Origin of the sequence: Rothia endophytica (assembly GCF_928381505.1) — a bacterium.
Classification (GTDB): Bacteria; Actinomycetota; Actinomycetes; order Actinomycetales; family Micrococcaceae; genus Rothia; species Rothia endophytica_A.
This window is the reverse complement of sequence record NZ_CAKMSJ010000002.1, coordinates 173,014-288,356: the sequence shown is the minus strand read 5'-3', so window position 1 is coordinate 288,356 and position 115,343 is coordinate 173,014. Positions and strand designations below refer to the sequence as shown.

The window sequence follows — 115,343 nt, the reverse complement described above, 5'->3', positions numbered from 1 at the left end:
TGGGGTTAGCGCGCTTGCAGTCATATATCAGCTGGGCCAGATCCTCGATGGAGTAAATATCGTGATGCGGCGGAGGTGAAATCAGAGTGACGCCGGGGGTGGAATGGCGGGTCGCAGCAACCCAGGGGTAAACCTTGGCTGCCATGAGCTGCCCACCCTCACCGGGCTTAGCACCCTGCGCCATCTTGATCTGGATGTCATCAGCATTGGTGAGGTAGAGAGAGGTGACACCAAAGCGGCCCGATGCAACCTGTTTGATAGCCGACCGGCGAGTGGGGTCCAGCAGGCGGTCAACGTCCTCGCCACCCTCACCAGTGTTGGACTTAGCGCCAAGCTGATTCATAGCAATCGCCAGTGTCTCGTGGGCTTCCTTGGAAATAGAGCCGTAGGACATGGCACCGGTTGAGAAACGCTTGACGATGGAGGAAACTGACTCCACCTCGTCCAGGGGTACCGGGGTGCGGTTGCTATCAAAGGTGAAGAGGCCGCGCAGGGTCATGAGATCCTTAGCCTGATCATCGACGAGCTTGGTGTAGCTCTTGAAGATGTCATAGCGGCGGGTCTTGGTGGAGTGCTGCAGCCGGAAGATGGTCTGCGGGTTGAAGAGGTGGGGTGGGCCCTCCCGACGCCAGTCATACTCGCCGCCTGTTTCAAGAGCGCGATAAGGTACCGCCACACCGTCATCGGGGTAGGCATCGTGGTGACGCTTGCGGATTTCAGCTTCAATTACGCCTAGCCCCACGCCGTCCATTTGGGAGTGGGTGCCGGTAAAGAATTGGTCAACCAGGCTCTGGGACAGACCCAGGGCTTCAAAAGTCTGGGCGCCGCAGTAGGAAGATACCGTTGAGATACCCATCTTGGACATAATCTTTTGCAGGCCCTTGCCCAGTGCCTTGATGAGGTTATAGACAGCCTCAGCTTCAGTGACACCGGTGATTTCACCCTGAGCTACCAGCTCTTCAACGGACTCCATAGCCAGGTAGGGGTTGACCGCTGAGGCACCGTAGCCAATGAGGGTGGCAACATGGTGGACCTCGCGCACGTCACCCGCTTCAACAATCAGGGCAACCTTGGTGCGGGTAGCGCTGCGCAAGAGGTGATGGTGAACAGCGCTGGTCAGCAGCAGGGACGGGATGGGAGCCCAGGCTCCGTTAGAGTTACGGTCAGAAAGAATGAGGAACTGGACGCCGCGCTCAACCGCAGCAGAGACCTGCTCACAAATCTCAGCCAGACGCTCACGCAGGGCAGCTTCCCCACCGTGTGAGGGGTAGAGCCCGGAGACCTTTACAGCCGCCGGCGCGCCGTCCTCATCATCAATATGCAGAATCTTATCCAGCTCATCATTGTTAATCACCGGGAAGTCCAGCTCAACGTGGTTGACCCGTACCCGCCCATTACGCAGCAGGTTGCCGTCAGCACCGATAGAGGTTTTGAGACTGGTCACCAGCTCTTCACGAATGGAATCCAGCGGCGGGTTGGTCACCTGGGCGAAGGACTGCACAAAGTAGTCAAAGAGCAGACGGTGACGCTTAGAGAGCACCGCGATGGGCGTATCAGTACCCATGGCGTAGATAGGCTCAGCACCGGTTGCTGCCATGGGAGCCAGAATCTTGCGCAGTTCTTCTTCGGTGTATCCAAAGGTCTGCTGGCGCTTGAGAATTGACTTGCGGGCGGCACGCACGTGCTCACGGTCGGGCAAATCAGCCAGATTTACGATGTTCTCTTCAGCCCAGGTAGCCCAGGGCTGTTCAGCGGCAACGGCTGCCTTAACTTCTTCATCGGGCACCAGTCGGCCGGCTTCGGTGTCCACGTAGAACATCTTGCCCGGCGAGACCCTGCCCTTTTCAACAATCTTGGATTCGGGGATATCAACCACGCCCACCTCGGAGGCCAGCACGACCAAGCCATCATCGGTGACCCAGTAGCGACCAGGACGCAGCCCGTTGCGGTCGAGCACCGAGCCCACGGCGTCACCGTCGGTAAAGGCAATCGCTGCGGGGCCGTCCCAGGGCTCCATCAGGGAGGAGTGGTAGCGGTAGAAGGCGCGGCGGTCGGCGTCCATGGTCTCGTGGTTTTCCCAGGCCTCGGGCACCATCATCATCAGCACCTGGGCTGCTGAACGGCCTGAGAGCATGAGTAGCTCGGCCACCTCGTCAAAGGATTGAGAGTCAGATGCACCGACCGAACAAATCGGAAAGAGCTCTTCAGGGTTGCGGCCCAGCACCGGGGACTTGAGCTGGGACTGGCGGGCACGCATCCAGTTGCGGTTGCCCTTGACCGTATTGATTTCGCCGTTGTGAGCAATGGTGCGGAAGGGCTGGGCTAGCGGCCAAGAGGGGAAGGTGTTGGTCGAGAAACGCGAGTGAACGATTGCCAGTTTGGTGGCAAAGCGAGCGTCGGAAAGATCAGGGTAGAAGGGTTCTAGCTGGGCGGTAGTCAACATGCCCTTGTAGACAATGGTGCGAGAGGAGAAGGAGGGGAAGTAAACTCCCAACTTGTGTTGCGCCCGTTTACGCACGCAGAAAGCCTTTTGATCCAGCTGGCGGCGCTCTGCCTGAGGATCAAGATCAATGACGGGGATGTGTCCCGTAAAAGGAGCGTTGACCGCATCGTTAGAATCGCCCGATGCCTCGGCAATGAACATCTGAACGAAGTGAGGCATAACCTCGCGGGCTGACTTACCCACGATATCGGGGTTAACAGGAACTTGGCGCCAGCCCAGGACGCGCAGGCCCTCACGCTGAGCAATATCGGCAAGTGCCTTCTGCTTGTCATCAACATCTACCCCGCCGGTCGGCAAGTAGGCTGTACCGACCGCATACTTGCCCAGAGGGGGCAGTTCAAAGTCAACCACCTCACGCAAGAAGGCATCGGGGATTTGCAGGAGAATACCCGCGCCGTCGCCGGTGCCTTCGTCAGCGCCTACAGCACCGCGGTGCTCAAGACGGCGCAGCGCAGTGAGGGCGTAATCCACGATGTCATGGCCGGGTTCACCGCGTAGGGTGGCAACCATGGCCAGACCGCAGGCGTCCTTCTCAGCGTCAGGCTTGTAGAGCCCCTGCGCTTCAGGCAGGTTGGCAAAAGTGGTAAAGGGCGAGGGCGCGTGGTTCTTGGTGTGGGGGTCCACAGTGAAATCTTCAGCAGCTGACAAGCCCTGGGCTGGTGTTCTGTGCATGGGTGACCCTTCCTATTAGCGTGTGCCGGGTGTCTGCCATCCAATATGGTGCGGCGCTATTACAGAAATGTAAACGTATTCGCCACCCTTGCTCGTCATTCATTGGGAGCCAACGAGCCCCCAAGGGAAAACTCTGGCCTACCTCCCTGTAAAACCAGGAAAAAATCAGGGCACCCCCTGCCCCATTTCCCTCATTAGACAACACTTTTCTTTCATAATTATTTGCCTTTTTGTTTACAAAACCCGGCAGTCGGAAACATAAAAGCAACATAATTTCTCATATTTCGAACTAGACGTCTCATATCTCAGCAAAAAAGAGGGGCGGTGGCACCAGCCACCGCCCCTTTTTATACCAACCGGATTACTTGGTTTCTCCGGTGAAATCTAGCACCATGCGTCCGTTGATAAGCCCTGCGTGCATCTCGTCAAAGATAGCCTGGACGTCCTCAACCGGGCGGAGCTGAACCACGGGCTTAATCAAACCCTGGGCGCCGAAAGCAAAGGCTTCTTCCAGATCCTGGCTAGTACCTACCAGCGACCCCTGCACCCGTATGCCATCCAGTACCAGGCGGGGAATGCTGAGGTCCATTGACTCGGTGGGTAGCCCAACAGCCACCACGGTGCCACCGGCTCGAACTGACTCTACAGCCTGGTTAAAGGCAACCTTAGATACTGCGGTGACGACAGCAGTGTGGGCACCCACCCCACCGGTCACGTTCTTAATCTCTTCTTCGACGCTTTCAACGTTCTTTCCGTTGATCACCACATCAGCGCCGCTGTCCTTAGCCAGTAGCAGCTTGTCTTCGTTGATATCTACGGCAATCACCTGGGCCCCAAAGACATTCTTAGCGTACTGCACCGCTAGGTTACCCAGACCGCCAGCACCGAAAGCTACCAACCATTGACCGGGGCGGATACCCGACTCCTTGATGGCCTTATACGTGGTGACACCGGCGCAGGTAATGGAGGTAGCCTCGACCGGGTCCAGAGCATCGGGCACCTTGACGGTGTAGTCAGCGTAGAGCAGGGTGTATTCACTCATACCACCATCAGCAGTGTAGCCAGCGTTGATGACTGATCGGCAGAGAGTGGCGCGGCCGTCCACACAGTATTCACAGTGACCGCAGCCCTTGAAGAACCAGGGGACGCTCACCCGGTCGCCCACCTGTAGGTGCTCCACACCGGGGCCCACCTCGGTAATGACGCCGACGCCCTCGTGGCCGAGAATTCGGCCAGGCTTTTCGCCGAAGTCACTGGCAGCTACGTGCAGGTCGGTGTGGCACACACCGGAGTATTCAATCTTGGCAAGGACCTGACCGTGGCCCACCTCGGGGATGGGGACGTCCTTGATATCGACGGTTCCGTCAAGACGGTCAGAAACAACAACTGCTTTCATGGTGGTCACGGGGGTCTCCTTTGTCTGGTGCGGGGGTCGCTGTACGGCGACTCACTATCAATCTACTCAGAGCAGCACGTTAGTCCAAGATTGTAGGAGATTATAGACTGAGAAATATTAAGTGTTAAGTCACCCAAAACCCGAATGGTTGACAGCCGTTGAGGGCAGGTCCACCAAACTACCGGCCGGGCCGTTATAGGCATGCCCCACCAGCAATTTGATGGACCGGGCTGTAAACTATTGGGCATGTCACAAGAGAAAAGCGCTCAGCAAAGACTGACCTGGTCAGAACTACCCACCGCTCTACAGCTCTGGGTTGAAGATACGTTAGGTAGCCCGGTGGTTTCAGCTGATTCGCAGGCTGGTGGCTTTAGTTTGGGCACTGCCGATAGGCTAATCACCGAGAATGGACGTCGCGCCTTCCTCAAGGCTGTCAGTGCAAAGGAGCACCCCGGCACAGCCGACCTCCACCGGCAGGAGGCTAAGGTGTCAGCTGCTTTTACCCAGGACGCCCCAGTCGCTGGGTTTCTCGGTTTTACCGAATACCAGAGTAAGGACGAAGATACCTGGGTAGCCCTGCTCCTTGCAGATATTGAGGGGCGGCACCCTTCTTCGCCATGGCAACCGAGCGAGCTCAAGGCAGTTTTTGCGGCGCTTGATGCTCTGCGCGATCTAGATATTGATCCAGCACTGGAACTCGAACCAGCCGCCGAATCCGTAGGCCCCGAGCTAAAGTTCTGGCACCGGCTAACTGAGGGCGTGAGTTTAGATGACCTGCAGTATGTGAAAGATACTCCCTCCTACCGGGACCTTGTAGAGCTACTCCCCCAGGTCAATGAGCATGCGGCAGGCTTCGCAGTTAAGGTGGATGAGCAGCTTGTAGCTCATCTTGGCGGCACTGACTACGTTCATACCGATTTGCGCGCCGATAATATCCTGCTGACATCTGATGGTCAGGCAGTGCTGGTGGACTGGCCCTGGGCAAATATCGGCAATGCAGACCTTGATATGGCACAGGTAGCTGTCGATGCACTGATTCAGGATAGCCATCTGACCGAACAGCAGGTCCTAGAGCTCATGCCCGCGCACCGGCGTCCGAGCCTAGAATTCTTGCACGGTTGTGTAGTGGCTTTAGCGGGCTACTATCTCTACGCCTCAACGCTCAAACCCAGCGCCTCGACCAACAGCAGCCTGATAGAGATGCGTGCCCACCGGGCTCTAGCTCTGCTACAACGACTCTTCGGCTAGCGTTCTATGAAAGTGTGGGGCGGTCCATCGTACGATGGACCGCCCCACACTTTCATAGACCAGGCAGTTTAACCGGCTGCTAATCTGCCGAACGCACGGACGCCGGTTCCAGCCCGTCTCGTTGCCTGCGGGCGCGAGCCCCGGCAAGGGCGAACATGATCAGGCCCAGGAGTAAGATAGCTCCGGACGTCCAGACGTGGATGCGCACACCCAGTAACATTTCTGCCGTATCAATACGCAGGAAGGCTTCAATCAGGAGGCGGCCGAAACCGTACCAGGCAACATAGCCCCAGAAGGTCTGCCCGCGTTGGAAGAGCCCCCGTTTGCCCAGGTAAATGAGCAAAGCAGCACCCAACAGATTCCAGATGGATTCGTAAAGGAAGGTGGGGTGAAAGAGGGTTCCCGGCGCGTACTGGTCAGGGAAGTTATGGGAGGTTGCCGAAATTTCCAAGCCCCAGGGCAGAGTGGTTGGCTTGCCGAAAAGCTCCTGGTTGAACCAGTTACCCCAGCGCCCCAATGCCTGTGCAATGAGAATGCCGGGGGCGGCAGCGTCCGCGAATTTAGCCAGAGAGATGCCGTAGCGCTTACAGGCAATCCAGGCACCCAGCCCACCCACGGAGATGGCGCCCATGATACCGATGCCGCCCTCCCAGATTTTGAAGACAGCCAATGGATCAGCTCCAGCGTCAAAATAGGTGCCGGGGTCGGTAATCAGCACGTGGTAAAGGCGGGCACCGATGATGCCTGCGGGTATTGCCCACATGGCAATATCCCAGACACGTTCGGGGTCCTCCCCCCAGCGTGCCCAGCGTTTTGAGGTTAGCCACAGGCACACTGCAATACCCGCAAGAATACAGAGGGCATAGAAGTGAATCGTCAGGGATCCAACAGAAAAGCTAGAGACGCTGGGGGATGGGATGGACGCTAGAATGACAGACGCTGCCACTGCTCTCCTTTAGTTACTTACCGGCGAGTTCGCGGGTCAGCGCACCGACAGCGGCGGGGCCGCCTTCAGTCAGTGCCTTGACCAGTGCAGTACCCACGATAACACCGTCCGCATAGGCGCCGATTTCTTCTACATGTTCTCTCTTAGAAACGCCCAGACCTACGCAGGCCGCCGGAGCACCAGCTGAACGCAGGTCAGCCACCAGGGTCTCGGCAGCGTCACTGACCGAGGCACGGGCGCCGGTAACACCCATGACTGAAACGGCGTACACAAAGCCACTAGAAGCCTTAGAGATCAGGTGTAGGCGTTCTGTTGAGCTAGAGATAGCTGCCAGGAAGATGCGATCTAGACCGTACTTTTCTGAGGCGGCAAACCAGTCCGCTGCTTCATCGGGCACGAGGTCTGGGGTGATAATGCCCGAGCCACCTGCTGCTGACAGCTCCTGGGCAAAGCGGTCGATGCCCCGTCGGAGTACCGGGTTCCAGTAGGTCATCACCACGACAACTGCGTCGGTAGCTGCGGTAATTTCGCGCACCGCACGGAAAACGTCATCGGTGCGAAAGCCCTTGGCAATCGCTTCGACGGTGGCACGCTGAATAACGGGGCCGTCCATGACGGGGTCAGAGTAGGGCAGACCCAATTCGATGATGTCCACCCCGTTCTTACCCATCTCAATGGCAGCGGCAATTGACTCATCGACGCTAGGATAGCCCACCGGCAGGTAGCCAATCAGAGCGGCCCTACCTTCAGCCTTGCACTGGGCTAGGCGGGCCGCGACCTTTGAGTCGGGGTTGGGGGCAGGAAACTTGCCGTTCTTCACCGAGTAGGCGGTGTCGTTCAGAAAATCCACGTGGCTCATAACTTAAGCACCTTCTGTCTGTGCTGCTTCGGCTGCTGCTTCTTTGTTGCCCACATTCAGGCTGGCGGAAGGAATGGCTTTACCCAGACCGAACCACTTGAGGGCGGTTTCCATATCCTTATCCCCGCGGCCTGACAGGCAGACCACCATGGTCTTCTCGTGGGCAGTTTCGGGGCTTTCATCGGCCCACTTGCGGGCTACGCGCAGGGCACCTGCGAGCGCGTGAGAAGATTCCAGCGCAGGGATGATGCCCTCCGTGCGGCAGAGCAGACGCAAGGCGTCCATGGCCTCGGTGTCAGTTACCGCCTGGTAGTCCACTCGCCCGATATCTGACAGGTAGGCGTGTTCAGGCCCGACGCCGGGGTAGTCAAGACCTGCTGAGATGGAGTGGGACTCGATAGTCTGCCCGTCTTCGTCCTGCATAAGATAGGTGATGGCGCCGTGCAGCATGCCGGGGCGCCCCAGGGAGATGGTGGCTGCGTGACGATCGGTGTCGATGCCGTCGCCGCCTGCCTCAAAACCAAAGATTTGGACGTCGCGATCATCCAGGAAAGCATGGAACATGCCGATGGCGTTGGAGCCACCGCCCACGCAGGCCGCGATACCGTCAGGGAGTTTGCCGGTGGCTTCAAGAATCTGCTGGCGAGCTTCGGTGCCAATAGCGTCGTGGAAGTAGCGCACCATGGCCGGGAAGGGGTGCGCGCCGGCGGCAGTGCCCAGCAGGTAGTGGGTGGTATCCACGTTAGCTACCCAGTCACGCAGGGCCTCGTTGATAGCGTCTTTGAGGGTACGTGAACCGGTCTGCACTGCGATAACGGTAGCTCCCAGCAACTGCATGCGAGCAACGTTGAGTGCCTGCCGCTCAGTGTCTTCTTCACCCATATAGACCACGCACTCCATGCCGAAGAGAGCGGCTGCGGTGGCGGTGGCGACGCCGTGCTGGCCAGCACCGGTCTCTGCAATCAGGCGGGTCTTGCCCATACGCTTCGCTAGAAGTGCCTGACCAATCACATTGTTAATCTTATGGCTGCCGGTGTGGTTGAGGTCTTCGCGCTTGAGGAAGAAGCGAACGCCGCCAGCATGCTCAGAAAGCCGGGGAACCTCGGTGAGTAGAGAGGGGCGATTGGAATATTCAGCAGAGAGACGGCGGAATTCAGCAAGGAACTCTTCGTCTTCCTTTGCCTTCTCGAAGGTTTCTTCCAGCTCGTCCATGGCGGCAATCAGCGATTCTGCCATGTAGCGGCCGCCGTAGTTGCCAAAGTAGGGGCCGGGAGCGTTCTTGAGGCTGTCGCCAGAGGTGAGGAACTGGTCGGCTAGGGTTTCGGTCATACCGTTTCCTTAGGTCTAAAAGGGTGGGGTGAAAGGCGGGTGCGGTTAGCGAGCTAGCCAGGCGGTGCGGGCAGCAGCGCCAGCTTCACGGAAGGCGCGGACGGTTTGTGTGGGGGTGCCTGATTTCACCAGGGCCTCGCCCACCAGCACAGCTTTTGCACCGTGGGAGGCGTAGTCTTCAACGTCTGCCACCTCGGCGACCCCTGACTCGGCAACGATGATGGCATCTTCGGGCAGCAAGGGAGCGAGCTGACCGAAATTTGCATTATCAACCTCAAGGGTTTTGAGATTGCGGACGTTGACGCCCACGATACGGGCACCTGCTGCTTTTGCGCGTTCGATTTCTTCTGGGGTGTGGGTTTCTACCAGTGCGTTCATGCCCAGCTCGTGGGTAAGGTCCAAGAAACGCGTGAGGGTGGAGTCGTCCAGTGCTGCAACGATGAGCAGGACTAGGTCAGCGCCGTGGGCGCGTGCCTCCCAAATCTGGTATTCATCAACGGTGAAATCCTTGCGGAGCACCGGGATGGAGACCGCTGCACGCACGGCGTCCAGGTCAGCTAGAGAGCCAGCAAAGCGGCGCTTTTCGGTCAGTACTGAAATGACGGCCGCTCCCCCGGCTTCATAAGCCGATGCTAGGGCAGCCGGGTCAGGGATATCAGACAGAGCACCTTTGGAGGGGCTGGAGCGTTTAACCTCAGAAATAACCTCAAGGCTGTTCTTGAAAGCCCCGCTCAGCGCGGCAAAAGCATCCCGTGCCGGAGGCTGCTCTGCGGCCCTGGATTTGAGGTAATCTAGCGTTACGGCGCGCTGACGCTCCGCCATATCCTCGCGGACGCCCACAATAATGTCATCTAGAACGGTCATAGTGATCCCCTCACAGGCAGCCGGTGCCCTGTTTTTCGCGTCTTTTTAGTATGTCGTATCAGTGGCTTCAAGGCTAAATGGCCGGCTCATTAGGTGAGAATTTCGACGGCCAGTGAACACGGGCTGACAACTGAAGCCTTTCGTCCCTGACCAAGTACACAAAAGCGCCCCACAGTCTCTGTGGGACGCCCTAGCTCGCATCATCAGCTTAGTGATGGTACTTGGTGTGCTTGCCGCCCTGGCCGTAGCCAGCTGCTCGCAGAACCAAACCGGCAACTAAACCGATGAGCATGATGGCAACACCCACCACGAAGATGGGGGTGCTAGCGATGTCGAAGCCGACAGCTGCCACGATAGCGCCCACAATAATGATGCCCAGCATTGCCCATGAGGCGATGGTGTTGCCGTGGTTGGTGTGGGGAAGGTCAGGGACCATCTCAACGGTCTGCTTTGACATGTGAGTCTCCTCAGTGTGTGTATTGCGCTCGGGTGCATGGGATGAGCGCAGGGGTGCTTAGGTCTATCTTATGAGATAGGAATGCTTTAACCCAATATCGCAGGCAGTGTGCTCTTAACTTTTACTTTCTTTATGGAAGGCTAAGCCAAGCGTCCGGTGACCTTCTCAGCTGCTGCCAGCAGTTCTCCACTGAAGACAAGCTCCACGGTTGCCTGGATTTCAGGTGCCAGATAACGGTCGCTCCCCGGCCCAGCAACATCCTGACGTAAGCGGTCAATGACAGCGGCGGTGGCCGGTGCCGGGCAATGCGGCGCACGCAGGTCTATGCCGCGGGCAGCTGTAAGAATCTCAATTGCCATCACCCTACTCAGCCCGTCGATTGAAGTACGCAGTTTACGGGCTGCGCTCCAGCCCATGGAAACGTGATCCTCTTGCATGGCTGAGGACGGGATAGAATCCACTGAGGCCGGTGCCGCTAGTCGCTTAAGCTCGGAGACTATGGCTGCCTGGGTGTACTGGGCAATCATGTGCCCCGAGTCGACGCCGGGGTCATCTGCCAAAAAGGGCGGCAGGCCCCGGTTGCGGGCGGTGTCCAGAAAACGATCGGTGCGACGTTCTGAGATAGAGGCGGCGTCAGCGACTGCAATCGCCAGGAAGTCCAGAACATAGGCCACCGGGGCACCGTGGAAGTTGCCGTTAGACTCCACCCGACCATCGAGCGTCACCACCGGGTTATCGATGGCTGAAGCTAGCTCGCGCAGTGCCACGGTGCGGGCGTGTTCTACGGTGTCTCGCACGGCACCTGCTACCTGCGGGGCGCAACGCAGCGAGTAGGCGTCCTGCACATAGGTGCTGTGAGTGCCCGAATGGTGCTGAATAATATCTGAGCCCTCGAGAACTTTGAGGATGTTGGCTGCCGCTGCCTGCTGACCCGGGTGGGGGCGCAAGCTGTGTAAGTCAGCGGCAAAAACTCGATCGGTGCCCACCAAACCTTCAAGACTCATCGCAGCTGCTACATCCGCCAGGCGGGTCAGACGGTCCAGGTCGGTAATAGCCATCACCAGCATGCCCAACATGCCGTCGGTGCCATTGATTAGTGCTAGGCCCTCTTTCTCAGCAAGCACCACCGGCGTCAGCCCGTGCTGTTTGAGAGCGTCAGCAGTGTCCCATAGCTGCCCCTGCTCATCGCGCACCTGACCCTCACCAATAATCGCAAGCGCGCAGTGGGCCAGTGGAGCAAGGTCACCAGAACAACCCAGTGAGCCGTACTCATAGACCACCGGGGTCAGATTGGCAGAGAGCATGTCAGCGTACGCCTGAGCTACCTCGGGGCGGACGCCGGTGCGGCCTGTGGCGAGGGTTGAAAGACGCAGGATCATGAGGGCGCGAATGACCTCAGTTTCAACCTCTTTGCCGGACCCTGCTGCGTGGGAACGGATAAGGCCCCGTTGCAGGGCGGTACGCATCTCAGCCGGGATGTGCTTGGAGGCCAGGGCACCGAAGCCAGTGGATACACCGTAGACCGGTGTTTCTTGGTGGGCTAGTTGGCGGATGCGCTCGGATGACCTGGCGATTTCAGCCAGGGATTCTTCGCTCAGCACCACGGGGGCGCGGTGGCGGGCTACCCTAATGACGTCCTCGAAGCTGAGAGCTCCGATTCCTACGGTTACGGGGGTTTGGTTCACGGGGTTTCTCCTCATAAGTCTGGGTGCTCAGCGCAGCGACGGTGCTGCAGAGCTTAAAGGGGTGTGGTGGGTCAGTACGGTATGGATGAGGCGGGCTGCGGTTTTAGCGGTGCGCCCGTCAATATCGAAGCTGGGGTTAAGTTCAGCGACATCAAAAGCTGCTAGTTTGCCGCTCGCTGCCACTTCTTTCAGCACGGTATTGATGATCTCCAGGGGCACGCCGTATCCTGCTGGTGCGCTGACACCGGGGGCGATGCTGGCAGGTAGAACGTCTAGATCCAGGGTCAGGTAGATGATGTCTACAGTCGCCACGAATTCCTGCACTGTGGTGAGCAGGGCTTGCTGGTTCAGCACCCCGCAGTCTTCGTCCACTACGTAATCCACCTCCAGCTCGTGGGCGGTATCAAACAGTTCTTGAGTATTGTTGGCCTCTGAAATACCCAGCACCGTGTAACGGCAGTCAGTGCCTGCTGCTCTTTCCCTGGTGAGTGCCTGGTAGAAAGGGGTGCCCGAGGTCGGCTGTGCTGCCCGGCGAAGGTCAAAGTGGGCGTCCAGGTTAAGGATGCCCAGACGCCCCAGCTCCTGCGAGGTGGCAGAGCCTGCGGTCTTGCGAGCCTGAGAGTCTGCCACACCGGTGTAGGTGCCCAAGGCAACTTCGTGACCGCCTCCCAGCACGACCGGCAGGACGCCGGCGTCCACACTTGTCATCACGGCAGCAGCTAACTTCATCTGGCCCTCTTCAAGGTCTGAAGAAACCACAACATCACCAGCATCCAGCAAAGCCAGGTCGGTGTTGCGGGAGCTATTGCGCCCCTGCGCCAGTGCTAGCTGCCCCAGCGCTGAGCGTAAAGCCGCTGGCCCCTCAGCAGCTCCCTGGCGGCCAGCATTGCGGCGCACCCCCTCATCGGAGGCGAAGCCCATGAAGACAGCATCAGGTGTCTCCGAGCTTCCCTGCTCCAAGGAGGTGACGACCTGATGCACGCGGCGGTGGGCAGCGCCAGCCCCGTCGTCCCGACCAGACCAGGTGGGAGCAGAGCGATCGATGAAGCGGTCCAGGGCACACAGATCATTCTGATGCATTAGCGGCACTCCTTCTGGCTGCTACCGCTAACGTTGCGCTGGGCACCTGGCCCTGCCACCTGCTCCCCAGCTTTCCATACCCGGTTCACCAGGCTAACGCCTGGCCGGTAGGCAAGGTGCAGATGGTTGGGAGCAGCCAACTCCACCAGGTCAGCCCGAGCACCCACCCGCAGACTTCCAATATCTTCGCGCTGTAGAGCGCGGGCGCCTCCAGCAGTTGCCGCCCACAGAGCTTCATCCGGGCTCATACCCAAATCACGCACTGCCAGCGCAATACAAAAGGGAATGGACGTGGTGAAGCTGGTTCCCGGGTTGCAGTCAGCCCCCAGCGCAAGGGTCGCACCGGCGTCCAGGAGTCTGCGGGCAGGTGGATAGCTGTTACGCGTAGAGAAATCAGCCCCCGGCAACACGGTAGCTACCGTGGTCGAGTTCGCTAGGGCATCCACGTCTGCATCGCTCAGGTAGACCACGTGGTCCACCGAGGCCGCGCCCAGCTCAACCGCCAGTTGCACACCTGCCCCGTAGGTCAGCTGGTTACCGTGTACCCGTGCCTTTAGCCCGGCCGCCTGACCGGCAAGTAGCACTGCCCGCGATTGCTCTTCAGTAAAAGCACCCTTCTCGCAGAACACGTCAATCCAGCTGGCATAGGGTGCACAGGCGGGGATCATTTCATCAAGAACCATCTGAACATAGTCATCCTGATGGCCTGCATACTCCGGTGGAGCCACGTGCGCCGCCAGCAGGGTTACCTCATCGGTGCAACCGGCTGCCACCTGCACCGACCGCAGCTCAGATTCAGTATTTTGCCCGTAACCGCTCTTAATCTCAACGGTGGTTGATCCGCTGCGCAGGTACTCCCCCAACAGGTTGCGTGCATTAGCCGCTAGCTGGCCAGATGAGGCAGCGCGGGTCTGCTCAATGGTCGAACGGATACCGCCGGCTTCATAAGCCTTACCCTGCATCCGTGCAGAGAACTCCTCTGACCGGTCCCCGGCAAACACCAGGTGGGAGTGGGATTCCACGAACCCTGGAATCACGGCCCGCCCCTCACAATCAACGGATGTATCGGCAGCAGGTGCCGCAGAAGCCTGACCCACCCAGGCCACTGCGCCATCTTCCACCAAAATCGCAGCCTGTTTCACGATGCCCAGCGGCCCGCGTTCTAGGGTCGGGTCATTGGTCACCAATGACCCGATGTTAGTTAACAGCGTGCTCGCCATGGTTACGCTTGCTCCTGCATGGGAATACGTACCCCGCGCTCAGCCGCAACGTTAGATGCGTGCTCGTAGCCTGCATCCACATGGCGAATGACGCCCATACCCGGGTCATTCGTCAGCACCCTCTCCAGCTTCTGCGCAGCTAATTCTGTACCGTCAGCGATACAGACCTGACCGGCGTGAATGGAGCGGCCCATACCAACGCCGCCACCGTGATGCAGGGATACCCAAGAGGCTCCGGACGCCGTGTTGACCAGCGCGTTGAGCAGGGGCCAGTCAGCCACAGCGTCAGAGCCGTCCTTCATGGCCTCGGTCTCTCGATAGGGAGAAGCGACCGAACCTGAATCCAGGTGGTCACGGCCAATAGCAATCGGAGCCGACAGCTCACCGTTAGCCACCATCTCATTGAACTTCAGGCCGGCCTTGTGGCGCTCGCCGTAGCCCAGCCAGCAGATGCGGGCGGGCAGGCCCTGGAACTCAACCTTCTCGCCGGCCATTTTGATCCAGCGTGCCAGGTGTTCATTTTCGGGGAAAAGCTCCAAAATAGCCCGGTCGGTTGCCTCGATATCCTTGGGATCACCGGACAGGGCAGCCCAGCGGAAGGGCCCCAGGCCTTCTTCGAACATAGGGCGGATGTAGGCAGGTACAAAGCCGGGGAAATCAAAGGCTCGCTGGTAGCCGGCCTTACGAGCTTCATCTCGAATGGAGTTACCGTAGTCAAAGACCTCAGCACCGGCGTCCATAAAGCCGACCATGGCCTCCACCTGGGCTGCCATAGAGACACGTGACTCCTTGGTGAAGAGCTCCGGGTCGCGGTCGGCTTCTGCCTTCCAGTCCTCAAAAGTTACCTCAACCGGCAGGTAAGCCAGAGGATCGTGAGCGCTGGTCTGGTCAGTGACAATATCAATGGGTGCTTTACGGCGCAGGAGCTCAGGGAAAATCTCTGCCGCATTGCCAACAACGCCAATAGAGAGCGGTTTCTTAGCGTCACGGGCTTCAATCGCCAGTTCTAGAGCATGGTCGAGGTTCTCCGCTTTGACATCCAAGTAGCGGTGCTCAATACGGCGGTCAACGCGGGACTCATCAACGTCCACACAGATTGCTACACCCTCGTTCATGGTCACCGCCAGGGGCTGTGCGCCGCCCATGCCGCCCAGACCAGCGGTGAGGGTAATAGTACCTGCCAGGGTGCCGTTGAAGCGCTTGCGGGCAACCGCGCCGAAGGTCTCGTAGGTGCCCTGCAGAATACCCTGGGTGCCGATGTAGATCCAGGAACCCGCGGTCATCTGCCCGTACATCATCAGACCCTCGGCTTCTAGTGCACGGAAATGCTCCCAGTTAGCCCAGTCTCCCACCAGGTTTGAGTTGGCCAGCAGGACGCGGGGCGACCACTCGTTGGTGCGGAAGACACCTACGGGCTTGCCGGACTGGACCAGCAGGGTTTCATCGTTTTTCAGTGTTTTGAGGGTGGAGACAATGGCGTCAAATGACTCCCAGTTACGCGCCGCCTTACCCGTTCCGCCATAGACGACTAGCTCATCGGGATGCTCAGCGTTGGCAGGGTCGAGATTGTTCATCAGCATGCGCAGGGCGCCTTCTTGCTGCCACCCTAGAGTGTTGAGTTGATTGCCGGTTGGCGCGTGAATGGGGCGGGGCCCGGTGGTGGTCATGGCTACTCCTTTGTGCACTTTTACCTGTCCTCACAATCTCTGGGGTTGATTTGGCTCGGTCTTAGCCGGGCTATACAGTTGAAACATAAGGGGTATCACACCCATCATGTTGTATATACAACTACTTTGTCAATGGGGTGGGGATGGAAAAAATAAACGACTTGAGCCAAGAATTCGCCGACTACCGCGGTGAAGCGCTGCCTGCCTACAAGCTTTTAAAGAAACTGCTGACCCAACGTATCTCCAGTGGCGCCTGGTCTAGTGGTGAGCCCGTCCCATCAGAAAACGAAATGACGCAGGCACTGGGCCTCTCGCGAATGACCATTAACCGCGCTATCCGGGAACTCACCGCCGAGGGACTGCTCTATCGCACCCAGGGAGTCGGCACCTTCGTAGCACAACAAAAGAGCCCTTCAGCGCTCTTTGAGGTCAAAAATATCGCCGATGAAATCACCGCAAGAGGCCATACGCACCTGAGCCGCGTAATCCGCCTTGAAGAAATAGAGGCGGGGCAGGCACCCTGGCCCACTGGCGAGGCCCTGGGCAGTCGAGTGTTTCGCAGCGTCCTGGTTCACTGCGATAACGGAGCGCCCCTGCAACGAGAAGAACGTCTCGTCAACGCGGAGGTAACCCCTCACTACCTTGACCAAGACTTCACCAGCACCACGCCGAATGTTTATCTGGGCACCTGCCACCCGATAACCCGCGGAACCCACACCGTTGAGGCTGTACTGCCCAGCACCCAGCAGGCTCAAGAGTTAGAGATTGATCCCGCTGAGCCCTGCCTTAAACTCCTGCGTACCACCTGGTCAGGTGACACCGTCATTAGTCAGGTAGCCCTCTTGTACCCGGGCAGTCGTGGGCGCCTTGAAGGCAGCTTCGGAATCTAACGTTCGGTAAGACCTAGCGGTCGGTGGGGTCCTGGCCCTCACTCAAGGAATCCCAGGCGTCGATATCGTCTACTTCATCTGTTGCGCTGATCCGCTGAGCGCGGGCAGCTACACGGTCATACTTACGACCAACTGCCCAGTGTGACGAGGCAAAAAACGCCCATACACCGCAGGCGACCACCAGCAAACCCCCGACTACTGCTAGCCAGGGCATCAAGGTGACATCGTAGAAATTAGCGGCAGCGGTGGTTCCCGTTGCAGCGCTGACTTCGGTGGCAGCTGCCGCTTGAGGGTTGCGGTAGACACCCACAGCTGAGCCAGCTATGCCCAGACCCACCAGCACCATGAGAGCACTCACGATTTTCTTGAGTTTAGGCCCGGTAATGCGCACAGCGATTGCCGCTGCGAGTGCTACGAGTGCCAGGGCACTCACCGCGCTGGCGGCGTCCGCACCCGAAATTTCAAGGGTGGTCGTTTCAAGCACGGTGGTCACCTCAGCCCGAATCCAGATGGGGAGGGTCGAGGCAAAAGCTAGACCTGCGGCCAGCAGAGATGCCCCCATGACGCGAGCCGGGTTAGAGAAATGAGGCTTCTTATCAACATCACTGCGGACGCTGGGGGTCACCTTCTGTGAAGATTCGGGGGCGGTGCTCATTTATTTGCCTTCCCCGGCTGGCAAAGGTGCCAGACCGGATGCGGTGATGACGGCGCGCAGAGGCGCCGCTGCTTTGTCCACGGTTTCTTGGGCTTCTGATGCAGGCACTGAATCCATGACGATGCCTGCCCCTGCCTGAACGTAGCCCTTGCCGTCTTTGAGAACGGCGGTTCTAATCGCGATGGCCATATCCATGTTTCCGGCAAAGTCGAAATAACCGCAAACACCGCCGTAGATACCGCGGGCGCTGATTTCGTATTCGTCCAACAGCTGCATGGCGCGGGGCTTGGGCGCACCAGAGAGGGTACCTGCTGGGAAGGCAACGCGCAGCACATCATAGGCGCTCATCCCCTCAGCCAGCTGGGCCCTAACCTCCGAGGAAATGTGCATGATGTGACTAAAGCGCTCAATTTCCATAAACTGAGTCACCTCAACGCTGCCCGGAACCGCAATGCGGGAGAGGTCATTACGCGCCAAGTCGATCAGCATGAGGTGCTCGGAGCGCTCCTTTTCATCAGCTAGCAACTCTTCCGCCAGGGCGATATCAGCCTCACGAGTAGCCCCGCGGGGGCGGGAACCAGCGATGGGGTGGGTGGTAGCGGTACCGTCCTTGAGAGTCACCAGAGCCTCAGGTGATGAACCAACAATGTGGAAGGGCTGGCCGTCCTCAGGAGATTCAAAATTGAAGAGGTACATGTAGGGTGAAGGGTTGCTCTGGCGTAGCACCCGGTAAACATCGAGGGCGCTGGCAGAGTTTTCGGTTTCAAAGCGGCGGGAGACCACGATCTGAAAGACATCTCCGTCCTGAATATTTTTCTTGGACTTATCGATGGCGTCCAAAAAGCCCTGTTCGTCCCAGGTGTGTTTAACGCCCGCTACTTTTTCTTCGACGTTGGCGGTACCCACCAAAGTTGAGACAGCGCCGCCAGCAGGCTGGGCAACCTTATCGAGCATATCCAGCACGCGCGAGGTGGCATCGGCGTAGGCGGCGTCCACATTATCGTCGGTGCCGTTGAAGTTAATAGCGTTTGCAATGAGAGTGACGGTGCCATCTGAGTTATCGTGCACCGCCATATCCGAGACGATGTTGAGGGCAAACTCGGGCAGGTTAATGTCACTGGCCGGGCCGCCGGGCAGTTTTTCCCAGTGGCGCACTACGTCCCACCCCATGTAGCCCACCAGGCCGCTGGTGAGCGGGGGAAGCCCGTCGAACGGCTCGGTGTGAAGCATCTCAAGGGTTTGGCGCACAGCGTCAACAGGGTCACCCTGAGTGGGGGCGCCCTGGGGGGTCAGTCCTTGCCAAACGATCTCCCCTGCCTTGGTGCTCAGGGTCGATCCGCTAGCCACACCCACGAAAGAGTAACGCGACCACTGTTTCTGCTCATTGGCAGATTCCAGCAGGAAGGTACCAGGGGCAGGTTCACCATCGGCACACACCAGCGAACGGTAAAGCCCGATGGGGGTCATCGCGTCAGCCAGCACTTTAACCCGCACCGGTATAACGCGGCGGGTGGCGGCGAGCGCGCGGAACTCTTCTAGTGTCGGTTCGACGATTCCCAAGTCGTGCATGGTTTCCTCTGGTTGTGGTGTGTCTGGGGAGCTATTCGGGGCGGACGCCGGCTGCGGCAGGCAGCTGCCCGCCGGCTTTAAAGCAGGTGGTGGTGCCGGTGTGGCAGGCTGCCCCTACCTGGTCGGCCTCGATAAGCAGGGCGTCGCCGTCGCAGTCGATCCTGACGCTCTTGACGTACTGGTAGTGGCCGCTGGTGTCGCCCTTGCGCCAGTATTCCTGGCGGGAGCGGGACCAGAAGGTAACCCGCCCTTCGGTGAGGGTGCGGCGCAGGGCTTCGTCGTTCATCCAGCCGAGCATGAGAACGTCGCGGGTGTCGTACTGCTGGATGATGGCGGCAAAGAGGCCGTGCTCATCGCGTTTGAGGCGGGCGGCGATATCGGCGGGCAGTGAAGCGCCTTCGGTGGCGCTGGGTGCTGGTGTACTCACCTTTCCATCCTAGCTGATGGCGCTAGCGGCTCTGGGGCGGCTCTCAGCATCTGGCTACGGGCTGGGGCTGGTGCCTGCGCTAGGTGGGGCAGCCTGCCCGTAGGTTTCTGCGTGGCTGGCTACCTGGCTGGCGTAGACCACCGACCGGTTGTAGGCCAGCACTCCGCGCTGCCAGCCCTCGTCGGTGCTGGTGTCGCGCTGCCCCTGGCAGAGGTAGATGGCGGTGGTCAGCGCCGCGTCGTCAATCTGGTGGGGGTCGAGCTTGCCGTCGGCGTTACCGTCCTGCCCAATATAGTCCCAGGTGGAGGGTATGAACTGGAGCGGCCCCACCGCCCGGTCCCATTCGGTGTCGTCATCGAGTTCACCCCGGTCGGAGTCTTCAACTGCCATGACTCCGGGGCTGCCGTCGAGGGCCGGGCCGAAAATTTGGGGGGTTACATTTCCATCCTGGCTGGTGCTGGCACCCCTGTAGGTGCCGTGCAGGGTTTCGACCGCACCGATGCCTGCGATGGTGTTCCAGCCCAGCTGGCACTCCGGGTAGGTTTGGGCCACGCGCAAGGACGCCCCCGCATAGGCCGCCAGCACCCGCCGGGGTATATCGGTCGCCTCGGCTGTAGCATCGAGCCAGGAACTGTCGGCCAGCTCGGCGATAGGGGCCTGCTCTGTTACGCCCTGTTGCGCGGACGCTGGCAGCACCTGCTCGGGCGCGGCGGGTAGCGTAGTGGGCAGGTTCTCGCGTGATGCTCCCTGGTAGCTAGCGGAACATCCGCTCACGGCTAGAGCGGCGAGGGCCAGGAAGGGAGTCAGGCGCACTCTAGCGAAAATCGTCATACGACCTTTCAGGGGTTGGGTTCTGGTGATAGCCTAACGGCTGCGGGTCAAGACGGGGTGGGCGGACGCTGAATGTTTCCTGCAAGCCGTAACCTGACTCCAGGGCAGCTTCGACTCGCCTTCCGAGCCCGGCTTCGGGTTTAGACTGGGCGTATGACTTCTTCTGCCCTTGTTACCTCAGAACGTACCGCCCTACTTGAAGCTCTCGCTGCGGCGGGGCCGTCCGTCCCTACCCTCTGCGAGGGCTGGGAAACCCGGCATATGGCAGCCCACCTGCTGCTGCGGGAGTCCAAGCCGACGCTGGCAGCCGGCGTGGTGGGTGGGCCCTTGGAGGCCCGCACCGAGCGCCACACCAACCAGCTCGCCGATGAGCTGACCGGCCAGCGCCGCTACGAGAAGGCCCTGCGCGATTTTGAGGCGCTGCCGGGTTACCTGCACATGCGCACGCGCTTCCCGGGTCTAGATGAAGCAATGAACCTGGTCGAGTATTTTGTGCATACCGAGGACGTCCGCCGCGCCGCCCCCGCTGACGGCGAGCAGCCTTCCCCTCGCGCGCTGGCTGAGGGCTTGCAGGAGAAGATGTGGAAGGTGCTGCGGGCACGTGCTCGTCTGATGGCTGGGAAGAAGTACCCTCAGGGGCTGGTGCTAGAAGCGCCGGGCTACTCCCCCGCTGTTCATACGGTGCTTGCTCCGTCTGCTGGCCAGGTTGCAACTGTGCTGACCGGCGAGCCGGGCGAACTGGTGCTCTACCTGTTCGGGCGCGAGGCCGCGGCCCGGGTTGAGGTGAGCTAAAGACCTAATAAAGGGAGGAATGAGACCGATCTGTAAGGCTGGGCAGGGGCACGCTCGCTGCCGACCCTCTCGCTGGTTCGCTTCGCTCACAAGCGATTCACGCCAGCCGCCGAGCCAGCAGCTTCGCTGCGCCCCTGCCCAGCCTTAACCTAAGGAATTAGTCTCAAAGTTCTATGCAACTCACCATGATTTTCGAGGGCTCGCAACCAGTTTCAGCCCATACTTTGCCAGGGCAGATACAGCCTCTCACCATAGAAGATGTGCCTGCTCTGGCTCAGCTCTACTTTGATAGCTACCCGCAGGGCACGGTGGAAGATGTAGCGGAAGCTGAAGCCGATATTGCCGCTGCCCATCGGGGAGATTACGGAACCTTTCTTCCGCAAGCCAACCTGGTGTATGTGGTCGATGGGCAGATTTTGGGCTGTGTAATGACGGTTGATTCACCGCCCTGGGACGATGTGAGCGATTTGCTCTTCATCATTGATGTATTCGTTCACCCCAAGGTACGGGGCACCGGCGTAGGAAGAGCTCTCATGCAAGCTGCCCTTGCTAGCTTTCCCGAGCATAGGCCAGTGGGCCTTCGCGTTGAAAGTGATAATGAGCCTGCCTATGCTCTCTACCGGTCGCTGGGGTTCAAAGAAGTCACGGCCGATAAGTAAACGGGTCAACAGATCACAAGCAACTAAGAGCCCTTACCCTCAGACTAGGGACCAGAAAAATCCCAATAGTATGTGCGCACCACAAGGATTATGGGAGGAATCTGGTCCCTAGTTGCTACATAGCCCCCCCCTACCGGCAGGTTGCCCTGTTCTCGCATTTTTCTTCTATGCGGGCACACACACGACCTCTTGAATGTAACCGAAAATGCCATCTGCGCGTTCTTTGCTCGCGCAGATGGCATTTTCGATTACATTCAATGAGCGGACGGACGCCCACCCCGGCTCAGCGGGGCAGCTCAGCCCGGCAGATGGCGAAAGACCTAGAGGCTAACCTCTCCCCTGATGAGGGTGTGGGTTGTCCCGCCAACCCAAATGTCGGGTGTGCCGGTGGGTCCGGCGTCCTGCCCTACCGTGATGGTGAGTCTGCCGTCGCGGTGCAGGCAGGTGCCCTGGCGTACGGTGTAGGTTCCGGCGACCCGGTTCTCGCGGGCGAGCCACTGGGCGACGGAGGCGTTGAGGGAGCCGGTGACCGGGTCCTCAGACACCCCGATGCCGGGTACGAAGCCGCGGATGTCGTAGGCGATTTCTGAGCCTTCCGGGTGCATGGCGAAGACGCCGAGTTTGAGGTCTGTGCCGCGGGCGAAGTCCGGGGTGAGGGCGAGAAGGCGGTCGGGATCTGCGATTTCGACAGTACACCAGCCGGGCCCGTTGTCGACCCACTGGTGGGAGAGGATCTGGCTGCGCTCTAGCCCTAAGGCGGTGGCGATGTCTGCCAGGGTTGCTTCGTCGAGGGCACCGGTGCGGATGGTCGCCGGTGCGGCGAAGGCAAGCTCTTGGCCGCTGCGGGTAATGTCGATGAGCCCGGCTGGGCATTCTTGCACGATGACGTCGGGGCGCTGCGGCTGGCCGCCGGCTTCTAGCCAGGCGTGGGCGCTGCCCAGGGTGGGGTGCCCGGCGAAGGGTAGTTCGCCGCCGGGAGTGAAGATGCGGACGGCGTAGTCGGCCCGAGCGTCAATCGGTTGGGTGATGAAGGTGGTTTCTGAGAGGTTGGTCCAGCGGGCGAAGCTCTGCATCTGCTCGTCGGTGAGGCCGCTGCCGTCGAGCACCACGGCCAGGGGGTTGCCTTTGAGCGGAACCGAGCCGAACACATCGACCTGGGTGAAGGGGCGGGTTTTCATGTGGGGTCCTTTCGCCTACGCTTCTATGGGGGTGTACCTCTACACTATCCGGCAGCTGGCTAGCTCACCGCCCAGCTTCTTTTAGCAGGTGAGACACAAGAGCTGCACCTCATCTTCCCAGCCTGCCCCTTGAGTATTATTAGTTTTTATCGGGGTAAAAGCTCTGCCTAGTGGCGAGGGCTTTTATTCGGAGCCATTAGTTTGCCAATATTGAGGGGCTTGTGTGTCTTCTTTGAACTATTCTCAGTTCATTTGGAATGTGGCTGATGTTTTGCGCGGTACCTATAAGCAGCATCAGTACGGTCAGATTATTTTGCCTTTCACGGTGTTGGCGCGTCTTGATGCGGTGCTTGAGCCGACCAAACAGGCTGTTCTAGAGGCAACAGAGGGCTATGTGCTCGGTACGATTCCTCCGGCTATGCTGTCTGCCCGCGCGGGTCACGATTACAGTTTCTATAACCTCTCCCAGCACAACCTCAAGACCATCGCTAACGACCCCGATACTCTTGAGCAGAATCTGCGTTCTTACATTAACCAGTTCAGTGAGAACGTGCGCGATATTTTTGAGAAGTATAAGTTCGAAGACACCATCGCAGACCTAGCCGCCCAGAACCTGCTGTATCAGGTGATTCAGCATTTCTCCCGGGTGAACCTGCACCCCAATCATGTGAGCAATGAAGAGATGGGCAACATCTTTGAGGAGCTGATTCGCAAGTTCGCTGAGGCTTCTAATGAGACTGCCGGTGAGCACTTTACCCCGCGTGAGGTGATTGAGCTGATGGTTAACCTGCTGCTGGCTGATGATGAAGACCTGCACACTGATTACATTGCCCGCTCGGTTTATGACCCTACGGCGGTATGCTGTCGGTGACTGACGATAAGATTCACCAGCTGAACCCCACTGCCGATGTGAGCCTTCTGGGTCAGGAGCTCAACCCCGAGTCGTATGCGATTTGTAAGGCGGACATGGTGGTGAAGGGCCAGGACGTCGATAATATCGCTCTCGGAAACACGCTCACAGACCCGGCGTTTGAGAACCGCACCACCTTCCACTATGGGCTGAGCAACCCGCCTTTTGGTGTGGATTGGAAGGGCGCAAAGGCTGTGGTTGAGGCTGAGCATAAGAACCAGGGTTTTGCGGGTCGCTTTGGTGCTGGCCTGCCCCGGGTTTCTGACGGTTCGCTCCTCTTCTTGCAGCATCTGATTTCTAAGCTCAATGAGCCGACGGTTGCTAGTAATGGTGTTGCCCAGGTGGGTGGCCGTGGTGCCATTGTTTTGAATGGTTCTCCCCTGTTTACGGGTGGTGCTGGGTCTGGTGAGTCGAATATCCGTAAGTGGGTTTTGGATCAGGATTACCTTGAGGCGATTATTGGCCTGCCCACTGACATGTTCTATAACACCGGTATTTCTACCTATATTTGGGTGCTGAATAAGCAGAAGAAGGCTGAGCGTAGGGGTAAGGTTCAGCTGCTTGACGCGACGAATATGTTTGAGAAGATGCGTAAGTCGGTGGGGTCTAAGCGTAAGCGGTTGAGTGAGGAGCAGATTGCTGAGATTACCCGCTTGTATGCTGCTTTTGATGCTGCGGATGATAAGCGTTCTAAGGTTTTTGATCGTGAGGAGTTTATGTACCGCACGATTACGGTGGAGCGCCCTTTGCGCTTGAATTGGGGTTTTACTGCTGAGCGGGTGGAGCGTTTGTTGGCTTCTAAGGAGTTTGGCAAGCTCAATTTGGCTGAGGGTAAGGACGCCGCTGTGCAGGTTTCTCTTGCTGCTTTGGTTGAGAGCACGGCGGGGGTTGTTAATGCTGATGTGGCCAGCGTGAAGGCTGAGCTTTTGCAGGTGTTTGCGGACGCCGGTGCCTTGGTGAAGCCTGCGGTTTTGGCTAAGTTGGTGGATGAGTTGGCTGAGCGTGATGAGTCTGCGCCTGTGGGGTTGAAGGCTAAGAAGCCGGTGGCTGATTCTACCCTGCGTGATACTGAGAATGTGCCCTGGGGCGAGGATATTCACGAGTACCTGGAGCGTGAGGTCAAGCCTTTTGTGCCTGATGCCTGGGTTGATGAGTCTAAGACTAAGGAGGGCGCGGAGATTCCATTTACCCGCCACTTCTACGAGTACGTTCCACCGCGCTCCCTGGAGGAGATTGACCGCGACCTCAACGAGGTGCTGGGCCGAATCAAGAAGAGGCTGGAAGAGGTGCTTGGTTAATGTTCTATCCAGCGCTAACTCCAGTTGATTTTCAGGAATCTCAACATCCCATTGTCAGGGTAGACGCAATTGCTAAGGTTTCCAGGAATAAAGTCCTGCCAGCTGAAATTTCGGGTAAACAAGTGTTCCATTATTCGATTCCTAATGTTCAAGACATAGGTACAGGAAAAATCGAAGATGGAGACACAATCGATAGTGATAAGTGGCTAATAACAGAAGAAGCAGTTCTTATCTCTAAACTCAATCCGCGTAAATCAACGATTTGCTTGGCAACACCCCAAGAAAATGTAACCGTTACATCTACAGAGTTCGTAGTGTTGTCAGCTGGCAACTCTATAGATAACCGATACCTAAAGTATGTTCTTGAATCAGAAATTGTTAGACAGTTTCTGAGTTCAAGAACTACATCAGCAACAAGAAGTCATCAGCGAGTAACTCCACATGATATAACCGCTCTAGGCATCCCCTGGCCGGAAGCATCAAATAGAGCAAAAACCGTCGAGAAGCTAGACCGTGAGCTGGCAGAGATTGATGAGTTTATTGCTGACCAACAACGACTAAATCTCTTACTCAAAGAGAAACTAGATACGTCGATTGAACACGAGATGTGGAATCAAAATTTTGATTTAGTTCCACTTAAATATGTTTCTTCAATACTATCTGTTTTCGCATTTAAAAGTTCAGATTTCGTTGAGGATGATAACCAGATTCCGCTTCTTCGAGGTGTAAATGTTGGTGTAAGCAGTTTAAGGTGGAATGACACCGTATACTTGAACAAATCCAAAGCGTCATTATATCATCAATTCAGACTACAAATAGATGATTTGATCCTGGGCCTCGACAGACCCGTTATTAGCAATGGGGTTAGGGTTGCAAAAATTAGCGAAGCTGAAACTGGCTCTTTACTTGTTCAACGAGCAGCACGCATAAGGGTAAACTCTTCAATCACAACCTCTGACTGGGTCCACTATGCTTTGAATTCAAGTCGTTTTAGGGAATACCTCCAACCAATTTTCACAGGTGTGAGCGTTCCACACATAAGCCCAGACCAGCTATCAAATTTCAAAATTCCACTGCCACCCCTCCAAAACCAGTTATCAACTTCAAGATATTTTCAAAATAAACTAAATACCCATGAAAAAAACACACTAGATATAACAAAAACAATTTTCTTTGCAGAAATTCAAAAAAAATTAATCATCAACAACTCTTTTAGGAATCAATAAATTGAAGCAGATTATTAAGTTCACAGCAACTAATTTTAAGCAACACGAAAAACTTGAAGTTGAATTCAGCGAGGGCATTTCAGTTCTTGCTGGAGCGAATAATGCAGGGAAAAGCTCCTTGCTTCAGGCAATTGGGGTATGGGAATTTTGTAAAACAGTCCTACTCTCTGAAAGAGGATCCGATGCTTTATTGCCAGAGTCAGTGAATAAACAAGGAATTGGCGTTGAATACAACAACTTTACTGCTATCAGCATTCCTTCTTTTAAACACCTGTGGACTAATCTACAATCTTCCCTAAGAAGTGAAGATAATGGGTACTCCCTAACACTAGAATTAATATGGAAAGATGATTCACTCAAGTTCCAAACAGCCTTGCGGGAATCTGAAAAATTTGATGACTTTAGCGAATTAGAGAATTTTAAACTTAAATTTGGCCTATCACTTGCTAATAATACGTTATTTATTAAGCTATTAGGCAGTAATATAAATATTGGACAGGAAATAATACGAGCCGTATATCTTCCCCCCATTTCAAGCGTCAAAGCTCATGAAGAAAAATTAAATACTCCTGCGAGAAGAAGAAAAATTGGCGAAGGCCTTGCAGGAGATGTATTGAGAAACATCCTATTCGATCATTATCTTGAATATGAATCGCTGAGAAAAAAATATTCAACAAATCCTGACGGAAGCACAAAAAAAATAAAAGTTTCAGACCAAAAAATACTTAATTCAACTGCATGGAAAAAAATAACAAATAAGGCAGAGGAACTCTTTTCTATTGATATTGTTGTTGAAAACTACATTGAAGAATACCACTCCTTTATCGACATTAAAGTAGTTCCTTCCAGCGCCCCTAGTAAAGCTAAAAAATGGCAAAGAGACATCATGTTTGAAGGCAGTGGCTTCATCCAGTGGGTTTGCGTATTTGCCTTCGCTTATTCAAAAGATAACGATATATTACTTCTTGATGAGCCCGACTCGCATCTACACCCTCTCCTCCAGAAAATACTTATATCCGAGCTAGATAAAACATCCATTACAGATAAAAAATCAATACTGATATCTTCCCATTCGCCGGAAATTCTCAAAGGAATCCAACTGAATAAAATTCTTCGAATTTTTAGGGGACGTAGAAACACAAAGGCAAAGTATCTTGGAGATGAATCCGATAGAAGAAAGCTACTCGAGGGGATAGGCACTGCTTACTTTGAAAGGATTTATAAAATTTCCGAGAAAAAGAGAATCATTTTTTACGAGGGCGCAAACGATAAAGAGGTGCTGGTTAAGTGCGCGAGCGCCCTGGGGACATCAATAGATGAATGGGTATTTTGGGAAACTCAAGATTCTCATTTGGATAGGTATAAAACTTTTAAAATACTTAAGGAAGATTTTCCAGAATTAATTGCAGTGAGCATTAGAGATAGGGATGAAGAAAACATAAACAACATCGATCATTTAACCCTTATCCCCAAAGGCTATGATCAATGGAATTCTGGATCAGACCGATATGATGATTCATTTTTACCCCAAACATATCTAAGGAAAGAGTTGGAAAACTATTTCCTTCACCCAAGTATAGTTGCAAAATCTTCGACTTATTTTAGCAGAGAATTACAAGGGGTGCCGGAAGATGAATTGACTGATAAAAAGATTGAACTAATAAAAAACTTCTATTCCACTAACCATTCATTAATAATAAATGAAAAATTTTTTGAAGTAGACGCCCCTGAAGCGGTTATGAATATCGAAGGAAAGAGAATTCTAGAGCAACTACGAGCACATAATTTTAAGAAAATGCTAAAGGAAATTGCACCAGAAGATATCTGCCAAGATATCCGCAAAATAATAACCAATATTGACAATTTGGGAGAGCCATAAGTCCTGCAAAGCAATTAATGTCAATAAGAACATTCTTGCCCCGATTAAATAATATCAATCGAAATATTTACTGATTTTTAGTTAACACTATTAATCTAATTTTGTTTACTGACAGTGTTTGATATTTCCTGATTTGTCGATAGGAACATTTTATGGCCCGCACCCACCTCGAACGTCCTCTCCAGCAAGACATCTGCGCCCACCTGGCCGCTCACGGGTGGGTGCACTCCCCCAACTCCGCAGGCTACGACGCTAGGCGCGCCCTCTACCCCGCCGACGTCCTCACCTGGCTACAAACCAGCGACCCCAAAAACTACGCCACCCTCATCAAACCCGGCACCGACTCCACCACCCGGCAAGCCCAAGAAAACCGCCTACTCGACCGGCTCGTCACCAAACTCGCAGCCCCAGAAGAACAAGGCGGCGGAACCCTCAACGTCCTACGCAAAGGCTTCAACGTACCCGGCGCACGCCCCCCCTTCCACCTACTCGCCTACCCACCCCAAGACAACCGCAACCCCGAACTCACCGCCCTCTACCACAAGAAAATCCTGCGCGTCGTCGAAGAAGTCCGCTACAACCCAGCAGACGAAACCGCCCGCATCGACCTCGTACTCTTTATCAACGGCCTACCCGTAGCCACCATCGAACTCAAAAGCGAATACACCCAAACCCTCCAAGACGCCATCAACCAATACCGCACCGACCGCAACCCCAGCACCTCCCCCCCCCTGCTCCATGAACACCGCGGCCCACTCGTCCACTTCGCCCTCTCCCAAGACGAAATCGCCATGACCACCAAACTGGCAGGAAAAGCAACCAACTTCCTCCCCTTCAACCGCCGGGCGGACGGCAAAGAGAACACCTACATTCTGGACTTCGTCAACGACCCCGAACAGATTCGCGCCGCCTTCGCCGAGTACTACGAGGACGCCCGCATAGAAACAGAATCAGACCTTGACCTGGTTGCCAAGCAGGTCGACAAGCTTGATGCGGCCGGTATTTACAACCGGGCAGATGTGGAACAGTTCTGGGAGAAGTGGGTTGCACCCGGTGCCTGGCAGGCGTCCTTTGACTCCCTCATCTCCATACCCGTGCAGCGGTTTGTGACGCGCTGGCGGGCGGCGCAGGAGGGGGTTGATGGTTCTACTGATCGAGCCGCCCTTGAGGTGCTGCTGGAGTTCCGCTCAACCCTCGCCCAGTATGTGAAGTCCTATGCCTTCTTCTCGCAAATCTTCAACTTTGGCGACCCCTACTATGAGAAGCTCTCAGCCTTCGCAGATCTGCTCGCGCGCAAGCTGCGCCGCTTTACTCTCGATGAGGTGTCACCCGAGGTAGTAAACGTGGACGACATCGTCCTCACCCACTACCGCCTCGAAAAGCTGCGGGAAGAGGAAGACTTGAAGCTCTCGTCCTCCCAGGCAGCTGGTCTGCAGGGCATGACGGAGGCCGGCCTAGCCAGTATTCAGGAGCGCGAGCGTAAGGCCCGCTCTGAACTGATTGAGAAGATTAATAAGTACTTCCACGGCCTTGATTTGAGCGACGAGCACCAGGTGGGCTTTGCTACTACCTTCGTGGCTGAGGCGGCCAAGGACGCCGGGCTCAAGCAAAGCGCCATGGCCAACACCAAGGTGGACTTTTACCACTCGAAGAATGTGCGCGTTGGCCTGGCGAATAAGCTCTGGGACTACAGCTCAGACACAGCTGATTTGATTGACCACGTGCGCAAGCTGCCCGCGGAGCAGTTCGTGGAGTTCATGCTCGACATGGGACTGTACGAGCTGCTGCGGGGCGAGAAGGTGGAGGAGATGAGCCACTAGATTCGTATTCTCTGGGAAGCCAGCCCAAGGTTAACGGCTAACGCTAAACGATGTAAGTTATTTTTTCGAAAGTTAGCTGGGAGTGGTAAGGCAAGCCAGGCTCACAGCGAAGCTGTTGGCTCGATGTAGTGAGCGGGTGCGAGCGTGCGAGCACACAAGAGCGAACGGAATCCGCCGCAAGGCGGGGCGTGGATCGCCCGTGAGCGCGAGCCCGGGGGCACGTCAAGCGTGAGCCTGGTACGCCTTACTCGTCTTCACCTACCGTACTTCGTACCCCGCCGCTCGGATTGCGTCCTTCACTTCGCCAATGCTGACCTCGCCGAAGTGGAAAATGGAAGCTGCGAGGACGGCGTCCGCGCCTGCTTCGATGGCGGGTGGGAAGTGCTCGGCGGCACCTGCGCCGCCCGAAGCAATCAGGGGTACGGTGACGACAGAGCGCACCGCGCGAATCATGGGCAGGTCAAAGCCGGCCTTGGTGCCGTCGGCGTCAATGGAGTTCAGCAGGATCTCGCCCACACCACGCTCCTGGGCCTCAGCAACCCATTCGAGCAGGTCAAGCCCGGTGGCTGTGCGGCCGCCGTGGGTGGTCACCTCATAACCGGAGGGGGTGGCATCCGACTTCTTAGCGTCCGCAGAGAGCACCAGCACCTGGGAGCCAAACCGCTCAGTTATCTCGTTGATTACCTCGGGCCGGGCAATAGCCGCAGTGTTGATAGAGGCTTTATCGGCACCGGTGCGTAGCAGGCGGTCGACGTCCTCAGCGGTGCGTACTCCCCCGCCCACAGTCAGCGGGATAAAGACCTGCTCAGCGGTCGACGACACCACATCGAAGGTGGTCTGGCGGTCAGAAGAAGAGGCGGTGACGTCCAGGAAGGTCAGTTCATCGGCGCCCTCAGCGTTGTAGCGTTTGGCGAGTTCTACCGGGTCGCCGGCGTCGCGCAGGCCCTCGAACTTGACGCCCTTGACCACGCGGCCGGCATCCACATCAAGACACGGAATAACACGAATGGCAACACCCACGGGCGCGCCCCCTTTCCTTGAAAGCAAAACTGAAGCGGCGGCGTCCGCCCATATCAGGGGCAAGGACGCCACCGGGCAAGGTTACAGGCGCGCGGCCTGAATGGCGGTCACTAGGATGCCGCGCCCGCCGATCTCGTAGAGGGAGTCCATGACCTTATTCGCTGCCTTGCGCGGCACCATGGAGCGCACGGCAACCCAGCCCTCGCGCGAGAGCGGCGAGATGGTCGGGGCTTCAAGGCCGGGGGTCAGGGTGGTGGCAGCCTTGAGGTTAGCCTCTTCGATGTTGTAGTCAATCATCACGTACTGGCGGGCGATTAGCACACCCTGCAGGCGGCGCTGTAGGCGTTCTAGACCGGCGTGGTCCTCAACGCCGGGGCGCTTAATCAGCAGGGCCTCGGAGCGCATAATCGGGTCGCCAAAAGGTTCCAGGCCAGCTGCGCGCATGGTGTTGCCGGTTTCCACGACGTCGGCGATGGCGTCCGCAACGCCCAGGCGAATCGAGGACTCAATAGCGCCATCCAGGCGCACCACCGACGCGTTGACACCGGAGCGTTCCAGGTAGTCGGTCAGCAGACGCTTGTAGCTGGTGGCGATGCGCTTACCGTCAAGTTCGGACGGGTCGGTGTAGGTACCGGCGGGCCCGGCCAGGCGGAAGGTGGAGCGGGCAAAATCGAGTTTGAGCGCTTCCTCAGCGTGGGTGCCGGAGTCGAGCAGCAGGTCGCGACCGGTGATACCGACATCCAGGGTGCCCTCGCCCACGTACACGGCGATGTCGCGGGGGCGCAGGTAGAAGAATTCGACCTCGTTGTCCTGGTCAACGAGCACCAGCTCGCGGGAGTCGCGGCGCTGGAGGTAGCCAGCCTCGGTCAGCATGGTGATGGCAGCCTGAGAGAGCATGCCCTTGTTAGGAACTGCAACGCGCAGCATAGGTTTTTCCTTTGCAGTGATGGTTTAGAGGTACTTGTAGATATCTTCGGGAGTCAGTCCCTTGGCGATCATCATGCACTGCAAATGGTAAATCAGCTGTGAAGCCTCTTCAGCGAACTCTGCGTCCGACTGGAACTCAGCGGCCATCCAGACCTCGGCTGCTTCTTCTACGATTTTCTTGCCGATAAAGTGCACGCCTTTGTCAAGTTCCGCAACGGTGCCGGAGCCCTCGGGGCGGGTTTCAGCCTTTTCGGCCAGTTCTGCGAATAGGGTTTCAAAGTTCTTCACCGTCTAACTCTAACCCCTGGCCTTAGCACGGCTCAAAGTTTGAACGGTTTGTTTCTCACATGCCGAGGTGCACCCATCCTCTACAGGAGAATTAGCGTTGCCCACCACCATCAGTCTCAACCTTAGAAAATGGCTTACTAAAGACGGGCAAGATAATGTCCTGGGCATTGTACTCATCGACCATCACCTTGCTAAAGGTTTGCCCTGGGTGGCTATGTTTGAACTGGGCGCGTCTGAGGGCCCACATTATTTCTGATACCAGGTACTGTCCAGCTGTGCCGCCTGCTGATAGACAGTAGGTAATCAGCAGTGCCTGCCCCAGCGTCCCCAGTGCACCTTCTACGCTAAAGAGGGTTCCCAGCATGCCTTGATAAATCATCATCCCCGGAAAAAGAGGCAAAAAGCTGACGGTCATAATGGCGTTAGAGGTCAGTTTCATCGGCTTTGCCAAGAGGACGCAGGCTCCGCCTACTGTGAGGGCGGCTAGGGCTGTGCCGGCGTGAGGGCTTACCCCTAGGTTGGTGATGAGAAGGTAGGTTACCTGTGCAGCTACACCCGTTGCGGCTAAGACCAGTAACTGCCATTTTCTTCCGCCGCAGGAAATCGCAAAACCCAGACTAACGAGGGCAGCTCCCACGATGGGGTCAGTGGAAACCTCGGTTTCAGCATCCAGAAGTTTGATGAAGTTAAGGTTGTCAGGGGCGAACAGGCGAGAAACACCGATACCAACGCTAACGCCAGTCACCAAGCCTGCGGTACAGATGATTGCATCCATTAGCCGCCCAAGCGCCGAAAGGTACCAGCCTGTAATGGAGTCCTGCACCGCCGCATAGGCTGCAATTCCCGCCAGGTAAGCGGCTAGGGATGACACCACGATAATCGCGACGTCCGTTGTCGCTGTCAGCATGCTGAAAACCGTGGCGCTGAGCACCGCCGTAAAACCTGCAACAGCAAACCTAAACAGGCCCGGGGCCCGAGCAAAATTAACCCAGCTATAGACCGATGAAACCAGAAGCGAAGAAATCAGAGCACCGAGAGTAGTGATCCAGGTAGCTCCGATGATTTGGCTGAAACCTATACCAAGTAGACCAAACCCTAGCATCGACCACGTCCATGAAAGCGACTGCAACGAGCTCTGCTCTTGTTCGAGAAGTTCGATACCCTCACCTGCACTAATTTCGTGAGTGAGAAACCGTTGAACTGTATCTTCGGTCTTTGACCGCCATTGAATGTCTAGGCCGGCGGGAGTGACTTCAAAAATCTCTGTATAGGGCAGCTGGTTCTCGCCGCGTGAATCGCTAATAATGAGTTGCCCCATCGTGACGCTCACGGTCACGTTGGTGAGGCCAGCTGCTGTGCTGATACCCAGAAGGGTTTTGGTGGTTGAGGCAGAGCTTGCCCCACTGCGGATGAGTGAATCGCCCACTAGAGATAAGAATTTATAGGTTTCAACGTAGTGGGTCATGTTATCGAGGCTATCGCTTCTAACACCCGATCACCAAGTAGGCTTATTTATGTTACAGAGAAACTAATAGACGATGTAAGCCGAAACTTCGCTGGCATGAAGTAAGAACGCGCCAGTGAAGTTTAGGCTTACATCGAATGATGCGGTCTGCGTCAGCTAGCTGATGTTACGCAAGGCCAGCACTGTCTCCACCGCAGCGGCAAAAGCCTCGTAGCCCTTGTCCTCTGAGGAGCCGGGTAGGCCGGCGCGGTCAATGCCCTGCTGCTCTGTATCGCAGGTCAGGACGCCGAAGCCCACGGGGGTCTTGGTCTGCACCGAAACGCTGGTCAGGCCGCTGGTGGCGGCGTCGCAGACGTAGTCAAAGTGAGGGGTGCCGCCGCGCACTACTACGCCCAGGGCGACCACAGCATCAAAGGACTCGGCCAGGGTAGCTGCTGCCACCGGCAGCTCGAAGGTGCCAGGTACGCGCACCACGGTCGGTTCGATACCCGCGTTAGCTGCCGCACGGCGAGCGCCGTCCAGCAGTCCGTCCATAATTTGGGTATGCCAGGACGCCGCCACAACGGCGACCTTTAGCCCTTTGGCTTCTTCGGGGTTGAGGGTGGGGGCGGGTGCTCCTGCTCCGCTCATGGTGTTCTCCTTTGGGTAGGTGGGTAAAAGTTAGAGGGCCAGGCGGTGACGCATGCGGTCACGCTTAGTGGCTAGGTAGCGGGCATTTTCGGGGCGCGGGGTGATTTCATCGGGTACCAGTTCGGTGATGGTTATCCCTAACCCTGCCAGCGCCTCTGCTTTGGCGGGGTTGTTGGTGAGCAGTCGTAGCTCTCTGATGCCTAGTTCGTTGAGCATAACCGCTGCTTGGGTGTAGTCTCTGGCATCTGCAGGGAGGCCCAGGGAGAGGTTGGCGTCCAGGGTGTCTTGGCCAGCGTCCTGCAGGGTGTAGGCCCTCAGTTTGTTAACCAGGCCAATGCCACGGCCCTCGTGGTTGCGCATGTAGATAAGCAGACCGCCCTGTTCAGCAATCATTTCAAGGCCTTGTGCAAGTTGCGGGCCGCAGTCGCAGCGGTAAGAGCCAAAGATATCGCCGGTAGCGCATTCGGAGTGGATGCGCACCAGTGGCGCTTGGTCGGCCTGCGCGCGGCTCTGGGGCTGCCCCTCTGTGGGCAGGGCTATGAGAGCCAGATGCTCGCTGCCGTCAGCAAAACCAAATGCCTGCATCGAGAAAACACCGTGAGGGGTGGGAACCGTGACGGGTTCACTGGTTTGGGTGAGACCTGCTGGATTAGTCACGCTGCCCCTCCAAGTAGCTGACCAGGTCAGCAATGGAAATCATGGGCAGGTGGTGTTCGGTGGCAAAGGTGCGCAAGGCATCAAAGCGCATCATGTGGCCAGCGTCGTGCACTAGCTCAGCTATGACCCCTACTCCGGACAGCCCCGCAAGTTGAGTGAGTTCTACCGCGGCTTCGGTGTGGCCGGGGCGCTGGCGCACCCCGCCGTCCACTGCGCGCAAAGGTAGCACGTGACCGGGGCGGGTGAGATCAGCCGGGCCGGACGACGCGTGGGCCAGTACCTGCACGGTGCGGGCGCGGTCAGCCGCCGAGATACCTGTGGTGACGCCCTCGCGAGCATCGCAGGTGACGGTGTAGGCCGTGCCCTTGGAATCCTCATTGTGCTGAACCATGGGAGGCAAGTTGAGGGCATCTGCCCGCTGGTTGCTCATGGGTGCGCAAATCACACCCGAGGTGTAACGCACGGTGAATCCCATGAGCTCAGCGGTGGCGTGTTCAGCGGCGAAGATGATATCGCCCTCGTTCTCGCGGTCCTCGTCATCGACCACCACAACCGCTCCCCCGCGAGCGATCTGTTCGATGGCGTCTTGAATGGTATCCAGAGCGGATGGCGTCTGAGTTTCGGTCTCGGGGCTAGCCGGTAGGGTGGCGTCCATCCCCAAACCCGCAACTGCGCCAGATACTTCCAGTAACCGCTGAACGTACTTGGCGAGGGCATCGGTTTCAAGGTTGACGGTATCCCCCACCTGAACCTCACCCAAGGTGGTGGCTTCTAGCGTGGCGGGAATCAGCCCCACCTCGAACCAGGGGTTCACCTCCCCAGCGGGGGAAACCGCGGTGATGGTGAGTGAAACACCAGAAATGGTAATGGAACCCTTTTGTGCCAACTGTCCAGCCAACTCACGGGGTACATCAACACGCAAAGTTCGCCAGCTGGCGTGATCTTCAACCCGGCTGATGGTGCCCAGCCCATCTACGTGCCCCTGCACCACGTGCCCATCGAACCGCCCACCAGCAGGCATGCAACGTTCCAGATTGACGCGGGAGCCCGCAGTCAACGTGTCCATGTTAGTACGAGCCAGGGTTTCGCCCATTATGTCAGCGGCAAAAACACCGTCACCCAATTCTTGAGTGCGGGTAGCCGTGAGACATACCCCATTGATGGCAAGGGAGCCGCCGTGGGCAAGGTCAGAGATAATCTCACCAGCGTCAACGGTGAGTACAGCGGACTCCACCTCGCCGTAGGCAGAGGCGACAGGTTCAAGTGAGAGGACGGTGCCGGTTGCAGCAACAATTCCTGTAAACATGTGGGTTACCTTTCGGACGGCGCAGGGGTACCCTGCTGATCGGTAAGAAGTAAGTGGGTGGCGGTATCGGCGCCCAGCTGGCGCAAGGCAGGCTGTAACCCTAAATCATCGAGTTGCCAGTGTTGGGCTTGGCTAAGGGTATCTACCCCAAGATCGGTGACGGCAGCGCGTCCAGCCCCTAAAAGCAGCGGGGCTCGATACCAGATCAATTCATCGACCAGACCCGCTGCCAAAAACGCCGACACCACGGTGGGGCCGCCCTCAATCATCAGGTGGCGCACTCCCCTGCCGTAGAGTTCAGCAACAGCAATGTTCGGGTCTCGAGTGGCCAGGTGAACTGCTGTACCTGCGGCAATCTCAGTGGCTAGATAAGAGTGGGGCGGCAAGGTATGACCCATCACGGAACGCAGGGGCTGGCGCGGTGCCAGTTGCCCGCCGATTCGTGCAGTGAGCTGGGGATTATCGGCTTTCACCGTGCCGGTGCCGACCAAAATGGCGTCCACCCGCGCTCGCAGAGCATGCCCATCGGCACGCGCTTCTGGGCCAGTAATCCACTGACTGCTACCATCGGCAGCCGCTATGAAGCCGTCCAGGCTTGAGGCAATTTTGGCGGTGATGAAAGGACGCCGACCAGCGGCTGCTGCAAACCAGCGGGCGTTCAGCTCATAGGCTTCTCGTTCCATCAGCCCGTGGTTTACCTTAACTCCGCGGCTCCTCAGGTAGTCCGCACCGCCACTGGCTTCAGCGGTGGTGTCGGCGTAAGCAAAGATCAGTTCCCCGATTCCGGCATCCGCCACGGCATGTGAGCAGGGGCCAGTGCGGCCGGTATGGTTGCAGGGTTCAAGCGTGACCAGCATGCGGGCACCGCGCAGATCTGTACCAATCTGACGAGCGCGAATCAGGGCGTCTGCTTCAGCATGAGGGGTGCCAGCACCCCGGTGCCAGCCAAGGCTCAGCACACGGTTCTCAGGGGAAAGAACTACCGCACCCACCAGGGGGTTAGCGCCGCGCTGCCCGCATCGGGCCGCTTCCAGAGCAAGAGCCATAGCCTGAGAGTCGGTGAATTCTTGCCCGATGTTCTCTAGCATTAGCGCACATCTACCGTGGGATCGGGGAAGGTGGTTTCAACTTGAACACGGGCAGCTTCATGGTTACGGGTGCGCCACCATACAAAGAAGCCAATGAGGGTAAAGATACCGTAGAAGATGTACATAAAAGCACTGGCGTAGTAGCCGGCGCTCCACAGCAGGGGCACACCGACGATATCAACGGCTACCCAGACCAGCCAGAACTCTACCCAGCCTTTAGCCATGCCGTAGGTTGCCAGCAGGGAGCCAGCGAAGATCCAAGCGTCAGACCACACCGGCTCATAGGAGCCGAGGGCACGGAAGATTGGGGTCAGCACGCCAGTACCAATCAGCATGAAAGCGACCATGAAGAGGCGTTCTTTCCAGCTGGCCCACTGGGGAATGACAGCGGCTTGGGTACTGCCGCTACTACGCGTTTGGTTCCAGCGGTACCAGCCCCAGACTGAAACGGCAATGAACATGATTTGACGCCCAGCCTGGCCCAGCAGGTTAGCGGTGCCGTAGGTCGTGCCAAAGAGGGTGCCCAAGAAAACGGTGAGCAGCAAAAGATTGCCAATAATGCCCACCGGCCATGCCCAGACTTTGCGGCGCATACCGCCCAGGGCCGAAAGCAGACCAAAAATATTGCCAAGGACTTCGCGCACCAAGAGGGATTGATTGTCACCAATCGCAATTTGAGCGTCGAAGAGCCACCGTAGAAAATCCATATGTTTCCCTTTTGCTGGTGGCTCCGGGAGAACAAACGGACTACGGGCAGAGACTAAAACTGAGGACGCCGCGGGTGCGGCGCACTGGTTTTTAGCCGGTGCAGGTACCCCACCCCACCGATTATCACGGTGCGGCGGTTGTTTGTTCGTGCTACCTTCCATCCAGACTGTACTGTCTGCCAAGGAATTTCACCTTGCAGGTATCGGGCACTAAAGAGTGCCGTCAATTAGCGGGCTGTCACCGCAGGTTCGGATTTTCACCGGGTCCCGGAGCACGATTTTTTTTATTTATGTTTCAGTTATAGCACAGCAACACCCCTTTCTATTCCCCTGACGCCCGCCACCAACTATCGTGCAGAGATCGCCCGCTGTATGGCGGAATTAAGGGCAAGAAATATACAGTCTTATAGAGGCGCTGGGCTAGGGTTTAACCTCCACCCTGGGATAAAGTCATAGTGACTTTATTACCTTGGAGAAATGTTGCCCATGCCCTCCCACAGCCTCCCACCCGAGACACCAGCCACCACGCCGGCGTCCACCGATGATCTCAATGACCGTCTAGACCAGCTGCCCGTCACCCGGCGCCATGCTCGCCTCTTGGGAGTAACCGGTGTTGGGTGGGCGCTTGACGCCATGGATATCGGGCTCATTTCTTTTGTCATGGCTGCCCTGATAGCCCACTGGAATATTAGCTCTGGGCAAGCCTCCTTGCTTGCCTCTCTGGGTTTTCTGGGGATGGCGCTGGGGGCAACTTTTGGCGGAAAACTCTCTGATAAGTACGGCAGACGGCACATTTTTGCCATCACCCTTCTGGTCTATGGGGTGGCTACAGGGCTATCGGCTCTGGCCCTCACTTTTACCACTCTGCTGGTGCTGCGTTTTATCGTGGGTCTGGGTCTAGGCGCTGAGCTTCCTGTTGCCTCCACCTATGTTTCTGAATTTTCACCCCGCAGAGTGCGCGGCCGTATGGTGGTCATTCTTGAAGCATTCTGGGCTCTAGGATGGATTGCTGCCGCGCTCATCGGAGCCTTCGTGGTAGGCGCCTCTGATCATGGCTGGCGACTGGCCCTCGCTTTTGGCTGCGTACCGGCGGCCTACGCTGCGGTGGTGCGGCTGGGTTTGCCAGAGTCAGTGCGATATTTGGTTTCCCGTGGACGCCGCGAAGAAGCCCAACAGATCGTTGAAAGTTTTGAGCGGTCGCGGCCTCTGCGTGCTTCTTCTGAAACCGCTCACGCCCTCATCGAGAAAGCCCCAGATTCTGAGGCTCAGGCAGCTACCTCTATCTGGTCGCCCGCACTCAAGCGTCGTACCGGTGCTCTGTGGGTGATTTGGTTCTGCGTCAATCTTGCCTATTACGGCGCCTTCATTTGGATACCCTCCCTGCTGGTGGCTGCAGGTTTTGATTTGGTGAAGTCGTTTACTTTCACCCTCATCATGACCCTGGCTCAGCTACCCGGCTATGCGGTGAGCGCCTGGCTCATTGAAGCGTGGGGACGCCGCGCCACCCTCGCCACCTTCTTGGCCGGTTCAGCGGTCTCTGCCGTGGCCTATGGGCTTGCCAGTGAGCCCTGGATGATTATTACCGCCGGCTGTTTCCTCTCCTTCTTTAACCTGGGTGCTTGGGGTGCCCTCTACGCGGTGGGCCCGGAGCTTTACCCGGTTCAGTTGCGCGGGGCTGGGACCGGCGCCGCTGCTGGCTTTGGGCGACTGGCGTCGATTGCCGCCCCGCTCATCGTCCCGGTGCTGGTCGGTCTGGTAGGGGTTGCCGGTCTCTTCGCGGTCTTTGCCGTTGCCTTCTGCACAGCTGCGGCCGCAACTTTTCTGCTACCTGAAACAAAAAGTAATTAGCATACCACCGAGTAATCACAAGAATAAGAATTAATACTCTCTGCGTAATTTTGTAGCTAGATACCGGTTCAGTGATAAACTGCAAAAAAATCGTGATAATCAACACAAGGATTGCAATGATGCCTCTTTCAGCTGAATGGCTTAAGAACACAGAAGCTAGCGCAGAGTTTCTTCGAAAAGAAAGAGAAAGCGTTCTTGCTTCCTACGAGGCGAGGCCAAAGCTTCTAGAAGAACATTTCAACCTTGAAGACTACATTCGTACTGGTGCCTACGCCAAAAAACAAATTAATGAGCTGGTACAAAATGCAGCTGATCCTATGGAAGGTCTTGAAGGGAAAATAGAAATTCTATTGACCCCAAATTACCTGTACTGTGCAAATGAAGGCATGCCTTTTAACGTCAAAAATATACAGGCCTTGCAGACCGCTTACTCTTCCAGCAAATCAGGTAACGACATCGGCAGGTTTGGTCTTGGCTTCAAGTCCTTGCTTGCCATTTCAGATTCACCTGAGATCTTTACCTCATCCGGCAGCTTCGCCTTTGATAATGAGCAGTTTGAAGCTGATTTAGCTGCCCGTGGGCTCTCCACCGAGAAAACACCGAAGCTGCGCCTCGCCTACCCCATAAATGCCAAACAAGCAATCGCAGAAGACGCAGATCTTGCCCGTATGGTTCAGTGGGCAAGTACCGTCATCCGAGTTCCTCTCACCAAGAGCTTTGACTTCCTACACAAGGAAATCGAGGACTTCAAAGCCCAGTTTCTTCTTTTCAGCGATAAGGTGGGCTCACTCGATCTAAAAGTCACGGTTCCAGGCCATGAAAATCATCGGACTTTCACCCGCACGCCCCACCCCGTTCGGGACTATGAATTCACTATCAATATCGATGGGGACGATACAGTTTGGAGGGTCTTCACAGCAGAGCACCGGCCATCAGCTAGGGCACTTGCAGGAGTCTCTGGTAACACTGCCAAAAGCACCCTTCCCGTCACCTGGGCTGTGCAGGTAGGTGGAAAACGTGCAGGCGGTAGAACCCTAGGTGAGTTCTGGCAGTACTTCCCCACCGCCCAAAAGACCGGTGTACCTGGCATCTTTAACGCCGCCTTCGATATGAGCCCCGACCGCGCCAACATAGGCGAAGGTAGCCTCTTTAACGAAGAAATCATTCAGCGCACGATTCCTCAACTGGTTGCTGCCAACCTTCCCCTCGTGCATAACGAAGACGAACCGGGCAAGACACTTGACTTATATCCTTCAGCTGAGGACGGTGGTGGACGTAGCTGGGCAGAAAAGCTACTGCGAGCCCCGTTATATGCAGCTCTAGCGCAGGTGCCGTCCGTCCCCGCCCAGGACGGAAAATTGTACACACCACAACAGCTCAATCTCCCCTTATCGCCTAAAGCCTTACGAGAACCAGAAAACGAAACGCTACTGCAGTCCTTCTACGAAGAGGTTCAAAAACATCCCGACATCCATTCCTCCTGGGTTCATGCGAGTGCAGCAACTAACTCTACGCGACACAGAATTCTGACTGAGATATTTTCACTCGCAAACAATAAGGTATCTAGCATCAGAGAAATGCTGTCTACATTCGCGCAGAAAGACAGCATTGACATGACCATTTCTGCTATAAAATTCTCCCATACTATTAACCACAACGGAACTGCTGATCAGATAGCGGAAATGCGTAACACCAAATTCTTATGGGATGGTTATAAAAATATTCGCCCACCAAAAGTCAGTGAACTATCAATCACCAACTCTTTGGAAAATATCGAAGGCAACCCCGGCCAATATATTCACCCAGATTTATGCAACAACAAAGAGTGCTCCGTTCTACTTAAAGATTTAGGCTTTAGAATCCAGAGCGGCCTGGTCAAATTTTCCCGCGCCCTCAAGGCACTTCAGAAAAATACCACGGACCCCAATCTTGTAGCCGACGCTTGGCGTGCAACCATTTTTCTTGAAGAACCTGTCGATGAATTAATAAAGGAAATACACCATTATTTCCCAGATGGAACTTTCCCCGCGCTGTGCATGGATGGCTCCATCAAACCTGTTAATAAAACCTGGCTACATGGTGGCCTAATCCAAGGCGAGCGGGAGGAAGACTTACATCTTCTTCTGAATCTCAACAGGTTGGGAAATATAGCAAAACTCGCTGCAACGCTAGGGGCGCACCGCAACCTCAATAACCCCGTCTTACAAAACAAGAATGATGAAACCTACAAGTGGTGGGCTTCTCAAGGTTTCAAAGACTACTGCCGAACACTAAATAATCTAGACGGACTACCCGGAGTATTCCCACATAACCTGAAGGTACCCAATCAATTCCTTACCCCGGGTTTACAGTTGCTCAACTCTGCGTCACAGCCTACCCGAGCCAAGGTAACGCTTAAAGCGCTTGAAGGAAGCATAGATGGCCTTACTCCAGGCCATCCCGTTGAAGATCTTTCCACCTGTACACAATTGCCGACTCCCAACCTGTATTGGATTCTCAAGTACGGGGTTGCAGAAACAAATAAAGGCATCCGAGATGCCTCAGAAATCATTAAGCCACCAGCCGGGTTTCCAGAAGAGCTGCTTGCTATTCCACTGGATGGAGATTTGCGTGAAGCTTTGTACTCTCACAATAATCAAAAATTTACTCTAGAAACCGTCATGAGGGAACTGCACAGGAACGATGACCTAGCAATCATTCATAGGGGGTACAGCCTCCTTGCAGAGCTCACCGAGCTGTCTGCTTCAGGCAGTATCTATTTCAGCGCTATAACACTGCAGGGCGCTAAACCAATGCCTGCATCCAAAATTTACGTGGTTCTGAATGAAGACGCAAAAAACCATATCTTGACTCACCATTCAGGCTACGGGGTGATTATTTCACATTCAGCAGGTGCAGCTAGAATAATGCAAAATCGATTCGGCATGCAATTTGCTGACATAGATTTTGTCACCACTATTGAAACTCACGGAATTAAACCAAAGGGGAAAATAAAGGATTACTACCCACATTTGAGCGATATCAAAGAATTCGCTAAAACCTGGTCTCTTTCAAAAATTCGCGTTTCAGAGTGTTCACTTATCAGCAAATCTGTCCAGAACACTTTTGATCAACACACCGAAAAAAAGAATGTTAATTGTATTTATGATACAGAAACAAAAACAGTTTATTACACGCCTGGAATTAGTTCCTTTCAGATTCTTCAAGTTGCCCTTAAAGGTCTCAAGCTAGAATACAATGCCGCCGATCTATTTAAACGACATCAACAGCTAGCTAAAAGCAAGAATCATGAAAAGCGCATCAATGATGTCAAAAATGCCGCGGATATCAACGAAAAGCTAACCGAGATGCTTGGCGAGGAAAAGCTTCGAAACATAATGCCCGATGAAATATTGGACATAATTGAAAGCGTCACTGGCGAAACTCTCAGCACCGACCAATACGGAACTATCCTAGAAAGTATTCACGGTGTAGACCTGCTGAAAGCGTTGAAACCATACCTCCAGGAAGTTTTCCGCGATAACACACCCATGCAATTCGCCGGTGGCGCCAAGGCACGCAAATTTGTTGACGAGTTAAATCTGGATAAAGCGTTCGCGGGTGAGCGCAACATACGTATGCCTGACCAGGAGTTTTTCACTGGCCCCGTCCGTCTGCCCCCACTCCATGACTACCAGCTGGACGTCAGTAGCAAGATTATTGAGATGCTCAGTCAAGCTACACCCCAGAAAGGCTTTATCTCTTTACCTACAGGATCTGGTAAAACCCGAGTCGCGACAGAATCGATTGTACGGTTCTGTGAAGTCTCAGATAAACCACATCTGATTGTCTGGATTGCAGGCAGTAACGAACTCTGCGAGCAGGCAGTGCAATCCTGGCAAACCGTATGGCAGTGTTTTGGCAAAACTAACGGACAATTAGCTATCAGCCGTTTGTGGGATTCTAGGCGTCCTGTAGAGGCGAAAGATGCTGATTTACAAGTCGTCGTAGCAACTTTCCAAACTCTTAGCCGTTTGGTCGAAGAGGAAATTTACGAGTGGCTCTTTGAAGCCCAGATACTAGTAGTTGACGAAGCGCATGGAGCGGTGGCTAAATCATTCACTTCTATATTCCAAAAATTCGGTCGTAGCCCTAGGGATAAAACCCCCCGTGGCCATCTTTTGGGACTTTCAGCTACCCCTTATCGCGGCTACAATGCCGAAGAAACCGAGCAGCTAGCAACTAGGTTTGATCGTAATCTCTATGAACCAATACAGTTTGCTGAATCTGGTGCTCACGAATATCTGCAAGAGATTGAAGTGCTTTCCGAGGTTGATTATCACGTGATTGACGGTATTAAACTAGAGAAAAAAGCGCTAAGTGAAACACAGAAACGTGCAGCAACTGCCGAAGATTTACACAATCGTATGAATCGAATGGCGGAGATGAGTCTGGATTTAGAGCAAATTGCATCAAGTCAAGAACGCAATGTCCAACTTGTGGAGCATATTAAAGGGTTAGTTGCTAAGAAGCCGGAAAGTAGCATTATTCTTTTTGCGGCTTCGGTCAAGCATGCGGTTGCCCTGGCTGCTGTACTTAACTTTATGCAAATCCCAGCTGCCAGCGTTTCCGGGTCATCATCTCCAGCTGCCCGAAAGCGAGCAATCGCTGGCTTCAAGTCCGGAGAGTACAAGGTTCTTACAAACTATGGAGTCCTCTCCGAAGGCTTCGATGCCCCGAAATGCGATGCAGTGTATATTGCTCGTCCGGTCTTCTCCCCTAATCGTTATCTGCAGATGATTGGACGTGGCCTTCGGGGTCCTAAGAACGGCGGTAGCAAGACTACCCTAATCGTCAATGTTAGAGACAACACCGATAACTTCGAGCAGAAACTTGCTTTTGATGAGCTGAAAGAAGCTTGGCTGGAACCCAAGAAATAAATAAATGAACTGCAGTTCCGGAGACTCCTGACCTAACCATAAATGTATGCGGCTTGGTCAGGAGTCTTTAGCTACTGCTTCCCCGCCTTATTCATTATTTTCTCTTCTAAGCTCAAGTAAGGTTTCGACCAGCCCATATGTAGACGCTCAGACTCTTGGATAAGAAGTATCGTGAACGAGGGCTGTGGACGGTCTCAGGGTATGAGAGAAAAACATGTCACAGTTCAGTTTATTCTCTGAAAACCGCTGTGGATGAGGTGCTTTGTTGGCCGTGGCACTTTTCCGCCAGTAATACTGGTGTACACAAGAAGCCCAGTTTCGGGCAGACCTAAACCCCGGAGAAAAAAGCATGTTCTGTTCTACCGCACCCAAAATTATCCCCGCGTTTGCTGCTTTTGCACTGCTGCTCAGCGGCTGCGGGATGCTCAACTTGCCCCCGGCCTCCATCGAAACTAACGCCGAGGAGACGCCGGTAACCAGCTCCTCACCCACCTCAGGGTCGCCTCCCTCATCAACTGCTGCAACAGAACCAACCCACAACACTTCTCACCATGAGGATAGCGTCTACACTCCGGCAACGAATAAGGCTCCAGCGCAGAACCCACCAAAACCCAAAATCTACGATGAATCCACCGATTTAACTGCCCGGGGCCTCAGCTACGCCACGATGGATTGGATGGTCAGCCACAACTACGCCGTAACCACCGGTGATAGCGCGGTAGCCAGAGCAGCTATTGATAGCAAGACACTGCCAGCCTTCGTAGAAATGTATGACACCTACGATGAGGTCTATCGGCAGGACAGCTGGATTGTAGGGGGGATTATGTATCTCGAACCTGCCCCAAAAAGTTTTGCTGAAACCGAGCGACCCGGTGTCTACAGCATGAACGTTCGCTACGGCCGTGAGTGCGGATCCTGGACAATTGACCACACCGAAACATACGAATGTACGGAAGGCTCCAGGGGTATACCAGCGACTATCTTTGCACGTTTCACCGGTGAGCGATGGATAATTGAGGACCTGCTCTTCGCCCCAGCCTAGCTCCTCACGAAGCGCTCTTCTGGCCTTCCTGCAGGGAGGCCAGAAGCTCGTCTACAAAAGAGGCTTCCTCCAAAAGCCCCGCAGAGACATAGAATTTTTTAGCCTGAAACAGGTGGTCACCAGCCTGATCGGTGTTACCTAGTTGAGCCTGCACTAGGCCAGCTGCTGGTGGGTGTCCCCCAGCAGTTCTTGATCCTCCAGCTCCTCCGCACTGTGGCATGCTTGGGTGAGATAAAGCAGAGCAGTTTCTGTGTCCCCTTGAGCTGCTAACCCCTGAGCCATAGACAGACGTGTCTGAATCATCTGGTCGGTTTTATGCTCTGCCTCGTAGAGATTATAGGCAGCCGCCAGCATCTCCTGCGCTTTATCCTCAGCCCCTTCAGCCCGGTCAAGGCCAGCGATACAGGTCAGGTTGTGGGCCGCGTCCAGCGTCCGCCCGCTCCCCTCATAGCCGTAAAGCCCCTGCACATACCAGATGCGCGCAGCAACCAGTTGCCCCATCTGGGCGTAAATTGACCCGACCTCCGTGGCAAAATCTGCCACCTGCTCAGCGTCAGGTTTAGTATCAATCAGGACGCCGTGCGCACGCTTGACCTGGTCAAGGGCAGTCCCAAGATGACCTAAGTCCCTGTTAGTTTCTGAAGCTACCTTCAGAGCGATAATCAACCCGTAGCTCTCCCCCGCCCCTTCAAACCCTGCAATCGCAGTTTCCAGATGGGTCAGGGCCTCTGCCAGTTGTCTAGCTTCAATGAGCTCCTGGGCTGCGGCGAGCGCACTGTCTGCTTGCTCTAAAGCGATATTCATAGTCACTGTGTTTTCGGTTCTTGCCACGCGAGGCGGTTAATGGCTGACAGTTGGTTGAGGCGGCGGTGTTAGTGGCGGTGGGCGGACGCGGCAGCTTGGCGCAAACCTGCAATAGCTGCTTCTACATCATCGGTTCCATAGACCGATGAACCGGCAACAAAACAGGTAGCCCCAGCCTCTGCCGCACGCACAATGGTTTCCTCGGTAATGCCGCCATCCACTTGCACGATTACCGGGATATCAGAGCCTTCAAGAGCTTCAGTAACACGGCGTATCTTGGGCAGGGTGACATCTAGGAACTTTTGGCCGCCGAAGCCAGGCTCAACGGTCATTATCAGAAGCATGTCTAGCTCGGTCAGCATATCCAGGTAGGGTTCAACGGCCGTGGCAGGCCTCAGTGCCATACCCGCTTTAGCACCGCTCTCACGCAGGGTACGGGCCAGTTTGATGGGTGCAATGGCAGCCTCAGCGTGAAAGGTTACCGACTCACACCCCACCTCAGCGTAATCCGGCGCCCAGCGGTCAGCGTCCTCAATCATCAGGTGCACATCAAAAGGCACCGGGGAAACTTCTTTAAGCCGCTTAACCACCGGCAAGCCCCAGGTCAGGTTGGGGACGAAGTGGCCGTCCATGACATCAATGTGGGCGGCGTCAGCTGTTGAAATCGCAGCCAGCTCCTCACCCAGCCGAGAGAAATCTGCACTCAGAATGGAGGGGTTGATGTGGCAGGTCATGTGGTGCTCCCTTAAACTAGCGGCCGGTCTTCTCTCCATCTTATCGGCTAGAGCAGCGCTGAACATAAGCGCCGTCACAGGTCATATAACTGTATTACAGGGCCCTACCCCCGCGGCGAGCGGTAAACTCTTAGGGTCTTTTACACACAACAAAGGTTTCTCATGAACGCAGTTTTGCTTGCGGTAATCATTATGCTGGCGCTTTCAGCAGCGCGCGTGCACGTGGTCCTGGCGCTCTTTATCGGGGCTCTGGTGGGCGGTCTAGCCGGAGGCCTGGGCTTGGATGGCACCATGGTTGCCTACCAAGATGGCCTCTCTGGCGGCGCCATGTTAGCCCTCTCCTACGCTCTGCTGGGTGCGTTCGCAATGGCTGTCTCTAGTTCTGGTCTGCCTCAGCTCCTTGCTAACGGCATCATCAGCAAAGTCGGTAGCGAGTCAAACGAGGCTAACGCCCGTATCGAGTTCACCGTGCGCTGGCTACTATTGGCCGGCATTCTTGCTATGGCGATTATGAGCCAGAACCTAATCCCCGTTCACATTGCCTTTATCCCGCTGATCATTCCGCCGCTGTTTGCTGTATTCAACCGACTGAAAGTTGACCGCCGCCTCATCGCATGCGTGCTGACTTTTGGCCTGGTCACCACTTACATGTTCATCCCGGTCGGCTTTGGTTCAATCTTCCTCAACGATATTCTGCTCGGCAACATCGAGCTCGCCGGCATGAGCGTGGCCGGTATCAACGTCATGAAAGCAATGGGCATCCCCGCCTTGGGCATGGTCATGGGTCTGCTCATCGCGGTCTTCTTCACCTACCGCAAGCCCCGCGATTATCGTTCAATTGACCTTGCCCCCACCGACTATGAGACTAAAGAGCCCTCCCGCTTCAACGTCATCGTGGCTATCATCGCTATTATCGCTACCTTTGCGGTGCAGGTCGTCATGCAGAGCATGGGCACCGAGGCCAACTCCCTGCTAGTTGGTGCCCTCGTGGGCCTCATGATTTTCATGCTGACCGGTGCCGTCAAGTGGCGTGAAGCTGACGACGTGTTCACTGCCGGTATGCGCATGATGGCGCTCATTGGCTTCATCATGATTTCAGCCCAGGGTTTCGCAGCGGTCATGGACGCAACCGGTGCCGTGGACCCCCTGGTGACCGTGGTAGCTGACCTCTTTGCAGGAAACAAGGGCGCAGCGGCAATAGCGATGCTAGTGGTTGGTCTTATCGTCACCATGGGTATCGGTTCTTCCTTCTCCACGCTGCCCATCATTGCCACTATCTACGTGCCCCTCTGCCTGGCGCTGGGTTTCTCCCCTCTAGCAACAGTTTCCATCATCGGCACCGCTGGCGCTCTAGGTGATGCCGGGTCCCCTGCGTCCGATTCAACGCTGGGCCCCACCGCGGGTCTGAACGTGGATGGTCAGCACGACCACATCCGCGACTCAGTGATTCCCACCTTCCTGCACTTCAACCTGCCCCTGCTGGCGGCAGGCTGGGTAGCGGCCATGGTGCTCTAGCCAGCCAATAGGAAGACAAAAAAATAACTCCCGGCAGAGCATGCCGGGAGTTTTTATATGCTTCAGCGCGGACTTAACCACCAGGAAAATAGCGGACGGTGCAGTGCGCGGCAAAGCTGGCTCGGGGCTGGCGTGAATCGCCCTAATGAGCGAAGCGAACCGGGCGAGAGAGTCAGCTTGCCGCCGCTGTGAACATCCGCTGTAGTAAATCCTAGTGAATAGCCGGTAAGTTCTCGCTACTTCTTGCGGAAGAGGGCGAAGAACATAGCGTCCGTGCCGTGCACGTGAGGCCAGAGCTGGCCGGTCGTGGCGGCCGGGTTCTTATCATCCGGGGTGAAGCATGGGTCCAGGTCACCGGTCAGGACGCTGGCGCCCGCTTCATCTTTGAGGGCAGCTGCTCGCAGGGCGGCCGCTGAATCAAGCAGTTCAACCTGGCCGGTCCGCAGAATATCGTGCACGATGTTCTGGGTTTCGGCCATGTGCGGTGAGCAGGTTACGTAGGCAATGAGACCGCCGGAGCGGGTGACTGAGGCGGCAGCTTTGAAGAGGTCCAGTTGTAGGGGCAGCAACTCGGCGATATCTCGCGGGGTTTTACGCCAGCGAGCCTCGGGGCGGCGGCGCAGGGCGCCCAGACCCGAGCACGGAACATCCACCATCACGCGGTCAAAGAACTGACCAGCTGCAGTCTTTTCAATTTGGCGGCCGTCACCGGTCACCACGCGGTAGGAGCCAGCGGGCAAGGGCTGCAGTGACTGCTCTACCAGGCGGGCACGGTGTTCAGCTGACTCATTAGCCAGTAGGCGGGCACCGCGTTGAGCGCCCAGGGCGCCCAGCAGGGCGGCCTTGCCACCGGGGCCGGCACATAGATCAAGCCAGTTGGAGTCTTCCCCCTGAAGCTCAGCCTCAGCCAGAGCACGGGCTACCAGCTGGGAGCCGGCATCCTGGGCGCGGACGGTACCTTCGCGTACTGAATCTAGGCGGGCAAGGTCGCCTGATGAATAAAGAGCAGAACCGGCTACCAGGGTGCCGTCTTCAGCACCCTTGGAGCGGGCCTCCTCCAGAGACCCCAGACCGGGAAGTTCCACCAGGTTGACCGTGGGGGCCGCGTTATCAGCGTCCAACAAAGCCTCAATTTCGGCGGGCTTCCTGCCGTGGGCAGCCAATGACTGACGGAAAGCGCGCACAATCCAGGCAGGGTGGGACTTATCTAACGCCATGCGCTGAAGATCATCGGTGGCCTCATCACTGATGAGCTGATGCCACTCTTCGGGGCTTCGTTCGGAGACCCGGCGTAGCACCGCGTTGACAAAGTTAGCGGGGCCGGTGCCGATCTCGGCGCGGGCCAGGGCTACGGTCTGGTTGAGGGCGGCGTGATCGGGCACGCGCATAGCCAGCAGCTGGTGGACGCCCAGACGCAGAACCAGCAGAATCTTGGTGCCAATTCTGGCTACTTCACGGTCCACGCAGTGCGCCAGGATGGCATCATAGGTGCCCTGGTTGCGCAGGGTGCCGTAGGTCAGTTCGGTAGCGAAACCGGCGTCGCGCTGGTCCAGGCGGTAGGCGCGTATGGTTTTGGGGAGAACCAGGTTAGCGTAGGCATCCTCAGTAGCTACAGCTACCAGCACCTCAAAAGCTGCGGTACGGGCAGCATCACTGCTGCGGGCACGCTGGGAAGGGGCTGAGGCGCTGAAGTCACGCTCGTGCTGACCGCGACGGTTGCGCTCACGACCCTGGGCATTACGGCGGGTTTCTCCCCCGCCATCTCGCCTAAATTCCTGACGCTCACCGCGGTTATCTCGCTTGCCGCCGCGGGAATCCGGGCGGCCCTCGCCACCGCGTCGGTTACCGCCGCGGGCGCCAAAGCCACCTCGGCTCTGGTGGTTGCGGCTGCCGCCGCCTGCGTTCATGCTCATGCCAGCACTACTTTCTGTTCGGTGAGTACTGAGCCAAGGCCTCGTGCCCAGTCAGCTGCGTTCATCATTTTCTTGCCCGAAGGCTGTACCTGCGTTAGTTCAAGGCTGCCATCTGCACAGGTGACCACAGGTTTTTTGGCGACCAGGCGGACGGTACCGGGCGCACCCTCTGCCGGGGCGTCGCTGGGCAGCAGTAGGCCAAGCTTCAAGCGGGCACCAGCGTATTCACACCAGGCACCGGGTTCGGGGGTTACGCCTCGCACCTGTGCAATAATGTCTGCCCGGTTGCGAGTGAAGTCTACTTTGCCGTCTTCAATGGTGAGCTTGGCGGCGTGGGTGGGTTCACCGGTCTGCGGTGTTCCCGTTGCACCGGATGCAATGTCAGCAAAGGTTGAAGCAAGCAGGGCACCGCCAGTGGACGCCAGTTTCTCTAGCATGCTGCCAGCACTATCTTCAGGCCCCACCAGTGCCGATTCGGCGGCGAAAACAGGGCCGGTATCCAGCCCGGTTTCGATACGGAAGGTGTTAGAGAAAATCTCGGTCTCCCCCGCCATCAGAGCCCGCTGCACCGGTGCAGCACCACGCCAAGCAGGCAGTGCTGAGAAATGCAGGTTGATCCAGCCGTGAGGCAGGAGATCAAGAGCACGGGCGGGCAGAATAGCACCATAGGCGACGACCGCCGCGATATCGGCACCAACCGACGCAACAGCGTCCTGGGTTTCATCATCCCAGCGGTTGGCCTTAATGACAGGAATGCCCAGCTCGGTCGCGCGGGCGGCAACGGGTGAGGGGGTGAGCACCCGCTTACGCCCTACCGGGGCGTCCTGGCGGGTCAGTACGGCTACGACCTCGTAGCCTGCCTCCAGCAGACCATCGAGCGGGGCGACCGCAATTTGCGGGGTTCCAGCGTAAATAACTTTCATGGTTTTCCCTGCCTCTGTCTAGATACCGAAAGAACCGGGTTTAGTGCTGCCGGTCTGCTTGGTTCCTGGCTGAGCTGTGCCAAAAGAACCACCGGTTGCTCCGAAGACGGAGCTTAAGTGAGCGGCGCGCTCCCCCTGCACGGCAGCGGCGACGTCGTTGTAGTTGTTCTGGCGGATTTTGCGCCAGACTTTTTTCTTATCTTCACCCACCAGTCGGTCGATGAACATGGTGCCGCCCAGGTGGTCGGTTTCGTGCTGAAGCATGCGGGCAAACAAGCCCTCACCTTCGTAACCCACCGGTTCGCCGTAGCAGTCCACGCCAGTCACCCGCGCCCAGTTTTTACGGGGTGTCTCGGCAGATACGCCGGGTACCGACAGGCACCCTTCACCGCCTTCTTGCGGCTCTTCCCCGGTCTCTAACACCGGGTTGATAATGTGCCCCTCGCGGTCGTCAATGCCGCCAAAGGTAAAGATGCGCCTAGAAACACCAACCTGGGGGCCAGCCAGGCCTACCCCTCCCACGTCGTACATGGTTTCGAGCATGTCAGCAATCAGCTTCTCTAGGTCAGCGTCAAAGACGGTGACCTCATCGCAGGCGGTGCGCAGCACCGGGTCGCCAACGGTTCGAATGGACAGGATGGTCATGGGGCTCTTTTCTCTTATCTAGGGGTTCAGGGGCCGGGGTTAGGACGCCGCGGCGTCCGGGGTGTCTTCAAGCTGGCTTGCAGCGGCTTGGGCTGCTGCTGCCAGCTCTTCGGGGGTGGGCGGTGGAATGACCGGCATCAGCGCCTCATGGTCGGCGTCGGTCAGCTCCCGATTGTAGTCCCACACACGCTTGAGAGCGCAAAACTTGAACCAGTTGCTCTTGAGCAGGTGGGGGTTAGCTTGCTGGGGCACCACCTGGGTTTCGCCCAGCGCAACGCCCATGAGGATGGGGGCCTCACCGTGTTTCCAGGGCTCCCAATCACCCTGATCGGCATCGACCAGCGCTTCTTCAGCTTTGAGACCGGCGACCAGCTGCATGACTACCTTGTCATCCAGAGGTTTCACCCGGCCCTTGCGGTCCGTGCCCTTGGTTTTGTAGTCGATGATGCAGGTGTGCCCAGCAATCTCAGCAACCAAATCTAGGGTGCCGGCGTAACCTACGGTCTCATTCCAAATAGTTACTTCGGTGGCCAGGGGCTTGGGGCGGTACAGCTCCCACCACTCGTCAAAACGGTCAGCAAAAGCCTGCTCCCCGTGAGCAATGAGGTTCTCGCGATGCCCCTCTACTTCGTGGGGCTGCCCCATGGCTCGCAGGGCAACTTGTTCGGCATAGTTGTGCACGCGGTCCCCGCGGGCTGCCGCGGCATCCCTAAAGCGTTCGGAGGCTGAGGCGGCATCCCTAATGACCGCGAACTTAAGGCCAGCTGAACTGCTGGCCCTGTAGGAGCGCTGGTCTTCCAGCGCCGCCTTAGCAGCCATATAGCCGTGCCAACCACTCAGGTCGTTGGCTTGCTGCCCAATCACCGTAGTAATCGAAGGAACCAGTAGCTCACCGCCCACTTCGCGCGCGTACATGCGACCGTAATCGGTGGCGCTAGCGAGCATAGGAGTGGTCATGGTGTCCTGACAGGTTGGGAGCCGCGCCGGTTGGCGCTCTATCGATTATACGCGGCGCGCTCGCACTTGCTAAGGGGGTGGCAGGGTTAGCTCAGCTACTCCCCTAACATCATAATAGCGGGCATATGCTATACCATCTCTGGTTGGCTCAATCAAAGTACATCATGTTCCTACTCAGCAAGGGAGGCTATCTTTTTTAGCACAAGCCGTCCTGCCTGAGTAGAAGTAGCTATATCCAGGGCTTGGAGCTTGATGTTGCGTTGGTCTAAATCCCGAGCTGTTCGCAAGGTATCTAACGTTGTTCTACCTAAGCAATCAAATCGAGTCACGACAATAGTGTCGCCATCCCGCGCGAAATATAAGTGCATCAATAAGGCCCGGACGTTAAGCCTTAAACCCGGAAGCAACATCTTTACAGAAGCATTCACACCCGTAATCCATCAGAGTCTTCTCCTGACTATCAAGAAGTTCTACTGGTTCACGGGTGGATATGCGACAGTAGCCTATTTTCATCTGGAGCTTTCTGGGTCAAGAGGCAAATACTCATTACCCAGAACACTATAGAAAATTACCCAAAGACCTACAGTCGCCAATCCTAGGTGAATAGCGGGTCCCATCATCCATGAAAACCACCAGTCCCCTACATTTTCGAAAGATGCCCAGATGCTACCGCCCTTTTGAAGCCAGCATCTGATAAAAGCTATGGCTACAGGTATTAAGGTGAGACCTAAATAGCTGAGATATGTGCCCCATAGATTTCCTGATATTTGCACAGAGCACAACAAAAGAAGCGTTACAAAAGTCAGTATGTACAGATTCCCTCTATTAATAAACGTTCCATGAATAACGATTATGATTGCTGCAATACAAACCAAAGCCCATGCTGTACCTTCAGCATTACCATTGCGCATAGCGGCTGAAGCAACTGTCAGCCAGGTGGGGCTTGCTCCAAAAAAACTATTTAACAGCCAATCAAGCCAGTTGAGAGGAGCTATGGACCTGCCAAAAAGAACCCATAAATAGGTGTAGAGCAGGACTAATATATTTATACCTCGCCCAAAAATAGTGCCCATTAGTGCATTGCTCACACCTGCCAAAGTCTCATCAATAGCCTTGATTAAATCTCCTTAAATTTTTAGAGGTCAGATTTACGAGGACAATACCCAGAGCCTTGGCACATATAAAATTTTGTCTTCAGAGCCGGTCGTTTACGATATAGCTTGAGTTTCATGCCGAACTGCTCTATCCAACGGCGTCGATCCTGTATCAAAACAGGTGTCAACTCCGTCTTGATACAGCCCCAACGCTCCTTCAAATTCCATCATATTCTCATAGTATATGTATTCTATAAATAATAGAACATATATACTATCGTTTCGCTATGTAAATACACATAATCACCAAGCGCGCAAGCACCACCTCGGTGGTGCTCAAAGCCCCAGAAACCCGTCTACCAGCTGGCTCCCCCCCCCAGCGCAAGACTGCTCACCAAGACTGCTCAGCCGTTAACATAGACCTCAACGACATCCTCTTCCAAGACCGCGTAGCCACCTACATCCTTCGCGTCACCCGAACATCCATGATCGACGCTGGGATAATCGTCAGCGATTTGGTTCCAGCGGGTATCTTTACACCTTCAGATGGTTTGACCTATACCCTTATGAGTCGTGATGTTGCCGGGGTATTAGTCTAGGCGCAAAATAAATGCGGAGCTGGTTTACTGAGCTTGGAGCTAACTGGCTTCAGTGCCCCACCTGATTAGTAAATACGTCGTGATACGCTCTCACCAAGCGGCGGTGTGTCAGGATGAGCTATACCTGAATGTATAGAAACTAGGCACAGCATCTCATGTCGTGCTTTAATTAGAGTCATGTCTACAACAAAAACCACTTGGTTCATCACCGGCGCAAGTAGCGGCTTGGGTCTTGCCTTGACCCAGCGGGTGCTGGCAGCTGGTGATCGCGTTATGGCCACGAGTCGCAGTGGTGACCTCCCCCTGCATCACCCCTCACTGACTGTATTGCGGTTGAATCCGGCAGACCGAGAAGACTGCCAACGGGCTGTGCACGCAGCGCACGCAGCCGCGGGTCGACTCGACGTCTTAGTGAACAACGCGGGCTATGGTCTCGTCGGTGCTATCGAGGAAGTTAGCGAGAAGCAGGTGAGGGCAATCCTTGACGTCGATCTTCTCGGCCCCTTGTGGCTCACGCAGGCAGCGCTTCCGCTGATGCGTGCCCAGGGCGGCGGTCACATTGTGCAAATCTCGTCAACAGGCGGAGTCGGGGCCATGCCCCTACTCGGTACCTACAATGCTGCGAAGTGGGGCCTCGAGGGCTTTACCGAGGCATTGGCAGGTGAGGTTCGCTCCCAGGGTGTGCGAGTCACTCTCGTCGAGGTCGGCTCTATGGATACCTGCTGGGCAACCACCGGGATGCAGTTCAGCACGCCGATCCCCGCCTATGACGAGTTACGCGAACAGCTCTTTGGTACCGCCGTTGTACCCTGGCCAAACGAGCCTGGTGCCACGGGCGGTGGGTCGTCGCCGGAGGTCATAGCCGAGGGTATTTTCAATCACGTCGTTGCGCAAGAGGGTCCCCTGCGTTTAGTCCTTGGCGAAGACTCTGTCGACCAGATTCGCATGGTTCTTGATCAACGCCAACAGGATTATAGGCGACAGCCAGGGTTCCAGACCACGAACTAATCCGCTGCACCCTCAAATATTCGCCGTCTGCCCTTAGTCAGGCACGATGTCCCTCGATGCCGTGCCACTCAGGGTTTCAAGGTGCGACACGTGGTGGTCTCAAAGTAGACAATCTAGCGTCGATATCCTTTTGCGGTCTTATCGAGCGTCTATTTAGCCACGCCAACGCCTCTCTGACGACTCTCCGCCCTTGTAGCGGCCGTCTCAGCGCTCTACCGGCGGCCAGGAGACTTATAAATGGGCCACGACCTCGCTGGTTGACATGCCCTAAACGTCTTTGCGCACCTGCCTCTTGAGATTTCCATCCACCAGATGGTTCCGACAGACAGGGATATACGCATCTGACCGTTCAACTTCGCCTAGTTCTCGAATAATGGTTTTCTTCATTCAGAACTTCTTCAATGTTCTATAGTCCACATGTACTGAGCTTATATCGTGTTCTCGTAAAGTTTCTGGCTGGGCTGTGAACTTTTCTGGTTCAAACAAAACAAGATTGTGCCCCTCGGCAAGAGCACTAGAATAAGCTACCCCATCAAATCCTTTTCTTTTTAGGAGTTCACAGAGATACTGGGTCGGAACATACCTGTAAGGTGCAGCATCTGGACGCACCGGACGTGAGAACTCATCAGCAATCTCCCGTACCATTTCTTGAAAATCTCTAGCCCTCAAAATTGGGGTAGATTCAAGATAATCAAATGGGGAAAATAACGAGGCAACCTGAACAAGATCTGCAATTTTCAAGCCCTCATTTTCCACCGTATCTATCTGAAAACTGGCAGTTACGACTTTCTGTCCAGGGTGAGGACGGACTTCCGCTATCGCCGTTGACTTTTCAGAAGCAATATAGAGATAAGGAATACCAGCAGGGTTCAGCCTTCCATGGCCTGCTTTCTCACGAGGAGGCGCACCTAAGTCCTTGGGTTCAAACGATTCTTCAGAATCATGAATCCGTGCACGATAGTAATTTTCGGCTACTGATGCCTCTTCTAATCTGCTCAGGTAATTTACGACTTCTTCAAAGAGGCTGACATCACTTCCGAAAGCCCCAGGCGGCCATCGGTTTCGATGCTGTATCTCCTCTTTATGCTCTCTCCATCGCTCTGAATTCTTCTCATCCTCTAAAGAATCAGGTAACAGGTTCGCTAACACATCAAATGTATCGCCAGAAACAATATCCTGTAAGAGCAGATTAGCCTGCGAAGTATAAAGAGTAGATAATAGCCCCCAGTCTGATTTCAGCCAGGACAGCAAGGGCTTTCCCTCAGCTTTTTCAGTAGGCCGATAGATGACACGTGCCCATTCAAAATAATCGGGTAGTTGATCAACACCTACCAACTTTTAGTTGGTTGAATCACAGCAACAACAAGCCTTGCTTGAAAAAGACCAGGTATTGGGGTCCAACACTTTGAACAGGTCATCACCTAGACAGAGGTTACAATATTGGTTACCCATTGGCAGTATTACTTACCTGAAAGGTAGGAATCTACCAGCTCTATGTGGTGCTGAATTGATAGTTTTTTTACGAACCCCAGGCCGGGGAAGTGTCCTCTGGTATGAAGGTCCCGGAACTCCGCTACCGCTTTTCCTTCATAAATCAAGACAGGATGCTTGTCTAGAAAAGTGATCATCTTATCCAACGCCTCAGAGAATTTATTACCGGGGTCAGCGAAGGTCTCATTTGAATCCGAGACAAAATGTCGAACAAACATCACATCATCTTGCGCGGGGTCAATATAGGTCAGATGCAACGCAACAGCGTAAGCCGGTCCACCAGATTCTCTGTATCCTGAACCCACAATTTGATAGTCGCCAAATCCAGATAGTTTAAGATCTTCGTAAACTACATGGAGATCAGTGAAGAGATCTTTATCCTTATAGTCTTTATTGCGTTCCTCTGAGATAAACCCGTCCTGGAGAAGAATCCACTGAGAGTCACTAAATTTTCTACGATAGAGGGTAGAAGTGTTTTCATCTTCAAAAAGATGTACAACCTGTGAGTTTTGAGCAGACAATGAAACTAGCTTTGATAGCGCCTGGGCATCTTCAACTGCTGAGTCATGTAGAAAATATAGAGGGCGGGAGTCTTCACTAGAGACGCTATACCTGTAGCTCTCAATATCGTCTGCATTCGTTGAACCTCCCACAACTAGAACAGGGTGAATTACTGGATCAGAAGCTGCGAAGTGTTCCTGATATAACGTCGAGAGTGTCTGATCCTCTTGAACTAACTCACCCACACGGGGGTTAACGATAAAACCTGATGAGATGCCTTTGCTCTCTAGAACCTCTAATGTTCTTTGCAATGTAGAAAGATTTGCTCTTACGGGCTCAATGATCGGGAACACTTTATCCGATCTAAGGGTATCGGCTTTGGCAAGGTCACGGATAGCAGCAAGCTCAAATTGCTTGCCCCGGAGAATTGGGTAGTACATCTAAGACCAACTAACAGCTTCGTACAGTGGGGTTTGTATTGCCTTTAGTATATGGTTTTTTTGCGTAGCAGAAGGGTGAGAACGTAAAGCTGCTGCATATAACGATTGAGGTAGCTGAGAGAGATAACTACTCATGGACGCCTGCGAACGAGAACTTCTCACCGTCTTCACCATAGAAGCATGTAGCTGTTCCACAGGAAATTCACTCAGAATCTCAGTATAAACACGTCGCTGCCGAGTATTGGGCACCGTAGGCTTTTCACAGCCTAGGTCATTGAGCATCATCTGAAGTTCAGAAAGTTTTAAAGCATCAAGTATTGCTGGTTTCTCGAGAGTGCTAAGACTTTGTTCTGCTTGACGGATTGTGGATAAAGATAGCTTTTTATTCAGTTCTAGTATGCCGACGTCAGCAGGGAGAATTTTCTCTAATGTCGTAAGGTGCTTTGCATCAGCTACTACTATGACTTTGGCGAAGACTTTTCGATAATCCTCTACTTGTATAGGTAGTCGAGCGAGTGAATCGCGATCGGATTTTATTTCATAAGCAGTGGAAGTTCCGTTGAAGATAACGGTGTCTGCTTTGGAACGTAGCGCTCGCATTTCCTGGACGAGTACAGCTGTATTCAGTGAGTGGCGGCCGAGAAGGATCTTTTCGGCGATGGTGTTTTTATAGATGTATTCGTTGCGTGTGCCGGGTTGGGCGAGTAAAGAGAAAGCTTGATCGAATGCTTTTCCGACGGAGAACTGGGTATCGAATTTTTCTCGGTAAGCTTCTGACGAGACAATCTTGGAGAAAAAAGCAGATTTCTGGTGCTTAGCAAAATCCGTAAAAATCGTGGGTGAGAAGATGCGCTCCAGGAGAAGAGCATCTTGGGTAAACATTTGGGCACCTTCCGAAGACTGTTTCATTGCATAGGGAATCAACTGACTAGCGTAATAGTGGCATTTTTGTTCTAAAAAAAACAAGCTAGTCATGCTCAACTATAAGTATCATCTTTCTTTAACACTACCTACTCAGGATATATGATAATCGCAACCTGCTGATTGCGGCGGGAAATCGGAAGTCTACAGCAGACTTCGTGAATACCCCGGCCATCCATACGCTAAGTCATTAGATTTCCTCTTATCTGCTGATGTAACTCCCAACATCAGCCGCGGACCAGGAACAACAACGTATCCGGGCTGATCTTTTTAAAGATCCATGACTTGGACCTGACCCCTGTTTGGTAGACACCCGACAACCCGGCTTTCTGCCGGGGAAGAAAGGTAACCTGCCACCATGCCCAGCAAGACCTACACCGAGGAATTCCGCCACGACGCGGTCGCCCTCTACGAGAATTCCCCCGGCGTATCGATCAACGCCCTCGCCACCGAACTCGGCGTCAACCGCAACACCCTCCAGATCTGGGTCCGCAAATACGGCACCGGCGCCCGCACCACCACCAGCACCGAGGCCGCCTCGTAGACCCCGACATCGGTGACCGATGCCGAACGTATCCGCCAGCTGGAACGGGAAAACGCCCGACTGAAGGAAGAGCGCGACATCCTGCGCAAGGCCGCGAAATATTTTGCGGAAGAGACGACCTGGTGATCCGCTTCCAGTTCGTTGACGACGCCAAGAACAGCCATTCGGTCAAGCGGTTATGTGAGGTTCTGAAACTCAACCGGTCCTCGTATTACAAATGGAGAAACACCTCCTCCGCCAGGACACAACGCCTGCTCAGCGACGCGATCCTCGGCGCACGGGTCAAGGCCGTGTTCGCCGCAGAACGCGGCTGCTACGGCTCCAAACGCATCACGGCGCAACTCAACGACGACTCGCCCGGCAGTCCGGTCAATCACAAGAAAGTCGCCCGGATCATGCGCTCGTTGCAACTGGTTGGCTACTCCAAGAAACGCAAGGTCACCACGACTGTCTCGGATGAGAGGAAGCCGGTGTTTCCGGATCTCGTCGGCCGGAGGTTCACCGCCCCGGCACCGAACCAGGTCTACGTCGGCGATATCACGTACCTGCCGATCGCGGACGGGTCGAATATGTACCTGGCCACGGTCATCGACTGTTTCTCCCGCCGGCTGGTCGGCTTCGCGATTGCCGATCACATGCGTTCTTCCCTGGTCCAGGACGCCCTGGTGATGGCCAAGGGCCAGCGCGGAAGTCTCGACGACGCAATTTTTCACTCGGACCATGGCAGTGTCTACACTTCCCATGCGTTCCAGGACACGTGTACGCAGCTGGGGATCCGGCAGTCGATGGGCGCGATCGGCAGCAGCGCTGATAACGCCCTGGCGGAGTCCTTCAACGCCGCGTTGAAGCGTGAGGTCCTCCAGGACGCAAAGACGTTTGCCAATCAGTTGCAGTGCCGGCGAGTTGTTTTCCGCTGGTGTACCCGCTACAACACCACGCGTCGGCATTCCTGGTGCGGGTATCTCGCTCCAGCAGTGTTTGAGGAGCAATGTCCTGTTACGCTGAGATCTGCTTCCTGATCACATCCCCCGTGTCTACTTTCCGGGGGTCGGGCCCCCTCCAGCCGGTCGGTGAACTTGGCGGCATGTTGCCAGAACACTTGGTCGATAACGTAGTCGAGATCAAGGCAGATCGTTGTCACGGTCACGAAGCCTTCCGGTTCATAGCCGAACATGGCATTTGACCCCAATGTGATGACGTCTCCAACGTTCGCCTGTTGCACACCCAGCTCGTTGTGCAACAGAACCGATCCGGCACGCACGAAGATCAGCCTCGCGCAGTCTTCTGCGGAGATCGGGCCAGCGGTACGAAAAGTTCGGCTTCGAGCCATTAAAGGCTCGAAGCCGAACGTCCGGGATATTCCCAGAGCCATCGAGGTCAGTCTGCGTCTAGTGGTTGACTGTCCTCGGTCTGGCGCATGCGCCCGGCCAGCAATGCGATCAACGCGAGAGCTGGCGGAATGACTCCCGCAATCACAAAGATGATGGGGATGGGAACCAACAGTGAGAGCGGCCCTGCGATGGCGATTGAGACCGGCATGAACGCGATCGAAACGAAGAAGTCGAGGCTGGCGACTCGGCCGATCATGTCGAGCGGCACCAACCGTTGCAGCAATGTTCCCCACACGACAACGCCAGCCCCGGTGAGTGCACCGACGACAAAGAGCGCGGAGAGCATGAGGATCAAATTGTCGGCAACGCCAATGACCACAAGAGGTAGTGTTCCTCCACCCCAGCACAGGATCATAAACGTCAAGTACCGACGAGGAAGCTTCAACGACGACACGATCAGCGAACCGACAGCCCCACCTATCCCATAGGCGGCCAGAAGGAACCCGAAAGTAGCTTCAGCATCCTCGAATCGGTCGCGGGTGAGGAACGGGAGGAGAACTTCGATCGGGCCTTGGACAATGAGCGCAAGCGAAGACCCGAAGATCAGCGTCCAAAGCAACCAGCGTGTACGAGCCACGTAGGCAACCCCCGCACGAAGGTCACCCCAGACGGTCGGGCGATCCTCGGGAGGAGTGGGCTCAGTGTGTTCGTCACGACGGCTAAGAAACAACGTGATGACGAAAGCAATCGCGTACGAAGCCGCGACGATGACCGCTCCGATAGCGGGGAAGAACATACCGACGATGACTCCACCGAGGGCCGGGCCCAGCCCTTGCCCCATCGATGGACGGAGCGCCCCTTCGAGCCCATTCGCGGCCAGGAGTTGCTCCGGCGGAAGGACCACAGGTAGGTAAGCGCTGTACGCAGGGTAGAAAAAGGCGCTCCCGGCACCCATCGCGAACGAGGCTGCGGCGACGTGCCAAAGTTCGATATTCCCGGTGAGCGACAGGACCGCCACGGCGGTCATGATCGCGGCCGTTGAGCCCTGCACTGTAATGAGAATCCGCCGTTTGGAGAACCGGTCTGCGACAACCCCACCGAGAACGGAGAACGCAAACAGGCCAAGACTCATTCCGGTTGCAACCGCCGACAAGGCAAGTGGGCTGTCATCGAGTGCGAGTACTTGGAAGACCATGACGATCGTCCACATACCGGTCCCGAATACCTCGATGCCGACGGCGGCAAACAGGAGACGGTAATCACGTGATGCCAATGGGCGGAGTGCGCGTAGCTTGATGGTGTTGCTCATACCAGTGCCTCGCCTTCAGCCATCGCCATCAGATGTACATGAGGCCATTGGGCGACATCGCGCAGGAGTTGCCGATCGTGGGTCGACAGTACGACGGCCGCTTGGGTAGCCCCGAGTGCCTCGGTGAGTTCGTCAACGAGCGCGATGGAGAGGTGGTTGGTGGGCTCGTCTAGTAGTAGCACGTGCGGGCGTGCCGCGAGTACGAGCGCCAGATCGAGGCGTCGTTGTTGACCCATCGACAGTTCACCCACTCGTTTGCCTGCCTCGCGCGATCGCAGCAGTCCAAGTTGACCGAGACCGACCGCCTCAGATGATTGAAGCGTTCCTTGACCGACGAGTTCGTCGAGGTGTCGGGCGTATACCTCGTTCGCCCGGCGATCAGGCGGCAGCATCGTCTCCTGACGAAGAAAACCCAAACGCGTGCCACGGGATGTCCGCACTGTTCCCGTATCTGGCAGTAGTTCGCCCGCCGCGATACTCAGGAGCGTCGACTTTCCGGCCCCGTTCGAGCCGGTGACCACGAGCCTGCCGCGGTGCGAGAGTTCGAACGACACTGGCTGCGCTAACCGCCCGGCAAGGCTCACGTTGTCGACGTTTAGTAGCACCGCCCCTTTTCGTGTGGGCAGGTCGGGGAACTGGAATAGCTGCGGTGGTTCAGGTACCGTCACCGCGTGTGCTTCGAGTGCTTCCTGGCGTCGGTGCACGCTCTGCACCAGCCCGCCCGCGCGCGTCGCGCGGCCGTGCTTCGGTGACCCCTTCTCCGGTCGCCAACCCGATACGAGTCGGTTCTGTGCAGCGCTGAGACTGTCCTGCAACCGGGCTTGTTCCTGCTGCTGGCGGTCGTACTCCTGCTCCCAGCGTTCCCGCTCGGCCACGCGCCCTTCTCGGTATCCCGCGTACCCGTTGCCGTAGATGCGGGGGCGATCATCAGGTGTCGGATCGAGGTCGACCACCGTCTCCGCAATGTCAGAGAGCAGCGCGCGATCGTGGCTGACGATGACGACACCACCGTTGCGCGTGCGGAGTTGCATGGTCAAGAAATCAAGTCCGCTGCGGTCGAGGTGATTGGTGGGCTCGTCCAGCAGTAAGAAATCATCTTCAGCCCCCAACAGGCAGGCCAACCGCACTCGATATCGCTGCCCCACAGACAGATCAGCGAGCAACCGCGTCATGTCGGTTTCGGCGTCGAGTGCTTCGAGCGCGATTTGTACCCGGCGCTCGGCATCCCAAGCGTCGAGCGCTTCCGCATCTTCCAAGGCCGCAGCGTACTGCTCTGCGGCCTCGCTACTCCCTTCCGCGAGAGCGGCAGCGGCGTCGTCGAGTGTGGCCAGCGCTGCGAGCGGTTCGGCGATGGCCTCCGCGACGGCCTGCCCAACGGTTCGGTTGTCGGTGGAGTCCATCTCTTGTTCAGCGAGCCCGAGCGTGCCGATGCGCTGGATCGTTCCACTATCAGGTACCAGCGTGCCCGCGAGCGCGTGCAGAAGTGTGGTCTTTCCGCGCCCGTTCTCTCCGACGATCGCCACACGGGACGCGGGAGTGACGACGAGATCGACATGGTTGAGCACCGGGGTTACGCCTCGCATTACGGAGACGTCGGAAGCGGTGAGTTGCGCGCGATGGCGCGCCGGATGACGGTTAGTAGGGGTAAGCATTCAAATCCTTCAGCAAGGCGCACCACGACGAGCCAAACAGCCAGCGGGCACGCAAATGACGGGGACCCTTCCAGGGTCAGAACGAGCGGCCGTCGCTAGCTCGGAGTTGCTCAACGAGCGCGATAGGCCTACTCAACCGTCACAGGAAATACAAATGCATGCTTCCAGTGTACCCCATAAGGTCGGCAACGCTCAATCCCCACCTCCGCAACCAAGCATGTAAATGTCGATAGCAGTGCCGACCTCTCAAAGCAGACTGCGAAGCGACGCAAGCCACCGCTGGCGCGTCTCTTCCGGTGATTGTGACCGGCCCGACACCTCAGTAGCGAGAGAGAGGTAAAGCCCCACGAGAATCTGTGGACGCAAGTCAGATGTGTCGGCGGGGTCTATGCCGAGGCGGCGAACGTAGGCATCGCGCAGCCGGATGCTAAGTGACTCATGGAGGTAGGCGAGTTGGCGCTGAACGCGCGCATCGTCGCCAAGCTGATTGCGAATCGCCTGTCGTCGCCTGTCCAGTTCGGTCGTCGGGATCAAGAAGAGTTGCGCAGTCGCCCAGTCAAGCGTCTCGATCGCTACAACACCACGCGTCGGCATTCCTGGTGCGGGTATCTCGCTCCAGCAGTGTTTGAGGAGCAATGTCCTGTTACGCTGAGATCTGCTTCCTGATCACATCCCCCGTGTCTACTTTCCGGGGGTCGGGCCCCTTTGTTCAAGGAATCTCATTCTAAAGATATTGTAAAACTAGTATCGCTGGCGCACACGTGCCCCGACTGATCCCCTCTTCTGGTTCGTTTCACTAACAAGACGATTTAAACCAGTCTTGAACCAGCAGGCGGACCGTACGCCTGCCTCGCTTTGGAGGGGTAGAACCACTTTCTAAGTGGGGTGGCAGGGTTAGCTCAGCTAACTCCCCTGCCGCCCCGGTGGCTAAGGTCGCAGGGAGGCACCGTTGCTAGCAATGACCTGCTTGTACCAGTCAAAGGACTTCTTGCGGTAGCGCTTCAAGCTACCCGAACCGTCGTCATTCCGGTCTACATAGATGAAGCCGTAGCGCTTGGACATCTGAGCGGTACTGGCTGATACCAGGTCAATGGGGCCCCAGCTAGTGTACCCCAGCACTTTAACGCCGTCCTCAATCGCTTCGCCCACCTGCACCAGATGATCATTCAGGTAGTCGATGCGGTAGTCGTCTTCAACGGTCTCGTTGATCAGCTGGTCCTTAGCGCCCAGCCCGTTTTCCACGATGAAGAGGGGTTTCTGCCAGCGGTCCCAGTAATCATTCAGAATGATGCGCAGCCCCACCGGGTCAATCTGCCAGCCCCACTCTGAGGCTTTCAGGGTGGGGTTAGGGACGCCGCCAATGATGTTGCCCTCGCCACCTGCCTCCTGCTTGGCTGACTCACAGACCGACATGTAGTAAGAGAAGGAAACGTAATCGACTGTGTGCTTAAGGTCTTCCTTATCAGCATCGGTCATCTCTAGTTCAACGCCCAGCTCCTTGAGCTTGCGCAGGAAGTAACCGGGGTAGGTACCGCGCACGTGCACATCCCCAAAGGTGTAATCCTCGTGGGAGGCAGCCATCGCGGCGAGCGCATCCTGGGGGTCAGAGGTTAGAGGGTAACGGGGAACCGCCAGAATCATGCAGCCGACCTTGTTCGCTGGGTCGATGTCGTGAGCAATTTTGGTGGCACGGGCTGAAGCAACCAGCTCGTGGTGGATGGCCTGGTAGAGCTTTTGAGGGCCGAGTTCCTCGGGCGTGCTTTCGATGCCCGAGAAGAAGGGGAAATGCAACACCGAATTGATCTCGTTGAAGGTGAGCCAGTAGCGCACACGCCCCTTGAAATGTTCTATAACGGTGCGGGCGTAGCGTTCAAAGAAGGTGATGAGCTCGCGGTTGGTCCAACCACCATAGTGCCTTGCCAGGTGCAGGGGTGTTTCGTAGTGACTGAGGGTAACCAGCGGTTCGATGCCTTTTTCGAGCAGATAGTCAATCACCCGGTCGTAAAATTCAAGGCCCGCTGCGTTGGGTTCTGTTTCGTCCCCCTGAGGGAAGATACGGCTCCAGGCGAAGGAGAGTCGGAAGGTTTTGAAGCCCATTTCAGCGAAAAGATCGATGTCTTCACGGTAGCGGTGATAGAAGTCGATGGCTTCACGTTTGAGATTATCGTCCGTGGGTTCAGCGGTGGGTGGGGTGCGCAGGCCGTGAGGCATGACGTCCTGGACGCTGAGTCCCTTGCCGTCTGCCCGATAGGCGCCTTCGATTTGGTTAGCTGCGGTTGCCCCGCCCCAGAGAAAATTGTGAGGAAACATCGTCTCATCTGCTTTCGTGTACTGTGCAGGCAGTGTCTGCCTGAAAAAGAAAAGACCCCGAGAATCACTGTATCAGCAGAAAAATATTTCTCGCAGGTAGCAGGCTTTGTGATTCTCTCAGAGGATTCCATCATGGGTTTTGATACCTTTACCATGGCACCTGCTCAGGGCGCCACTCCCGTTTTTGCGGTCTTTGCCAAGAGGTTCATCGAGCAGTTTTCCCCTGAGGTTGCCTCCCATGTGCCCAGTGTCCTTTGCGCTCTATGGTTTTTAGTTAAGCACCCATTCCTGCAACCCATCAGCAACTCCTCCGCGGGATTCTACTGCCTGTTTAACCCGCGCGTAAGAAGCTGCTGCAAGTGCCGGCGCAGCGCAGGAGCTTGCTGCTGCGCTGGGTGAGGTAATGCAGTAGCGGTAGCTAGGGTCATCAACCATCATGCTCGGTGCCCAGCGCATCGTCTTGACCGACCAGTCCCCTGCATCATCGCGCGTCATGATGGCGTTGACCATAATGCCCTCGTTGTTACCCACGATGGACGGTGAGAGCTCCGTGACGTTATTGCCCATACCGTAGACAACCCAGGTGTCCCCGAACTTTTCGATGGGCTGGACGGTGTGAGCATGCTGACCTACGATCAGGTCAAAGGCCTCGGAATCTGACAGCTCACGAGCGACTGTGACCCGTTGGTTGTTGGGCTCGGTGACGTATTCATCACCGGCGTGCATATTGGCGACCACGATATCAGCACCTTTTTCTCTAGCTCGTTGCGCCTTAGCGATCATAGTCTTGGTGTCGAGTATATCTACCTGCCAGTTGTGCTCGGGAACCTGCCCGTTAAGCCCGTAGGTGCCGGTAACCACCGCAATCTTGACGCCGTTGGCGCTTTCAAAGATATCGGGTTGCTGGGATTCATCTTCGCTCAGATTGGTACCGGTGACCCCCATACCGGCTGCCTCAACGGCTCTATAGGTTCGTTCGAGCCCCGCAGTCCCCTGATCAATGGAGTGATTACTGGCCGTCATGCAGGCGTCCCAGCCAATGTTAGCTGCCGCCGTAAGAATCTGGGGAGGTACATTGAAGCTGGGGTAGCCGCTGTAGGGGCCGGTTTCAGTGGCTACCGGGGTTTCCATTTGGCACACGGCCAGATCTGATGTCTCTAAGTAGGGCTTCTGAGATGCAATCATCGGCTCAAAATCCAGCGGCTCTTGCCCGGTCAAGTGGGCATCAGCACTGGCCTGAGCCCACAGTAGGTTGTGCACTAAAAAATCACCGGTAAAAGTCAGAGAAACGCAACTAGCATCACCGCAATCATCGGTAGCGGCTGCTGAGTTGCCCACAGCGTTGAGGGTGGGTGAGCTCTGAGTGTTCGGGCTCTGCTGAGCAGGTTCACTAGTTTCTTGACCGGTACAGCCTGAGAGAAGGAGGGTCGTTGCGGCGACTAAAGCCAAAACTATGTGGGGGCTCTTCATGCGTCATTTCGTTTCACCGTGGCAAAGAACTATGCTTCCCACTCTACCGGTGCCCCTCTTTGCTCCCGCTTATTACGTCTCGTTGAAGTTGGCATAGACACCCGCCACCGGTTCTCCGCGCTGATTGCGGGGCCGATAGCCTGCTAGGTTCTTAAGCAGTTTCATGTCGCGGATGCCTGAGACCGGGTTGGTATCGATGACAGCGCACCTGCCGATGGGCTCACCGAGGGTGAGCTTTACCCCGTCTAATTCGCCAGGGACCGGCTTACCCTCAAGGCCGGCTACCACCTGTAGCTGAACCTGCTGCCCTGCCCAATTATCCTCGATAAAGGGCTCATCAGTCTGGACCACCAGGTTGCACCGCAAGCGGGCAGCGTCTACCGACACCACCCCGGTTTCGTGGTTGGAAGGTGGCTCTACCCTGCGTCCTAGCTCTTCTAAAGTGGCAGAACCTATCAGGCTCAGCGGGGCGCCAAAAATCAGCGGGTCAAGGGCATAGGCCAGTACCACCTGCTCGTGGAGGAAATCAGAAAGAGCTCTATTGACCGGGTGGTCATAGAGGGCCAGGCGCTTGGGCTGACCCCAAAAATCAAAAGTCTGGGTTTCTTCCTTGGATAGCGGCACAAGAGTGAAGCTGCCCTGCCCCGGGATACGCACCTCGAGTAGCGTCCTCCGATCACACTCGCTCAAAGAATTCTCTACCTGCACCAGTTTCGGGTAGGCAACAGATCGCGCTACCTTACCCGTCTCGGGCAGAACGAGACCCCAGCGGCGATTAAAAACAATGCCACCGGGGCCACGTTCCGCCCTCGTGTGGGCGGTGTGCCGGGCGCCTTTGACCGGGCTGAAACCAAAGTGTGTGACCGTTAGCTGGAGCATACCCCCAGCTTAACAAGCCACACAGCACGGCAAAAGGCTAGTTCCACAGGCCGATCAGCATGAGCCAGAGCGTGCCAACGCTGCCCCATATGATGATGTTAACGACCGAGGCAATGAAGCTCTTCTTGAACCATTCGTTGGTGGGAACGTAGCCCGAACCAAAGATGACGCCTGCAGGGCCCGAGGCGTAGTGGGTCAGCCCGCCAATCAGGTTGCCGGCGAAACCGAACATCAGAGCAGCGAACATCGCCGGGGTGCCTGCGGCGACAGCTGCTGCAAGGAAGACGGCGTACATAGCGACGATCTGGGCGGTGTTGGACGCGAAGAGGTAGTGGACGTAGAAGTAGACCAGGAAGAGCACGGCGAAAGCGAGCGGCCAGGGCAAGCCTCCGACCAGTGAGCTCACAGAGTTACCAATCCAGGGAATAACACCCAGGGTGTTGAGGTGTTCTGCCATAGCCACCAGCACCGAGAAGAAGATGAGGGTGGACCAGGCGCCGGAGTTCTTCGCCATATCGTTCCAGGTCAAGACCTTGGTGGCCAACAAGATGGCAATACCCAGGAAGGCAGCTGAGGTGGCGTTGACACCGATGGTTGAGCCTAGAATCCATAGCGCCAAAAGAAGCACGAAAGTTACCAGCATAATAATTTCTGCGCGGGACATGGGCCCAGATTCTTTCAACTGCTCACGAGCATGAGCAGGAGCATCCGGGGTCTTGCGCAGGGTGGGCGGGTAGATTTTCATCATGACCCAGGGCATGGCCAGCAGAGCAACCAGACCGGGAACCAGTGCACCCATAGCCCAGGTGCCCCAGGTAATGTGAATGCCCTGTTGCTCAGCGAAACCAACTGCCAGAGGGTTGCCCGCCATCGCCGTAATGAACATGGCTGAGGTGATGGTGTTAACCTGAATCGCGGTCAGCGACAGGTAAGAGCCCAGACGTCTGCGGGATTCTGTGCTGGTGGGTTCAGAGTTATTCACCACTGCCAGCGATTTGATGATGGGGTAGACCACGCCACCGGCACGAGCCGTGTTTGAGGGCGTAGCTGGTGCAAGAACTAGGTCGGTCAGTGCCATACCGTAGGCAAGGCCCAGGGACGAGCGCCCCAGCTTGGACACAAACATCAGGGCGATACGGCGCCCCAGACCGGTAATCAAGAAACCGTCGGCAATGAAGAAGGCGGCGACAATCAGCCAGATGGTGGGATTGCCAAAGCCGGTCAGTGCCTCATCTTTTGCAGCCATGGTGCCGGTCATCATCGCCGCTGCCAGACCAATCAGCGCCACTGACGCTGTAGGTAGCGGTTGCAGAATCAACCCCAGAATGGTGCCGGCAAAAATACCCGCCATGTGCATACCCCGCGGGTCAACTCCCTCGGGGGCAGGCAGGAAGAAGAGAATCAGAGTAACCGCCAAAATCGCTACGATTTTGGCAATCATCATATTTCGTTCACGGGCTGGAGCCGGGGCTACAGGAGCCCCTGGCTGTGGTGCAGATGTCATGGTTGCTTTCTTCGCGCAGCCCTCAAGCTACGCGCTCGGAGTGTGTCTTTTCTTCTTTCTAGCCTACTCCCCGTCTAAGGGTGAATTCCCCAGCGAGGAGGCTAGTCGTCCTTACCCTTACGGAAGGCGGAGCGGGCCCGCTCACGGTTAACGGCGGCGATAGCTGAGAGCGGGATGCCCGCCGGGCAGGTAACAGCACATTCACCGTAAACCGAGCAGGGGCCAAAGTGGGTATCGGCTTCTGCCAGCAGGTTACGGGCGCGAGATGAGCGTTCAGCCTGGCCCTGGGGTAGCACCGATAAGCTTTGCAGAATCGAACCGGCGTAGAGGTTAGCGGAGCCGTTGGGGCAGGCTGCGATGCAGGCACCGCACCCGATGCAGGCTGAAAAGTCGAGTGCCTGTTCAGCCCGCCCGTGACCGATCTGCATGGAGTCAGCATCAGCGGCAGTACCAGCGTCCACCGAGACAAAACCGCCGGCGCGGATGACGTCGTCCAGGGCGGTGCGGTCAACCACCAGGTCGCGGACGACGGGGAATGCTTCGGACCGGAAGGGCTCTAGTCGGAGATTGTCCCCGTCCTTGAAGGAGCGCAGGTGCTGGCGGCAGGAGGGCGTGTTGGGCACCGGGCCGTGGGGCTGGTCGTTGACGGTGATGCCGCAGGTGCCGCAGATACCTTCGCGGCAGTCGGACTCGTAGGCAATCGGTTCGCGCCCTTCAGAAACCAGCTGGTCGTTGAGGTAGTCAATGAGCTCTAGTAAGGACATCTCTTCGTAGGCGCCGGTAACGGTGTAGGTCTCAAATCGGCCTGCTGTAGCCGTGTTATCTTGGCGCCAGACTTCAATGGTGAGTTTCACTTGTAGTTCCTCGTTTCTAGGGTGATGTCTTTGAAGTCCAGGGGTTCAGCATGGCGAATGTGGGCACCGTCTGCGCCCTCTTCCCAGACGCTGACAAAGCACCAGTCCTCATCGTTGCGGGCTGCCTCGCCCTCTTCGGTTTGGTATTCCTCGCGGAAGTGGGCACCGGCTGATTCCTTGCGGTCCAGGGCATCGATGCACATGAGTTCTGCCATTTGTAGGTAATCCTCCAGGCGTCCTGCGCGTTCGAGTTCCTGGTTGAAGCTCTGGGGGTTACCCGGTATGAAAAGGTCGGTGTAGAATACCTCCCGCAGGGCGCGGATTTTCTCGATGGCCGCGGTGAGTTTAGCTTCGGTACGGCTGACACCGCAGCCCTCGTAGAGGATTTCACCCAGTTCAGCGTGGATGCGGTCTGCCGGGGTTTTACCGCCGATGTTCATCAGGCGGGTTACCCTCTCTGAAACGTCCTTTAGGACGCCCTGCACGGCGGGGTCGGTAGGTTCAAGCACTGTTTCGCCCAGGTGCTGGGCCAGGTAGTTGGGCACCGAGTAGGGCAGGGTGAACCAGCCGTCTACACAGGCAGAGAGCAGGGAGTTAGCTCCCAGCCGGTTAGCACCGTGGTAGCCCCAGCCGGCTTCACCGCCCACAAAAAGCCCGGGTATATTGCTCATCTGGTCGTAATCAGTCCACAACCCGCCCATGGCAAAGTGGGCACCGGGGGCGATACGCATAGGCACCTCGTGGGGGTCCTCGCCGGTTGCGTCCCGGTACATCTCAAAGAGGTTGCCGTAGCGCTCGTCCAGCACTTTGACGCCCAGGCGCTGCTTGGCGTCTCTAAAGTCTAGGTAGACCGAGTTCTTCAGCGGGCCCACGCCGTGACCGCTTTCAATCTGTTCGCGAGCTGCGCGGGAGGCAATATCACGCGGGGTCAGGTTGGCAAAGGCGGGGTATTTGCGTTCCAGGTAGTAGTCCCGTTCGTCCTCGGGAATGGCGTTGGCGGGGCGGTCATCCCCTGCCTGTTTGGGTACCCAGATACGCCCGTCGTTACGCAGAGACTCAGACATCAGCGTGGTCTTGGACTGCCACTTGTGGCTAATCGGCAAGGCGGTGGGGTGGAACTGAATGTAGGAAGGGGACGCAAAGTAGGCACCCCGGCGCACTGCGCGCCAGGCAGCGGTCACGTTGGAGTTCTTTGCCAACGTTGAACGGTGAAAAACGTTGCCGTATCCGCCGGTTGCCAGGACGACGGCGTGGGCAGTTTCTGCCCGCACCTCACCGGTTTTCAGGTTGCGGGTGACGATGCCCCGGGCACGCCCGTCCTTGATGATGAGGTCGAGCATTTCTTCATGGGTGTGCAGGGTAACGGTACCGGCTGCAACCTGGCGTTGGAGTGAACGGGAGGCCGAGACCTGCAGCTGTTGCCCGGTCTGCCCGCGGGTATAGTAGGTGCGGGAGACCTGCACACCACCGAAGGAGCGGGTGGTCAGCTGACCGCCGTACTCCCGGGCGAAGGGGGCGCCAATGGCGTTCATGTGGTCGATGACGCTCACCGATTCTTCGGCCAAGCGGAAAACATCGGCCTCGCGTCCACGGAAGTCCCCGCCCTTGACGGTGTCTTTGACGAAGCGGTGGATGGAGTCATTATCGACCTTGCGGGCACGTGCCGCATTGATGCCGCCCTGAGCTGCTACCGAGTGGGCACGGCGGGCCGCATCGTGAATGGTGTAGGCAGAGACCTGGTAGCCCAGCTCCCCCAGTGCCGCGGCACAGCTGGCACCGGCTAGACCGGTACCCACCACAATGACTTTGAACTTGCGGCGGTTGAGGGGCGAGACCAGTTTGTATTCGTCGCGGCGGCGAGCCCACGCGGTGGAGGGAGGGCCGTCCGGCACTTTGCCGTCAACGGGGTCTGCGTAGGAAATATTGACGTTAACCATAATTGCTTATCTTTCTATTTCACTAGCCCGAAGAGCACGGCAAGGGGGATGCTGATGTTGCCCAGCATGACGATGAGCGCGTAAACACCGGCAATGAGGATGACCCAGGAGCGGGCTTTTTCGCTGACGGTCACACCGAAGTCGTAGACCGCTGCCCAGAGCCCGTGGGCTAGGTGCAGGAAGAGAATGACCATGGCAAGAAGGTAGATGAGGGCTACTACAGGGCGTTGGAAACTGGCGACCAGGTTCTCGTAGGCGAAACTGCCTGCTTGGCTGCCGTGCTGGAAGTCGGTGGGTGCCACACCCACGCCGGCGGTCAGGTCAAGAATGTGGAAGATGACAAAGAGCAGAAGAACGATTCCGGTGACCGGCATGGTGCGGGCGGTGAAGGATTTGAAGCCTTTAAGACCCCTGCGTTTGTGGGATCCGCGGGCTTTCTTGGCGCGGGAGGACAGGAGAACGGCGCAGCCTACGTGCCCGATGAGGCAGACCAGCAGGGCGACGCGGAAGACCCAGAGGAAGCCCTCGTAGGGGAAGAGCGGCTCGAAGAGGGTTCGCAGGAAGAGGGCGTAGTCGTTGAAGGCTTCAGGGCCTTTATAGACTTTGAGGTTGCCGTACATGTGCACCATCACGAAGAGGGCGAAGACGATGCCGGTGATGGCCATAATGTACTTGGCGAGGACGTTGGAGATCAGTGGAGGCTTGGCGGCGGGGGTTCTCGAAGTCATGTGGTGTTCCTGTGCTGGTGGGGCCCTGTGGGGGCTTTTAAACCGTCATTTTCAGCCTGACACTTTCGGAATGTGGTTTCTAGACCAGATGCCACCTTGAACCGTTTAAGTTCAATTTTTACGTTTGTTCGGTTTTCACCTTTAGGTTTTAAAGCGAAAACTCCCCAGCTAGAAGCTGGGGAGTTTTCTTTGTGCGCGTTAATGGATGGAGCAGGCGGAAGCGAGCGCGCGAGCTTGTAAGAGCCTGCGTAATAAGCGAGCTCTGCGAGCTTGGAGAACCAGAGACGCAAAAACTCCCCAGCTGAAAGCTAGGGAGTCTTCTTTGTGCGCGATACTGGGATCGAACCAGACGGAAGGAAATTTTCCGAGCTGGCGAGGAAATAAAAATTTCCTGGAGTGGTCACCGTAATGAAACAGTGAGCACCGGATACCTATGTATCATCTGTGCGCGATACTGGGATCGAACCAGTGACCCCTTCCATGTCAAGGAAGTGCGCTACCGCTGCGCCAATCGCGCGTGGAGGTGAGGACGGGACTCGAACCCGCGTACACGGTTTTGCAGACCGTTGCCTAACCACTCGACCACCTCACCACACGCTCAAACCTGGGGTTTGAGGGGCGAAAACTTTTGGTTTTCGTGAGAGCGGTTGACGAGACTTGAACTCGCGACATCCACCTTGGCAAGGTGGTGCTCTACCAACTGAGCTACAACCGCAACTCGAATTACTATACAGATGTGTGGGGGGTCTTGGCAAATGTGGTGTTGCTGTTCCCGGCCCCTGGACGCTTACCCAGTGAATGTGCGTATTAGCGCCGAATGTGCGGCTTTAGAGCGCACGTTCGGCGCTAAAGTGCACGCCCGCTTACTGTGAGAGAGCAAAACAAAACCCCGGACGCTAGGACCGGGGTTTTCTTGGAGCGGTTGACGAGACTTGAACTCGCGACATCCACCTTGGCAAGGTGGTGCTCTACCAACTGAGCTACAACCGCATATTAATTGAACCGAAGTTCTTTACGTGATACTTGAGTATCATGCGTGCGCGATACTGGGATCGAACCAGTGACCCCTTCCATGTCAAGGAAGTGCGCTACCGCTGCGCCAATCGCGCATAAACCTACAAGAGGTTTTGCGAGCGGTTGACGAGACTTGAACTCGCGACATCCACCTTGGCAAGGTGGTGCTCTACCAACTGAGCTACAACCGCAGATGTTACGTTGCGTTTTCACGCTTCGAACCAACGTGTATATACACTACAGCCTTTTTGGTCGCTTGCCAAATTAGGTCACACCCCGCAGAAATCGCCATTTACACTAGTCAGGGCTGAATTTTTGGCCTTCACACCCTAGTCAAGAGAATTTTTTAGTCTATGCACTGCGCCACAGCCATTTAGGATTGAAGTGTTTACTGCATTGAGAGGTTAGCCATGTATCCAAGCTTGATTGCTGAACGTTTCACCCTGCGTCCCTTGCGAGATGCGGACGCTGCAGCTATTGCCGCTGCCTGCATCGACCCCGAGATTGTGCGTTGGTGCAAGAGCATTCCCCTGGACTACACCCTGGATAATGCGCGTATGTTCATTGACTACACTCGCGTTGCGGCGTCCAATGGTAGTGAGCTGGTATGGGGTATTGACTATAGCGGGGTCTTTGCCGGCGTGGTTACCCTGTTTGATATTGAGGACGACGCAGCTGAGGTGGGTTTCTGGATGGCACCGCAGATGCGGGGCAAGGGGACCCTCAAAGAGGCTTTGGCTGTCGTAATGGGTTTTGCCTTTGACCCTCAGGGCATGGGGCTCAATCAGCTAACCTGGACTGCCATTGAGGGCAACACAGCCTCTGAGAAAGCAGCTCTTGCGGTAGGTTTTAGCGACATCCGCACGGTGCCTGAGGGCACGGTTGACCGCCGGTTACCCAACGGTGAGCAACCCCGGCTGACGGCGCGGACAGCTACCATGACCCGCGCCCAGTGGGCTGAAAAGGGGTTCCCTGTTTAGAGGGCAGTGGTTTCGCGCCCTTCTCACTCCCCCCTGGTTACCGCCTTCACGGGCCAGTGCGGTGAGGCGGGACGGAGAGAGCGGGAGCGAGCGCGCGAGCTCACAAGAGCGAACGCAGTGGTTTCGCGTCCTTCTCACTCCCCCTGGTTACCGCCTTCACGTGCCAAGGCAGTAAGGCGGGACGGAGAGAGAGGGAGCGAGCGCGCGAGCTCACAAGAGCGAACGCAGTGGTTTCGCGTCCTTCTCACTCCCCCTGGTTACCGCCTTCACGGGCCAAGGCAGTAAGGCGCGAAACCGCACGGAAGTACTTCTTCTGGTAGCCGCCTTCCATCATTTCTTGGGTGAAGACGCGGTCGAAGGGTACGCCGCTGGCGATGATGGGGAGGTCTTTGTCGTAGAGGCGGTCGGCGAGCACAACGAAGCGCAGGGCTACAGCTTGTTGGTCGATGGTTTGCACGTTCTTCCAGGCGACAGCATCAAGGCCCTTGATGAATTCGCGGTAGCGGGAGGGGTGCACGCGGGAAAGGTGCTCGATGAGAGCCGGGAAGCTGTCTACGGCGATGGTGCCGAGGTCACCGAAGTTTTGGGCGACGGTGGTGTCAAAGTCCGCGTCAGAGACGGGGGAGGGGGCAGCGGGTAGTCCGCGGTGGCGGTAGTCTTCGCCGTCTACTCGGATGACGTCGAACTGTTCGGCCAGTACCTGGATTTCACGTTTGAAGTCAGCCGCGGCGAAGCGGCCCTCACCCAGTGAGCCGGGCAGGGTGTTGGAGGTAGCGACTAGCTTGACCCCTGCTTCTGCCAGTTCGCGCATGAGTCGAGACATGAGGACGGTGTCACCCGGGTCATCGAGTTCAAATTCGTCAATGCAGACCAGCTTGTAGGCCGAGAGGGCTTCTACGGTTTTGCGGAAGGTGAGGGCACCCACCAGGTTGGTGTATTCCACGAAAGTACCAAAGGCTTTGGGGCCTTCTACCGAGTGCCAGAGGGAGGCCAGCAGGTGGGTTTTGCCGACACCGAAGCCGCCATCCAGGTAGAGCCCGGCCTTAGTTGCTGGTTTTTTCTTGCCGCCGCCGAAGAGCTTGCCGAAGAAGCCGCCTGTTGCTGCACTTCCCCCGTTGATGCTGACACCGAAGGCGCGGAGGGCGTCCACGGCCTGCTGTTGTGATGGCTGGGCAGGGTCAGGGCGGTAGGTGTCAAAGGAAACCTCACCGAACCGTTCGGAGGGGCGGAACCCCGCCAGCAGTTCGTCTGCTGAAACGTTGGGAGTGCGATCGGTGAGGTGGACGGTGGTGACCAAGGGCGTGACTCTCATCCCGTGTGCGTGTCGGTGATTCTTACAGGCTTAGTCTAGTGCTCTACCCCACTTTTACCCAATGTTGCGCTCTGCCCCGAGGGTACTAGGGTTGATGGGTAGTAGAGAAAGGTTGTCTCATGGCTAAAAAGAAGAAGTCCGCTGCTGCTACTGCCGCGCTAGCTGTCTTACAGGACGCCGGGGTGCACTTTGAGGTGCGGGAGTATGAACACACTGCCGGAGAAACAAACTTTGGGGTTGAAGCTGCCCAGAAGCTGGGCCGCTCCCCCGAACAGGTTTTCAAGACGCTGATGATCCATCACGAAAAGGATTTCGCGGTCTGTGTGGTGCCGGTAGGTGGCAAGCTCAACCTTAAAGCTGCCGCTGCGGCGCTGGGTTGGAAGACCGCGATGATGGCTGACCCAGCGGTCGCTCAGAAACGCACCGGCTATGTGGTGGGCGGAATTTCGCCGCTGGGGCAGAAGATCTCTCACCCCACGCTGGTCGATGAATCTGCCCAGCTCTTTGACACTGTGCTGGTCTCGGGAGGCAAACGAGGGCTGGACGTAGAGCTAACCGGCGATAACCTGGTGGAGGTCACTGCCGGTTCCTACGCTGATATCGCAGCTTCCTAGCTAGCCAAGACGGGGCTCTAGCCAGTCAATCACCGTCTGTTCCCATTTGACGGGATCCACGTTCCACTCGCGGGTGTGGGCTGCCCCCTCGAAGAGAACGAAATCGACGAGGTCTGACTTTGCGGCAAGCTCCTGAGAAGGGCCAACCGGCACATAGGCATCATCGACTGAGTGCATGATGAGGGTAGGTACCTTAATGTCTGAAGCCCGGTGAGGCCAGGAGATTTCCTCTAGCCGGATGGGATCCTTGAGCCCGGTGAAGACCTTGAGCGCCGGGTGGGTAATCATCGAAACACCCAGCTGCCCAATACGCAGGGGCATTTTGTTGAGCTGAGAGTGATACTGAATCAGTTCAATCCAATTGAGGGCGGGGCCGTCCAATACGAGGGCCCTAACATGCTTTCGGTTGTGCGCCTTGTCGGCAGCCTGCAAGGAAATAGACCCACCCATGGACCACCCAAAAAGCACCACGTCGTCCGCGCCGTGCTCTAAGGCGTAGTCGATGGCAACCTCAACATCACGCCATTCTGTGAACCCCAGCCCGTACCTGCCGTCTTCTGAGGCGGGAGCTTCGCGGTCATTGCGGTAGCTCATATGCAAAGAGGTGAGGCCCAGGGACTGAGTTGCGCTCAGGGCACGCAGGGTTTCAGCCCTGGTCGCGCCCATACCGTGCACCATGATGGCCCAGGTTGAACTACTGGTAGCAGGGCTGCTTTCAACCTTCTGAGCTGGCTGCGCACTAAGGGACGCGCCGGGGCGAATCAGCCAGGCAGGGGCAGGCCCAACCGGCAGATTAAGCTCAGTATCTTCAGAAGAATAACCAGCGTCGCTAGGGTGGGGTGCTACCACTCCACTCAGTCGCCCCCGCTCGATGTCTGAGATATCGCCACGAATAATTTTTAGGATCTGCCGGGTGACGGTCTGGTCTTTGGGTGAGTAACTGATGACCTCCCCCAGCACCGCGAAGCCCGCTCCGCCCGAAAAGTATAAGCCGTAATTGCCGCGAGCGCGGGTGCGGTCTGTGGCGTCTATTCTGATGCTGCTCGGTTCTTGCCCTGCGGCGATATCAACTGAGTCATATCCCAGGGAGTGTACCCGCACGTCCTCTACCGGGGTTTTGGGTGGGACCACCACGCGCCGGGCGAAATAGGTGGCTAGACCGGCTGAACCTGCCAGACCAACGGTAGCCAGGGTCGCACCCGATACCAGGCCGAAGGTCAGCGGTTTCCACATTTTCGCGGGTTTTTCTTCAGGGCTTAGTTGAACCATAGTGACCAGTTTAGAACACAGGAGTGACACGGCCGGGGTTGGTGTGCTCAACTTCATCGCTCGTGCAGGGTAGCTGCCCTGGGTGGGTATGAAGCGGGAATAAGAAGGTATGCCGGCACGCTACTAGAGGTAGGGTAAAAAAAATACCCTCTACTGAAAAAGAAAGGCACTGTCGTGAACGATTTTATACCCGGCGTTGGATCTGTGGTTAAAGACTGGAAATCCGTGCTGAATCCCACCGAGTATGCTGTGCTGCGCGAGGGCGGCACCGAGCGTCCTTTTACCGGTGAATACTGGGACACCACCACTGAAGGTGTCTACTCGTGCCGGGCCTGCGGGGTTGAGCTCTTTCGCTCTACCGAGAAATTTGAGAGCCACTGCGGTTGGCCCTCTTTTTATGAGCCTGCAGACGAATCTAGCGTGCGTTACATCCAGGACCGCAGCATGGGCATGGTGCGTACCGAGGTACGCTGTGCCGCCTGCGATTCCCACCTGGGGCACGTTTTTGAGGGTGAAGGCTACGCTACCCCCACCGACCTGCGCTACTGCATCAACTCTGTTTCCCTCACCCTAGAAGAGAAGCCAGTGCAGAAGTAACCCGTGCTTAACTCAGACTTAGCTTCCGTTTTCTACAAGGTGGCATAATAGTTGAGTATGCCTACCGCCGCGAAAGAGAGTCTGCCCATGTCCGCATCTACTAACCCCGGTACTCCAGCGGCACCCACCGGGCCCGTGAGCAGCGATTTTGGGTTACCCAGTGGCCTTCAGATCCCTGAGCTGGTTAGGCTTGATGCTCCAGCAGGGGGCACACCCAGCGTCATCAATACCGAACGCGGGCTGAAGAGAGTAGCCCAGCTGTTATCTGAGCAGACTGGACCAGTCGCCGTCGATACCGAACGCGCCTCGGGTATTAGATACGGGCAGCGTGCCTTCCTGGTGCAACTCAAGCGCGGAGATTCGGGCGTCATCATCATTGATCCCGAAGCTTTTGAGGATCTCTCCCCCATCAATGATGCTCTTTCAGGTGTGGAGTGGGTCTTGCATGCTGCCACCCAGGACCTCCCCTGCCTGGCTGAACTGGGGATGTACCCCGACGCCCTTTTTGATACCGAGATGGGCGGCCGTCTGGCCGGCTTCGAGCGCGTTGGCCTGGGGTTCATGGTAGAAAACCTTTTGGGTTTCAAACTTGCCAAGGAGCACTCATCGGTTGACTGGTCTAAGCGGCCTCTGCCCGAAGAGTGGCTCAACTACGCCGCCTTAGACGTCGAAATTCTGCTGGATCTGCGCGATGCCGTTGAAGAGGTGTTACGAGAGCAGGATAAGCTCGGGTACGCCCTCGAAGAGTTTAGGTATGAGTGCGAGGTCTGGGAAAGAGAGCCCAAAAAGGACCCCTGGCGTAAAACTAAGGGAATTAGAGAGCTAAAGAACCGCCGTCAGCTGACCGCGTTGCGCAATCTCTGGTACGAGCGTGAACGTCTTGCCCAAACAAAGGACGTAGCGCCTAAGCGCCTGCTGCCCGATCCCGCTCTGATTCAAGCAGCCCGGCTCATGCCCCGTTCGGTTCCCGCAATTTTACAGGTTCCGGGTTTCCAGACGCGTGCCCTCAAGCGAGAAGCTCCGCGCTGGGTTAGGGCAATCACCGACGCTAAGAACGACACTCAACCGGTCCCCTTCACCACCCCGGCAGAAGGGCCACCACCTCTGAAGGCGTGGGAGACTAAGCGCCCTCTATCAGCCCAGCTCTTTGCTGAGGCTAAACCTGCGGTAGTTGCCCTGGCAGAGGAACTTACCCTGCCCCAGGAAAACCTCTTGTCGCCTGATACTCTGCGCCGTCTCTGCTGGGACCCTCCCGCCGAGCCAACCGCCGCGCGACTTAGGTCAGCCCTGCTTGATTTGGGAGCCCGAGAGTGGCAAATTGAAGTGGTAGTAGGCTCTCTTGCTGAGATTTTTGGTGAGATTCTGGGCCCTGCCCCCTCTACCTCTAAGGAGTAAACCGTGTGCAATACCTGTGGTTGTTCATCAGCCAACTCTTCATCAGCCAAAGAAATCACTGAAAACGCTGGAATGACGCGCCGTTCAGCGGTTGGCGCTGTTGGAGCTGGTGCAGGAGCTCTAGCTCTTACCGCATGCGGCTCCTCCATGGACTCTAACGTTACTGCCGAGGCCATTGACCCCGGTGCCCCGGCAGAGCCCACCGACATGGCGGCTGTAGCAGATGTGCCGGTTGGCGGCGTTATCAAAGCTACCGCTCAGGGAACCAGCGTGATGATTACTCAGCCTACCGAGGGCACCTTCCACGCTTTCTCGTCAGTCTGCACCCATCAGGGCTGCCAGATTAACGCGCAAAAAGAAAAGACCATGAACTGCCCCTGCCACGCTTCTGTCTTCTCCAATGAGGACGGCGCTCCCCAGGGCGGTCCGGCTGAAACGGCTTTGGCGGAATTCCCTCTTGAAATCAAGGGCGACCGTATCTGGGTAGGCTAAAGTCTTCCACTAGACACAAAAGGCCGGGGATGATTATCCCCGGCCTTTTCTGTATCTGTTGCCCTTCGTTAGGGCAGCTTAGAGAGTATGTTTGGGCTTTTCGCCTTCACCTCGGGCAAAGGGAACCATGGTGCCAGAAAGCTGGGAGAGGATATCAGAGCTAATCTTCTGGGGTGTCAGACCAACTTCTTCGAGAATTTCGTGACGCTCAGCGTGCTTGATGAATTCAGCGGGCAGACCCAACTCGTTGAGTGCGGTATCGATACCTGCTGCTCGCATTTCCTGGCGGATGCGAGAACCCACACCACCTGCTCGCACGCCATCTTCCATTGACACCACGATGCGGTGCTGCCCGGCAAGATTAACCACAGAAGCGGGCACGGGCATGACCCAACGGGGGTCAATCACGGTGACGGTCACGCCCCGGTCTTCAAGTAGTTCAGCCACCTGCAAAGCCAGGCGGGCAAAGGCTCCCACACCAATCAGCAAGACATCGCGCTGACCTGTTTCTGTGTGCGGTTGCCCAGTGCGCGCCAGGATGTCGGTGCCGTCCGCCAGTCTCTCAAGAGCAGGGATATCTGCACCCACCGAGCCCTTGGGGTAGCGCACGACGCTGGGGGCGTCCTCAATGGCGACCGCTTCACGCAGTTCTTCGCGCAGGGTTACGGCATCACGCGGCGCTGCCAGGTGTAGGCCCGGGATGAATTGCAGTAGAGCCAGGTCCCACATACCGTGGTGGCTGGCGCCGTCGGGGCCGGTGACACCTGAACGGTCCAGCACAATGGTTACACCCGCCTTGTGCAGCGCAACATCCATGAGCAACTGGTCAAAACCGCGGTTGAGGAAGGTTGCGTACAGGGCAATGACCGGGTGCTGCCCGCCGTAGGCTAGACCCGCGCTCATGGCAATCGCGTGCTGTTCGGCGATCCCCACATCGATGACCCGGTCAGGGTGGGCCGCGGCCATAGGTTTGAGGCCCACCGGAATCAGCATGGCGCCGGTAATACCTACGATATCTTTGCGTTCGTCGGCAATCTCTTTGATTTCCTGGGCAAAGACAGAGGTCCAGGACTTATCCGATGGCTTAGCCAGGGCTTCACCCGTTTCGGGGTCAATCACGCCCACGGCGTGGAACATGTCGTCCTTATCATTGACGGCAGGTGCGTAACCGTGCCCCTTCTCAGTGATTGCGTGAACGATTACGGGGCCACCAAAGTTCTTAGCAGATTCAAGGGCTGATTCGACCGCTTCAAGGTCATGCCCATCAATCGGGCCCACATACTTCATGCCCAGATCCTCGAAGATGCCACCGGGCACCATGACGTCTTTGAGCCCAGCTTTCATACCGTGCAGGCCCTGGTAAACCATGCGGCCGAGTGGCCCGCCCTGCTGAAGTTTCTCCCGAGCAGTGGTCAGCGTACGTTCATAGCGGCTGTCCAGGCGCACCTTATCCAGCTTGTTTTGCAGTTCGTGTTGCAGGGCAGCCAACTGGTTGGCAAAGCCCCCTACCGTGGGGGCGTAGGACCGCCCATTATCGTTGACCACAATAACTACCTTGCGGCTCTTATCTGCTGCAATGTTATTGATAGCTTCCCAGGCCATGCCACCGGTCAATGCGCCATCACCAATGACGGCAACGGTGTAACGGTCAGTTTCTCCTGCCAGCTGGCGCGCGCGAGAAACGCCGTCTGCCCAGGACAGCGACGAGGACGCGTGAGATGACTCTACGATGTCGTGTTCAGATTCAGCCCGCTCAGGGTAGCCCGCTATGCCACCTTTTTGGCGCAGAGTTTCAAAATTTTGCCGCCCGGTCAGCAGCTTGTGCACGTAAGACTGGTGCCCGGTATCAAAAATCAGAGAGTCACGCGGTGAGCTAAAGACACGGTGAATACCCATAGTCAGCTCGACAACCCCAAGGTTAGGGCCCAGGTGCCCACCCGTCTGGGAAACAGTTTTCACCAGAAAATCCCGGATCTCCTGCGCCAACTCAGTGAGCTGTACAGCAGTCAGGCTGTTGAGGTCGCCCGGTTCGCGGATCGTTTCAAGTAGTCCCACGGTTGCTCCCTAAAGGACCGGATTTACCCAAGCATCTCTGGTAGCTCAGCACTGCTCACCGGTCATTAAACTATGTCGTACAGGAAAGTAACTTTACCCGCTCACCGAACGATTAGCGATTTTACGAGGCAAACATTGGGCACCCCTTTTGTGTTTCGTTTAAGTTTCAGGGCGCGTGGCTACTTCCATATGTTTGACCCAGCGTTTATTATCAGTGTTCAACAGCTCACATTATGCGGTCCTCCACAGTTTTTATACGCCGCTGAGGCTGACATCATTACACGGCTAGCACCGTCAGCTAGCCCCACACGAACGGATACAAATCATGACCGCAGTCATTGACTGGGTGAACGGAATAATCTGGTCCCCCGTACTGGTCTATCTCTGCCTAGCTGTAGGTGTGTATTTCACGATTCGCACCCGCCTGTTGCAGATTCGCCAGATCCCCACCATGATTCGTTGCACCTTCAAGGGTGAATCATCTAAAGACGGGGTCTCTTCCTTCCAAGCTCTAGCCATGTCGCTGGCAGGGCGCGTGGGTACCGGTAACATCGCCGGTGTCGCAACCGCCATCGCCTTCGGTGGTCCCGGCGCAGTCTTCTGGATGTGGACTGTAGCCTTCCTGGGGTCATCTACGTCCTTCATTGAATCTACCCTGGGTCAGGTTTTCAAAGAACGCGATAAGATTACCGGTGAATACCGCGGTGGTCCCGCCTACTACTTTGAGAAGGCCTACAAGCACACCAAGTACGCCGGGCTGTTCAAGGTCTACGCATCAATTTTCGCTTTCGCCACTGTGCTAGCCTGCGGCTTCTTCCTCCCCGGTGTGCAGGCTAACGGTATCGCAACCTCTATGGAAGGCGCTTTTCCATCCGTTCATCCCTGGATGGCAGCTACCGGCGTTACAATCCTGCTGGCTTTCATCGTCGTCGGTGGCGTTAAGCGTATTGCTACCTTTGCCTCGGTCGTAGTACCTGTCATGGCTATCATTTACATCGTTCTCGCTATGATCGTAGCTTTCATCAACATCGGTATGCTGGGTGATGTCATCAACCTGATCTTCACCTCAGCATTTGGCTTGAATGCAACTTTCGGCGCCATCGTCGGCACCGCTGTTGAATGGGGCGTCAAGCGCGGTATCTACTCCAACGAAGCTGGTCAGGGCACCGGCCCACACGCTGCTGCTGCCGCTGAGGTTAAGCACCCCGCAGCTCAGGGCTTCGTCCAGGCTATGGCAGTGTACATTGACACCCTCTTTGTTTGCTCAGCAACAGCATTCCTCATTCTGTCGACCGGAATGTACCGCGTTTACGAGGGTGGCTCCGCTGATACGCCTGTGCTAGCTGAAGGCCCGGGTGGTCTGGCTGATACCGTCACCGTTGGTCCAGCTTTCGCACAGAACGCTTTTGATACCTTCATCCCTGGTGCTGGCCCCATCTTCATTGCTATCTCATTGGCCTTCTTCGCCTTCACTACCATCATTGCCTACTATTACATGGCAGAAACTAACCTGCGTTACCTCACCCGCAACCTCAACAACCAGACTCTCTCGAACGCACTCATTCGTTGCTTGCAACTTCTGATTCTTGTAGCGACTGTCCTGGGTTGTGTATCAACAGCCGGTTCCGCCTGGGCACTGGGTGATATTGGTGTTGGTCTCATGGCTTGGCTCAACATCGTTGGTATCTTGGTTATCCAGAAGCCTGCCCTACAGGTTTTGCGTGACTACGAACAGCAGAAGAAGCAGGGTCTGGACCCCATGTTTGACCCCCGCCCACTGGGCATCAAGAACGCAGACTTCTGGGAGAACTACTACGACGTCAAGACCGGAGCAATCCCGGTTCAGAACAAGTAGCGCTCACTCCTTAGCACGTTCCTTATATCAGCGTCCCCGCTCACTTTCTGTGAGCGGGGGCGCTGTGGTTTAGTGTGAGTATATGAGCACAGCACACCCGTCGCCTCTGAACGGCGACCGCCCCAGCCGCGAGCAGCTAGCAGGCTTTATCAACGGTAGCCTTGATGACAGGCTTCCACCTCCCGGCACTCCCCTGCGCCTGCTGATTGTGGGCGTCAACCCGGGCCTGTGGACGGCAGCAGTCAACGCTCCTTTTGCTTTCCCTGGCAACAGGTTCTGGCCCTCACTAGAGCGTGCTGGCATCGTGACCCCTAGGGTGGACGCTTCACGCGGCTTGAGCGACGAGGTTGAGGAACAGCTAGCCAGCCTGGGTATCGGCATAACCAACCTGGTTGACCGGGCAACGGCACGAGCTGACGAGCTCACAGCCCAGGAGCTGAAGGATGCCCTCCCCAGGCTAGTTGCCCTCACCCACGCCTTTAGACCGCAGGCCGTAGCGATTGCGGGCATCACAGCCTATCGGACGGCCTTCGGCGATAGGAAGGCTCAGCTGGGGCGACAAGACACCTCCCAGATTGAGGGGTGGAACCCGGCGAGCCAGCTCTGGGTCGTGCCTCAGCCTAGCGGTTTGAACGCCCACGAAAATATTGATTCTCTAGCGGATAAGTGGCGGCAGGTCTGGGACTCCACGCAGCCACTCACCTAGCCACCCCCTCCCTGCCGCCACACACAAGGGACCAGATTCCTCCCCAAATCCTCATTGCCCACAGATACTTTGAACACTCATCTGGTCCCAACTCATAGAAAACAAACAAAAAGGTCTGTGGCCCCCACTAAAAAGTGGGGGCCACAGACCGTGAACCTGCTAGCGCTCTAGAACTTAGGAGCCACGCACCAGGTTACGCAGAACGTACTGCAGGATGCCGCCATTGCGGTAGTAGTCAGCTTCACCCGGGGTGTCGATGCGTACTACAGCGTCGAATTCGGTAACCTTGCCGTCTTCTGCGGTGGCAGTGACTTTCAGGGTCTTGGGGGTGGTGCCCTCGTTGAGTTCGGTCAGACCGGTGATATCGAAAGTTTCGGTACCGGTCAGGCCCAGTGATTCGTGTGATTCACCGGCGGGGAACTGCAGGGGAACGACGCCCATACCAATCAGGTTTGAACGGTGGATGCGCTCGAAGCTCTCAGCAATAACAGCCTTGACGCCCAGCAGGGTGGTGCCCTTAGCTGCCCAGTCACGGGATGAGCCGGTGCCGTATTCCTTACCGCCCAGAACGACCAGCGGGATGCCAGCAGCCTGGTAGTTCTGAGATGCATCGTAGACAGTTGCCTGCTCGCCGCCAGCAGTGAAGTCGCGGGTAAAGCCGCCCTCAACGCCGTCCAGCAGCTGGTTCTTGATGCGGATGTTCGCGAAGGTACCGCGAATCATGACCTCGTGGTTACCGCGGCGTGAGCCGTAGGAGTTGAAGTCCTTGCGCTCCACACCGTTCTCAATCAGGTACTTACCAGCAGGGGTATCTGACTTGAAGGAACCAGCAGGCGAGATGTGGTCGGTGGTGACCGAATCGCCCAGCTTGAGCAGCACGCGAGCACCCTTAATGTCTTCAACAGGGGTGATGTCCATGCTCATGCCCTCGAAGTAAGGAGGCTTGCGCACGTAGGTGGACTCAGCGTCCCACTCGAAGGTGTTGCCGGTGGGGGTGTCCAGGGACTGCCAGCGCTCGTCACCATCAAAGATGGTGCCGTATTCCTTGTTGTACATCGCGGTGTCCAGGGACTCGTCGATGATCTTCTGAACCTCAGCGGGGTCAGGCCAGATGTCGCGCAGGTAAACCTCGTTACCGTCGGCGTCGGTGCCCAGGGCGTCCTTCTCGAAGTCAAAGTCCATGGTGCCTGCCAGAGCGTAAGCGATGACTAGCGGCGGGGATGCCAGGTAGTTCATCTTGACGTCCGGTGAGATACGACCTTCGAAGTTACGGTTGCCGGAGAGGACGGCGGTAACGGAGAGGTCGTTGTCCTGGATAGCATCTGAAATCTCGGGCTCCAGCGGGCCGGAGTTACCGATACAGGTAGCACAGCCGTAACCAACAACGTAGAAGCCCAGGGCTTCGAGGTCAGGCAGCAGGCCTGCCTTCTCGTAGTAGTCGGTAACAACCTTTGAACCCGGTGCGATAGAGGTCTTGACCCAGGGCTTGGAGGTCAGGCCCTTGGCTGCTGCATTGCGTGCCAGCACGCCAGCTGCCATCATCACAGAGGGATTAGAGGTATTGGTGCAGGAGGTGATGGATGCGATGGAAACCGCACCGTTCTTCAGCTCAAACTCGCGGCCATCAGCCATGGAGACTGATGCTGATTTGCCGGCTTCGCCGTAGTTCTTGATGTCAGAAGCGAACTGCTTCTTGGCATCCGATACCTGGATGCGGTCCTGAGGACGCTTGGGGCCAGCAATAGAGGGAACCACGGTGGACAGGTCAAGTTCGAGGTACTCGGAGTATTCAACCTCAGCCTTGGGGTCGTGCCAGAGACCCTGTTCCTTGGTGTAAGCCTCAACCAGAGCAACCTGATCTTCGCTGCGGCCGGTCAGGCGCAGGTATTCAAGGGTGTTCTCGTCGATGGGGAACATAGCGGCGGTTGAGCCGAATTCGGGGCTCATGTTACCGATCGTTGCACGGTTAGCCAGGGGAACCTGGCCTACACCCTCGCCGTAGAATTCTACGAATTTACCCACAACGCCGTGTTCGCGTAGCATTTCGGTGATGGTGAGTACCACGTCGGTTGCGGTAGCGCCGGAGGGAATGGTGCCGGTGAGCTTGAAGCCGACCACGCGGGGAATCAGCATGGAAACGGGCTGGCCCAGCATTGCTGCCTCGGCCTCAATGCCGCCAACGCCCCAGCCCAGAACACCCAGGCCGTTAACCATGGTGGTGTGGGAGTCGGTACCTACAACGGTATCGGGGTAGGCGCGCAGTACGCCGTCAACCTCGCGGGCCATGATGGTGCGTGCCAGGTATTCAATGTTGACCTGGTGCACGATACCCATGCCCGGGGGGACAACCTTGAAGTCGTCAAAGGCGGTCTGGCCCCAGCGCAGGAACTTGTAGCGTTCACCGTTGCGCTGGTATTCGATGTCCATGTTGCGGGTGATCGCATCTGAAGTACCGAAGTTATCAATCTGAACAGAGTGGTCAATGACCAGTTCAGCAGGTGCCAGGGGGTTAATCTTTGAGGGATCGCCGCCCAGTTCCTTCACGGCCTCACGCATGGTAGCAAGGTCGACCACACAGGGAACACCGGTGAAGTCCTGCATGATAACGCGGGCAGGGGTGAACTGAATTTCGGTGTCGGGCTCAGCCGATGCGTCCCAGTTAGCAAGTGCCTTGATGTGACCCTCGGTGATGTTGGCGCCGTCTTCGGTGCGCAATAGGTTCTCAAGCAAAACCTTGAGTGAGTAAGGCAGCTTCTGTGAGCCGTCAACTGCCTTTAGACGGAAAATTTCATACTCGGTTCCGTTGACGTTCAGAACGCCCTTTGAACCGAAGCTATCCACAGTGCTCATATGTGGGACTCCTCTCGACACTGTCTTCATCTTCGCCTACCGCCCGGTGCCAACCGGCTGCGATGCCGGCCCGTGTGTGATGCACACTTTAGGGACACTCTGACGCTAAGCTATCGAGACCAGTGTACCGCGTGTCACCTTATTCACATATTTTCAGGTCAGGACACAGTCTTTATTTCAGATAGCTAAGGCCGGTATTCGATATGGTGTGCAATCCTGCCGCACGATAGCAACTTCGGAAAGAAAAACGTGACCTAATTATGTTGCAGTTTTATGACGTGTGGGCACCCATTCCCCAGTAATAAGTTCATAGGAAGTGGGTAGGGAGGGTCGGCAGGCAGGTGATTGGCAACCGGTGAGCAAATCCTTGCGGGTTTGTTCTATCGCTGGTTGCCTGAGTACTTGGTGAAGACCGCCAGGGTTTCAACGTGGTGGGTGTTGGGGTACATGTCGAAGGCTTCCACCCGCATGAGGCGGTAGCCTGATGCCCGCAGATAGGCAGTATCTCGGCCCAGGGCTGCCGGGTCGCAGGCAACGTAGACCACGGTGGGCGGGTTCAGGTCAGCAATTTGCTGCATCACCGCTTTGCCGCACCCTTCGCGTGAGGGGTCAGCGATGACGACATCAGGGGCTTTGAACCTTCCATCTTTTACCTCTGCTGTGACCCCGGTGAGGACGCGGGAGACATCGCCGCGCTCAACACGCACGGTGGTGCGTTCGGAGCGGTGGGTACGAGAGGGGCCGTCTTCAGCAAAGTTGTCGGCGGCGTTTTTGCTGGTGACCGGGGAGCCTTCTACCGAAAGGACGGTACCGCTGTCCCCTACTGCGTCCGCTGCGATGGCGGTGAAAAGACCGGCGCCGGAGTAGAGGTCGTAGACGGTCTGACCCTTGCGCAAACGCGCCATATCTAGCACGGCGTTGCCCAGGGTCTCGGGTGCGGTGCGGTGAATCTGCCAGAAGCCGTTAGCGGCCACGTTCCAGTAGAAGTCTTGGGCATAAACGGTAGCAGTTTCCAGCAGGGCGGTGTTGCCGGCACCGCGCACAATGTCAGCGGGTTTAGCACCGCGGCGGCGTCCTGCCTGCTTTTCAGCGGTGAAAATGAGAGTGATGAGGCGGTCTTCAAGACTGCCCCAGGCCTCATAGCAAGTGGCTTCGACAGCATCGGCAACCTCAGCCATGTTCTGGGAGGCTGGAACGGTACAGACCATGGCCAGCATGTCCGTGGCAGAAACAGCGACGTCCAGACGCTTAACGCCGGTGAAAGACAGTTCGCCCAGGCCCAGTTCTTCGATGCGGGAATCAACCAAAGGGAAGGAATCAACCGGTACGGGAGTGCCGGAGTTATGCGGGAACATAGCAATTTTGCCGGTATCGCGGTCCACGGTGAAGTGAGCGCGGCTCCGCCAGTTCAACCCCTCGCCAGTAGCCCCGGGAGCCTCCGGCAATGCATGGATAGGTAGGTCGGTGAGCATGGGATGCTCAGCGGGTACGCCACCCAGCCGGGCCAGCTGCTCGGCTACTACCTGCTTTTTGTAGCGGCGCTGCACGGTGGGCACGATATGCCCGTACTCCATACCGCCCAGAGGCTGGGCATGAGCCAGGGAATCAGCCGCAGACCAGGGGTGCGGGCGGCGGGCGATTGCTGGAACATCTACCTTTACTACATCAGCGAAGAAGAAGCGCCCCTTGGGGCCTCGCCCGGTAATACGGGCGGTAGCGGTTTCACCCACCAGTCCGTGGCGCACAAAGACCACTCGACCATCAACACGGGCTACGAAAGCACCACCGTGAGCAGCGCGTTCGGGGGTTACCTCCACGAGTTGCCCCACCTCAAACTCGGGTGCTTGGTTTTGCTGGTTCTGTTTAGTCACGGTATCTCTCAATGCGGTTGATGGCGGGGCGGTCGGCCCTTCTCCCCTAGCTTACTGTGAAGCGGTAGCCGGTGATCTCTTTTCTACCTGCCAGGGCACTGAGGCAACCACCACTCCCGGCTCGTGGCGTAACTGGGCTTTGAGACGGTGCACGGTGCGGCGGTGGAAGATGCCCTCCCACCAGCGTGAAACAACATACTCGGGGAGGTAGATCACCAGAACATCGCGCGGTGATTTCTGACGGGAGCGGCGCACATAGTCCATGACGGCGTCCACCGGGTTGCGGTAGGGTGCGTCCAGCACGGTGAGGTCCAGAGGCAGCCCCAGCTGTTGCCAAGCATCAATATTCTGGCGCGTGCGCTCTTCGTCAATGTTGACCATTAGCGCTTCGATGGACGAGGGACGGGTAGCGCGTGCATAAGAGACAGCCCGCAATACTGGCTTGCGCACCCGCTCAACGTAAATCAGGGCGTGGACGCGGGAGGGCAGAGCCCGAGCTTCAGCTAGCTCGGCCTCCGTTTTCGGCAGGGCTAGTTGACGATCTACCCGCTGGTAGTGCTTATTAATTTTCATCATGAGGCCTAGCAGGAACAGAATGAGGAGCATGGAGAACCATGCACCGTGAGTAAATTTAGTGAGGATAATGACCACCAGAACGGTGCCCGATGCCAGCACGCCGATGGATGTGATGATGATATCGCGCCAGTTGAGCCGGCGTTTTTTGGTATCGGGGGTGATCCGCTGGGCCAGCCAGCGGTTCTTGAGCACTGATACCTGGGTAAGCAGCATGGCGGTGAAGGCACCCACAATGTACATCTGCACCAGGGTGTGCACATCTGGCCCCACTACTCCTACCAGTGCCATTGAGCTGAGCCCCAGCACCAGCACGCCATTGCCGTAGAGCGCTGTTGAGTCACGGGCTGAGAGGTAGATGGGCAGGTACTGCCGGTGGGCCAGCACAGTGGCCAGCATGGGGAAACCGGTGAAGGCAGTCATGGCTGCCACGACCAGCACCCCAACGGTTGAAACCCCCAGGAGGGCGGTAACCCAGTGACCTGCGAAGACGGTATCCGAAATCTGCAGGAGCAAGGGGGTTTGATGGAAGTCAGGGCTAACGTTCTGCCCATCGACCCGTAGAGTTTGGGCGGGATCGAGCACAAATATAGCGCCTGTACGCCAGATCAGGTAGAGCACCCCCACCAGGAGCAGTGAAGTGACTGACCCCATCAGCATGAGGGTGAGAGCCGCATTGCGCTGTCGCGGGCGCGCGAAGGCACGGGTGGCATTGCTAATGGTGTTCACCCCGGTCATTGCAACAGACCCCGAGGCGAAAACTCTCAGCAGTAGCACCAGAAGCCCCAGCCCGGTAGCCAGCTCCTCTGGGGAGGTGGACTGCGCTACCTCGTAGTCCGCTGATACAGCGGTACCCAGGGTTCCTGCCATGTCGGCAGCCAGCCCAAACACGAGCGTCCCACCCAGTAGAAGAAGAAAGATGTAGGTGGGCAAGTGGGCGGCCCTAAACATGAACTTAACACCGCGCAGGCACAGCAGGGTAACTGCTGCAATCAGACAGCAGACCACCAGGCGTTGATGGGAATACAGGGCAGGTAGAAGCGATTCAAGGTACAGAGTTGCCGAAGAGAGCGAGACAGCAACGGTCAACACGAAGTCCACCATCATTGCTGCCCCTAGAAGCACAGCGAATCCGGTGCCCAGGTTCTTCTGCACCAGAGCAAAATCGCCCTTTTCGCCCACCCGCTGAATGTTGTAGCGGTAGGTTCCTATCACCAGCATCAAAATGGTTGCGACGCCCAGCCCCACCCAGGGGGAATAGGACAGCGCCATCTGACCTGCGATGAGCACGGTGAGAATGATTTCATCGGGTGCATAGGCTACGGAAGATACGCCATCGGCCCCAAAGAGCGGGAAGGCACGGCGTTTGGGCAGGTTTCCGGCCTTTGCCTGCCTGCTTGAAATCGGCGCCCCCAGCACCAGGGCTGACGCCCTGCTTCTCATAGTCTTCACAGGCTCTAACCGTAGTCGCCTCACCCGGTAAATAACAGCTGTACACACCACATTTTATGCTGGTCCTCCTCAGCTGATGAAGGCGTAGACTGGTAACGGGCCTGGCGCCCACACGTCACCATTACGATTGATCCAAGGAGCGCAAGTGCCCCACTTCGTCATCATGGGAGCCGGCAGGGTCGGCGTCATGCTTGCCCATACCTTAGAGGACGCCGGGCACACGGTAGCAGTCATCGACCAGGATGACCGCTCCTTCAGGCGTCTGCGCAAAGAGTTTGCAGGGCAAAAAGTCACCGGAGTGGGGTTTGACCGCGAAACCCTAAAGCGGGCCGGTATTGAGAAGGCCTACGCTTTTGCCGCTGTCTCTTCAGGGGATAACTCCAACATCATTGCTTCCCGAGTCGCCCGCGAGACCTTCAAAGTACAAAACGTGGTGGCTCGAATTTATGACCCCAACCGGGCTGAGTTTTACCAGCGTCTTGGCATTCCAACCGTGGCGGCCGTCCGCTGGTCTACTGACCAGGTGCTACGCCGCCTCCTACCGGAGCAGGCCATGGCCGGTGACTTTAGAGAGGCATCCGGCCGCCTTCTGCTGGGAGAACTCAACCTGCACGACTCCTGGGCCGGCCACGCACTGACCGATATTGAACGCTCCGCCGGTGTGCGCATCGCTTACATCACGCGCTTCGGTGAGGGCCTCTTGCCCGGCCCCGACACCTCCTACCAGCAGGGCGATACAGTGCACGCCATGATGCGCACTGAAGACATCAACGACATTGCCCGCATTCTCTCCCAGCCTCCCGCCAGCGACGCCGAAAGTGATCTTTCATGGAAGTAATTATTATCGGAGCCGGTTCGGTAGGCTCATCAAGCGCTAAAGAACTGCTGTCCCACCACCACAATGTCACCATTATCGATCTCAAGCCTGAAGCAATTTCACGAAGCGGGATTCAAAACGCTCAGTGGGTCATTGGCGATGCCTGTGAGCTGTCAGTTCTGCGCCAGGCTAAGCCAGAGAACGCCGACGTGGTAGTTGCGGCCTCGGGTGACGACAAAACTAACCTGGTAGTTTCACTGCTCTGCCGCAGTGAGTTCGGGGTGCCACGAACGGTGGCCCGCGTCAACAACCCAAAAAATGAGTGGCTTTTTGACGAGTCCTGGGGCATCGATGTTGCCGTTTCAACTCCCCGTCTGATGACGGCCCTGGTTGAAGAGGCTGTTGAGGTGGGCGACGTGGTGCGCCTGCTGACGCTGCGCTCCGGTAACGCCACCCTGGTGGAATACACCGTACCGGCAGAGCACCCCATCATCGGTTACACCATTGGCCAGGTGCAGTGGCCCTACGACACCGCTCTCACCGCCATCGTGCGTGATGGCTCTCCCCTAGCCCCCAGCAATGACAATGTCATTGAGGGCGGCGACGAACTCTTCTTCGTCACCACTCCAGAGGGTGAGGACGATTTGCGAGCCCTCTTTAGTTAGAGGGCTCTAGCCTTCGAGACTGGGCACAATCTCATAGCGCGGGTTGTAGATCACTGGCTCATCGCGCGTTGAGAGCATACCCGAAACCCTCAAATAACCACCGGCTACAATGCCGGGCACCTGCCGCTGCCCCAGCCAGATCAGCCGGACACGCACGCCCGGTTCCAGAGGGGCAAAGTCGGGGTAGAGCACCTTTGGCGCAGTCTTAGTAACACTAAATCGAGTGCCGAACCCGGCGTCGGTCTCTACGGCCGGCATCTGCCCGGTATTCTCGTCCTCAGCACTGATATCGACAGTGTCATCGAGGTCCTCCCCCGTCTCAGCGATGGGCATACCCGTGAGAGGGTGCGTTTTTGCAGGCGGGAGAGGCTTTGATCGCTCTACTAGCAGGATAACTTCAAATCGGGGGTTAGCCTCGCGGTGCGATATATGAACGCGCTCCACCCTACCTGCCACGCGTGCCCGAAACCTTTGCGGGTAGGTCTCAAGACGCTTCGGAGTCTGGGAGTGAAAGGTCTCGGGCATGGTATTTAACCGATCTCGGTGATCTCTGGGCCTCTGCGGGGTATTTCCAGACCTGCCGGAGTTTTTTCACCCTGCTGAGACTGAGCAGCTTTTTGGGCCTCAGCGGCGTCCTGGATGCTCTGCGGCACCCGCATCGGCAGAAGGTCACGGGGGGCCATGGGGTCAGAGCCACGATGAACAATGATAGTACGGAAGACCTCTTCAAGAGCCTCAGCCGCTTCACCGGGCAGAACTGCAGCCCCTGAGAACACACCGCGCACAAACCATCGGGGGCCGTCTACACCCACAAAGCGGGCGATGCGAAAGCCCTTGCGACCATCGGCGGTTTGGGCAGGTACACGGGAGATGAGCTGACGCCCTAGAGGGCCATTGTTAATCTCCACCTGACCGCCCTGGCTGCGGACGCTTTCAGACAGTTCGCGGCGGATCTCGTCCCAGATACCGGCGCTCTTGGGTGCAGCGAAAGCCTGCACCTGCAAGTGCCCCTCTCCCAGCTGGAGAGTAACGGCAATGACCTGCTGGGTCTTCTGATCTGCTTCAAGACGCAGGTTGAGACCGGGATGGCTCTTAACTAGCAGTCCGCCCAAATCGATGTACGAATCAGCACTGGCTTTTTTCTCTGACGAATCCCAGGGCCCGTTACTGCGGTCAAAAACCCGGTGCTCATCAACGATGGTTTCTTCAACGGTGGGGGCGCTTTCAGCGTCAGCCTGAGGAGCCTCTGTCTCCTCAACTGCCCCTTCAGCTGCGCTCTGCTCAGCTTTCTTTTTTTTGCCCATTCCAAACATATCTATGCCTTTCTTTAGCAGACCTCTAGGGTCTACTGTACGCCTGACGATCCAAAACCACTGGTACCTCGCGCAGAGGCAGGCAATTCATCAACTACCTTAAAACGGGCAGTCTCAAACCGCTGGATTACTAGTTGGGCAATGCGGTCCCCGCGCTCTACCTCAAAGGTCTCTTGGGAATCTGTATTAAGCAGGCAAACCATCAGTTCACCGCGATAGCCGGCATCAACTGTGCCCGGAGCATTGACGATGGAGATACCGTGCTTAGCGGCAAGACCAGACCTGGGGTGCACCAGACCAACAAAGCCCTCTGGAAGTGCAAGGGAAACCCCGGTAGGTACAAGAACACGTTCCCCCGGAGCCAATGTCACCGTAATACGCGCCCGTAGGTCAGCACCGGCGTCCCCTTCCTTAGCATAAGCAGGCACAGGTAGCTGCGGGTCAAGCATTTTAATCTGAACATCAATCTGTTTATCCACCCCATTACTGTACCTTTTCGCCCCATCTAAGGACGTGAACGGGCTGGGATTTTTTGCCTCTTTTCGCGGGTTCTCTCCAGGATCACAGCGGCAGAGCTGAAGTCACCCAGGTACATCTCGTACACTGGTAAACGCACCCTGGAGAAGAAAATTCTACAAAGACCTCATAACGGAAGCGTGACCCATGGCAGAAAACCCCAACGCAGTTCTTTACCGAGAAAGACTGGCGCCCGGCATCGGCATGTGGATTGCCTGTGTGGGCGTAGGCCTAGCCTCCTTCTTAGTCGGGGCACCCATCAACATCTTTGCCGGTATCATCGCCGGAATCGTCATGTTTGCCCTGGTGGGTTGGGTTCTCTTCGCAACCTCACCGGTGATTGAGGTTACCGCTAGCATCCTGCGCGTTGGAAGGGCACAAATTGAACGCGAGCATGTTGGCCGAGCCTACGCTTTTCGGGGCGAAGATTCCCGCCTAGCCACCGGTCCGGCACTCGATGGTAGGGCCTTCATGTGCTTCCGCGGCTGGATTTCATCGGTTGTTCGCATCGACATCACAGACCCGGCTGACCCTACCCCCTACTGGGTAGCCTCCTCCCGCCACCCTGAGCGGATTGCTGAGATTCTCAACGACGGGCTACCCGAAGAAGAATAAGCTGATCCCCCCATAGAAAATGCCCACAGGCCTACAGCCGGTGGGCATTTTCTTAGATCAATCGCTTGAAGCTGGTTTAGCCTTCGCACTCAATGCAGTACTTCAAATCGCCATCTTCATGGGCGATCTGTGAGCGGTGGCGGACCAGGAAGCAAGAAGCACAGGTGAATTCGTCATCCTGGGCGGGGAGCACAACTACATTGAGCTCTTCGTTAGAAAGATCTGCGCCGGGCAGCTCAAAACTTTCGGCGGCTGCGTTCTCGTCCTCATCTACCGCACCGGACTGCATCTCGGAGCGTCGTGAATTGAGCTCCTCAAAGGACTGGTCCTTGCTTTCTTCGTCCTGCTTGCGGGGTGCATCGTAATCGGTTGCCATGGTTTTCTCCGTGTGTAGTGCGAGGCGAGACAGTCAATCTCTTCACAGTAGGTAGTGCACCCCTTACAGGTGGTGCAACCAGCATATTAATCGGCTGCTCCTGAGTTATACGAGGTAACGCGTAGAATTGTTCACCATTAAGGAGCTTTAAGCAAATACAAACTAATCATTTATTCCTTACAGCGAAAGGTGCCTCCACGGGAGGGCATACCCCACCCCTTCGATAAGCTAAACCTAATCTATAAGTTGATACAAAAAGTGCTGGTTTTTAGGGTTTTTTCCAAAGATAGCTTCCGGTTTGCTGTTGAAGTAAAGGCTGCCCTGAATCAACCCTGTAATCTTTCAAGTAACTGTAAAGATTGAAGAGTGTGCGTGACTCTAATAAACGCGCACCCCTATGTCAAGGAGAAACCTGTGCTCGAGCTTCAACTAGCTGGGATTCACGACGATGGCGAGAACCTAGTCCTCAATGACGACAACGGTTCTTCCTACCTGCTCCCCATAGATCAGAATCTCCGCCAAAGCATCGCTAAGGCTCGCCGTATCTCGCCTACACGCCCGGGCGGTCGCGGAAGTTTCGGCCCCCGCGATATTCAGGCCAGATTTCGACAGGGTGCAACGGTTGAAGAAATCGCCGCTGAATCTGGCTGGGAAGCTGAGCGCGTACGCCGCTACGAGTGGCCCATTGTCGCTGAGCGTGCCAACATTATTCGTACTGCCCGCTCTGTGCTCATTTCGCCCACTCCCGGTGGTGAAGGCCCTGCACGCAGCCTAGACCAGCATTATGAGGCCATCTCACAGCACTATTCCTTCGGTGATGCCCCGCTGGATTGGTCTACCTGGCAGCAGGAGTCAGGTCAGTGGACTCTTGCCCTTGATGTAGAGCTCCCTACCGATGTGCAGAATGAACTGCCCCGCGGTGTACATTTTCCCGCCCGCTGGACCTTCAACCCCGCTAATCAGAGCTTGTACGCTTCCAATGAAGCTGCCTACTTCCTCATGGGCCGGGAGCACACCACCGGTGGGCCTATCCCCGGCCTGGGAACGAACGGAACCTCACACAGCGCTGAAGCGGAGCAGAAAACAACAGCAGAGAACGAAACTGCGCTCACCCCCGAGCCAGCGTCCTCGCCCCGTTTGACCGCTGTGCGCGTACCAGAAAACCGTGAGCAAAATGCGTTACTGGATGAGCTGACGGCTCGCCGTGGCGCTCGATCTTTTGACCCGGCGAGTGAGCGTAAATTGGCTGATCTTTTGGAGCGTGCCCGCCGCACCTCCCGGCCCCTTGAGGAAGCTCACGCTGAGGTGCCCGCTGTAAGTAGTGAGGCTGAAGGTTCTTCAGCCACTGAGCAGCCAGATAGCTCACTCTCTGAACAGCCGGTAATTAACAGCGAGGCTGAAGCACCTGCCCAGGAGGCCCAGGAGACCGCACCGGTTGCCGAGTTTGAAGCAGCTGAAGGCCAGGAAGCCGAGGTGCAAGAGGGCACAGCCGAGGTTCACGAAGCCGCTGAAACCGGGGGCATCGATGAAAGAGCTGCCGGCGAAACCGCGTCTGACTCCGGTGCTACAGCAGAGCAGGTAGATGCTGCAGAGCCGTCTGAGACCGAAAGCACCGACGCCCAGGCCGACTCGCACGGTGAGCAGGGCGAGGAAGAGACTGCAGCTCAGGAGCCTGTTGAAACGGAGCCTGCTCAGCCTAAGCCCGCCTCGAGAGGTAAGCGCACCTCCGTACCCAGCTGGGATGACATCATTTTTGGCAATCAGAGGCGCTAATCAGCCTCATAGAAAATACAGGTGAGAGCTAGGAAACACAAACACCTCAGATGCTTTAAAGCCCGCTAAAATGAAAGTCACATCATTTGCTCGCACGCCCCTGCTGATAGGGAAGTAGGGGTGCAGAAACACTACAGAGGGAACATTGACGTCTCGTCCTAATTCTCAAGACTCCTCAGATGAGGTTAGTCCAGCGCCGCATACCCCCGATGCTACCGATACAACTGCCCCCATTACTCAGCCCCTACCTCTCGCACAGGGGTATGAGTACGTAACCTCCGATAGCGGCTCACAGCAAACCGTTGTGGACGCTGAGGATGAATCTCTTGCGTTCGGTTTGATGCGCCACGCTGAGATCGTTGAAAAGCCGACCCGCGAAGAGCGCCGCGCAGACCGCGCTGAGGCTAGGGCTGCAGCTCTAGCCGCTAAAGAAGCTGAAGGAGAGCGTGCCGCCCAGCTCCGTGCTGCCGCGGCAGCCGCCGCTGTGCGTGAAGCTGCCGAGCGTGATCGTTTAGCGCCAGCTCTTGCTATGGAATCTGCCTATTCCGAACCTGTCCGGGAAAAGAACAGCTCTAAAGCAGTCTTTTTCGGTTCAGCAGCGCTTCTGGCAGGAGCAATTGCTGCAGCGGCGCTGCTCTTCCTGCCGGAGATGAATAGCGCAGCTGATGAGCTGAGCCCCCCCAGCTCTCCGTCAGCTCCAGCCACCGTGACCAGCGCTGACATTGAGTCAGCACGCCCCTCCGCTCCGGCACCAAGCTTCAACACTGAGGCTCCCACCGTGACTGAGCAAGAAGCAGCTGTAGAGCCCCCGGTAGCGCCCGGAACCATTTCTTATGCACCGGTTGAGGCACCACCCGCACCTACCACTGCGGCTATTGTTGAAGAACTACCCTCTGAAGAACCAACGCCGTCAGAGGAAGCTACCGAAACACCGGAGCCAACAGAAACTGCGGTAGAAGCGCCCTCACCGGAACCAACAGAACCTCCTGCCCCCGTTGAGCCCACCGTGGCTCCCGCGCCAGCACCTCCGGTTGAAACAAGTGCCCCAGAGATTGCTCCCCCAGCGGCAACCGCAGCACCGACCAGTGAAGCGCCGGTTCAAAAACAGGTTACGCCAACGCCCTAAAAGCGATTGCAAGGAACCAGAGATTTTAACTGCCCGGGGCCCAACGGTTATTCGTTGGGCCCCGGGCAGTTTGCTGAGGTCAAGAGAGGGCTTTGGTTTTATCCGGTTGGCAGCATCAGCAGGGGAACTTGGGTTTCCTCTGCTGTGAGTGATCCATGCTGACCTACCATGTTCAGGGCGTGGGGTTTGTAATGGCGCATATCATAGAGAGCCACCGGTTCACGAGCAGCTACCAGCACTTCACCGATGCGAGCGCGGGCTGTTTCGGTGACGTGAGCACCAAAGTACCCGCCGTCGAAGGCTTCTTCGGTGTCGAAGATCCAGGCCTGCTGGCCCCAGGCGTCCGCCCAGCGCTGCATGGTCGCCTCTTTAGCGGCGGTGCTTGTGTCTTTGAGGTGCAGCTGCACCATGCGTGGTTCACCAGCGGTCAGCTCGATATTTTCTAATAGGGCAGAATCCTGGGAGTAGTCGTAGCGGTTGGTCGGCTCAACATCGACCATTCCGTGGTCGGCTGTGACCAGAAGGAGGACGTGCGGGGGCAGCCGTTTGGCTAGGTTCTTGAGCGCTAAGTTCAGTTCTTCCAGCTGCTCCAACCACTGCTGGGAGTGTGCCCCGTACTTGTGCCCGGCTTGGTCTAGTTCACCCCAGTAGAGGTAAACCAGTGACGGCTTCCGCGATGAGAGCAGGCTGGCAGCCAGGGTGGTGCGGGCAGCGTAGCCCTGGGCATGCACAAAGCGCCCGCCGCGTAGGCCGGCTTCGCTGAGGCCGGTGCCTGCATACTTGCTCAGCGAGACGGTGGCAACGTCCAGGTGTTTTTCGTAGCGTTCAAAGACGGTGGGGTGAGGCTGCCAGATGTGCGGGTCTACCGTCTTATCCCAGCCTGATAGCTGGTTCATCACTTGCCCGGTCTCCGGGTTTTTAAGTTCGTAGCCAGCCATGCCGTGATAGCCGGGAGGTGAGGACGTGCCCAGGCTGGTGAGGGAGGCAACGGTGGTTGAGGGAACCGCCGAGTGCAAGGGCCCCAGGCTCGTGGCATTTTTGAGGAAGGGTGCATAAGAGCCGTAGGTTCGTAGCAGGCTCTCCCCCAGCCCGTCCACCATGACCACGCAAACACTGCGGTAGGTGTTGGGTTTGCCGCCGGCTTTTTCAATTCGCGCCGCTAGCCCCAGCAGGTCATGCCGTCCAGCTCCGTAGATGGGGTGGGGTTCAGGGGTCAGACTCCCCTGGGCTGTGAGCGTGCCGGCTGACTCAAAGAGATCGGCTACCGTGTTGGCGCCGTAGGCCGGGGGTGCCGGGAGTTCGTTTCCGCAATAATCTTTCATATCTCCTACTTGCTGCCTGCCTGCAGATGGGCAGCTCGCAAAGCCCGGGCAAAAGTACGTGCCTGCTGGGTCTGCTGGTCGCCATCGGCCCCCGCACTAATTCGCACCAGGATGTCCTCTCGCGGTGCCAAGCCGGTCATCCCGTGGTCAGCATCGCAGGACGGGTCAGGGCACTCAGCCGGTTGCAGGTCAAGACGCTGGGAGCCGGTCCAGCAGAGCAGCATGGAAACCTCACTGACGGGGGCACCAGGAGTGTAGCTCTGCGGCTGGGGGTAAGCGTAGCTAACCGTGAAGGTTGAGATTTTTGAGACGTGCAGGGTCTCAGTCGACACGTGGGCGACCACCTGCTGCCCCTGTTCATCTAAGTTTTGGTCATCCAAATGCGCCACCAGTAGAAATTCGCCGGCCAGGACCAGAGCGGTGATGTGCCGGTGAACCTCGTTCTGGTCAAAGTGAGTTTCTACCTGCACCATGTGAGTGGTAGGTTCAAGACCCGCCAGCGCCTCATCGATCGTATCGAGCACCAGCTCCGGGTAGAAGCTTGCGTTCTGGATATCGGCAATCATGCGCTGGCGCGGGCTGGTATCTACACTCACGTCTACTCCTGAAGGTAGTGGGTTGTCTCTTGCTCCCTTACATTTTAGAGGCAGGTAGGTTCTTGGGGCTAACTGCTCATAGTTCTGCGGGCGGAATCGGTACGTTGCTGGGGGTTGCCCAGTTTGAGCCGGGCACCTACCACGGTCATGGTTTCCTGAGATACCAGGATGGGGTTGAGCTCCAGGTAGGCAATTTCGGGGTGGTTGTCTTTGAGCAGGGCTACCCGGGCGCAGAGGTCTTCGAGCAGGTCAATACGGACCGCCGGTAGGTCCGCTTCACCCAGCAATTTTGCTGCTGCCTTGGGTGAGCGCACCATCTTGTAGACATCACGTTCGGTAAGCGGCGGGACACGGTGGGCCCAGTCATCGAGCAGGCTGGTGGCGTCCCCAGCCATACCGAAGGATACAACCGGCCCCATCAGGGGGTCTTCTATGGCAGTGAGTACGGCGGTCTGCCCCGCTTGCACCTGCTCTTGAACGCTCAAATCGAAGGTTCCGTAGGGTTCAAGAGCACGGTGCATCTGAACGATTTCACGCTCCAGTTCCGCGTCGCTTTCGATGCCCAGACGTACCCCGCCCAGGTCAATGCGGTGTCGCAGGAAGGGGTCGGTGGTTTTGAGGACGACCGGGTAGCCACCAATTTCTTGCACGGCACGGTGTGCTTGTTCTGGGGTGGAGAAACCGTACTCGGGGAGCAGGTCAATGCCGTAGTGGCCCAAAATTGCCTGGGTTGATTCTGCATCGAGTTCAATCAGATTCTCGCCGGTAACGTCCCCCATATGGGCAGTAATTTCGGCGAGTGCAGCTTTGGGGCTCACGCCTTCAGGTTGGGCAGCTACACCAGTTTCTTTAGCCCGCCACTCTACGTAGTCCATGACTGCGGCCAAGGATTTGATGGAGGCACCGGGTGACTCGTAGCAGGGCAAACCCAGTGTTTGCATGAGACGGGTGGCTTCTTCACCGGTGGGTTCGGCTCCCTGACTTTCGGTCTGACCCGGTGCTGGGTAGTTGGCGGTTTCATCCTGCCAGATGCCGCGTAGCGACTGTTCAAAGGTCACCGTGCCCGGGAAACTGGCAATTGCCGGTTTACCCGTTGCTGCTGAGGCGCGTAGGAGCACCCGGGCAACGTCACGGGGGTCGATGGATTCACCGGTGAGGAAGACTCCTACGACCGCATCAATATCTGATGCTTCTAAGGCTCCAGTGGCAACCTCTTCTAGCACTTCAAGACCATCTAGCCCCTCATCGGTCAGGCGCAGCATGGACTCGTTGATGCGGACATCGATGCCTAGTTCCGCAGCCTTGTCCGCAATGATCTGCCCCAGGGCAGATGCGTTGGAGAGCAGTGCCACGCGGCGGCCGGCAGGGAGGGGTTGGGAGACCAGAATCTGGGCGATATCGAGGATCTGGTCGAAGGTTTCGGCGCTAATCACACCTGCTTGACGGAACATAGCGTCGATGGCCTGCGTGGGGGCGATGGAGGTTCGCCCTGAGTGCCCCGGAGGTAGCTGCTGCCCGGTCACCGCGTTCTTTGCCACCAGCACGGGTTTGACGCGCGAAAGCCGGCGGGCGATGCGGCTGAACTTACGGGGGTTGCCAATAGATTCAAGATAGAGGGCGCAGACCTTGGTGGCGCTGTCATCTTCCCAGTACTGCATGATGTCATTGCCCGAGACATCTGCCCGGTTACCCGCTGAAATCAGGGAGGAAACCCCGATATTGCGGCGTACAGCAGAGTTAGAGAACATAGCGCCAATGGCTGAGGATTGGCTAAAAAGGCCCAGCGCGCCCGGGGCCGGGTCGTAGGTGCTGATGGTGGCATCCAGTTTCACAGCAGGGTCATTGTTGAGCACGCCGAAGGACGCCGGGCCAATGACCCTCATACCAAAACTACGGGCAGTTTTGACCAGGGCTTTTTGGCGGGCACGCCCGCGAGCGCCGTCATCGGCAAAACCGGTGGTGTAAATCAGGACGCCGCGGGCTCCCGCTTGACCCGCGGACTCAACAGCTGCAGCAACCTCAGTAATAGGCACGGCAATGATTGCTAGGTCAATGCGTTCTTCAATCTGGGTGAGGTCAGTAACGACTGGGGTTTCCCCGGCAGCTGTCCCGGCGCTGTTGTAGCCGTAAAGTTTGCCGGTGAAGCCTCCTTCACGAATGGTACGAATAACCTTATGGCCGTTGTTTTCCCAGGCATCCGCCGTACCCATCACCACAATCACTTCGGGGGCCAGTAGTTCGGCAATTGATTTTGCCTCGGCGCGGTGCTCACGAGCCTCCATCACACCACGGGAGCGATCAGTGGGGTCAATGTTGAAGTGCACGGCAACCAGGCCATCATCAAATTCGCGGGCTAGCTCGTAGCCTGCATCGGTGAAGACGTTGAGCATTTTACGGTTCTGTGGGAGCACTTCGGCGCTGAACCGCTCGATTCCTTTTTCGTTGGCGGCAGCGGCGAGGTGTTCTAGCAGAATGGAGCCGATTCCGCGGCCCTGGTGGGCGTCTGAAATCATGAAGGCGACTTCAGCTTCTGTGGGGTCGGTGGCACGGTCGTAGCGGCCGATACCGATCATTTCGCCGTCTAGCATGATGACAAACGCAACTCGGTCCTTGTGATCCACGGTGGTGAAACGGGTGAGTTCTTTGTCGCTGAGGGTGGGCTTGTGGGCAAAGAAACGCAGGTAAATGGTGCGTTCTGACTGGCCCGCGTACATCTTTTCAAGGGCTGCCCGATCGGTGGGGACCACAGGACGCAGGTGAGCTGTTGCGCCGTCGCGGAGCACGACGTCCGCTTCCCAGTGTGCCGGGTAGATAAAAGGGATTTCAGCTGTAGTGGGGCTGTTGGGGTCTGCTGGGGTGAAAACATCGTTGGTTTCAGTCACGGGTGCCTCCTGGGCAACTGAGATGAGGAAGACCGCTTTGACTTACATTCCTGTTTTATAAGCCAAAACGGTCATCCTCAATTTTATCTTGAATTTGTAGTGCGAACAGTTTTGCGCAGTTTCAGAACCTTTGCTACAGCTTCTAGCCAAGCATCACGGTCTTGGACGGCTGGAACGTACTGGGAAACGGGTGTGAGGCTCAGATCCTGTACAAAGGCATGAAGGGTAACCCGGCGGTGTTCCTCACCCTTCTTCTGGGAAATGGCTGGAAGTTGGTTAATCAGCTCCGAGTTCCCGACCCCCAGATAGAAGGGAAAAACCGCCGGAAACGCCTTACGTCCCAGATAAGTTGAGAAGCGCGGGCTGCGCAGAGCTGCGTCTATCTCTTCGGTGTACCCTTCAGCCGTGATACGTACTAGAAACTCACTGTCTGCTAGATAGGTACGGTTCACGATGGAGGTTCCACCCTGGGCGTCCGGGGTAAAGATAAGGTTCTTAGCACTGGAGGCTTTCATGCCCTGAGCAAGCAACATCCGTCGGCGAAACTTTTCTTCGCCGGTTCTAGGGTTGATGGTCTGAAAATCGTCGGTGAAGGTGACACGTTTTTCTTCGCGCACCGTAAATTCCACCTTATCTAACCAGGCGGGAAATTCGCCTCGTTTATAACCCAGCGCGCCGGCTAAGAGTCCTCGCATGCTGCTGGGTGTCGGCAGACTTTCCGTTCGCACGATGTTGCCCGTTACCGTCGCCCCTGCCCAGGACTGCAGAGGCCCAGCAAGTCTGATGTATACGGAATCTGTCACTGGCGGACCCATTCCACAACGGCATCCACAAATTCTTTGAGAGAGGTAGCTTTGAGGTTGCCAAACTTTCCGTCGAGGTCAGCGTAGGTACCGGTCAAGGCTTCTAGAGGACCAAAGTTATCGGGGTCAAAACGGCGGGCTGCATCGTACTGCTGTGCTAAACGCTCGATGCTGGTGGGTAGGTAGCCGCCGTCCTTGCTATTAGGTACCGGAGTCTCAAAGTCATAGGCGGTACGGTACTGCTGCTCTTCTGCCAAGACCAGAGCGGGCTGGACGTAGGGAGCAGTGCTGTTTTCTTTACCGCGGGGCAGACCGTAGATAATTGCGGTAATGAGGTCCCGAAGGTTACCGGTTGAGCTTTCGAGGTCGAATCCGCTCCAGCTTTCCTTGAGTTGGGCACGATCAATACTGATGGTGCGGTAGAAGATACCATTGGTGTACTGGGAGATACCCAGAAAGGTTGCACCGGTATCCCTATTGCGTTCACGTACGTCATCCACTGTTGAGAAATAGTCCGTTTCGATGGTGGCGGCGTGAGTGGTGATGCCGGGTGAGACACTCAGCGCTGCTTCTGTACCCTTCTTAGGTGCGTTCGCGAACATACGCCCAAAAGCAGCGATAGCTAGTGACCCGGTCTTACCCTCTGCCATAAAGTCCTCATCGGTTCCGTTGAGAACGGTGGTGGCTGCGGCGGTGATTTCTTCTTCGCTCAACCAGGCCGAACGTTCTGATCCTTCTGCCGAGCTGTCTTGCTTAGTTAGGGTGCCGATCAGATTCTTGGCCACTTTGGTAATTGCCTTTTCATCTGCATCGGGGCTCATCTCCAGCGACTTCGCCACGACCTCCCCGACCAGGTTACCCGAACGGACCGAGCGGTCCAAAGAGCTGTTTTCGTAGGCTACACGGATTCCGCGCTTAACGGATTGAGAAGAGTGCAGGGCGCGCAGGGCACCGCCTACGGTAACCCGTTTGGGGGTCCCGTTATCGTCCCGGTTGAGGTTGGAATATGGTACGGAGGTCAGGATGCTAATGGTGAGATGGTTTGACACGGTGGTCTCCTAATCTTCTTTAGGGTCAGTAGTGGAAGCGTCGTCGTTGGCACGGTAGATGAAAGCTGAATAGTAGTCCCGCAGAATCTGCTGGCGGGTCTCTTGGGATTGAGGTGAGAGACCGTTACCCCAGTAGAGGGCAAGGCGGGCCAGCCCATAAATATCTAAGGCAGGAGCGTTCTTTGATGAGTTGGCTAGGGAGAGGAGTCTGCGGATGCTCTGCATCGCTTCTTCCAAGGTTTGAGTATGCAGGTAGGCTAGGCGTTGTCCCACAAGATCGCCAGAGTCACCAGGACGGGGTTGGTCACCGCCTTTCTTGCCGGCTAGTACGCAGGTAAGCTGGTAACACCATCTGCCAAAGGTTGGGCGCACACCGTTCTGCCCTGAGCTTTTATAAACGGGAATATCGGGATATTCGGCGAGCATAGCGACCAACCGTAGAAGAGCCGTTTGCTGGTCTTTGCGGAGCCCCTGGGTATAGGGCAGGATGTAGGGGTAGGCATAGTGTTCAGTGGTAGCCGTCGCACCCTTGCGAACTGCCGCTAGCTCCCTGGTAAAGGAGACTCTGTCTGACCTCCATCTGTTGACTGTGCCTATCAGAGTTTCCCACGGCAGAGCTGCTTTTTCACTCATTAACTTCCTTCTTTCTCTGAAGTATCTGCTACGGTGCGCAAGCGCCATCGTAAGCGTGATTCCAGGCTGCCCCGCACAAATTCAAACTGGGCTCTGTCTTGATTTTTATAGGCAAGGGTCACCACATCGAAGGCGCGTATAGCGGCCGCGAAAGTATCTGCCCTGGTGTCTTGGGAGATGACTTCATCTTCAGTGGTATTTTGGTGAATCAGATCGATATAGACGGGCGTAATTTCACGCCAGAAGCTGGCAGAAGCATCATTTTTTAGGTCTTCTAGAGTTTCTAAAACAGCCACTGTTTTACCTTCTAACTCACGCTTTTTGTCGTTTTCGTTTTTACGTCGGAAGGGTGAGCAGACCAGGCTGTGTAGGTCTCTAATCAGGGTTGCTCTTTGAACAATACGCTCCTGTAGCCCTTCGCTTGCGTCAAAGACCCAGCGTTGAGGATCAGGGGTATAGACCTGGGTGGCGCGAATGCTGGGGGAGGAAGCTGTGCCCTCAATCTGGTGGCGGATAAAGTTCAGCGGAGCGTAGTCTTTGGAGAAGAAAGCTGCTGCCTTGTGAAGTTTTGCTTTCTCAACCTTTGATTCTGCAGCCCATTCAACAGCTAGGTCCGTAGCGTCGCGACCGAAGTCAACGCGCTGTGCCTTCTGTTCGCCCTGCTGATTGGGGATGTAGAGATACATGAGGTCTTCGGTATTGCGCTGGTCCCACCAGGCTTTCTGGCTTTCTTTCGTCGTGCCCATGGTCGGTAAGAACCAGGTATCAGGTGCACCACCAATACGGACGCCGGTCAGTTGCCTCTCTTCCCAGTGACAGGCAGCCGTGTTAGAGCTCCAGGTCCCGCGCCATAGGGGGTGCTCACTACCATCTGACCGAAGAGTTGTTTTACCCTCTCGGTCACACCAGGCAGGCAAACCATCACCTTCTACCCAGCTCTTAGGGAGGCTTTGCAACAGTGATTCAAGCAAACTCTCCCCTCCCCAGAAAATCTCAGTGGCGGCAAACCCTTTGCCAAGGAAACGGACACCGGGAGCGCCCATGGCACATTTGAAACCATCATAGGTATTATTACCCGCCATGGAGTAGTGATGATGAATGGCGAGATGTAGCACTGCCTGAGGCAGGTCTAGCGTTTCCCCTTGCGCTACCGAGAGGTTCCAGAAGTCTTCGCCCTGGTCAGAGGGCATAGCAGGTAGCAACTTTTTGACCGGTTGCTTGCCGGCCTCCAACAGTCTGGCACTGTCTTTAGGGTGAGCCATGGGAGCAACTGGACGTTGCAGAAATGGGTTAGTTGCCGAAAAAATATCTGCACAGGCGGCTAGCTTTTCAAGCCCTTTTTCGAGAGCCATTTCGGGGACGCCATCGGCTAGGAGGTCTTCTGAGAGGTCCTGCTCTTCACCTTGCTGGTAATCCGGATGGAAGCGTAGAACCACAGCTAGAACATCCCGTAAGAGCCTAAACTGCGCCCCAAAGACGTAACCTGGCACATTTTTATCAAGAAAGAACCCCGCCTCATGCGAACGTTTCAAAACATCCACTAAAGTGAGGTGTGACACTCCAGATTTATCAAGGGCGCGAATCCAGGGTATCTCGGTAAGCGCATTAGCCATCATTGCCTCCTTTGCAACCTAGTCAAAAGACTATCATCAACCTATTCCTTCACGCCAGTCTTTAATTGTTGTTTTTTTATGAATATCTCAGTAGCATAGGGATTGAAAGTACCCCCGCTAACGCGGGGAAAGCTCCAATATGCCCTCTCGCCAGGAATTACCCCGCTCTACCACTTTAGTAGCTAGCAGGAAACAGGAGCGCTTCAACCTTATCAGCCTGTAGACACAGGCAGAGAGCAAAGGAGCTTAAGGATGAGCATCCCCACCACGGTTTATCTAACCAAGTACCCGGTTCACCAAGCACTAGCGGTTGACCATCCCGGTAAGCCTCAGCGGGGCTGGGACCTAGACTCCCCCGTTTTCAGGCATCGGGCTACCATGCACCTGTTCCCCCAGATTAATGAAGCCACACCCCGGGCTGATGCCAACATCCTTTTCCGCTTGGATACTGCCCCCGGGTCGGCGCCCTTCTTCCTGATTCAGTCTCTCCACGAGCCGACGGGAGTTGAGACAGCGCAGACCAAGATGGTTGAGCTAACCACACCCGATGCCGGATCCACCATCGCCTTTAGGTTGGCGGTCAACGCCATCAAGCGTAAGGCCGATGGAGGCATTACCCCCATCGCTTTTGACCTGGACGAACACAAAGACGGGGTGCCAGGCATGACCGACTGGCTAAACCAAAAGCTCTCACCTGCGCTGACCGGCATTGAGCTACTCAACCACCAGCGTCAGGTGCTGGGAACTGACCGGCGGGGAGCCAAGCGAGGCTCTGACTTTGCAGTTCAGGTCGATACGGTAGACGGCTTCGCTCAAGTAGCAGACCCTGCGCATCTGCAAGAGCTCTTGCTCAAGGGGGTGGGGCGGGCTAAGTCTTACGGTTGTGGTCTGTTATCAATCCGCGTGCTCGAAAGCTAGGGCTGAGCGTGAACACCCACGACTATATCTGGGCTAAACAGGACGGGGTATCTGGCACCTACCCTCTACTAGCGCATCTACTAGATACCGCTACCGTTGCAGGAATTCTCTATGACCGTTGGCTCCGGCAAGGTTTGCAGGAGCTGATAGATAGTGAGCTGGGTGGCGAGGGCAAAAAGATATTCATGTGGATGGCAGCTACCCATGACATCGGCAAAGCATCCCCCCTCTTTCAATACCAGCCCCGCCATCGAGGCCCCGAATGGGACGCCATTAGGCAGGCTTATACGGTAGATTCAGCAGGTTGTTCTTTCGGTGATATTGAGAACCTTAAAAACCAGTACGAGTTTTCTTTAACTCCTGGCACTTCTTTTTTGCGGCGGCACGAACAAATCAGTGCTTTCGCCTTGATGGGCAGGGTTCCCGAAAGTGCTAGCTCCGCCAGCCGCGCCTGGAGCTATCTGCCGGCTATGGGCCACCACGGAAGTTTTAAGTTCCTGTCATTTGGGGGTAGAGCATCTGCTAAAACTGCGCAGAGTCTGCTCACCGATCTGGGATGGGCCCAGGCACAACAGGATCTCTTGCAGATCGTTGCAGAAGCCCTTGAGGTAAAGCCGGCAACCTTCCCCAAGAAGGTCTCACCCACGGTCACTATTTTGCTCTCTGGGCTTCTCATTCTGGCAGACCGCCTAGCTTCTGGCGCCGACTGGGTTGCAAGAAATCAGCAACGACTCAGCAGTCAACAGATTTCCCTCAATCAACCTCAGCAATGGATTCACCACCTCTCTCAGCCAGCCTTTGAAAGGGTGGACCAACTACTCGGCATTTACCGAGGATGGGGTGAGCAGCAAGATGCGCTCGCCGCTATTTTGGGTGGACACTCCCCCAGACCGCTGCAGCAAGAAGCTCTGAAAACAGGGGCAGGTATATGGAATGCTATGGCACCGACAGGGAACGGCAAGACAGAAGCTGCCGCCCTACGTCATTCTCTAGCCGATGAGCGGCTAGTCTTTCTCTTGCCTACTCAGGCAACCAGCAACGCGCTCATGCGGCGCGTCCAAAAGATGTACAGCAGCACCAAGAACGTTGCCTCTCTTGCCCACGGGCTAGCCTCCATCGAAGATTTTTATAACCAGCCCGTCACTGACTATGCAGACACCTGCGAAGGCCAGGACGCCGGTGGGCTCTACCCCACCGAGTTCGTCAAGTCCGGGGCTTCCCGCCTGCTCGCCCCCGTCTGTGTGGGAACCGTTGACCAGGCGCTCATGTCGGCGATTCCGCTCAAGTGGACTCATCTGCGTCTGCTGGCACTAGCCAACTCTCACATCGTTATCGATGAAATTCACACCCTGGATCACTATCAAAGCGAGATTCTGGTGCCCCTGCTCAAGTGGCTGGGTCAGACCAAGACTAGGGTGACCTTTCTATCCGCTACCTTTCCTAGCTGGCAGCGTGCCCGTTTTCTAGAGGCCTACTCAGGCCAGGCGATTCAGAGCAGTCCTGCCTTCCCCTCTGCTGAGAGCCTGGAATTCAATGAACCCACACCCCGGCAGGTTCAGCTCACGGATGGCAGTGGCGGCAACGAGTACATCATAGATTTCACCTTTGCAGAACCGCCTTTTGAGGAACTTGAAGCAGCCCATATAAGGTGGGCGGGGGAACAGCGCAAGAAGTTTCCTTTGGCAAGGCTTGGCGTTATCTGCAACACGGTAGCACGCGCTCAGAAAGTGGCAGAAGAACTCACTGCAGGCGGTGAAAAGGTCATACTTCTTCATTCCCGTATGACAGCAGAGCACCGACGCATCAACGCTGAACTCTTAGAAAAGCTCATTGGTTCATCTGGCGAGGGTAGCGCCCTGACTGTGGTGGGCACCCAAGCGATTGAAGCGTCCCTAGATATCGACCTCGATATACTCTCAACCGATTTGTGCCCGGCGCCTTCCCTGATTCAGCGGGCGGGGCGAGTGTGGCGCCATCAGGACACTAAACGCCTAGAACGAGTATCAGGTCTACCCCGCCTCACCGTCAACGTTCTAAAACCAGCGGCACCGGAGAAGCACCAGCTATTGCCCTACTCAGAAGCAGAACTTGGTAGAACCTGGGACTACCTCCAGGAACACCAGACCTTCCATTGCCCCACTGATAACCAGGAATTTGTGGACAAAGCAGCAGTCACTCTGGAGACCATCGGTGAAAATCTAGACCGCATGGAGGCAGACTTAGACCATATCGCCCTGGACAGCCATAAAATACAGCGCGGTAGAGATCGGGCACGCGCCATCACCGCCGCGATCAAAGAGACAAGTAGACTAAATGAATTTGAAGCTTTCACCGACCCCCAGCTGAAGGACAAGGACGATACTGCCTTTACACGTCTCATTGAAGCCGACGTGCGCCAGGTCATTGTGGGCGGTCCTCATGAACAGGTGCCCGGGGGGTGGAAGGGTAGCTACCAGGAGCTACTGGCTCTTACCTCGCACCAACAGGGAAAGCTGAGGCAAGCCCTTAAAGCCTCTATGCCGATACCGGTCAATTCTAAAACTAGAGATCTTCTCAGCACTGCCCTCTCCCTTGAAAATTCACCATCCCTTCTCAAACGCTACCTCTTCTTGCCCGTTCCACAGGGCCTCATCTATGACCCTGTTCTAGGTTTTATAGGGGATGACAAATGAGCTACTCAGATGAAGCACTCGCTTTTTCAACCATACCGACAGACCATCAGGTCAGACTGGAGGACCGCGTATCCTTTCTCTACCTTGAATATTGTGTGGTCAGGCAAGATAAAACGGGTGTTATCGCCTATGGCGGGGATATAGAGAAGGGTGTTATTGCGGGAAAACGGGTCCAGCTACCTGTAAGCGGTCTGGCGGTGCTCATGCTAGGCCCTGGCACTAGCATCACTCAACCCGCCATATCTTCGTGCACCCGCGCTGGAACAACAGTCATGTTCACTGGTGGCGGCGGCGTGCCCAGCTACTCACATGCAACGCCGCTGACGTCGTCCGCGCGCTGGGCAATAGCACAAGCCCGACTTGTTGCCCAGGAGAAGCATCAAAAGGTCGCTGCCCTGGTGCTCTACAAAAAACAGCTGGGCTTGGACCAAATGCCAGGGGGTACCATCGCATCTATGCGCGGAATTGAGGGTCGGACCATACGAAACCTCTACCAGAGCACAGCTAAGAAATATAAGCTTCAACGTTTCAGGCGCGATACAAACGCAGAGGACAACGTTAATATCGCGCTCAATATCTCTAATTCGATTCTCTATGGATGCGCGGCTGCAGCCTGTGCGGCAATTGGAGTCAACCCTGCACTGGGCGTCATTCACCGAGGTAATGCCCGTTCATTGCTTTTTGATTTAGCCGATTTATACAAGCCTTCACTAACTATCCCTGTTGCTTTTTCCTGCCATAACAGTGAAGACGTTGCGCAGGAGGTGCGCGCTGGAGTGCGTAAAGAACTGATTCGTCAGGACGTACTGAAGGGTATGTTACAGACCCTGATAGAGATTCTGACCCCTCATCTACCCGAGAGGGACGATGATAGGCTCATCAGTGAGCGCGGCGATGAGGTAGCCGGGCACACCCAGTACGGAAGCCGAGAATAAAGAAACATGTTTGTGGTTTTATCGATGACCTCCGCCCCGGAACATATGCGCGGGTATGTGAGTAGGTTTCTTTCTGAAGCAGCTACCGGTCTCTACGTCGGCAATGTGTCAAAACGTGTCCAACTGAACCTATGGGAGCGGTGCGAGCTAGCCGCGCGTGATGGGTCTTTCACCATGATCTATAGTGATCGATCGCAGGAGCAAGGTTTCAGCATTAGATCTGTGGGGGCTCAGAGCAGGCCAGTTATAGAGCTAGATGGCATAGCTTTGACCTACATGGATGTCCCCAAAAATCGCGAAAAACAGGTAAGCAACTGATAAAATTGCTAATCAGATAGTCTCTTCCCCGCACACGCGGGGGTATTTCCCACGTCATACCCTAGCCCTGCTCGCCAGGTGACTCTTCCCCGCACACGCGGGGGTATTTCCACTAAGCGCGCTGCCGCCCGCGCTTTGCGTATCTCTTCCCCGCACACGCGGGGGTATTTCCCATACCCAGCGCAACCAGGTGGGATGTAGGAGCTCTTCCCCGCACACGCGGGGGTATTTCCCAGGCGCTCAGCGGCAATGCGCATAGCAGGATCTCTTCCCCGCACACGCGGGGGTATTTCCCGGTGCCTCGATACCGGCGAAGGCTTCTTCAACTCTTCCCCGCACACGCGGGGGTATTTCCCAGATTATGGCTGGTGAGATTGCTTTGCAGGGCTCTTCCCCGCACACGCGGGGGTATTTCCTTCACCTTTTCAGACACCAAAGGCTCCGACTTCTCTTCCCCGCACACGCGGGGGTATTTCCGATCAATGAGCCTTATAAGCCCTGACCATTTCCTCTTCCCCGCACACGCGGGGGTATTTCCGCGCTAATCACTATCGCCGCGCTAATCCTTTGCTCTTCCCCGCACACGCGGGGGTATTTCCCGGTCTTGCGGGTATGGTACTTGACGCCGGTGCTCTTCCCCGCACACGCGGGGGTATTTCCTTCATCACCTTCTGCAAAAGGCTCCGAGTATTCTCTTCCCCGCACACGCGGGGGTATTTCCCAGTCCTCACCGGTCTGGATGACAGGGCGGGACTCTTCCCCGCACACGCGGGGGTATTTCCCGCCTCATAGGTGGCCGTGTGCTCCACATCTTCTCTTCCCCGCACACGCGGGGGTATTTCCTCCACCCCCTCCAAACCATACCCAGCGCAACCCTCTTCCCCGCACACGCGGGGGTATTTCCCTACACCGGTTGCGGGGCCCCACACAAGGAGACTCTTCCCCGCACACGCGGGGGTATTTCCTTGCCAAGGCTGGTGTGTCCACTAACGATATTCTCTTCCCCGCACACGCGGGGGTATTTCCTCCTGAGAGGGGAAAATCTCTACAGACCCGCGCTCTTCCCCGCACACGCGGGGGTATTTCCTTGCCAAGGCTGGTGTGTCCACTAACGATATTCTCTTCCCCGCACACGCGGGGGTATTTCCATGACACCGGCCCCGTCATGTGGTGGCGTGAGCTCTTCCCCGCACACGCGGGGGTATTTCCATACGGCAAATCTTGGAGTTGTTGCGGCGTTGCTCTTCCCCGCACACGCGGGGGTATTTCCGCGAAAGCACCATCACCCGGCTAGGTGGCGAACTCTTCCCCGCACACGCGGGGGTATTTCCCAGGGCGTAGTAGTT

The 115,343-nt window shown here is 56.5% G+C and carries 91 protein-coding genes, 6 tRNA genes, 2 pseudogenes, 1 CRISPR repeat array and 1 riboswitch (2 of these 101 only partly in view); of the genes and pseudogenes, 31 read left to right on the top strand and 68 right to left on the bottom strand.

The window, feature by feature from the left end:
- Together gltB and adhP are read right to left on the bottom strand one after the other, a co-directional pair.
- Positions 1-3,175 carry the 5' portion of a glutamate synthase large subunit gene (gene gltB, locus L6990_RS03295; RefSeq protein ID WP_237202638.1) on the bottom strand. Its footprint begins 1,523 nt before the window's first position, so 3,175 of the gene's 4,698 nt are visible here — the first part of the coding sequence; the start codon lies at positions 3,173-3,175; its stop codon lies off the left edge, out of view.
- A 361-nt stretch (positions 3,176-3,536) separates the two neighbouring features.
- The gene (gene adhP, locus L6990_RS03290) at positions 3,537-4,571 is read right to left on the bottom strand and encodes an alcohol dehydrogenase AdhP (protein ID WP_237202760.1); all 1,035 of its coding nucleotides are present in this window, start codon (positions 4,569-4,571) and stop codon (positions 3,537-3,539) included.
- A gap of 246 nt (positions 4,572-4,817) precedes the next feature.
- Between adhP and L6990_RS03285 the strand changes: the two genes are divergently transcribed.
- Positions 4,818-5,819: a phosphotransferase gene (locus tag L6990_RS03285; RefSeq protein ID WP_237202637.1), complete on the top strand. Its 1,002-nt coding sequence runs from the start codon at positions 4,818-4,820 to the stop codon at positions 5,817-5,819.
- 79 nt (positions 5,820-5,898) lie between these two features.
- Here the strand turns inward: L6990_RS03285 and lgt are convergent, their stop codons facing one another.
- The 9 genes from lgt to hutU all read right to left on the bottom strand — a co-directional run bounded on the left by lgt (position 5,899) and on the right by hutU (position 15,926).
- Positions 5,899-6,765: a prolipoprotein diacylglyceryl transferase gene (lgt, locus tag L6990_RS03280; RefSeq protein WP_237202636.1), complete on the bottom strand. Its 867-nt coding sequence runs from the start codon at positions 6,763-6,765 to the stop codon at positions 5,899-5,901.
- Between the two features lie 13 nt (positions 6,766-6,778).
- On the bottom strand, positions 6,779-7,624 hold the full coding sequence (trpA, locus tag L6990_RS03275; protein WP_237202635.1) for a tryptophan synthase subunit alpha: 846 nt from the start codon (positions 7,622-7,624) through the stop codon (positions 6,779-6,781).
- A 3-nt stretch (positions 7,625-7,627) separates the two neighbouring features.
- The gene (gene trpB / locus L6990_RS03270) at positions 7,628-8,953 is read right to left on the bottom strand and encodes a tryptophan synthase subunit beta (protein ID WP_237202634.1); all 1,326 of its coding nucleotides are present in this window, start codon (positions 8,951-8,953) and stop codon (positions 7,628-7,630) included.
- A 45-nt stretch (positions 8,954-8,998) separates the two neighbouring features.
- On the bottom strand, positions 8,999-9,817 hold the full coding sequence (gene trpC / locus L6990_RS03265; protein WP_237202633.1) for an indole-3-glycerol phosphate synthase TrpC: 819 nt from the start codon (positions 9,815-9,817) through the stop codon (positions 8,999-9,001).
- Positions 9,818-10,025: 208 nt separating this feature from the next.
- Positions 10,026-10,274 carry an HGxxPAAW family protein gene (locus tag L6990_RS03260; protein WP_237202632.1) on the bottom strand — a complete coding sequence of 83 codons (249 nt, stop codon included), beginning with the start codon at positions 10,272-10,274 and terminating at the stop codon, positions 10,026-10,028.
- A 140-nt stretch (positions 10,275-10,414) separates the two neighbouring features.
- The gene (gene hutH / locus L6990_RS03255) at positions 10,415-11,974 is read right to left on the bottom strand and encodes a histidine ammonia-lyase (RefSeq protein ID WP_237202631.1); all 1,560 of its coding nucleotides are present in this window, start codon (positions 11,972-11,974) and stop codon (positions 10,415-10,417) included.
- A 12-nt stretch (positions 11,975-11,986) separates the two neighbouring features.
- On the bottom strand, positions 11,987-13,039 hold the full coding sequence (hutG, locus tag L6990_RS03250) for a formimidoylglutamase (RefSeq protein WP_237202630.1): 1,053 nt from the start codon (positions 13,037-13,039) through the stop codon (positions 11,987-11,989).
- Positions 13,039-14,259, bottom strand: coding sequence for an imidazolonepropionase (gene hutI, locus L6990_RS03245; protein WP_237202629.1), 1,221 nt, complete (start codon positions 14,257-14,259; stop codon positions 13,039-13,041). The genes hutG and hutI overlap by 1 nt, the downstream gene beginning before the upstream one ends.
- A 2-nt stretch (positions 14,260-14,261) precedes the next feature.
- The gene (gene hutU / locus L6990_RS03240; protein ID WP_237202628.1) at positions 14,262-15,926 is read right to left on the bottom strand and encodes a urocanate hydratase; all 1,665 of its coding nucleotides are present in this window, start codon (positions 15,924-15,926) and stop codon (positions 14,262-14,264) included.
- Positions 15,927-16,087: 161 nt separating this feature from the next.
- Between hutU and hutC the strand changes: the two genes are divergently transcribed.
- Entirely contained in the window at positions 16,088-16,816 is a 729-nt protein-coding gene (hutC, locus tag L6990_RS03235) for a histidine utilization repressor (RefSeq protein WP_237202627.1), read from the top strand.
- 13 nt (positions 16,817-16,829) lie between these two features.
- Here hutC and L6990_RS03230 read toward each other — a convergent pair whose 3' ends face one another.
- Genes L6990_RS03230 through L6990_RS03215 form a run of 4 tightly spaced genes read right to left on the bottom strand, consistent with a single transcriptional unit; the run spans position 16,830 to position 20,298 of the window.
- Positions 16,830-17,471 carry a Trp biosynthesis-associated membrane protein gene (locus L6990_RS03230; protein ID WP_237202626.1) on the bottom strand — a complete coding sequence of 214 codons (642 nt, stop codon included), beginning with the start codon at positions 17,469-17,471 and terminating at the stop codon, positions 16,830-16,832.
- Positions 17,472-19,040 (bottom strand): anthranilate synthase component I, encoded by a 1,569-nt coding sequence (locus tag L6990_RS03225; protein ID WP_237202625.1) that lies wholly within the window; start codon positions 19,038-19,040, stop codon positions 17,472-17,474.
- Positions 19,041-19,071: 31 nt separating this feature from the next.
- A complete protein-coding gene (gene hisI, locus L6990_RS03220; protein ID WP_237202624.1) occupies positions 19,072-19,467 on the bottom strand; it encodes a phosphoribosyl-AMP cyclohydrolase in 396 nt (131 codons plus the stop codon).
- A 54-nt stretch (positions 19,468-19,521) separates the two neighbouring features.
- Positions 19,522-20,298, bottom strand: a complete 777-nt coding sequence (locus L6990_RS03215; RefSeq protein ID WP_237202623.1) for a lytic murein transglycosylase — start codon at positions 20,296-20,298, stop codon at positions 19,522-19,524.
- A 153-nt stretch (positions 20,299-20,451) separates the two neighbouring features.
- Between L6990_RS03215 and L6990_RS03210 the strand changes: the two genes are divergently transcribed.
- A complete protein-coding gene (locus L6990_RS03210) occupies positions 20,452-21,090 on the top strand; it encodes a TIGR03085 family metal-binding protein (protein WP_237202622.1) in 639 nt (212 codons plus the stop codon).
- Positions 21,091-21,263: 173 nt separating this feature from the next.
- On the top strand, positions 21,264-21,749 hold the full coding sequence (locus L6990_RS03205; RefSeq protein WP_237202621.1) for a GNAT family N-acetyltransferase: 486 nt from the start codon (positions 21,264-21,266) through the stop codon (positions 21,747-21,749).
- A gap of 320 nt (positions 21,750-22,069) precedes the next feature.
- Here the strand turns inward: L6990_RS03205 and L6990_RS03200 are convergent, their stop codons facing one another.
- On the bottom strand, positions 22,070-22,927 hold the full coding sequence (locus tag L6990_RS03200) for a PhzF family phenazine biosynthesis protein (RefSeq protein ID WP_237202620.1): 858 nt from the start codon (positions 22,925-22,927) through the stop codon (positions 22,070-22,072).
- A gap of 223 nt (positions 22,928-23,150) precedes the next feature.
- Here L6990_RS03200 and L6990_RS03195 point away from each other — a divergent pair.
- From L6990_RS03195 to L6990_RS03180, 4 genes and pseudogenes are all read left to right on the top strand, one after another.
- Positions 23,151-25,135, top strand: a pseudogene (locus tag L6990_RS03195) (type I restriction-modification system subunit M).
- Positions 25,135-26,361, top strand: a complete 1,227-nt coding sequence (locus L6990_RS03190; protein ID WP_237202619.1) for a restriction endonuclease subunit S — start codon at positions 25,135-25,137, stop codon at positions 26,359-26,361. The pseudogene L6990_RS03195 and the gene L6990_RS03190 overlap by 1 nt, the downstream one beginning before the upstream one ends.
- Position 26,362: 1 nt before the next feature.
- Entirely contained in the window at positions 26,363-28,240 is a 1,878-nt protein-coding gene (locus L6990_RS03185; protein ID WP_237202618.1) for an AAA family ATPase, read from the top strand.
- A 152-nt stretch (positions 28,241-28,392) separates the two neighbouring features.
- The gene (locus L6990_RS03180) at positions 28,393-30,060 is read left to right on the top strand and encodes a type I restriction endonuclease (protein WP_237202617.1); all 1,668 of its coding nucleotides are present in this window, start codon (positions 28,393-28,395) and stop codon (positions 30,058-30,060) included.
- Positions 30,061-30,318: 258 nt separating this feature from the next.
- Here L6990_RS03180 and hisF read toward each other — a convergent pair whose 3' ends face one another.
- The 9 genes from hisF to pnuC form a co-directional block, all read right to left on the bottom strand.
- On the bottom strand, positions 30,319-31,080 hold the full coding sequence (gene hisF / locus L6990_RS03175; RefSeq protein ID WP_237202616.1) for an imidazole glycerol phosphate synthase subunit HisF: 762 nt from the start codon (positions 31,078-31,080) through the stop codon (positions 30,319-30,321).
- 81 nt (positions 31,081-31,161) lie between these two features.
- Entirely contained in the window at positions 31,162-32,007 is an 846-nt protein-coding gene (hisG, locus tag L6990_RS03170; RefSeq protein WP_237202615.1) for an ATP phosphoribosyltransferase, read from the bottom strand.
- Positions 32,008-32,031: 24 nt separating this feature from the next.
- Positions 32,032-32,295: a phosphoribosyl-ATP diphosphatase gene (locus L6990_RS03165; RefSeq protein ID WP_135012131.1), complete on the bottom strand. Its 264-nt coding sequence runs from the start codon at positions 32,293-32,295 to the stop codon at positions 32,032-32,034.
- A gap of 91 nt (positions 32,296-32,386) precedes the next feature.
- Positions 32,387-33,760 (bottom strand): threonine/serine ThrE exporter family protein, encoded by a 1,374-nt coding sequence (locus L6990_RS03160; protein WP_237202614.1) that lies wholly within the window; start codon positions 33,758-33,760, stop codon positions 32,387-32,389.
- 156 nt (positions 33,761-33,916) lie between these two features.
- Positions 33,917-34,390: a 6,7-dimethyl-8-ribityllumazine synthase gene (gene ribH / locus L6990_RS03155; protein ID WP_237202613.1), complete on the bottom strand. Its 474-nt coding sequence runs from the start codon at positions 34,388-34,390 to the stop codon at positions 33,917-33,919.
- 30 nt (positions 34,391-34,420) lie between these two features.
- Complete coding sequence (locus L6990_RS03150; protein ID WP_336604464.1) at positions 34,421-35,047, bottom strand: GTP cyclohydrolase II; 627 nt, start codon at positions 35,045-35,047, stop codon at positions 34,421-34,423.
- Complete coding sequence (gene ribB / locus L6990_RS03145) at positions 35,040-36,353, bottom strand: 3,4-dihydroxy-2-butanone-4-phosphate synthase (protein ID WP_237202612.1); 1,314 nt, start codon at positions 36,351-36,353, stop codon at positions 35,040-35,042. Before ribB ends, L6990_RS03150 begins: the two co-directional genes overlap by 8 nt.
- Before the next feature lie 5 nt (positions 36,354-36,358).
- The gene (gene ribD, locus L6990_RS03140; protein ID WP_237202611.1) at positions 36,359-37,441 is read right to left on the bottom strand and encodes a bifunctional diaminohydroxyphosphoribosylaminopyrimidine deaminase/5-amino-6-(5-phosphoribosylamino)uracil reductase RibD; all 1,083 of its coding nucleotides are present in this window, start codon (positions 37,439-37,441) and stop codon (positions 36,359-36,361) included.
- Entirely contained in the window at positions 37,441-38,148 is a 708-nt protein-coding gene (pnuC, locus tag L6990_RS03135; protein ID WP_237202610.1) for a nicotinamide riboside transporter PnuC, read from the bottom strand. The genes ribD and pnuC overlap by 1 nt, the downstream gene beginning before the upstream one ends.
- A gap of 145 nt (positions 38,149-38,293) precedes the next feature.
- A riboswitch (FMN riboswitch) is annotated at positions 38,294-38,427 on the bottom strand.
- A 207-nt stretch (positions 38,428-38,634) separates the two neighbouring features.
- Between pnuC and L6990_RS03130 the strand changes: the two genes are divergently transcribed.
- The 3 genes from L6990_RS03130 (at position 38,635) to L6990_RS03120 (ending at position 45,957) form a co-directional block, all read left to right on the top strand.
- Complete coding sequence (locus L6990_RS03130; RefSeq protein ID WP_237202609.1) at positions 38,635-39,996, top strand: MFS transporter; 1,362 nt, start codon at positions 38,635-38,637, stop codon at positions 39,994-39,996.
- 116 nt (positions 39,997-40,112) lie between these two features.
- Positions 40,113-44,915, top strand: a complete 4,803-nt coding sequence (locus tag L6990_RS03125; RefSeq protein ID WP_237202608.1) for a DEAD/DEAH box helicase — start codon at positions 40,113-40,115, stop codon at positions 44,913-44,915.
- 349 nt (positions 44,916-45,264) lie between these two features.
- Positions 45,265-45,957 (top strand): DUF6318 family protein, encoded by a 693-nt coding sequence (locus L6990_RS03120; RefSeq protein ID WP_237202607.1) that lies wholly within the window; start codon positions 45,265-45,267, stop codon positions 45,955-45,957.
- Between the two features lie 153 nt (positions 45,958-46,110).
- Here the strand turns inward: L6990_RS03120 and L6990_RS03115 are convergent, their stop codons facing one another.
- Together L6990_RS03115 and rpe are read right to left on the bottom strand one after the other, a co-directional pair.
- A complete protein-coding gene (locus L6990_RS03115; RefSeq protein WP_237202606.1) occupies positions 46,111-46,761 on the bottom strand; it encodes a hypothetical protein in 651 nt (216 codons plus the stop codon).
- A gap of 68 nt (positions 46,762-46,829) precedes the next feature.
- Complete coding sequence (gene rpe, locus L6990_RS03110) at positions 46,830-47,495, bottom strand: ribulose-phosphate 3-epimerase (RefSeq protein ID WP_237202605.1); 666 nt, start codon at positions 47,493-47,495, stop codon at positions 46,830-46,832.
- A 162-nt stretch (positions 47,496-47,657) separates the two neighbouring features.
- On the opposite strand from rpe, the gene L6990_RS03105 reads away from it, so the two are divergent.
- The gene (locus L6990_RS03105; protein ID WP_237202604.1) at positions 47,658-49,010 is read left to right on the top strand and encodes a Na+/H+ antiporter family protein; all 1,353 of its coding nucleotides are present in this window, start codon (positions 47,658-47,660) and stop codon (positions 49,008-49,010) included.
- 236 nt (positions 49,011-49,246) lie between these two features.
- Here L6990_RS03105 and L6990_RS03100 read toward each other — a convergent pair whose 3' ends face one another.
- From L6990_RS03100 to L6990_RS03080, 6 genes are all read right to left on the bottom strand, one after another.
- Entirely contained in the window at positions 49,247-50,923 is a 1,677-nt protein-coding gene (locus L6990_RS03100) for an RsmB/NOP family class I SAM-dependent RNA methyltransferase (RefSeq protein ID WP_237202603.1), read from the bottom strand.
- A complete protein-coding gene (fmt, locus tag L6990_RS03095) occupies positions 50,920-51,846 on the bottom strand; it encodes a methionyl-tRNA formyltransferase (RefSeq protein ID WP_237202602.1) in 927 nt (308 codons plus the stop codon). Before fmt ends, L6990_RS03100 begins: the two co-directional genes overlap by 4 nt.
- A gap of 18 nt (positions 51,847-51,864) precedes the next feature.
- Positions 51,865-52,491 (bottom strand): peptide deformylase, encoded by a 627-nt coding sequence (def, locus tag L6990_RS03090; protein WP_237202601.1) that lies wholly within the window; start codon positions 52,489-52,491, stop codon positions 51,865-51,867.
- A gap of 39 nt (positions 52,492-52,530) precedes the next feature.
- On the bottom strand, positions 52,531-53,448 hold the full coding sequence (locus L6990_RS03085; RefSeq protein WP_237202600.1) for a cytochrome: 918 nt from the start codon (positions 53,446-53,448) through the stop codon (positions 52,531-52,533).
- A gap of 170 nt (positions 53,449-53,618) precedes the next feature.
- On the bottom strand, positions 53,619-53,816 hold the full coding sequence (locus L6990_RS11990; protein ID WP_353055969.1) for a recombinase family protein: 198 nt from the start codon (positions 53,814-53,816) through the stop codon (positions 53,619-53,621).
- A 141-nt stretch (positions 53,817-53,957) separates the two neighbouring features.
- Positions 53,958-54,521 (bottom strand): hypothetical protein, encoded by a 564-nt coding sequence (locus tag L6990_RS03080; RefSeq protein ID WP_237202599.1) that lies wholly within the window; start codon positions 54,519-54,521, stop codon positions 53,958-53,960.
- Between the two features lie 353 nt (positions 54,522-54,874).
- Here L6990_RS03080 and L6990_RS03075 point away from each other — a divergent pair, with 353 nt between their 5' ends.
- Positions 54,875-55,141 carry a hypothetical protein gene (locus L6990_RS03075; protein WP_237202598.1) on the top strand — a complete coding sequence of 89 codons (267 nt, stop codon included), beginning with the start codon at positions 54,875-54,877 and terminating at the stop codon, positions 55,139-55,141.
- Between the two features lie 177 nt (positions 55,142-55,318).
- Positions 55,319-56,149, top strand: coding sequence for an SDR family NAD(P)-dependent oxidoreductase (locus L6990_RS03070; RefSeq protein ID WP_237202597.1), 831 nt, complete (start codon positions 55,319-55,321; stop codon positions 56,147-56,149).
- A gap of 387 nt (positions 56,150-56,536) precedes the next feature.
- Here L6990_RS03070 and L6990_RS03065 read toward each other — a convergent pair whose 3' ends face one another.
- From L6990_RS03065 to L6990_RS03055, 3 genes are all read right to left on the bottom strand, one after another.
- The gene (locus tag L6990_RS03065; RefSeq protein ID WP_237202596.1) at positions 56,537-57,484 is read right to left on the bottom strand and encodes an RES family NAD+ phosphorylase; all 948 of its coding nucleotides are present in this window, start codon (positions 57,482-57,484) and stop codon (positions 56,537-56,539) included.
- A 125-nt stretch (positions 57,485-57,609) separates the two neighbouring features.
- Complete coding sequence (locus L6990_RS03060) at positions 57,610-58,581, bottom strand: sce7725 family protein (protein WP_237202595.1); 972 nt, start codon at positions 58,579-58,581, stop codon at positions 57,610-57,612.
- Positions 58,582-59,556 (bottom strand): sce7726 family protein, encoded by a 975-nt coding sequence (locus L6990_RS03055; protein WP_237202594.1) that lies wholly within the window; start codon positions 59,554-59,556, stop codon positions 58,582-58,584.
- A 304-nt stretch (positions 59,557-59,860) separates the two neighbouring features.
- On the opposite strand from L6990_RS03055, the pseudogene L6990_RS03050 reads away from it, so the two are divergent.
- A pseudogene (locus L6990_RS03050) lies at positions 59,861-61,065 on the top strand (IS3 family transposase).
- A 358-nt stretch (positions 61,066-61,423) separates the two neighbouring features.
- On the opposite strand, the gene L6990_RS03045 reads toward L6990_RS03050, so the two are convergent.
- The 15 genes from L6990_RS03045 to L6990_RS02975 form a co-directional block, all read right to left on the bottom strand.
- Positions 61,424-62,686, bottom strand: a complete 1,263-nt coding sequence (locus L6990_RS03045; RefSeq protein ID WP_053544137.1) for an MFS transporter — start codon at positions 62,684-62,686, stop codon at positions 61,424-61,426.
- A complete protein-coding gene (locus L6990_RS03040) occupies positions 62,683-64,338 on the bottom strand; it encodes an ABC-F family ATP-binding cassette domain-containing protein (protein ID WP_024355927.1) in 1,656 nt (551 codons plus the stop codon). Before L6990_RS03040 ends, L6990_RS03045 begins: the two co-directional genes overlap by 4 nt.
- 927 nt (positions 64,339-65,265) lie before the next feature.
- Positions 65,266-66,648: a glycoside hydrolase family 1 protein gene (locus L6990_RS03035; RefSeq protein WP_237202593.1), complete on the bottom strand. Its 1,383-nt coding sequence runs from the start codon at positions 66,646-66,648 to the stop codon at positions 65,266-65,268.
- 270 nt (positions 66,649-66,918) lie between these two features.
- Complete coding sequence (locus tag L6990_RS03030) at positions 66,919-68,118, bottom strand: CapA family protein (protein WP_237202592.1); 1,200 nt, start codon at positions 68,116-68,118, stop codon at positions 66,919-66,921.
- A 72-nt stretch (positions 68,119-68,190) separates the two neighbouring features.
- Complete coding sequence (locus L6990_RS03025) at positions 68,191-68,997, bottom strand: MOSC N-terminal beta barrel domain-containing protein (protein ID WP_237202591.1); 807 nt, start codon at positions 68,995-68,997, stop codon at positions 68,191-68,193.
- Positions 68,998-69,034: 37 nt separating this feature from the next.
- Positions 69,035-70,501 (bottom strand): anion permease, encoded by a 1,467-nt coding sequence (locus tag L6990_RS03020; protein WP_237202590.1) that lies wholly within the window; start codon positions 70,499-70,501, stop codon positions 69,035-69,037.
- Positions 70,502-70,602: 101 nt separating this feature from the next.
- Positions 70,603-71,355, bottom strand: a complete 753-nt coding sequence (locus L6990_RS03015; protein ID WP_237202589.1) for a succinate dehydrogenase/fumarate reductase iron-sulfur subunit — start codon at positions 71,353-71,355, stop codon at positions 70,603-70,605.
- Positions 71,352-73,292 carry a fumarate reductase/succinate dehydrogenase flavoprotein subunit gene (locus L6990_RS03010; protein ID WP_237202588.1) on the bottom strand — a complete coding sequence of 647 codons (1,941 nt, stop codon included), beginning with the start codon at positions 73,290-73,292 and terminating at the stop codon, positions 71,352-71,354. The genes L6990_RS03015 and L6990_RS03010 overlap by 4 nt, the downstream gene beginning before the upstream one ends.
- Before the next feature lie 14 nt (positions 73,293-73,306).
- The gene (locus tag L6990_RS03005; protein ID WP_237202587.1) at positions 73,307-74,020 is read right to left on the bottom strand and encodes a succinate dehydrogenase cytochrome b subunit; all 714 of its coding nucleotides are present in this window, start codon (positions 74,018-74,020) and stop codon (positions 73,307-73,309) included.
- 445 nt (positions 74,021-74,465) lie between these two features.
- Positions 74,466-74,537: transfer RNA gene (locus L6990_RS03000), tRNA-Val, on the bottom strand.
- 1 nt (position 74,538) lies between these two features.
- Positions 74,539-74,612: transfer RNA gene (locus tag L6990_RS02995), tRNA-Cys, on the bottom strand.
- Between the two features lie 50 nt (positions 74,613-74,662).
- Positions 74,663-74,735 (bottom strand) — tRNA-Gly (locus L6990_RS02990).
- Positions 74,736-74,934: 199 nt separating this feature from the next.
- A tRNA-Gly gene (locus L6990_RS02985) sits at positions 74,935-75,010 on the bottom strand.
- Between the two features lie 47 nt (positions 75,011-75,057).
- Positions 75,058-75,129: transfer RNA gene (locus L6990_RS02980), tRNA-Val, on the bottom strand.
- A 23-nt stretch (positions 75,130-75,152) separates the two neighbouring features.
- Positions 75,153-75,225, bottom strand: a tRNA-Gly gene (locus tag L6990_RS02975).
- Positions 75,226-75,444: 219 nt separating this feature from the next.
- Here L6990_RS02975 and L6990_RS02970 point away from each other — a divergent pair.
- The gene (locus L6990_RS02970) at positions 75,445-76,014 is read left to right on the top strand and encodes a GNAT family N-acetyltransferase (RefSeq protein WP_237202586.1); all 570 of its coding nucleotides are present in this window, start codon (positions 75,445-75,447) and stop codon (positions 76,012-76,014) included.
- Between the two features lie 244 nt (positions 76,015-76,258).
- Here the strand turns inward: L6990_RS02970 and zapE are convergent, their stop codons facing one another.
- Positions 76,259-77,326 (bottom strand): cell division protein ZapE, encoded by a 1,068-nt coding sequence (gene zapE / locus L6990_RS02965; RefSeq protein ID WP_237202585.1) that lies wholly within the window; start codon positions 77,324-77,326, stop codon positions 76,259-76,261.
- 119 nt (positions 77,327-77,445) lie between these two features.
- Here zapE and ybaK point away from each other — a divergent pair, with 119 nt between their 5' ends.
- On the top strand, positions 77,446-77,940 hold the full coding sequence (gene ybaK / locus L6990_RS02960) for a Cys-tRNA(Pro) deacylase (protein WP_237202584.1): 495 nt from the start codon (positions 77,446-77,448) through the stop codon (positions 77,938-77,940).
- On the opposite strand, the gene L6990_RS02955 is transcribed toward ybaK, so the two are convergent.
- Positions 77,941-79,209, bottom strand: a complete 1,269-nt coding sequence (locus tag L6990_RS02955; protein ID WP_237202583.1) for an alpha/beta hydrolase family protein — start codon at positions 79,207-79,209, stop codon at positions 77,941-77,943.
- A gap of 174 nt (positions 79,210-79,383) precedes the next feature.
- On the opposite strand from L6990_RS02955, the gene msrB reads away from it, so the two are divergent.
- The 3 genes from msrB (at position 79,384) to L6990_RS02940 (ending at position 81,693) form a co-directional block, all read left to right on the top strand.
- On the top strand, positions 79,384-79,806 hold the full coding sequence (gene msrB, locus L6990_RS02950) for a peptide-methionine (R)-S-oxide reductase MsrB (RefSeq protein ID WP_237202582.1): 423 nt from the start codon (positions 79,384-79,386) through the stop codon (positions 79,804-79,806).
- 87 nt (positions 79,807-79,893) lie between these two features.
- Positions 79,894-81,201, top strand: coding sequence for an HRDC domain-containing protein (locus tag L6990_RS02945; protein ID WP_237202581.1), 1,308 nt, complete (start codon positions 79,894-79,896; stop codon positions 81,199-81,201).
- A 3-nt stretch (positions 81,202-81,204) separates the two neighbouring features.
- The gene (locus L6990_RS02940; RefSeq protein WP_237202580.1) at positions 81,205-81,693 is read left to right on the top strand and encodes a ubiquinol-cytochrome c reductase iron-sulfur subunit; all 489 of its coding nucleotides are present in this window, start codon (positions 81,205-81,207) and stop codon (positions 81,691-81,693) included.
- 78 nt (positions 81,694-81,771) lie between these two features.
- Here L6990_RS02940 and dxs read toward each other — a convergent pair whose 3' ends face one another.
- Complete coding sequence (gene dxs / locus L6990_RS02935) at positions 81,772-83,748, bottom strand: 1-deoxy-D-xylulose-5-phosphate synthase (RefSeq protein WP_237202579.1); 1,977 nt, start codon at positions 83,746-83,748, stop codon at positions 81,772-81,774.
- Between the two features lie 325 nt (positions 83,749-84,073).
- On the opposite strand from dxs, the gene L6990_RS02930 reads away from it, so the two are divergent.
- The gene (locus L6990_RS02930; protein WP_237202578.1) at positions 84,074-85,603 is read left to right on the top strand and encodes an alanine/glycine:cation symporter family protein; all 1,530 of its coding nucleotides are present in this window, start codon (positions 84,074-84,076) and stop codon (positions 85,601-85,603) included.
- An 82-nt stretch (positions 85,604-85,685) separates the two neighbouring features.
- The gene (locus L6990_RS02925) at positions 85,686-86,309 is read left to right on the top strand and encodes a mismatch-specific DNA-glycosylase (RefSeq protein ID WP_237202577.1); all 624 of its coding nucleotides are present in this window, start codon (positions 85,686-85,688) and stop codon (positions 86,307-86,309) included.
- Between the two features lie 174 nt (positions 86,310-86,483).
- Here the strand turns inward: L6990_RS02925 and acnA are convergent, their stop codons facing one another.
- The 3 genes from acnA to L6990_RS02910 form a co-directional block, all read right to left on the bottom strand.
- The gene (gene acnA, locus L6990_RS02920) at positions 86,484-89,159 is read right to left on the bottom strand and encodes an aconitate hydratase AcnA (protein WP_237202576.1); all 2,676 of its coding nucleotides are present in this window, start codon (positions 89,157-89,159) and stop codon (positions 86,484-86,486) included.
- 380 nt (positions 89,160-89,539) lie between these two features.
- Positions 89,540-91,030 (bottom strand): class I SAM-dependent RNA methyltransferase, encoded by a 1,491-nt coding sequence (locus L6990_RS02915; protein WP_237202575.1) that lies wholly within the window; start codon positions 91,028-91,030, stop codon positions 89,540-89,542.
- Positions 91,031-91,081: 51 nt separating this feature from the next.
- Positions 91,082-93,055, bottom strand: coding sequence for an APC family permease (locus tag L6990_RS02910; RefSeq protein ID WP_237202574.1), 1,974 nt, complete (start codon positions 93,053-93,055; stop codon positions 91,082-91,084).
- A 145-nt stretch (positions 93,056-93,200) separates the two neighbouring features.
- Here L6990_RS02910 and L6990_RS02905 point away from each other — a divergent pair, with 145 nt between their 5' ends.
- Positions 93,201-93,893, top strand: a complete 693-nt coding sequence (locus L6990_RS02905; RefSeq protein ID WP_237202573.1) for a potassium channel family protein — start codon at positions 93,201-93,203, stop codon at positions 93,891-93,893.
- Complete coding sequence (locus L6990_RS02900) at positions 93,884-94,537, top strand: potassium channel family protein (protein WP_237202572.1); 654 nt, start codon at positions 93,884-93,886, stop codon at positions 94,535-94,537. The genes L6990_RS02905 and L6990_RS02900 overlap by 10 nt, the downstream gene beginning before the upstream one ends.
- A gap of 6 nt (positions 94,538-94,543) precedes the next feature.
- Here the strand turns inward: L6990_RS02900 and L6990_RS02895 are convergent, their stop codons facing one another.
- The 3 genes from L6990_RS02895 to dut are packed head-to-tail and all read right to left on the bottom strand — an operon-like array spanning position 94,544 to position 96,329.
- Positions 94,544-95,062: an asparaginase gene (locus tag L6990_RS02895; RefSeq protein WP_237202571.1), complete on the bottom strand. Its 519-nt coding sequence runs from the start codon at positions 95,060-95,062 to the stop codon at positions 94,544-94,546.
- A 5-nt stretch (positions 95,063-95,067) separates the two neighbouring features.
- Positions 95,068-95,850 carry a DUF3710 domain-containing protein gene (locus tag L6990_RS02890; RefSeq protein ID WP_237202570.1) on the bottom strand — a complete coding sequence of 261 codons (783 nt, stop codon included), beginning with the start codon at positions 95,848-95,850 and terminating at the stop codon, positions 95,068-95,070.
- Positions 95,851-95,882: 32 nt separating this feature from the next.
- On the bottom strand, positions 95,883-96,329 hold the full coding sequence (gene dut, locus L6990_RS02885; RefSeq protein WP_272879259.1) for a dUTP diphosphatase: 447 nt from the start codon (positions 96,327-96,329) through the stop codon (positions 95,883-95,885).
- Positions 96,330-96,513: 184 nt separating this feature from the next.
- Here dut and L6990_RS02880 point away from each other — a divergent pair, with 184 nt between their 5' ends.
- Entirely contained in the window at positions 96,514-96,981 is a 468-nt protein-coding gene (locus L6990_RS02880) for a DUF3093 domain-containing protein (RefSeq protein WP_237202569.1), read from the top strand.
- Positions 96,982-97,057: 76 nt separating this feature from the next.
- Here the strand turns inward: L6990_RS02880 and L6990_RS02875 are convergent, their stop codons facing one another.
- On the bottom strand, positions 97,058-97,357 hold the full coding sequence (locus L6990_RS02875) for a DUF4193 domain-containing protein (RefSeq protein ID WP_237202568.1): 300 nt from the start codon (positions 97,355-97,357) through the stop codon (positions 97,058-97,060).
- Between the two features lie 414 nt (positions 97,358-97,771).
- On the opposite strand from L6990_RS02875, the gene sepH reads away from it, so the two are divergent.
- Positions 97,772-99,130: a septation protein SepH gene (sepH, locus tag L6990_RS02870; protein ID WP_237202567.1), complete on the top strand. Its 1,359-nt coding sequence runs from the start codon at positions 97,772-97,774 to the stop codon at positions 99,128-99,130.
- A gap of 145 nt (positions 99,131-99,275) precedes the next feature.
- On the top strand, positions 99,276-100,256 hold the full coding sequence (locus L6990_RS02865; RefSeq protein WP_237202566.1) for a hypothetical protein: 981 nt from the start codon (positions 99,276-99,278) through the stop codon (positions 100,254-100,256).
- Between the two features lie 98 nt (positions 100,257-100,354).
- Here L6990_RS02865 and L6990_RS02860 read toward each other — a convergent pair whose 3' ends face one another.
- From L6990_RS02860 to L6990_RS02830, 7 genes are all read right to left on the bottom strand, one after another.
- Complete coding sequence (locus L6990_RS02860) at positions 100,355-101,578, bottom strand: alkaline phosphatase family protein (protein ID WP_237202565.1); 1,224 nt, start codon at positions 101,576-101,578, stop codon at positions 100,355-100,357.
- Positions 101,579-101,583: 5 nt separating this feature from the next.
- Positions 101,584-102,174 (bottom strand): DUF5998 family protein, encoded by a 591-nt coding sequence (locus tag L6990_RS02855; protein ID WP_237202564.1) that lies wholly within the window; start codon positions 102,172-102,174, stop codon positions 101,584-101,586.
- A gap of 68 nt (positions 102,175-102,242) precedes the next feature.
- Complete coding sequence (locus tag L6990_RS02850; protein WP_237202563.1) at positions 102,243-105,056, bottom strand: bifunctional acetate--CoA ligase family protein/GNAT family N-acetyltransferase; 2,814 nt, start codon at positions 105,054-105,056, stop codon at positions 102,243-102,245.
- An 83-nt stretch (positions 105,057-105,139) separates the two neighbouring features.
- Positions 105,140-105,859 carry a type I-E CRISPR-associated protein Cas5/CasD gene (cas5e, locus tag L6990_RS02845; RefSeq protein WP_237202562.1) on the bottom strand — a complete coding sequence of 240 codons (720 nt, stop codon included), beginning with the start codon at positions 105,857-105,859 and terminating at the stop codon, positions 105,140-105,142.
- Positions 105,856-106,908: a type I-E CRISPR-associated protein Cas7/Cse4/CasC gene (gene cas7e / locus L6990_RS02840; RefSeq protein ID WP_237202561.1), complete on the bottom strand. Its 1,053-nt coding sequence runs from the start codon at positions 106,906-106,908 to the stop codon at positions 105,856-105,858. Before cas7e ends, cas5e begins: the two co-directional genes overlap by 4 nt.
- A 9-nt stretch (positions 106,909-106,917) precedes the next feature.
- Positions 106,918-107,541, bottom strand: coding sequence for a type I-E CRISPR-associated protein Cse2/CasB (casB, locus tag L6990_RS02835; protein ID WP_237202560.1), 624 nt, complete (start codon positions 107,539-107,541; stop codon positions 106,918-106,920).
- Positions 107,541-109,157 (bottom strand): hypothetical protein, encoded by a 1,617-nt coding sequence (locus tag L6990_RS02830; protein ID WP_237202559.1) that lies wholly within the window; start codon positions 109,155-109,157, stop codon positions 107,541-107,543. Before L6990_RS02830 ends, casB begins: the two co-directional genes overlap by 1 nt.
- Positions 109,158-109,406: 249 nt before the next feature.
- Between L6990_RS02830 and L6990_RS02825 the strand changes: the two genes are divergently transcribed.
- The 4 genes from L6990_RS02825 to cas2e are packed head-to-tail and all read left to right on the top strand — an operon-like array spanning position 109,407 to position 113,997.
- Positions 109,407-110,072 carry a type I-E CRISPR-associated protein Cas6/Cse3/CasE gene (locus tag L6990_RS02825; RefSeq protein WP_237202558.1) on the top strand — a complete coding sequence of 222 codons (666 nt, stop codon included), beginning with the start codon at positions 109,407-109,409 and terminating at the stop codon, positions 110,070-110,072.
- An 8-nt stretch (positions 110,073-110,080) separates the two neighbouring features.
- Complete coding sequence (cas3, locus tag L6990_RS02820) at positions 110,081-112,744, top strand: CRISPR-associated helicase Cas3' (protein ID WP_237202557.1); 2,664 nt, start codon at positions 110,081-110,083, stop codon at positions 112,742-112,744.
- Positions 112,741-113,679, top strand: coding sequence for a type I-E CRISPR-associated endonuclease Cas1e (gene cas1e / locus L6990_RS02815; RefSeq protein ID WP_237202556.1), 939 nt, complete (start codon positions 112,741-112,743; stop codon positions 113,677-113,679). The genes cas3 and cas1e overlap by 4 nt, the downstream gene beginning before the upstream one ends.
- Positions 113,680-113,685: 6 nt before the next feature.
- Positions 113,686-113,997 (top strand): type I-E CRISPR-associated endoribonuclease Cas2e, encoded by a 312-nt coding sequence (gene cas2e / locus L6990_RS11985; protein ID WP_368548084.1) that lies wholly within the window; start codon positions 113,686-113,688, stop codon positions 113,995-113,997.
- A gap of 21 nt (positions 113,998-114,018) precedes the next feature.
- Positions 114,019-115,343: a CRISPR direct-repeat array (repeat unit 29 nt; unit sequence CTCTTCCCCGCACACGCGGGGGTATTTCC); it runs 4,793 nt beyond the window's last position.

Bases quoted from the DNA above. Each gene is read 5' to 3' on its own strand.
- adhP (WP_237202760.1), bottom strand. From the start codon at position 4,571: ATGAAAGCAGTTGTTGTTTCTGACCGTCTTGACGGAACCGTCGATATC.
- L6990_RS03285 (WP_237202637.1), top strand. From the start codon at position 4,818: ATGTCACAAGAGAAAAGCGCTCAGCAAAGACTGACCTGGTCAGAACTA.
- trpA (WP_237202635.1), bottom strand. From the start codon at position 7,624: ATGAGCCACGTGGATTTTCTGAACGACACCGCCTACTCGGTGAAGAAC.
- trpB (WP_237202634.1), bottom strand. From the start codon at position 8,953: ATGACCGAAACCCTAGCCGACCAGTTCCTCACCTCTGGCGACAGCCTC.
- trpC (WP_237202633.1), bottom strand. From the start codon at position 9,817: ATGACCGTTCTAGATGACATTATTGTGGGCGTCCGCGAGGATATGGCG.
- L6990_RS03260 (WP_237202632.1), bottom strand. From the start codon at position 10,274: ATGTCAAAGCAGACCGTTGAGATGGTCCCTGACCTTCCCCACACCAAC.
- hutH (WP_237202631.1), bottom strand. From the start codon at position 11,974: ATGAGGAGAAACCCCGTGAACCAAACCCCCGTAACCGTAGGAATCGGA.
- hutG (WP_237202630.1), bottom strand. From the start codon at position 13,039: ATGCATCAGAATGATCTGTGTGCCCTGGACCGCTTCATCGATCGCTCT.
- hutI (WP_237202629.1), bottom strand. From the start codon at position 14,259: ATGGCGAGCACGCTGTTAACTAACATCGGGTCATTGGTGACCAATGAC.
- hutU (WP_237202628.1), bottom strand. From the start codon at position 15,926: ATGACCACCACCGGGCCCCGCCCCATTCACGCGCCAACCGGCAATCAA.
- L6990_RS03230 (WP_237202626.1), bottom strand. From the start codon at position 17,471: ATGAGCACCGCCCCCGAATCTTCACAGAAGGTGACCCCCAGCGTCCGC.
- L6990_RS03225 (WP_237202625.1), bottom strand. From the start codon at position 19,040: ATGCACGACTTGGGAATCGTCGAACCGACACTAGAAGAGTTCCGCGCG.
- L6990_RS03215 (WP_237202623.1), bottom strand. From the start codon at position 20,298: ATGACGATTTTCGCTAGAGTGCGCCTGACTCCCTTCCTGGCCCTCGCC.
- L6990_RS03210 (WP_237202622.1), top strand. From the start codon at position 20,452: ATGACTTCTTCTGCCCTTGTTACCTCAGAACGTACCGCCCTACTTGAA.
- L6990_RS03205 (WP_237202621.1), top strand. From the start codon at position 21,264: ATGCAACTCACCATGATTTTCGAGGGCTCGCAACCAGTTTCAGCCCAT.
- L6990_RS03200 (WP_237202620.1), bottom strand. From the start codon at position 22,927: ATGAAAACCCGCCCCTTCACCCAGGTCGATGTGTTCGGCTCGGTTCCG.
- L6990_RS03190 (WP_237202619.1), top strand. From the start codon at position 25,135: ATGTTCTATCCAGCGCTAACTCCAGTTGATTTTCAGGAATCTCAACAT.
- L6990_RS03180 (WP_237202617.1), top strand. From the start codon at position 28,393: ATGGCCCGCACCCACCTCGAACGTCCTCTCCAGCAAGACATCTGCGCC.
- hisG (WP_237202615.1), bottom strand. From the start codon at position 32,007: ATGCTGCGCGTTGCAGTTCCTAACAAGGGCATGCTCTCTCAGGCTGCC.
- L6990_RS03160 (WP_237202614.1), bottom strand. From the start codon at position 33,760: ATGACCCACTACGTTGAAACCTATAAATTCTTATCTCTAGTGGGCGAT.
- ribH (WP_237202613.1), bottom strand. From the start codon at position 34,390: ATGAGCGGAGCAGGAGCACCCGCCCCCACCCTCAACCCCGAAGAAGCC.
- ribB (WP_237202612.1), bottom strand. From the start codon at position 36,353: ATGTTTACAGGAATTGTTGCTGCAACCGGCACCGTCCTCTCACTTGAA.
- ribD (WP_237202611.1), bottom strand. From the start codon at position 37,441: ATGCTAGAGAACATCGGGCAAGAATTCACCGACTCTCAGGCTATGGCT.
- pnuC (WP_237202610.1), bottom strand. From the start codon at position 38,148: ATGGATTTTCTACGGTGGCTCTTCGACGCTCAAATTGCGATTGGTGAC.
- L6990_RS03130 (WP_237202609.1), top strand. From the start codon at position 38,635: ATGCCCTCCCACAGCCTCCCACCCGAGACACCAGCCACCACGCCGGCG.
- L6990_RS03125 (WP_237202608.1), top strand. From the start codon at position 40,113: ATGATGCCTCTTTCAGCTGAATGGCTTAAGAACACAGAAGCTAGCGCA.
- L6990_RS03120 (WP_237202607.1), top strand. From the start codon at position 45,265: ATGTTCTGTTCTACCGCACCCAAAATTATCCCCGCGTTTGCTGCTTTT.
- L6990_RS03115 (WP_237202606.1), bottom strand. From the start codon at position 46,761: ATGAATATCGCTTTAGAGCAAGCAGACAGTGCGCTCGCCGCAGCCCAG.
- rpe (WP_237202605.1), bottom strand. From the start codon at position 47,495: ATGACCTGCCACATCAACCCCTCCATTCTGAGTGCAGATTTCTCTCGG.
- L6990_RS03105 (WP_237202604.1), top strand. From the start codon at position 47,658: ATGAACGCAGTTTTGCTTGCGGTAATCATTATGCTGGCGCTTTCAGCA.
- L6990_RS03100 (WP_237202603.1), bottom strand. From the start codon at position 50,923: ATGAGCATGAACGCAGGCGGCGGCAGCCGCAACCACCAGAGCCGAGGT.
- fmt (WP_237202602.1), bottom strand. From the start codon at position 51,846: ATGAAAGTTATTTACGCTGGAACCCCGCAAATTGCGGTCGCCCCGCTC.
- def (WP_237202601.1), bottom strand. From the start codon at position 52,491: ATGACCATCCTGTCCATTCGAACCGTTGGCGACCCGGTGCTGCGCACC.
- L6990_RS03085 (WP_237202600.1), bottom strand. From the start codon at position 53,448: ATGACCACTCCTATGCTCGCTAGCGCCACCGATTACGGTCGCATGTAC.
- L6990_RS11990 (WP_353055969.1), bottom strand. From the start codon at position 53,816: ATGCACTTATATTTCGCGCGGGATGGCGACACTATTGTCGTGACTCGA.
- L6990_RS03080 (WP_237202599.1), bottom strand. From the start codon at position 54,521: ATGGGCACTATTTTTGGGCGAGGTATAAATATATTAGTCCTGCTCTAC.
- L6990_RS03070 (WP_237202597.1), top strand. From the start codon at position 55,319: ATGTCTACAACAAAAACCACTTGGTTCATCACCGGCGCAAGTAGCGGC.
- L6990_RS03060 (WP_237202595.1), bottom strand. From the start codon at position 58,581: ATGTACTACCCAATTCTCCGGGGCAAGCAATTTGAGCTTGCTGCTATC.
- L6990_RS03055 (WP_237202594.1), bottom strand. From the start codon at position 59,556: ATGACTAGCTTGTTTTTTTTAGAACAAAAATGCCACTATTACGCTAGT.
- L6990_RS03045 (WP_053544137.1), bottom strand. From the start codon at position 62,686: ATGAGCAACACCATCAAGCTACGCGCACTCCGCCCATTGGCATCACGT.
- L6990_RS03040 (WP_024355927.1), bottom strand. From the start codon at position 64,338: ATGCTTACCCCTACTAACCGTCATCCGGCGCGCCATCGCGCGCAACTC.
- L6990_RS03035 (WP_237202593.1), bottom strand. From the start codon at position 66,648: ATGTTTCCTCACAATTTTCTCTGGGGCGGGGCAACCGCAGCTAACCAA.
- L6990_RS03030 (WP_237202592.1), bottom strand. From the start codon at position 68,118: ATGAAGAGCCCCCACATAGTTTTGGCTTTAGTCGCCGCAACGACCCTC.
- L6990_RS03025 (WP_237202591.1), bottom strand. From the start codon at position 68,997: ATGCTCCAGCTAACGGTCACACACTTTGGTTTCAGCCCGGTCAAAGGC.
- L6990_RS03020 (WP_237202590.1), bottom strand. From the start codon at position 70,501: ATGACATCTGCACCACAGCCAGGGGCTCCTGTAGCCCCGGCTCCAGCC.
- L6990_RS03010 (WP_237202588.1), bottom strand. From the start codon at position 73,292: ATGGTTAACGTCAATATTTCCTACGCAGACCCCGTTGACGGCAAAGTG.
- L6990_RS03005 (WP_237202587.1), bottom strand. From the start codon at position 74,020: ATGACTTCGAGAACCCCCGCCGCCAAGCCTCCACTGATCTCCAACGTC.
- L6990_RS02970 (WP_237202586.1), top strand. From the start codon at position 75,445: ATGTATCCAAGCTTGATTGCTGAACGTTTCACCCTGCGTCCCTTGCGA.
- zapE (WP_237202585.1), bottom strand. From the start codon at position 77,326: ATGAGAGTCACGCCCTTGGTCACCACCGTCCACCTCACCGATCGCACT.
- ybaK (WP_237202584.1), top strand. From the start codon at position 77,446: ATGGCTAAAAAGAAGAAGTCCGCTGCTGCTACTGCCGCGCTAGCTGTC.
- L6990_RS02955 (WP_237202583.1), bottom strand. From the start codon at position 79,209: ATGGTTCAACTAAGCCCTGAAGAAAAACCCGCGAAAATGTGGAAACCG.
- L6990_RS02945 (WP_237202581.1), top strand. From the start codon at position 79,894: ATGTCCGCATCTACTAACCCCGGTACTCCAGCGGCACCCACCGGGCCC.
- L6990_RS02930 (WP_237202578.1), top strand. From the start codon at position 84,074: ATGACCGCAGTCATTGACTGGGTGAACGGAATAATCTGGTCCCCCGTA.
- L6990_RS02925 (WP_237202577.1), top strand. From the start codon at position 85,686: ATGAGCACAGCACACCCGTCGCCTCTGAACGGCGACCGCCCCAGCCGC.
- acnA (WP_237202576.1), bottom strand. From the start codon at position 89,159: ATGAGCACTGTGGATAGCTTCGGTTCAAAGGGCGTTCTGAACGTCAAC.
- L6990_RS02900 (WP_237202572.1), top strand. From the start codon at position 93,884: ATGGAAGTAATTATTATCGGAGCCGGTTCGGTAGGCTCATCAAGCGCT.
- L6990_RS02895 (WP_237202571.1), bottom strand. From the start codon at position 95,062: ATGCCCGAGACCTTTCACTCCCAGACTCCGAAGCGTCTTGAGACCTAC.
- L6990_RS02890 (WP_237202570.1), bottom strand. From the start codon at position 95,850: ATGTTTGGAATGGGCAAAAAAAAGAAAGCTGAGCAGAGCGCAGCTGAA.
- L6990_RS02880 (WP_237202569.1), top strand. From the start codon at position 96,514: ATGGCAGAAAACCCCAACGCAGTTCTTTACCGAGAAAGACTGGCGCCC.
- L6990_RS02875 (WP_237202568.1), bottom strand. From the start codon at position 97,357: ATGGCAACCGATTACGATGCACCCCGCAAGCAGGACGAAGAAAGCAAG.
- L6990_RS02860 (WP_237202565.1), bottom strand. From the start codon at position 101,578: ATGAAAGATTATTGCGGAAACGAACTCCCGGCACCCCCGGCCTACGGC.
- casB (WP_237202560.1), bottom strand. From the start codon at position 107,541: ATGAGTGAAAAAGCAGCTCTGCCGTGGGAAACTCTGATAGGCACAGTC.
- L6990_RS02830 (WP_237202559.1), bottom strand. From the start codon at position 109,157: ATGATGGCTAATGCGCTTACCGAGATACCCTGGATTCGCGCCCTTGAT.
- L6990_RS02825 (WP_237202558.1), top strand. From the start codon at position 109,407: ATGAGCATCCCCACCACGGTTTATCTAACCAAGTACCCGGTTCACCAA.
- cas1e (WP_237202556.1), top strand. From the start codon at position 112,741: ATGAGCTACTCAGATGAAGCACTCGCTTTTTCAACCATACCGACAGAC.
- cas2e (WP_368548084.1), top strand. From the start codon at position 113,686: ATGTTTGTGGTTTTATCGATGACCTCCGCCCCGGAACATATGCGCGGG.